The 115343-nt window shown below is 68.8% G+C and carries 104 protein-coding genes and 1 pseudogene; 55 read left to right on the top strand and 50 right to left on the bottom strand.

Annotated elements, in window-relative coordinates; translation table 11 throughout:
• Positions 1-358: 358 nt before the first annotated feature.
• The 5 genes from ACPCUW_RS13885 to ACPCUW_RS13865 all read right to left on the bottom strand — a co-directional run bounded on the left by ACPCUW_RS13885 (position 359) and on the right by ACPCUW_RS13865 (position 7067).
• Positions 359-2071 (bottom strand): hypothetical protein, encoded by a 1713-nt coding sequence (locus ACPCUW_RS13885; protein WP_423425176.1) that lies wholly within the window; start codon positions 2069-2071, stop codon positions 359-361.
• Complete coding sequence (locus ACPCUW_RS13880) at positions 2068-4002, bottom strand: hypothetical protein (RefSeq protein WP_423425174.1); 1935 nt, start codon at positions 4000-4002, stop codon at positions 2068-2070. The genes ACPCUW_RS13885 and ACPCUW_RS13880 overlap by 4 nt, the downstream gene beginning before the upstream one ends.
• Entirely contained in the window at positions 3999-5294 is a 1296-nt protein-coding gene (locus tag ACPCUW_RS13875) for an ABC transporter substrate-binding protein (RefSeq protein WP_423425172.1), read from the bottom strand. Before ACPCUW_RS13875 ends, ACPCUW_RS13880 begins: the two co-directional genes overlap by 4 nt.
• A gap of 100 nt (positions 5295-5394) precedes the next feature.
• Positions 5395-6636, bottom strand: coding sequence for an SPFH domain-containing protein (locus ACPCUW_RS13870; RefSeq protein ID WP_423425170.1), 1242 nt, complete (start codon positions 6634-6636; stop codon positions 5395-5397).
• Positions 6636-7067: an NfeD family protein gene (locus ACPCUW_RS13865; RefSeq protein ID WP_030514511.1), complete on the bottom strand. Its 432-nt coding sequence runs from the start codon at positions 7065-7067 to the stop codon at positions 6636-6638. The genes ACPCUW_RS13870 and ACPCUW_RS13865 overlap by 1 nt, the downstream gene beginning before the upstream one ends.
• Before the next feature lie 177 nt (positions 7068-7244).
• On the opposite strand from ACPCUW_RS13865, the gene ACPCUW_RS13860 reads away from it, so the two are divergent.
• The 3 genes from ACPCUW_RS13860 to ACPCUW_RS13850 are packed head-to-tail and all read left to right on the top strand — an operon-like array spanning position 7245 to position 10421.
• Entirely contained in the window at positions 7245-8066 is an 822-nt protein-coding gene (locus tag ACPCUW_RS13860; protein WP_423425168.1) for a DUF3097 domain-containing protein, read from the top strand.
• Between the two features lie 58 nt (positions 8067-8124).
• Positions 8125-9027, top strand: coding sequence for a dienelactone hydrolase family protein (locus ACPCUW_RS13855; RefSeq protein WP_423425166.1), 903 nt, complete (start codon positions 8125-8127; stop codon positions 9025-9027).
• Positions 9024-10421 (top strand): glycoside hydrolase family 27 protein, encoded by a 1398-nt coding sequence (locus ACPCUW_RS13850; protein WP_423425165.1) that lies wholly within the window; start codon positions 9024-9026, stop codon positions 10419-10421. The genes ACPCUW_RS13855 and ACPCUW_RS13850 overlap by 4 nt, the downstream gene beginning before the upstream one ends.
• A 70-nt stretch (positions 10422-10491) precedes the next feature.
• Here ACPCUW_RS13850 and ACPCUW_RS13845 read toward each other — a convergent pair whose 3' ends face one another.
• Positions 10492-11559 (bottom strand): NAD-dependent epimerase/dehydratase family protein, encoded by a 1068-nt coding sequence (locus ACPCUW_RS13845; RefSeq protein WP_423425163.1) that lies wholly within the window; start codon positions 11557-11559, stop codon positions 10492-10494.
• Complete coding sequence (locus tag ACPCUW_RS13840; RefSeq protein ID WP_423425162.1) at positions 11556-12626, bottom strand: diacylglycerol kinase; 1071 nt, start codon at positions 12624-12626, stop codon at positions 11556-11558. Before ACPCUW_RS13840 ends, ACPCUW_RS13845 begins: the two co-directional genes overlap by 4 nt.
• 215 nt (positions 12627-12841) lie before the next feature.
• On the opposite strand from ACPCUW_RS13840, the gene ACPCUW_RS13835 reads away from it, so the two are divergent.
• Both ACPCUW_RS13835 and fadD8 read left to right on the top strand, forming a co-directional pair.
• Positions 12842-13582 (top strand): glucose 1-dehydrogenase, encoded by a 741-nt coding sequence (locus ACPCUW_RS13835; protein WP_064904737.1) that lies wholly within the window; start codon positions 12842-12844, stop codon positions 13580-13582.
• Between the two features lie 30 nt (positions 13583-13612).
• Entirely contained in the window at positions 13613-15232 is a 1620-nt protein-coding gene (gene fadD8 / locus ACPCUW_RS13830; RefSeq protein WP_423425160.1) for a fatty-acid--CoA ligase FadD8, read from the top strand.
• A gap of 14 nt (positions 15233-15246) precedes the next feature.
• On the opposite strand, the gene ACPCUW_RS13825 is transcribed toward fadD8, so the two are convergent.
• Entirely contained in the window at positions 15247-15840 is a 594-nt protein-coding gene (locus tag ACPCUW_RS13825) for a winged helix-turn-helix transcriptional regulator (protein WP_396923937.1), read from the bottom strand.
• A 92-nt stretch (positions 15841-15932) separates the two neighbouring features.
• On the opposite strand from ACPCUW_RS13825, the gene ACPCUW_RS13820 reads away from it, so the two are divergent.
• The 4 genes from ACPCUW_RS13820 (at position 15933) to ACPCUW_RS13805 (ending at position 21206) form a co-directional block, all read left to right on the top strand.
• On the top strand, positions 15933-17144 hold the full coding sequence (locus ACPCUW_RS13820; RefSeq protein ID WP_423425157.1) for a pyridoxal phosphate-dependent aminotransferase: 1212 nt from the start codon (positions 15933-15935) through the stop codon (positions 17142-17144).
• 107 nt (positions 17145-17251) lie between these two features.
• Complete coding sequence (locus ACPCUW_RS13815) at positions 17252-17665, top strand: hypothetical protein (protein ID WP_051755651.1); 414 nt, start codon at positions 17252-17254, stop codon at positions 17663-17665.
• Between the two features lie 296 nt (positions 17666-17961).
• Positions 17962-20313: a sulfatase-like hydrolase/transferase gene (locus ACPCUW_RS13810; protein WP_423425155.1), complete on the top strand. Its 2352-nt coding sequence runs from the start codon at positions 17962-17964 to the stop codon at positions 20311-20313.
• An 83-nt stretch (positions 20314-20396) separates the two neighbouring features.
• Positions 20397-21206: a hypothetical protein gene (locus ACPCUW_RS13805; protein ID WP_423425154.1), complete on the top strand. Its 810-nt coding sequence runs from the start codon at positions 20397-20399 to the stop codon at positions 21204-21206.
• Here ACPCUW_RS13805 and ACPCUW_RS13800 read toward each other — a convergent pair.
• Positions 21203-22072 (bottom strand): hypothetical protein, encoded by an 870-nt coding sequence (locus ACPCUW_RS13800; RefSeq protein WP_423425152.1) that lies wholly within the window; start codon positions 22070-22072, stop codon positions 21203-21205. The two genes, ACPCUW_RS13805 and ACPCUW_RS13800, sit on opposite strands and share 4 nt — an antisense overlap.
• Before the next feature lie 180 nt (positions 22073-22252).
• On the opposite strand from ACPCUW_RS13800, the gene ACPCUW_RS13795 reads away from it, so the two are divergent.
• Positions 22253-23002, top strand: a complete 750-nt coding sequence (locus tag ACPCUW_RS13795; RefSeq protein ID WP_423425151.1) for a S1 family peptidase — start codon at positions 22253-22255, stop codon at positions 23000-23002.
• On the opposite strand, the gene ACPCUW_RS13790 is transcribed toward ACPCUW_RS13795, so the two are convergent.
• The 10 genes from ACPCUW_RS13790 to ACPCUW_RS13745 all read right to left on the bottom strand — a co-directional run bounded on the left by ACPCUW_RS13790 (position 23003) and on the right by ACPCUW_RS13745 (position 34403).
• Positions 23003-24616 (bottom strand): FMN-binding glutamate synthase family protein, encoded by a 1614-nt coding sequence (locus ACPCUW_RS13790; RefSeq protein ID WP_063015019.1) that lies wholly within the window; start codon positions 24614-24616, stop codon positions 23003-23005.
• Between the two features lie 56 nt (positions 24617-24672).
• Positions 24673-25722: a ferrochelatase gene (locus tag ACPCUW_RS13785; protein ID WP_063015017.1), complete on the bottom strand. Its 1050-nt coding sequence runs from the start codon at positions 25720-25722 to the stop codon at positions 24673-24675.
• A 20-nt stretch (positions 25723-25742) separates the two neighbouring features.
• Positions 25743-26579: an NADH-dependent enoyl-ACP reductase InhA gene (inhA, locus tag ACPCUW_RS13780; RefSeq protein WP_030514528.1), complete on the bottom strand. Its 837-nt coding sequence runs from the start codon at positions 26577-26579 to the stop codon at positions 25743-25745.
• A 61-nt stretch (positions 26580-26640) separates the two neighbouring features.
• Entirely contained in the window at positions 26641-27360 is a 720-nt protein-coding gene (gene fabG1 / locus ACPCUW_RS13775) for a 3-oxoacyl-ACP reductase FabG1 (protein ID WP_423425150.1), read from the bottom strand.
• Positions 27361-27417: 57 nt separating this feature from the next.
• The gene (locus ACPCUW_RS13770; protein ID WP_030514530.1) at positions 27418-28422 is read right to left on the bottom strand and encodes a VWA domain-containing protein; all 1005 of its coding nucleotides are present in this window, start codon (positions 28420-28422) and stop codon (positions 27418-27420) included.
• Positions 28419-29396 (bottom strand): DUF58 domain-containing protein, encoded by a 978-nt coding sequence (locus tag ACPCUW_RS13765; RefSeq protein WP_063015014.1) that lies wholly within the window; start codon positions 29394-29396, stop codon positions 28419-28421. Before ACPCUW_RS13765 ends, ACPCUW_RS13770 begins: the two co-directional genes overlap by 4 nt.
• Positions 29397-29422: 26 nt before the next feature.
• Positions 29423-30592: an AAA family ATPase gene (locus ACPCUW_RS13760; RefSeq protein WP_369817546.1), complete on the bottom strand. Its 1170-nt coding sequence runs from the start codon at positions 30590-30592 to the stop codon at positions 29423-29425.
• A gap of 190 nt (positions 30593-30782) precedes the next feature.
• Positions 30783-31859: a phospho-N-acetylmuramoyl-pentapeptide-transferase gene (gene mraY, locus ACPCUW_RS13755; protein WP_063019638.1), complete on the bottom strand. Its 1077-nt coding sequence runs from the start codon at positions 31857-31859 to the stop codon at positions 30783-30785.
• Between the two features lie 96 nt (positions 31860-31955).
• Positions 31956-33374, bottom strand: a complete 1419-nt coding sequence (locus ACPCUW_RS13750) for an NlpC/P60 family protein (protein WP_423425147.1) — start codon at positions 33372-33374, stop codon at positions 31956-31958.
• Between the two features lie 405 nt (positions 33375-33779).
• Positions 33780-34403, bottom strand: coding sequence for a DUF6676 family protein (locus ACPCUW_RS13745; protein WP_423425146.1), 624 nt, complete (start codon positions 34401-34403; stop codon positions 33780-33782).
• A gap of 273 nt (positions 34404-34676) precedes the next feature.
• Here ACPCUW_RS13745 and acnA point away from each other — a divergent pair, with 273 nt between their 5' ends.
• The 6 genes from acnA to ACPCUW_RS13715 all read left to right on the top strand — a co-directional run bounded on the left by acnA (position 34677) and on the right by ACPCUW_RS13715 (position 42526).
• The gene (gene acnA / locus ACPCUW_RS13740) at positions 34677-37472 is read left to right on the top strand and encodes an aconitate hydratase AcnA (protein WP_423425145.1); all 2796 of its coding nucleotides are present in this window, start codon (positions 34677-34679) and stop codon (positions 37470-37472) included.
• Between the two features lie 172 nt (positions 37473-37644).
• Positions 37645-38211: a TetR/AcrR family transcriptional regulator gene (locus tag ACPCUW_RS13735; RefSeq protein ID WP_030514537.1), complete on the top strand. Its 567-nt coding sequence runs from the start codon at positions 37645-37647 to the stop codon at positions 38209-38211.
• 53 nt (positions 38212-38264) lie between these two features.
• On the top strand, positions 38265-40415 hold the full coding sequence (locus tag ACPCUW_RS13730; RefSeq protein WP_423425144.1) for a prolyl oligopeptidase family serine peptidase: 2151 nt from the start codon (positions 38265-38267) through the stop codon (positions 40413-40415).
• An 86-nt stretch (positions 40416-40501) separates the two neighbouring features.
• Positions 40502-40906: an acyl-CoA thioesterase gene (locus ACPCUW_RS13725; RefSeq protein ID WP_227462786.1), complete on the top strand. Its 405-nt coding sequence runs from the start codon at positions 40502-40504 to the stop codon at positions 40904-40906.
• A 175-nt stretch (positions 40907-41081) separates the two neighbouring features.
• The gene (locus ACPCUW_RS13720; RefSeq protein ID WP_227462785.1) at positions 41082-41555 is read left to right on the top strand and encodes a hypothetical protein; all 474 of its coding nucleotides are present in this window, start codon (positions 41082-41084) and stop codon (positions 41553-41555) included.
• Between the two features lie 11 nt (positions 41556-41566).
• Positions 41567-42526 carry a hypothetical protein gene (locus ACPCUW_RS13715; RefSeq protein WP_063013990.1) on the top strand — a complete coding sequence of 320 codons (960 nt, stop codon included), beginning with the start codon at positions 41567-41569 and terminating at the stop codon, positions 42524-42526.
• A 7-nt stretch (positions 42527-42533) separates the two neighbouring features.
• Here ACPCUW_RS13715 and ACPCUW_RS13710 read toward each other — a convergent pair whose 3' ends face one another.
• On the bottom strand, positions 42534-43037 hold the full coding sequence (locus ACPCUW_RS13710; protein ID WP_174553958.1) for a MarR family winged helix-turn-helix transcriptional regulator: 504 nt from the start codon (positions 43035-43037) through the stop codon (positions 42534-42536).
• 70 nt (positions 43038-43107) lie between these two features.
• Here ACPCUW_RS13710 and ACPCUW_RS13705 point away from each other — a divergent pair, with 70 nt between their 5' ends.
• Entirely contained in the window at positions 43108-43608 is a 501-nt protein-coding gene (locus ACPCUW_RS13705; RefSeq protein WP_030514543.1) for a cupin domain-containing protein, read from the top strand.
• 71 nt (positions 43609-43679) lie between these two features.
• Here ACPCUW_RS13705 and ACPCUW_RS13700 read toward each other — a convergent pair whose 3' ends face one another.
• From ACPCUW_RS13700 to ACPCUW_RS13675, 6 genes are all read right to left on the bottom strand, one after another.
• Positions 43680-43922 carry a helix-turn-helix domain-containing protein gene (locus ACPCUW_RS13700; protein ID WP_051042699.1) on the bottom strand — a complete coding sequence of 81 codons (243 nt, stop codon included), beginning with the start codon at positions 43920-43922 and terminating at the stop codon, positions 43680-43682.
• 140 nt (positions 43923-44062) lie between these two features.
• Complete coding sequence (locus ACPCUW_RS13695; protein WP_063013986.1) at positions 44063-45694, bottom strand: ABC-F family ATP-binding cassette domain-containing protein; 1632 nt, start codon at positions 45692-45694, stop codon at positions 44063-44065.
• Between the two features lie 73 nt (positions 45695-45767).
• Positions 45768-46115 carry a hypothetical protein gene (locus ACPCUW_RS13690; protein ID WP_423425142.1) on the bottom strand — a complete coding sequence of 116 codons (348 nt, stop codon included), beginning with the start codon at positions 46113-46115 and terminating at the stop codon, positions 45768-45770.
• A gap of 42 nt (positions 46116-46157) precedes the next feature.
• Positions 46158-47111: a TIGR03557 family F420-dependent LLM class oxidoreductase gene (locus ACPCUW_RS13685; protein ID WP_423425141.1), complete on the bottom strand. Its 954-nt coding sequence runs from the start codon at positions 47109-47111 to the stop codon at positions 46158-46160.
• 54 nt (positions 47112-47165) lie between these two features.
• Positions 47166-48272, bottom strand: a complete 1107-nt coding sequence (locus ACPCUW_RS13680) for an enolase C-terminal domain-like protein (protein WP_423425140.1) — start codon at positions 48270-48272, stop codon at positions 47166-47168.
• On the bottom strand, positions 48269-51187 hold the full coding sequence (locus tag ACPCUW_RS13675) for an FAD-binding and (Fe-S)-binding domain-containing protein (RefSeq protein ID WP_423425138.1): 2919 nt from the start codon (positions 51185-51187) through the stop codon (positions 48269-48271). The genes ACPCUW_RS13680 and ACPCUW_RS13675 overlap by 4 nt, the downstream gene beginning before the upstream one ends.
• Before the next feature lie 231 nt (positions 51188-51418).
• On the opposite strand from ACPCUW_RS13675, the gene ACPCUW_RS13670 reads away from it, so the two are divergent.
• Positions 51419-52399, top strand: coding sequence for an SDR family oxidoreductase (locus ACPCUW_RS13670; protein WP_423425136.1), 981 nt, complete (start codon positions 51419-51421; stop codon positions 52397-52399).
• 114 nt (positions 52400-52513) lie between these two features.
• A complete protein-coding gene (locus ACPCUW_RS13665) occupies positions 52514-54319 on the top strand; it encodes a thiamine pyrophosphate-requiring protein (RefSeq protein WP_063013972.1) in 1806 nt (601 codons plus the stop codon).
• 18 nt (positions 54320-54337) lie between these two features.
• Here ACPCUW_RS13665 and ACPCUW_RS13660 read toward each other — a convergent pair whose 3' ends face one another.
• The gene (locus tag ACPCUW_RS13660; RefSeq protein ID WP_156511336.1) at positions 54338-54487 is read right to left on the bottom strand and encodes a hypothetical protein; all 150 of its coding nucleotides are present in this window, start codon (positions 54485-54487) and stop codon (positions 54338-54340) included.
• A 280-nt stretch (positions 54488-54767) separates the two neighbouring features.
• Here ACPCUW_RS13660 and ACPCUW_RS13655 point away from each other — a divergent pair, with 280 nt between their 5' ends.
• The 7 genes from ACPCUW_RS13655 (at position 54768) to ACPCUW_RS13625 (ending at position 62440) form a co-directional block, all read left to right on the top strand.
• Positions 54768-55991 (top strand): cytochrome P450, encoded by a 1224-nt coding sequence (locus ACPCUW_RS13655; protein WP_423425133.1) that lies wholly within the window; start codon positions 54768-54770, stop codon positions 55989-55991.
• 69 nt (positions 55992-56060) lie between these two features.
• Positions 56061-56981, top strand: a complete 921-nt coding sequence (locus tag ACPCUW_RS13650; protein WP_030514553.1) for an SDR family NAD(P)-dependent oxidoreductase — start codon at positions 56061-56063, stop codon at positions 56979-56981.
• Positions 56982-57030: 49 nt separating this feature from the next.
• On the top strand, positions 57031-58044 hold the full coding sequence (locus ACPCUW_RS13645) for a TIGR03617 family F420-dependent LLM class oxidoreductase (RefSeq protein WP_423425131.1): 1014 nt from the start codon (positions 57031-57033) through the stop codon (positions 58042-58044).
• 122 nt (positions 58045-58166) lie between these two features.
• Positions 58167-59819, top strand: a complete 1653-nt coding sequence (locus ACPCUW_RS13640) for an MFS transporter (protein WP_064904764.1) — start codon at positions 58167-58169, stop codon at positions 59817-59819.
• Between the two features lie 52 nt (positions 59820-59871).
• On the top strand, positions 59872-60693 hold the full coding sequence (locus tag ACPCUW_RS13635; protein WP_423425129.1) for a mycofactocin-coupled SDR family oxidoreductase: 822 nt from the start codon (positions 59872-59874) through the stop codon (positions 60691-60693).
• 19 nt (positions 60694-60712) lie between these two features.
• Complete coding sequence (locus ACPCUW_RS13630) at positions 60713-61153, top strand: hypothetical protein (protein ID WP_030514557.1); 441 nt, start codon at positions 60713-60715, stop codon at positions 61151-61153.
• Between the two features lie 15 nt (positions 61154-61168).
• The gene (locus tag ACPCUW_RS13625) at positions 61169-62440 is read left to right on the top strand and encodes a cytochrome P450 (protein ID WP_423425128.1); all 1272 of its coding nucleotides are present in this window, start codon (positions 61169-61171) and stop codon (positions 62438-62440) included.
• Positions 62441-62451: 11 nt separating this feature from the next.
• Here ACPCUW_RS13625 and ACPCUW_RS13620 read toward each other — a convergent pair whose 3' ends face one another.
• Positions 62452-63021, bottom strand: a complete 570-nt coding sequence (locus ACPCUW_RS13620) for a TetR family transcriptional regulator (protein ID WP_423425126.1) — start codon at positions 63019-63021, stop codon at positions 62452-62454.
• Between the two features lie 289 nt (positions 63022-63310).
• Between ACPCUW_RS13620 and ACPCUW_RS13615 the strand changes: the two genes are divergently transcribed.
• Positions 63311-64909, top strand: coding sequence for a GMC oxidoreductase (locus ACPCUW_RS13615; protein WP_423425124.1), 1599 nt, complete (start codon positions 63311-63313; stop codon positions 64907-64909).
• On the opposite strand, the gene ACPCUW_RS13610 is transcribed toward ACPCUW_RS13615, so the two are convergent.
• Positions 64902-65555, bottom strand: a complete 654-nt coding sequence (locus ACPCUW_RS13610) for a TetR/AcrR family transcriptional regulator (RefSeq protein ID WP_063013955.1) — start codon at positions 65553-65555, stop codon at positions 64902-64904. The two genes, ACPCUW_RS13615 and ACPCUW_RS13610, sit on opposite strands and share 8 nt — an antisense overlap.
• Positions 65556-65755: 200 nt before the next feature.
• On the opposite strand from ACPCUW_RS13610, the gene ACPCUW_RS13605 reads away from it, so the two are divergent.
• Positions 65756-66475, top strand: a complete 720-nt coding sequence (locus tag ACPCUW_RS13605) for a TetR/AcrR family transcriptional regulator C-terminal domain-containing protein (protein ID WP_423425122.1) — start codon at positions 65756-65758, stop codon at positions 66473-66475.
• 17 nt (positions 66476-66492) lie between these two features.
• Here the strand turns inward: ACPCUW_RS13605 and ACPCUW_RS13600 are convergent, their stop codons facing one another.
• The 7 genes from ACPCUW_RS13600 to ACPCUW_RS13570 form a co-directional block, all read right to left on the bottom strand.
• Positions 66493-67251: a MerR family transcriptional regulator gene (locus ACPCUW_RS13600; RefSeq protein WP_063013951.1), complete on the bottom strand. Its 759-nt coding sequence runs from the start codon at positions 67249-67251 to the stop codon at positions 66493-66495.
• 99 nt (positions 67252-67350) lie between these two features.
• Positions 67351-68871, bottom strand: coding sequence for a flavin-containing monooxygenase (locus ACPCUW_RS13595; RefSeq protein WP_423425121.1), 1521 nt, complete (start codon positions 68869-68871; stop codon positions 67351-67353).
• Entirely contained in the window at positions 68871-69791 is a 921-nt protein-coding gene (locus ACPCUW_RS13590) for a ferritin-like domain-containing protein (protein WP_423425120.1), read from the bottom strand. Before ACPCUW_RS13590 ends, ACPCUW_RS13595 begins: the two co-directional genes overlap by 1 nt.
• Before the next feature lies 1 nt (position 69792).
• On the bottom strand, positions 69793-70695 hold the full coding sequence (locus ACPCUW_RS13585; protein ID WP_423425387.1) for an SDR family NAD(P)-dependent oxidoreductase: 903 nt from the start codon (positions 70693-70695) through the stop codon (positions 69793-69795).
• 20 nt (positions 70696-70715) lie between these two features.
• A complete protein-coding gene (locus ACPCUW_RS13580) occupies positions 70716-71036 on the bottom strand; it encodes a hypothetical protein (RefSeq protein WP_423425118.1) in 321 nt (106 codons plus the stop codon).
• 18 nt (positions 71037-71054) lie between these two features.
• The gene (locus ACPCUW_RS13575) at positions 71055-71282 is read right to left on the bottom strand and encodes a hypothetical protein (RefSeq protein ID WP_423425117.1); all 228 of its coding nucleotides are present in this window, start codon (positions 71280-71282) and stop codon (positions 71055-71057) included.
• 30 nt (positions 71283-71312) lie between these two features.
• Entirely contained in the window at positions 71313-73238 is a 1926-nt protein-coding gene (locus tag ACPCUW_RS13570) for an AfsR/SARP family transcriptional regulator (RefSeq protein WP_423425115.1), read from the bottom strand.
• A 69-nt stretch (positions 73239-73307) separates the two neighbouring features.
• On the opposite strand from ACPCUW_RS13570, the gene ACPCUW_RS13565 reads away from it, so the two are divergent.
• From ACPCUW_RS13565 to ACPCUW_RS13555, 3 genes are all read left to right on the top strand, one after another.
• Positions 73308-74189, top strand: a complete 882-nt coding sequence (locus tag ACPCUW_RS13565; RefSeq protein ID WP_423425113.1) for an alpha/beta fold hydrolase — start codon at positions 73308-73310, stop codon at positions 74187-74189.
• Between the two features lie 226 nt (positions 74190-74415).
• Entirely contained in the window at positions 74416-75846 is a 1431-nt protein-coding gene (locus tag ACPCUW_RS13560; protein ID WP_423425112.1) for a DUF1003 domain-containing protein, read from the top strand.
• 11 nt (positions 75847-75857) lie between these two features.
• Positions 75858-76622 (top strand): SDR family oxidoreductase, encoded by a 765-nt coding sequence (locus tag ACPCUW_RS13555; RefSeq protein WP_030514570.1) that lies wholly within the window; start codon positions 75858-75860, stop codon positions 76620-76622.
• 21 nt (positions 76623-76643) lie between these two features.
• Here ACPCUW_RS13555 and ACPCUW_RS13550 read toward each other — a convergent pair whose 3' ends face one another.
• Positions 76644-77504, bottom strand: a complete 861-nt coding sequence (locus tag ACPCUW_RS13550) for a hypothetical protein (RefSeq protein WP_423425111.1) — start codon at positions 77502-77504, stop codon at positions 76644-76646.
• Between the two features lie 147 nt (positions 77505-77651).
• On the opposite strand from ACPCUW_RS13550, the gene ACPCUW_RS13545 reads away from it, so the two are divergent.
• On the top strand, positions 77652-78752 hold the full coding sequence (locus tag ACPCUW_RS13545) for a lycopene cyclase family protein (protein WP_423425109.1): 1101 nt from the start codon (positions 77652-77654) through the stop codon (positions 78750-78752).
• Here the strand turns inward: ACPCUW_RS13545 and ACPCUW_RS13540 are convergent.
• From ACPCUW_RS13540 to ACPCUW_RS13530, 3 genes are all read right to left on the bottom strand, one after another.
• Positions 78743-79483 (bottom strand): PP2C family protein-serine/threonine phosphatase, encoded by a 741-nt coding sequence (locus ACPCUW_RS13540; protein ID WP_063013931.1) that lies wholly within the window; start codon positions 79481-79483, stop codon positions 78743-78745. The genes ACPCUW_RS13545 and ACPCUW_RS13540 overlap by 10 nt on opposite strands.
• Before the next feature lie 324 nt (positions 79484-79807).
• On the bottom strand, positions 79808-80221 hold the full coding sequence (locus ACPCUW_RS13535; RefSeq protein WP_030514574.1) for a cobalamin-dependent protein: 414 nt from the start codon (positions 80219-80221) through the stop codon (positions 79808-79810).
• Positions 80221-81798: a methylmalonyl-CoA mutase family protein gene (locus tag ACPCUW_RS13530; protein ID WP_423425107.1), complete on the bottom strand. Its 1578-nt coding sequence runs from the start codon at positions 81796-81798 to the stop codon at positions 80221-80223. Before ACPCUW_RS13530 ends, ACPCUW_RS13535 begins: the two co-directional genes overlap by 1 nt.
• A 74-nt stretch (positions 81799-81872) precedes the next feature.
• On the opposite strand from ACPCUW_RS13530, the gene ACPCUW_RS13525 reads away from it, so the two are divergent.
• The 8 genes from ACPCUW_RS13525 (at position 81873) to ACPCUW_RS13490 (ending at position 89773) form a co-directional block, all read left to right on the top strand.
• Positions 81873-82697 carry an SDR family oxidoreductase gene (locus ACPCUW_RS13525; RefSeq protein WP_423425105.1) on the top strand — a complete coding sequence of 275 codons (825 nt, stop codon included), beginning with the start codon at positions 81873-81875 and terminating at the stop codon, positions 82695-82697.
• A 58-nt stretch (positions 82698-82755) separates the two neighbouring features.
• Complete coding sequence (locus ACPCUW_RS13520) at positions 82756-82974, top strand: hypothetical protein (RefSeq protein ID WP_030514577.1); 219 nt, start codon at positions 82756-82758, stop codon at positions 82972-82974.
• A 41-nt stretch (positions 82975-83015) separates the two neighbouring features.
• Positions 83016-84512 (top strand): CoA-acylating methylmalonate-semialdehyde dehydrogenase, encoded by a 1497-nt coding sequence (locus ACPCUW_RS13515; protein ID WP_423425386.1) that lies wholly within the window; start codon positions 83016-83018, stop codon positions 84510-84512.
• A gap of 65 nt (positions 84513-84577) precedes the next feature.
• Positions 84578-85870, top strand: a complete 1293-nt coding sequence (locus ACPCUW_RS13510) for a TetR family transcriptional regulator (RefSeq protein ID WP_423425104.1) — start codon at positions 84578-84580, stop codon at positions 85868-85870.
• A gap of 272 nt (positions 85871-86142) precedes the next feature.
• On the top strand, positions 86143-87234 hold the full coding sequence (locus tag ACPCUW_RS13505) for an amidohydrolase family protein (RefSeq protein WP_423425103.1): 1092 nt from the start codon (positions 86143-86145) through the stop codon (positions 87232-87234).
• Between the two features lie 27 nt (positions 87235-87261).
• A complete protein-coding gene (locus ACPCUW_RS13500; RefSeq protein WP_423425101.1) occupies positions 87262-88416 on the top strand; it encodes an amidohydrolase family protein in 1155 nt (384 codons plus the stop codon).
• 1 nt (position 88417) lies between these two features.
• Positions 88418-88813, top strand: coding sequence for a Rieske (2Fe-2S) protein (locus ACPCUW_RS13495; RefSeq protein WP_030514582.1), 396 nt, complete (start codon positions 88418-88420; stop codon positions 88811-88813).
• A gap of 102 nt (positions 88814-88915) precedes the next feature.
• Positions 88916-89773, top strand: coding sequence for an alpha/beta fold hydrolase (locus tag ACPCUW_RS13490; protein ID WP_104389903.1), 858 nt, complete (start codon positions 88916-88918; stop codon positions 89771-89773).
• A 62-nt stretch (positions 89774-89835) separates the two neighbouring features.
• Here the strand turns inward: ACPCUW_RS13490 and ACPCUW_RS13485 are convergent, their stop codons facing one another.
• A complete protein-coding gene (locus ACPCUW_RS13485) occupies positions 89836-90309 on the bottom strand; it encodes a hypothetical protein (RefSeq protein WP_423425098.1) in 474 nt (157 codons plus the stop codon).
• Between the two features lie 74 nt (positions 90310-90383).
• Here ACPCUW_RS13485 and ACPCUW_RS13480 point away from each other — a divergent pair, with 74 nt between their 5' ends.
• Both ACPCUW_RS13480 and ACPCUW_RS13475 read left to right on the top strand, forming a co-directional pair.
• The gene (locus ACPCUW_RS13480) at positions 90384-91676 is read left to right on the top strand and encodes an NADH-ubiquinone oxidoreductase-F iron-sulfur binding region domain-containing protein (RefSeq protein ID WP_423425096.1); all 1293 of its coding nucleotides are present in this window, start codon (positions 90384-90386) and stop codon (positions 91674-91676) included.
• Positions 91673-91873 (top strand): annotated as a pseudogene (locus ACPCUW_RS13475) (ferredoxin); the annotation flags it as partial. The gene ACPCUW_RS13480 and the pseudogene ACPCUW_RS13475, both read left to right, overlap by 4 nt.
• Before the next feature lie 15 nt (positions 91874-91888).
• Here ACPCUW_RS13475 and ACPCUW_RS13470 read toward each other — a convergent pair.
• Positions 91889-92161: a hypothetical protein gene (locus ACPCUW_RS13470; protein WP_063013907.1), complete on the bottom strand. Its 273-nt coding sequence runs from the start codon at positions 92159-92161 to the stop codon at positions 91889-91891.
• A gap of 167 nt (positions 92162-92328) precedes the next feature.
• Positions 92329-93069 (bottom strand): enoyl-CoA hydratase/isomerase family protein, encoded by a 741-nt coding sequence (locus tag ACPCUW_RS13465; RefSeq protein WP_423425384.1) that lies wholly within the window; start codon positions 93067-93069, stop codon positions 92329-92331.
• Between the two features lie 110 nt (positions 93070-93179).
• Between ACPCUW_RS13465 and ACPCUW_RS13460 the strand changes: the two genes are divergently transcribed.
• From ACPCUW_RS13460 to ACPCUW_RS13415, 10 genes are all read left to right on the top strand, one after another.
• Positions 93180-94733 carry an AMP-binding protein gene (locus ACPCUW_RS13460; RefSeq protein ID WP_104405865.1) on the top strand — a complete coding sequence of 518 codons (1554 nt, stop codon included), beginning with the start codon at positions 93180-93182 and terminating at the stop codon, positions 94731-94733.
• Between the two features lie 35 nt (positions 94734-94768).
• Positions 94769-95950, top strand: a complete 1182-nt coding sequence (locus ACPCUW_RS13455) for an amidohydrolase family protein (protein ID WP_305780466.1) — start codon at positions 94769-94771, stop codon at positions 95948-95950.
• Complete coding sequence (locus ACPCUW_RS13450) at positions 95947-97395, top strand: FadD3 family acyl-CoA ligase (RefSeq protein WP_423425094.1); 1449 nt, start codon at positions 95947-95949, stop codon at positions 97393-97395. Before ACPCUW_RS13455 ends, ACPCUW_RS13450 begins: the two co-directional genes overlap by 4 nt.
• A 176-nt stretch (positions 97396-97571) precedes the next feature.
• On the top strand, positions 97572-98630 hold the full coding sequence (locus ACPCUW_RS13445; protein WP_423425092.1) for an enoyl-CoA hydratase/isomerase family protein: 1059 nt from the start codon (positions 97572-97574) through the stop codon (positions 98628-98630).
• A 36-nt stretch (positions 98631-98666) separates the two neighbouring features.
• Positions 98667-99995 (top strand): CoA transferase, encoded by a 1329-nt coding sequence (locus tag ACPCUW_RS13440; protein ID WP_423425091.1) that lies wholly within the window; start codon positions 98667-98669, stop codon positions 99993-99995.
• The gene (locus ACPCUW_RS13435) at positions 99989-101371 is read left to right on the top strand and encodes an amidohydrolase family protein (RefSeq protein ID WP_423425089.1); all 1383 of its coding nucleotides are present in this window, start codon (positions 99989-99991) and stop codon (positions 101369-101371) included. The genes ACPCUW_RS13440 and ACPCUW_RS13435 overlap by 7 nt, the downstream gene beginning before the upstream one ends.
• 159 nt (positions 101372-101530) lie before the next feature.
• A complete protein-coding gene (locus tag ACPCUW_RS13430) occupies positions 101531-102781 on the top strand; it encodes an amidohydrolase family protein (RefSeq protein ID WP_063031931.1) in 1251 nt (416 codons plus the stop codon).
• Positions 102782-102828: 47 nt separating this feature from the next.
• Positions 102829-103131, top strand: coding sequence for a hypothetical protein (locus ACPCUW_RS13425; protein WP_423425087.1), 303 nt, complete (start codon positions 102829-102831; stop codon positions 103129-103131).
• A gap of 157 nt (positions 103132-103288) precedes the next feature.
• A complete protein-coding gene (locus ACPCUW_RS13420) occupies positions 103289-104422 on the top strand; it encodes an acyl-CoA dehydrogenase family protein (RefSeq protein WP_423425085.1) in 1134 nt (377 codons plus the stop codon).
• A complete protein-coding gene (locus ACPCUW_RS13415; protein ID WP_305780459.1) occupies positions 104419-105669 on the top strand; it encodes an acyl-CoA dehydrogenase family protein in 1251 nt (416 codons plus the stop codon). Before ACPCUW_RS13420 ends, ACPCUW_RS13415 begins: the two co-directional genes overlap by 4 nt.
• Here the strand turns inward: ACPCUW_RS13415 and ACPCUW_RS13410 are convergent.
• On the bottom strand, positions 105666-106652 hold the full coding sequence (locus ACPCUW_RS13410) for a zinc-binding dehydrogenase (protein ID WP_423425084.1): 987 nt from the start codon (positions 106650-106652) through the stop codon (positions 105666-105668). The two genes, ACPCUW_RS13415 and ACPCUW_RS13410, sit on opposite strands and share 4 nt — an antisense overlap.
• An 84-nt stretch (positions 106653-106736) precedes the next feature.
• Between ACPCUW_RS13410 and ACPCUW_RS13405 the strand changes: the two genes are divergently transcribed.
• Positions 106737-107396, top strand: a complete 660-nt coding sequence (locus ACPCUW_RS13405; protein ID WP_197039919.1) for a TetR/AcrR family transcriptional regulator — start codon at positions 106737-106739, stop codon at positions 107394-107396.
• 15 nt (positions 107397-107411) lie between these two features.
• On the top strand, positions 107412-108026 hold the full coding sequence (locus ACPCUW_RS13400) for an NUDIX hydrolase (RefSeq protein WP_423425083.1): 615 nt from the start codon (positions 107412-107414) through the stop codon (positions 108024-108026).
• A gap of 15 nt (positions 108027-108041) precedes the next feature.
• On the opposite strand, the gene ACPCUW_RS13395 is transcribed toward ACPCUW_RS13400, so the two are convergent.
• From ACPCUW_RS13395 to ACPCUW_RS13385, 3 genes are all read right to left on the bottom strand, one after another.
• A complete protein-coding gene (locus ACPCUW_RS13395; protein ID WP_423425081.1) occupies positions 108042-109973 on the bottom strand; it encodes a M3 family metallopeptidase in 1932 nt (643 codons plus the stop codon).
• An 86-nt stretch (positions 109974-110059) separates the two neighbouring features.
• A complete protein-coding gene (locus ACPCUW_RS13390; protein WP_423425080.1) occupies positions 110060-110602 on the bottom strand; it encodes a phosphatase PAP2 family protein in 543 nt (180 codons plus the stop codon).
• Positions 110603-110688: 86 nt separating this feature from the next.
• Positions 110689-111951, bottom strand: a complete 1263-nt coding sequence (locus ACPCUW_RS13385; RefSeq protein ID WP_305780561.1) for an epoxide hydrolase family protein — start codon at positions 111949-111951, stop codon at positions 110689-110691.
• A 102-nt stretch (positions 111952-112053) separates the two neighbouring features.
• On the opposite strand from ACPCUW_RS13385, the gene ACPCUW_RS13380 reads away from it, so the two are divergent.
• The gene (locus ACPCUW_RS13380) at positions 112054-112623 is read left to right on the top strand and encodes a CGNR zinc finger domain-containing protein (RefSeq protein ID WP_423425079.1); all 570 of its coding nucleotides are present in this window, start codon (positions 112054-112056) and stop codon (positions 112621-112623) included.
• 78 nt (positions 112624-112701) lie between these two features.
• Here the strand turns inward: ACPCUW_RS13380 and ACPCUW_RS13375 are convergent, their stop codons facing one another.
• From ACPCUW_RS13375 to ACPCUW_RS13365, 3 genes are all read right to left on the bottom strand, one after another.
• Positions 112702-113646, bottom strand: coding sequence for an alpha/beta hydrolase (locus tag ACPCUW_RS13375; RefSeq protein WP_423425077.1), 945 nt, complete (start codon positions 113644-113646; stop codon positions 112702-112704).
• Positions 113647-113730: 84 nt separating this feature from the next.
• Positions 113731-114114: a hypothetical protein gene (locus ACPCUW_RS13370; RefSeq protein WP_063013876.1), complete on the bottom strand. Its 384-nt coding sequence runs from the start codon at positions 114112-114114 to the stop codon at positions 113731-113733.
• 1 nt (position 114115) lies between these two features.
• Positions 114116-115276, bottom strand: a complete 1161-nt coding sequence (locus ACPCUW_RS13365) for a thiolase C-terminal domain-containing protein (RefSeq protein WP_063013874.1) — start codon at positions 115274-115276, stop codon at positions 114116-114118.
• Positions 115277-115343 lie beyond the last annotated feature (67 nt).

The raw sequence follows: 115343 nt of genomic DNA, 5'->3' as shown, positions 1-115343 counted from the left end.
CGATTACGGGTCCCTGCCCCCAGGTATGTCGGGGTCGAACTCGAACCGCGGGACAGGGTTGCCGGTGTTCAGCGATTCGAGCGTCAGCCCGGAATTCCGAGCTGCAAACGACGGTAACGGAGAAATCTCGAAACATCACGTTGCGATAACAACCGAACTGTCTCAACCCGACATGGAGGATATTCACGTTTACGCAGCGCATAGTGCGATAAACGCGCATTACATTACTGTAGTTATATAACCGTTATGTGGTCGAGATCACTGAGATATAGTGACCCCAGTCGCATGACGATGCCCGAAATCGGTGGTTTCGCGGTCTCGGATCGCGGGCGGACGCCTATCCGGGCCGGTCGGAGCGCTAATGCTCGGACACGGTGACGGGCCACCGGTCCACCGTCTCCAGCGGCGCGACCTGCGCGTTCTCCAGCGCGTGCGCGACACGCCGACGGTAGCTGGTGGCGAGGGCGGGCGCGCGGCCGGTACCGCCCGGACGGCATCGCGCGGCGTAGGCCAGCCAGCCGGAGGCCTGACGCAGGACCTCTCCGGTGCTCAGCGGCCCCGCGAGCAGCAGACCACCGTATTCGGGTGTCACCGCGACGGCGCTGCCCAGATGCTGCAGACACCGGCAGATTCCCAGTTCGTGACCGAGATCGCGATAGCGGGTCAGCGCCAGCAGCCACCAGCGCATCGCGCGCCGGGGCTCGCCGCGCATCCACCACAGCAGGCCCAACGTTTCGAAGGTGTGTGCCCGCCCGGACGGATGGCGACCGCCGCGGGTCAGGGTTTCTGCCAGCTCGAGCCGGTCACGCGCGGCGTCCAGGCGTCCTTCGTACAGATGTGCGATGGCGAGGTCGTTCAGGGCACAGACCTCCGCGGCGATATCGCGCCGTGGCAGCAGCCACCAGGCGCGCTCGAATCCGGCCACGATCTCGGGCAGCGGGTACTCCCCGCCCGGTAAGCGATCGAAATCCCGCAGCGCCTCGGCGTGCGCGCGGCGAGCGTGCAGGCCCGTGCTCCGGCGCGGGCGGCTGCGCCGCCGGAGCGGACGCGGCCATCGTCGGCGTGTCGCGGTGTCGGGCGGCAGCCCGCAGCGGATCGAGGCCAGTTCGTGAATCTGCGGATGCGCCGCTTCGCTCAGCGCCACCATCGCCCGCGCCGCGGGACCGTCGGAAGGCTTCCCGATCCGGGCGTACCAGAGGTCGAGTGCGTCGGCGATGCGGGCCAGGGCGGGGATGTCGAGCTCGATGCCATGGTCGCATTTGTCGCATTCGCGCACCAGCTCGGCCAGTCGGTCCGCCGATCCCGTGAACCACCGATGCGCGCCGGCACCGAGCCGGTCCGAATCCAGGGCCACCGCCCAGCGCGTCGCCCGATCGGAGTAGTGCCGGATCAGCGCCGGCCACGCGGCGCGCCACTGCGGTGTGCGGCGGATCACAGCGAGGTCCGGCGAGTTCGGGGACGTGTCCACGGCGAATCGGTCGTGTCCGTGGTGGACGATCACGCCGTGGGCGGCGAGCCGGATCAGAACCTCGCCGGTGGAACGCCGCAGGACCGCCTGCTCCCCCGGCAGGACCGTCGCGCTGTCGAGCATCGCGGTGACCGTGTCGTAGAGCGCAGCGGCCTCGTAGTCGGTGAAGGGCAATGCCCGCAGGACGTCGGCGACGGCCGTATCGGCCTCATCCAGCGGCCGCGCCCCGGCCGGTGCGGAGGCCGGCAGCGCCGCGACGGTCCGCTCGACCACCGGTGGCGGCTGGACCAGGTCCGCGGTGAGATCCAGTTCCCGGCGGATGCGCGCACCCTCGCGCATATCCATCGTCTTGCGCCACAGCACGTACAGCGCGGCGGCCGCCACCACCGCGACCGCCACCCACCGCAACACCCCGGCCAGCGAGTTCAGCACCCGGCTCTGCCCGACCGAACCCTCCAGCAGTTTCGCCACCACCTCGAGCAGCAGCGACGACGACATCACCCAGGCCGCACCCAGGAAGCCCTGCCAGATCGAGGATTTCGGGGTGGCGATGAGCTGCGACGCGATGTCGTGCTCGGGCCGGTGCGAGTGGCCGCCACTCATCGCACGATCCCGCCCGTCAATCCCGGAACCAGGAAGCGACGCCAGGTCACCAGCAACAGCAGCACCGGCGGGATCGTCGACAGCAGGGCACCAGCCGCTAGATGGGCGGCGTTCTCCTGGAACTGCCGGGCGTCGCCCCACAGCAGCAGCGACCACGGACTGACGTCGGCGCCGCTGACCATGAGTCCGACGAAGAAGTCGTTCCACACCTGAATCAGTTCGAGCACCGCGACCGCGCCGACGGCGGGCCAGGCGGTGGACACCACGCGGCCCAGGACGGCCCACGGTTTCGCCAGACCGTGCAGGGCGTCGGCGGCCGGGCCGTCCGAGGGCGCGAGCAGCGCGCCGCGCAGAATCAGGATCGCGATGGGCAGGCCGATCGCGGCATGCACCACGATCAGCGAGGAGAACGACGTCCCGGTCAACCCCATCCGCTCGATGACACGCCGGATCGGCCCGACGTAGAGCTGCGCGGGAAGGACGGTGAACACCACCAGTACCACCACCGCGATTCGCGAACGCAGCGCATCGGCGGGCAGCGCGGCGAGTTGGTGGGCGACCGGGAAGGCCGCACCGATGACCAGGACCGTCGCCCACACCGCGACCCAGCCGGTATTGGCCATGGCGTGCAACAACTCTCGGTGCTGCCAGACCGAACCGTTCCCGGCGAAGGCGGGCCCGTCGGCGCCCACCCAGCCGAACACCGCCAACGCCAGCAGCGGACCCAGCGAGAGCAGCGAGACCGCCACGACTCGCAGGACGCCGCGCGCAGTGCGCCTGGTACGGACCGGATCGACGGCCGGGCGGCGCATCCAGCCGACGCGGTGGCGTCGCACGTCGGTCTGCAGGATCCACGCCGCCGAGCCGATCAGCACCGCAAGCGGCAGTGAATAGGCCGCGGCCACACCGGGATCGGCATCGGGATCCGAGACCAGTCGCCACCAGTGCACGGTCGCCGAGTCCAGCGAATACTGCAGCGATCCCGGCACCGCGACCAGGATGATGTCGAAAATCCGGGCCGCCGCGACGGCGACGACGAGGCCCAGAATGAGCAGCACCGGCCGCATCAGTTCGAACAGCCGGGCCCGGGTTCGCGCGACGCCGCGCGCATCCTCGAGATAGCCACGCCGCACGGGATCGGCTTCGATGGCGGCGATCGCGGCGCGGAACAGCGCGAACAGCGCCCCCAGCCAGCACCAGACGAAGGCCACGATCAGCGTGGTCATCAACCAGATGCGCTGCCCGGTCACCCCCGGGACCGGCATCCGGTAGTCGGGGTTCTCGGCCAGCAGGCGCAGGGCCAGTCCGGCGACGAACGCGGACACGCCGAAGGGCAGGATCAGCGGTTGCCAGGGCCACCAGCCGCGGCGGCCATGCCAGGCCAGTTCCAGGGCGAGGACCAGAACCGCCACCGCGCACAGGACCCACACCAGGGTCCGGGCGTAGGCGCCGCGCCCACCGGGCCCGAGCTCGACGCCGATTCCGCGGATCGTGACCGCGAGCGCGATCACCAGGACGGGCCACCACAGAGACCGCCGGCGTACCCGCGCGACGATACTCGCGCCTTCGGGTGCCTGGCGGCGGAAAACCGTCGGCCACAATCGGTTTCGCAGCAAACTCCAGCGGCCCCGCACGGCCGCGGCCACCACCGCGCGCACCGCGTCGTCCCCGCGCCACAGCATCGTGCTGGCCGCGACCAGGACCACCAGCAGCGCACACCAGCCGACCATCTCCCACTGGGCGCGGGCCGCGGTCCAGACCGTGGTGGCGGCCGGTCCCACCAACAGCAGCAGGATCAGCAGCAGTGCGGGCAGCTGCGCCGGCCACATCGACCACCGCCGGGGGTGGCGGCCCGGGATGACCGGACCGGCGATCCGCGTGAGCGCCGGCTCCAGATCCAGCCCGTGAGCGTGGATGTGCCCGGCCGTCATCGCGCTCTCCGTTCGAACTCGTCGAGTGCGCGCACGGCGTGGTCGACCGCTTCGTCCAGTCGCTCGGCGTGGCCGTCGCCGACGGTGATGAGCAAATCGGTCAGTACTCGCCACAGGCCGTCGCGGCGTCCGGCGGCGCCGATGAGGTCGGCGAAATCGAAGGCGGTCCACGAATGCAGCTCGCCCGCAACAGGTTCCAGCATCAGCGGGTGATCCGGGACCGTGCGCGGGCTGGGCGCCAGGAAGCCGCCGTAGTCGCCGATCCAGGCCGAGACGGCGGCCGGTGCGGTCAGGGCGCCGAGCACCGGTATCGCATCGTGGGCGCCGGCCGCGGTCGCGACGATCACGTCGCCGCCGCCGATGGCCGGGCGCGGACCGCCGGGCGCCACCGCCGGAAAGGGCATCACGCCCACGGCATCGGCGGGCCGGTTCGCCCGGCGCAGGCAGCTGCGCACGATGGGTTCCGCGAAATCGGGCGCCACCACCATCGCCGCGGTGCGCCGTTCGAACACCTCGCGCACCGATTCCGGAAATTGCCGGGTCAGGGTCGCGGCGATACCGCCCGGAAAGGTGTCGCGCGGCGCCCACAGCGTGCCCAGTCGGTACAGGGTCGCCCGCACCGCGTCGCGATCCCATTCCCGCGGGCGGTCCGGTTCGCCGGCGGAGGCCAAATCCTGGTAGTCCCAGGCGGATTCGCCGTAGAGGATGTTGCCGAACAGGTCGGCCAGCACCCAGCCGTCGGCACCGCCCAGTGCCAGAGGACGGCGGGTGGTCGCCGCGGCGATGCGTTGCGGCCACTGGGAGACGGTCCAATCACGCGGGTCGTCGCGCGGGCGGTCGCCGCCGAAGGCGTAGCGGTCGTACCACACCAGCGATTTGTCGGCAGCCTTGAACGGAATGCCGTAGAGCGCATCGCCTTTCCACAGCAGCGAGCGCCACTGGTCCGGATAGCGCGGGCCCGCCGCGTCGTGCCACAAGGTGGGCGGCAGCGCCCGCAGCACCCCGCCCGCCAGCTCTCCGATCCGGCCGACCTCGGGCAACATCACCAGATCGGGTGCGGAGCGGCCGCGCGCCTGCAGGGCCGTATCGATGTCGTCGCCGAGCGGCAGCACCGCGACCGTGGCACCCAGCCCCGCGTCCTCCAGTACCGCGCGGAACGCGGCCAGCTCGGATCCGCTCCAGGGCACCGCGATACGCACCGAAGCGGGGTGGCCGAACAGCACTCCGGGTGCGCACGCGGTCAGCATCGGCGCCAACGCCGCGGCATGCAGCACCGCCCGCCGTGTCGCCATCGCCACCCCCGAGTCCGCGTGCCGTGCACCGAAATTCGAATGCCGGTCCGCATGATATGCGGACCGGCATTCGGATCATCGCCGAAATACGGTTACCCCGTTAACGTCCCGGATATTCCGGCGGCTGCCACGGGCGCCCGCCGGCATCGCCGGGGCGCGGCGCCGGTTGCTGTTGCGCCGGCGGCGACGGCGGAATGGGCGCGCTCTGCGGCGGCAGATGCCGGGGCTGATTGGGCGCGACCAGCGGCGAATCGACCGGTGTGGCCGCCGCGGCCTCGGCGGCGCGCACCGCTCGCTCGGCGGCCGGGTCGGTTTTGATGTCGAACCAGTCGGCGACTTCGTCGGCGTCGTCCTCGGGTGCGTTCGCGGCGCCGTCCTCACTGGGCTCGTAACGGAAGACGCCGTCCTCGCCCTGGGTGCCGAAGTTGCGAGCGAACCCTTCCAGTGCCTTGCCGAAGTCGCTGGGCACCATCCAGACCTTGTTGGCATCGCCCTTCGCCACCAGCGGCAGTGTCTGCATGTACTGGTAGGCGAGCAGTTCCGGGGTCGGTTTGCCGGATTTGATGGCGGCGAAGACCTTTTCGATCGCCTTGGCCTGGCCCTGCGCCTGCAGGTAGGCGGCCGCACGTTCACCCTGGGCGCGCAGGATCCGGCTCTGCCGCTCACCTTCGGCGGACAGGATGGCCGACTGCTTGGATCCTTCGGCCGCGAGGATCTGCGACTGCTTGGCACCCTCGGCCGTTTTGATCTGCGCCTCGCGATTACCTTCCGCGGTGAGGATCATCGCGCGCTTCTCACGGTCGGCCTTCATCTGCTTCTCCATCGATTCCTGGATCGACGGCGGCGGATCGATGGCCTTCAATTCCACTCGCGCCACCCGCAGGCCCCAGCGGCCGGTCGCCTCGTCGAGGACGCCGCGCAACTGCGAGTTGATCTGGTCGCGCGAGGTCAGCGTCTCCTCCAGGGTCATACCGCCGACCACGTTGCGCAGGGTGGTGATGGTCAGCTGCTCCACCGCGGCGATGTAGTTGCTGATCTCGTAGACCGCGGCCTGCGGGCTGGTGACCTGGAAATACACCACCGAGTCGATCTGCACGGTGAGGTTGTCCTGGGTGATCACCGGCTGCGGCGGAAACGAGACCACCCGTTCGCGCAGGTCGACCTTGGCGCGGATCCGGTCCGCGAACGGGACCAGGAATGTCAGCTGGCCCGATACGGTGCGCGAATATCTGCCCAGCCGCTCGATCACCGCGGCCTCGGCCTGCGGTACCAGCGCGATCGACTTGAAGACCACCACCGCGACCAGCACCACGATGACGATCGCGACGATCAGTACAGCCATTACGGCCCCTTCCAGACGACGGCGTGCGCGCCGTCGATCTTCATGACGTAGACGGTCTCACCCTCGGCATATTCATCGGCCGGGTCGAACGGGCGTGCACTCCACACCTCGCCACCGATCTTCACCTGACCGCTGTTCTCGTTCACCGGCTCCAGCACCTTCGCCGTCTTTCCCGGCAATGCATCGACATTCGTCGGCGTGGGCGGTGGAGTCGCGAAGCGGCGCAACAACATCGGGCGGACGACGAACAGCAGCCCGATGGCGGAGATGGCGAACACCACGGCGTCGATCACCACCGACGTCTGCGCGATCCCGGCAACCCCCGCGGTGATCAACGCCGCCCCGCCCAACATGAGCAGCGTGAAGTCACCGGTGAGCATCTCGGCTGCGGCGAGCAGAATTCCCGCGACCAGCCATACGATTGCGGCCACGAGTCAACCGTACCGTGCCTGTCCGTTTTTCCGCGCCTTTAAGCGGACGAGTCGAGCGGAAACACGCCGGTCACCGGTCCGGATCCGGTGGGCGCGAGCCGTCGTCGGCCGGACCGCACCGCCGCTCGTGGTCCCGCCTCCCGCCGAACGGCAAGGGAAACAGGTAGTTTCGGCCGGGTGAGTGCGCGCGACTACGGTGACATCTATTCCGGACATGCTCGAACCCGCAAGCGCGCGGTACCGCAGGTCGTCGCCGAACGCGATCTCGTCGCCGAGGACGCGGCCAGCGGATTCTGCGGCGCCGTGGTCGGTTTCGAGCGCGCCTACGACGGCGACTTCGTCAAACTCGAGGACCGTGGTGGAAGGGTCCGGTTGTTCGCCTTGCGGGAGGCGGCCTTCCTCATCGACGGCCGGCCGGTGACACTGGTTCGTCCGACAGCGGCCGCGCCGGCCGCGCCCACCCGCTCCGCCTCGGGTTCGACGCGGGTGGAGGGGCTGCGCGCACGCGTCGCGCGCGCCAGCCGGATCTGGGTCGAGGGCGTCCACGACGCGGCGCTGGTGGAACGCGTGTGGGGGCACGATCTGCGCGTGGAGGGCGTGGTCGTGGAGCATCTGGAAGGACTCGACCATCTCGCCGAGCGTCTGACCGACTTCGGCCCGGAGCCCGGCCGCCGGGTCGGGGTACTGGTCGATCACCTGGTCACGGGGTCCAAGGAGACGAATCTGACCACCGGCCTCGGTCCCCACGTCCTGGTGACGGGTCATCCCCACATCGATATCTGGCAGGCGGTGCGGCCACAGGCCCTCGGTATCGAGGCCTGGCCGCAGGTGCCGCGCGGTGAGGACTGGAAGACCGGTGTCTGCCGCCGCCTCGGCTGGGGTACCCCGTCGGAGGGCTGGCGGCGGGTCTACAACGCCGTCGACAGCTTCCGCGATCTGGAGGCGCCGCTGCTGGGCGCGGTGGAACAGCTCATCGACTTCGTCACCGAACCGGAGTGAGGACGCCGGTTCGCCGTACGCATGCCGATCCACAGGTTGCGTGGTTACGCTGGCCGGTATGACGCCGCTGCAGCGCTACATCGCAGAGGAGATCGGTACCGACCACGCCGAGGGCCTGCTCAGCCGCCGGGAGGCGCTGCGGCGGCTGAGCCTGCTCGGGCTAGGCACCCCGGCCGCGGTGGCGCTGCTGGCAGCGTGCGCGCAGCGCTCCGGCACCCCGGCGGAGACGACGACGCCCACCGCACCGGCAAGCTCGGCCCCACCACCGGGAACCGCGACCGCGGTTCAGCCCGCCGCGATCACCCTTCCCGGCCCCGACGGCCGCACCCTGCAGGCCGCCTGGGCCGCCGCGGCGCAACCTCGCGGCGGCGTCCTGGTGATCCACGAGAACAAGGGCCTCACCGACCACATCCGTTCCGTCGCAGGGCGTTTCGCCGGAATCGGCTATTCCGCGCTCGCGGTGGATCTGCTCTCCGAAGAGGGCGGTACCGCTACCTTCACCGACCCGGCCGCCGCCACCGCGGCACTGGGCAAGGCACCGCAGGACCGTTTCATCGCGGATCTGCAAGCCGGTGTGGCGGAGCTGGGACGCCGGGTGCCGGGAAAGAAGCTGGGCGCCACGGGTTTCTGCTTCGGCGGCGGCCTCACCTGGCTGCTGCTCACCCACGGCACCCGGGAACTGGCCGCGGCCACGCCCTTCTACGGTCCGTACCCCGGTGACGACGACATCACCACGGCGACGGCGGTTCTCGCCGTGTACGGCGCACTCGACAAGCGTGTCGACGCCACCCGACCCGCGGCCGAGGCGGCGTTGAACCGTGCCGGCGTGCCGCACGAGATCTTCGTCGCCGACAACGCCAATCACGCGTTCTTCAACGACACCGGCGCGAACTACCAGCCCACCGCGGCCGCCGCCGCCTGGCAGCGCGTGACCGACTGGTACGCGCAGTATCTCGGTTGAGGCGCGCCGGTGCGATCAGGCTCGCGGTCCTCGCGGCGGGTCTCGTCGCGGCGGGTGCGGCGATGTCCGGGAGCGCGGTGCGTCCGCCGTTGTTCGAGCCGGCCGCCGTGCGGGCGACTCCCCCGATGGGGTGGAATTCCTGGGATTCCGGAATCGCGCTGACCGAGCAGTCGGTGCGGGAGACGATCGACGCGATGGTGTCGAACGGTATGCGTGACGCCGGCTATCGCTACGTCGATCTGGACGCGGGCTGGGCTGCGCCGCAACGGGATTCGTCGGGTGATCTCGCTGCGGACCCGATCCGGTTCCCGCACGGCATCGCGGCGGTGGCCGGCTACGCCCACGAACACGGTATGTATCTGGGTCTGTATGCCAGTCCGTTCGACGAGATCTGCGGGCAGTCCCCCGCTACCGCGAGTCGCGGCCACGAACTGCAGGATGCGCGGCGATTCGCACAGTGGGGTGTCGACCTGCTCAAATACGATTGGTGCCGGACCGATGCGAATCACGACGAGCAGGTTCGCGATTTCGCCCGGATGCGCGACGCGCTGCGATCGACCGGACGCGGCATCGTCTACATGATCAACCCGAACAGTTCGGCGGACGCCCGCGCGGGCGTCGACTACGACTGGTCGGGCGTGGCGAATTCGGCCCGCAGCACCGACGATCTGATCCCGATGTGGCGCAACACCTTTCCCGAGCCCGATATCGGCGGATTCGACACCACGTCGGTCCGCGGTGTCGCCGATGAGGCGCAGGCCGCCCTGCAGGCCCGGCCCAGCCGTCCGGGATACTGGCCCGACCCCGACATGCTCGTCTCCGGACTGTCGATGTCGCAATTCCTCGGAGCCCATCTGGACGGTCTGCCCGGAACCGCCGTGCGCCACTCGGCACTCACCGCCGCCGAGACCGCCTATCTGGCTCGGCGGTTGGGGATATCTCCGGACACGCTGGCGATGCTGCGCGATACACGCACCCTGTCACCCGCCGAGGAGCAGGCGCATCTGTCGTTGTGGGCGATGCTGTCCGCCCCGTTCATCGCGGGAAACGATGTCCGCACGATGAGCGAGCCCACGCGCGAGCTGCTCACCGATGCCGGTGTGATCGCCATCGACCAGGACCCTCGGGTGGCGCCTGTGGCACAGCTGCGCGGCGATCACCGAATCCTCACCAAACCGCTGGCCGACGGTTCGGTCGCCGTGGCGCTGGTCAACCCCGGCGACCAGCCGCTCACGCTCGCGACCACCGCCGCCGAAACCGGTCTCGCCCAGGCATATTCGTACACGGTGCACGACATCTGGACCACGACGACCACGGTGACCGACGGCCGTATCGTCGCTCCGGACATCCCCGCACACGGCGTGGCGCTGCTGCGGATCACGCCCACCGGCTGAGATGTCCGGGCTGCCGTGGACCCATCGCCGACAACCGCGCGGATCCGCATCGCGTGCGGGCATCGGTGAGTCAGGGGCGATCCGGCTGCGGGTCGCCCAGCCGGGCGTGGATCGCGCCCCATGGGTCGGCGAATGTGTGCGCGCCGTCGCGGTACGGCGACAGGCGGCCGAGATACCATCGCATCACCGGTGCGAACGGACGGGTGAGAAGCCGCATTCGGCCTGTTCTGCTGCGGATTTCGGCGAGCATGTCCGGAAACGAGTGATGCTGGAAGCGCAACACCTCCTGCGAGCGGCCGGTATCCATCCAGTCCGTGGCGAACCAGTCCGCATCGCTGTCCGGGTTCCCGTCCAGCCCGCGCGGAATGGCCCCCGGTAATCCGGAGGCGGCGGCGATCGATGCGCCGATATCGCTCTGGCGCAACCGATGTGACGCGTCGCCGCCGATGAGGAAGACCTCGCGCACGGACGGCGTGACGGTCGCGGCCGTGAACGCGGCGGCCACATCGCGCACATCGACCGTGTTGATCCGTCCGTCGGCGGGCAGCGCCGCCTCGAAGGCGAGCATGTCGGCGTGCAGGCCGAGCATCGGCTCGACGGTGAGCACGCCGCCGAGCCGCAGGATCACCCACTCCAGCCGCGACGACCGCACCAGCTGCTCGGCTTCCGCCTTGTGCGCGCCGTACAGATCGGCCGGCCGAACCGGGGTGTCGGGCATGAGCAATTCGCCGGACCGATGCGGGTTGCGCGAACCGTAGACCGCGATACTCGACGCGAGGACGAATCGCGGCGGCGCGGTGAGCTCGGACGCGGCATCGAGCAGCGTCGCCGTGGCATCGACATTGACCGCACGGGCGAGGCCCCGGCGCTGGTAGCAGACCGGCGGGATGATCGCGGCGAGGTGGACGATCGCGCGGGGGCGCACCGATCGCAGCAGGTCGCGAACCTGATGTGGCACAATCAGATCGGCCCACCGCACCTCGACCCCGGCACCGGCGGACTTGCGCGCGGCGCGGCGGTTGGCCGGGATGTCGAGGTCGGTCGCGACCACCCGCACCCCCTCCGCCGCGAGGGCGCGCACCAGCGCGGTGCCGACGAGTCCGAAAGCGCCGGTGACGAGAATCGGTCCCGAAGTCACTCCGACACCACACTTCCGGCGATCAGCGGCAGGTCCAACGCGGTGCGGATTCCGGCGGCGGCAGCGACCACAGCGGGGATGGCATTGACGATCCGGCACGCGGCGGCCACGATCGCCGCGTGATTGTGGTCGCCGTGGCGGCTGGTGGGACAGATGTCGACGGTATAGGAGGGCTCGCCCACGATCTCGACCCGATAGGACCCGCCCGGCTGCGCCGGCTGCGGCCAATCGGGACGCAGATCGCCCCGCAGCCGGGTGGTGTGCTCGATGACGATGACCGGACGGCCCTTCACCAGTCCGCGGATCTCGAAATGTATTGCCGCGACCGACCCTTCGGGCACATGCCCGGCCGCGATGTCGAAGCTCTCCGGCGCCGGTTCCCGTTCGTAGGATTCGGTGATCTCGTCGACTGTGATGCCCAGCCCCGCCTCCAGTTGCCGGATCGTCGTGCCCCAGGCCATGCCCAGCACGCCGGGCTGCAGCAGCATCGGCACCTCGTCGAGGGGTTTAGCGAATCCCATGACGTCGAACATGACCGTCGCGCCGTCATAGGTGGCGTAATCGGCGATCTCCGAACACCGCACCTGTTCGATGTCGCGGCAGGTGCCGGCGAAGGCGAGCGGGATCAGATCGTTGGCGAAACCGGGATCGATACCGGTGATGAAGATGCTCGCTTCCCCCTCGCGCGCGGCCTCCTCTAGCGGGGCGAAGAACTTGTCCGGCAGCACCTTCCACGGATATTGCAGCAGTCCCGGGGCCGACCCGACGATATCGACGCCGGCGGCGAGGATGCGGCGGCAGTCCTCGAGGGCTTCCAGCAGCCGGGTATCGCCCATCGCGCAGTAGACCGCGCAGTCCGGGCGCAGGGCGAGCAACTCCGCCAGGTCGCCGGTGGCGCGGACACCGGTGGTGACGTCCAGCCCGGCCAGTTCGCCGGCATCCTTGCCGACCTTCTCCTTCGTCGAGACGCACACGCCGGCCAGTTCGAAGCGCGGGTCGTCGATCAGGCCGGCCAGTGCGAGCCGGCCGACGTTGCCGGTGCCGATGTGCACGACACGGATGGGCATTCGTTTCTCCTCGGGTCGCTGCGGCCCAGCGCCGCGCGGTCGGGGTCGGCGTCGCCGCAACACCGTCGGACGATCACGCGAGCCACCGCCGGACATCTGTCTGGACAGTACTACGATTATTCGGCGGCGGACACCGGATTCCCGGCGCACGCCACGGTCAGAGCCCTGGAACAGTGTCTAGAACATGTTCCAGTTTGCATGGTAGCGTCACCGGCATGGGACGTGTAGACGGCAAAATTGCACTCATCAGCGGGGGCTCGCGAGGTATGGGTGCGGCCCATGCGCGACTGCTCGTTGCCGAAGGCGCGAAGGTCGTGATCGGGGACATTCTCGACGACGAAGGCGCCGCTCTGGCCGGCGAACTCGGCGATGCCGCGCGTTTCGTGCACCTCGACGTGACCGAACCCGAGAACTGGGCGACGGCGGTGTCCACGGCGGTCGGCGAATTCGGCAAGCTCGACGTGCTGGTCAACAACGCGGGCATCGTCAACGGCAACTCGCTGCGCAAATTCGAACTGGAACAGTGGCGCCGCATCCTCGATGTGAACCTGACCGGAACGTTTCTCGGCATGCAGGCCGTGGTCGATCCGATGATCGCCGCCGGCGGCGGATCCATCGTCAACGTCTCCTCGATCGAAGGACTGCGCGGCGCGCCGTGGGCACACGGCTATGTCGCCTCCAAGTGGGGTGTGCGCGGCCTGGCCAAGTCGGCCGCACTGGAGTTGGCGCCGCACAACATTCGCGTGAATTCGCTGCACCCCGGGCTGATCCGCACACCCATGACCGCCGCCATCCCCGACGATCTGGTGACGATTCCGCTGGGCCGCCCGGCACAGCCCGAGGAGGTGGCGACCTTCGTGCTGTTCCTCGCGAGTGACGAATCCTCGTACGCGACGGGCTCGGAGTTCGTCGTCGACGGCGGTCTGGTGACCGCGGTGCCGCACAAGACCTCCTGACCCCGGACGACATCACCACCAGGAGCACAGATGCCCGAAACACACACCAGCACAATCGATCCCGCGACCCTGCTGCGGCTGCCGACCCACAACGGGCACGCCCTGCTCGCCGGACTGCGGCGTCATCGGCGCGACCCGGTCATGACACTCGGCGACACCGTCCTCACCGGCGCCGACGTCATCGACGCCATCAGCCGCTACATCGCCGCGTTCGCCGCCCACGAGGTCGGGCTGGGCACCCCGAGCGCGCTGCTCGCTCTCAACCGTCCCGAGGTGCTGTTCATCCTGGGCGCCGGCCAGATCGCCGGACATCGTCGCACCGCACTGCATCCGATGGGCGGGCTCGACGACCATGTGCACGTGCTGACCGACGCCGGGATCACGAATCTCGTCATCGATCCGCAGCCGGCGTTCGTCCGGCGCGCCCGCGAACTGGCCGACCGAGTGCCCGAACTGAAGCGCATCCTCGTCCTCGGCCCGGTACCGGAGGAACTGGCCGACGTCGGCGTCGACTTGATCTCCGCCGCAGCGCAATACACTCCGGAACCGATCGAAGCGGTCGACATCCCACCGGATTTCGTCGTCTCGATCAGCTACACCGGCGGCACCACCGGCAAGCCCAAGGGCGTCATCGGCACCGCCGGGACCATGGCGACCATGACCCAGATCCAGCTCTCGGAATGGGAATGGCCGAAGCGCCCGCGATTCCTGATCTGCACGCCGCTGTCGCACGCGGGCGCCGCGTTCTTCCTGCCGGTGGTGCTGCAAGGCGGGCAATGCGTGGTTCTTCCGCGATTCGACGCGGGTGAGGTGCTGCGCGCCATCGAGGAACACCGCATCTCGGCGACCATGCTGGTGCCGTCGATGCTGTACGCACTGCTCGATCATCCCGATATCGACTCGCGCGATCTGTCCTCGCTGGAGACGATCTACTACGGCGCCTCCTCGATCGATCCGAAACGCTTGACGCAGGCCATCGCGCGATTCGGCCCCATCTTCGCCCAGTACTACGGCCAGTCCGAAGCGCCGATGGTGATCAGCTATCTGGCCAAGGACGAGCACGACGAGGCTCGGCTCAGCTCCTGCGGCCGCCCCTCGGCGGCGCTGCGCACCGGGCTGATCGGCACGGACGGACAGCGCGTGGCCCCGGGCGAGGTCGGCGAGATCTGTGTCTCCGGGCCACTGTTGGCCGGCGGGTACCTGAATCTCCCGGACGTCACCGCGGAAACCTTCCGCGACGGCTGGCTGCACACCGGGGATCTGGCTCGCGAGGATCCCGACGGCTTCTGGCATATCGTCGGCCGCAGCAAGGACATGATCGTCACCGGCGGTTTCAACGTCTTTCCCCGAGAGGTGGAGGACGTCATCGCCGCCGACGCCCGCGTTCAGGGCGTAGCCGTCGTCGGCGTCGCCGATCCCCGCTGGGGCGAGGCCGTGACGGCCGCGGTCGTCTTCGACCCGGCCACCGCCGCCGATTCCGAGGCGGTGGCCGCGGCGATCGACGACATCCAGCAGGATGTCAAGCGCCGCAAGGGCTCAGTACAAGCTCCCAAACACGTCATCGTGGTCGAAGCGCTGCCGTTGACGGGGCTGGGCAAGGTCGACAAGAAGGCCGTGCAAGCCCTCGTCACCGCCGAACTCGAGCGGTAGGCAGAGACCCGGCCTTACGAGCGCGCCCCGCGCCCCGGCTCCCTCACGACGTCGGCGAAACATCGTGCGCCGGTGGCGATCTCGGTCGCCTCCGCCATATCCAGCCGGAATTCGTGGTCGGCGGCGGGTGCGGGGCCCTCGTGATGGCTGATGCCGGCGGCGCCGATGACGTAGTGCAGTGCCGTGTCGCCGATATGAACCGTGACCGTGCCGGCGGGCACGACCTCGGCGACCGCGCGTCCCAGCGGCAGCGCGAACCAGTGCGCGCGCACCGCGTCGGTGGCACGCCGCTCCCCCAGCAGCGGCGCCCCCCATTCCGACAGCGCTTGCAGCACAGGCCGCAGCGCCGCGCCGGCGGGTGTGAGCTCGTAGACAGCAGCCGCCGATCGCGACCCCACCTTGCGATGGGTGAGTATGCCGTCGCGTTCCAGATCCTTCAGCCGGGCCGCCAGAATATCGGTACTGATGCCCGGAAGGTCGGCGAACAGATCGCTGTATCGCCGTGGCCCCGAGCACAATTCGCGAACCACCAGCAGATTCCAGCGGTCCCCGACGACTTCGAGCGCGCGGCTGACCGGGCAGTAGTGGTCATAGGTTCGGCGTGGCACATCCTCAGCCTATCTCAACACTTGGAAATTCCAAGCGAAAACTTGGAATAACCAAGTACAGTAGGCGGCCTACACGCCGGAAGGGGATGTTCATGCAGGTCAACCAGTCCAGCAAACTGATGGGAGTCTCGTACGAGATTCGCGGCCCGGTCGCCGAGCAGGCCGCGCGACTGGAAGCCGAGGGCCATCACGTCGTCAAACTCAACACCGGCAACCCGTTGCCGTTCGGCTTCGAGGCGCCCGCGGAGATCCTGCAGGACATCGTCCGCACCCTGCCCGCCTCGACCGGCTACTCGTCCTCGAAAGGCCTGTTGCCCGCGCGGCGCGCGGTGGTGCAGTACTACCAGACCCTCGGCGTCCCCGACCTCGACGTCGAGGACGTCTTTCTCGGTAACGGTGTCTCCGAGCTGATCATGATGGCGCTCACGGCGCTTCTGGAAAACGGTGACGAAGTGCTCGTTCCCGCACCGGATTTCCCGCTGTGGACGGCGGCGACGACACTCAACGGCGGCCGGCCGGTGCACTACATCTGCGACGAGGGCGCCGACTGGTATCCGGATGCGTCCGACATCTCGGCCAAGATCACCGACAGCACCCGCGCCCTCGTGCTCATCAACCCGAACAATCCCACCGGCGCCGTCTACCCGCCCGAGGTGCTGCGAGAGATCCTCGACATCGCCCGCCGCCACAATCTGGTGGTCTTCGCCGACGAGATCTACGACAAGATCTACTACGACGGCCTCACCCACACCTCGATCGCCGCGCTGGCGCCCGACCTGCTGTGCCTGACCTTCTCGGGCCTGTCCAAGGCCTATCGCTGCGCGGGCCTGCGCGGCGGCTGGCTCGTCGTCTCCGGGCCCACCGGCCACGCGGAGAACTACCTCGAGGGCCTCACCATGCTCGCGGGGCTGCGGCTGTGCGCGAATGTCCCTGCGCAGCAAGCGATTCAGGCCGCACTCGGCGGGCACCAGAGCATTCACGACCTGACGCTGCCGGGCGGGCGCCTGCGCGAACAGCGCGACCGCGCCTGGGAGGCGCTCACCGCCATCCCGGGCATCACCTGCGTGAAACCCAAGGGCGCCCTGTACGCGTTCCCGCGCATCGATTCGCGCGTCTACGCCATTCACGACGACGAACAATTCGTGCTCGATCTCTTGCTGCAGGAAAAGCTGCACATCGTGCAGGGCACCGGCTTCAACTGGCCCACTCCCGACCATTTCCGGATCACCACCCTGCCGCACGCCGACGAACTGGAGGCCATCATCGAGCGGATCGGCCGGTTCCTCTCCACCTACCGGCAATAGCCGCGTCCGCCGCACCGCCGACGATCCGGCCACCGGTGATATCCGGAATCTCGCGGAGGTTTGGGGCGAATCCCGCGCGGCATTCCGATCGCAGGAAAGGAATCGCCATGATCGTCATTCTCGGGCTCGTCATTCTCATCGCCGCAGTGGTGGCCGGCGTCGTCGGCGTGGTCGTCAACACCGGCGCAAGCCATGCGGTGAACGGCAATTTCACGGCCTTCGGCTATCACTTCACCGGCTCCACCGGGACGCTGTTCCTCTACGGCATCATCGTCGGCGCGGTCGGCATGGCGGGGCTGAGCCTGCTGCTGGCAGGCACCCGCCGCAACGCGCGCCGTGCGAGCGCCGCCCGCCGGGAACTCGACGGCACCCGCCGCGACGCTCCCATCTACTACGGCCCCGCCCCTACCGCGGACGCACCGCACACCGCCTCCCAGCCGGTCGGTGGCACGCAGCCCGCCGCACCCAAGCGGGGTCTGGGCAGGATGTTCGGGCGCGGCCGGACCGTCCACCAAGCCTGATCGGGGCGGCCGGTGTCCGTGCCGCCTCTTTCTTCTTTTACCCACCTCCGGCACCCCTCCGCCCGGTACCATTTATGGGCGCACAGGGTGTGACCAGCCATATCCGGACGCCTTTCGCGAACCGGACGAGTGGCCGTCGCACGGCAGTCCCTATCGACTCTCGGCCGTTCGTACGAGTTCGAGAGTATCCAGCAGGCATCGAGGCCGCGCCCCGACGACCCACGGATGGACACGTGCGGGGGCGGCCCCGGACCGGATCGACAGTGATCCGATGACTCTCCGTCCGGAGGTGGATGGTGGCCGAGAAATTCGAAGGACATATCGCGCTCGACATTCGTGATTCCGTCGCCGACTGGAAGCCGTTCGCGGAACCGACCGCACCCCGCGGCGCGCCCAATGTGCTGTATCTGGTGTGGGACGACATCGGAATCGCCACCTGGGACTGCTACGGCGGGCTGGTCGAGATGCCGAATATGCAGCGAATCGCCGACCACGGAATCCAATTCACCCAGTTCCACACGACCGCGCTGTGTTCCCCGACGCGCGCTTCGCTGCTCACAGGTAGGAATCCGACATCCGTCGGAATGGCGACCATCGAGGAGTTCACCGACGGTTTTCCGAGTATGAGCGGCCGGATTCCCGACGACACCGCCCTGTGTTCGGAGGTCCTCACCGAGCGCGGTTGGAATACCTACGCCGTCGGCAAATGGCATATGACTCCGCTCGAGGAAAACAACCTGGCGGCGTCGAAACGTCATTGGCCGCTGGGGCGCGGATTCGAGCGGTTCTACGGATTCCTCGGCGGCGAGGCCGACCAGTGGTATCCCAACCTGGTCTACGACAATCACCCGGTCACGCCGCCGTACTCGCCGGAGGACGGATATCACCTGTCGAAAGATCTGGCCGACAAGTCGATCGAGTTCATTCGCGACACCAAGGTCATCGCACCGGACAAACCGTGGTTCATGTACCTGTGTCCCGGGTGCGGTCACGCGCCCCATCATGTGCCGCGGGAATGGGCCGACAAGTACCGCGGCCGATTCGACATGGGATACGAGAAGTACCGCGAGATCGTGCTGGACAACCAGAAGCGCATGGGATTGATCCCGGAGGACACCGAACTGTCTCCGATGAACCCGTACGCGGACGCCACCGGGAGCAACGGCGAGCCCTGGCCGCTGCAGGACACGGTGCGCGCATGGGATTCGCTGTCGGAGGACGAGAAACGACTGTTCCGTCGCCAGGCGGAGGTATTCGCCGGCTTCCTGTCCTACACCGATGCCCAGATCGGGCGGCTTCTCGACTATCTCGAGGAGAGCGGGCAGCTGGACAACACGATCATCGTCGCCTTCTCCGACAACGGGGCCAGCGGTGAGGGCGGTCCGAACGGGTCGGCCAACGAGATGAAATTCTTCAACGGCTATGTCGACACGATCGAGGACAGCCTGGCCAAACTCGACGAGTTGGGGTCGCCGACCACCTACAACCACTACAGCATCGGGTGGGCGATGGCCTTCAACACCCCGTACAAGCTGTACAAACGGTACGCCTCTCACGAGGGCGGCATCGCCGACGCCTGTCTGCTCTCCTGGCCGGCCGGAATCGCCGCCCGCGGCGAACTGCGCCACCACTACCTCAACGTCTGCGATATCACCCCGACGGTCTACGACCTGCTCGGCATCACACCCCCGGACACGGTGAAGAACGTGGCGCAGCGCCCGCTGGAAGGGGTCAGCTTCCGGGCCCTGCTCGACGATCCGAACGCCGACTCCGGCAAGCACACCCAGTTCTATTCGATGCTCGGCACCCGCGGCATCTGGCACCGGGGATGGTTCGCCGACGCGGTGCACGCGGCGTGCCCCTCGGGCTGGGGGCATTTCGACAGCGACCGGTGGGAGCTGTTCCATATCGAAGAGGACCGCAGCCAGATGCACGATCTGGCCGGCACGCATCCCGATAAGCTGGAGGAATTGAAGGCGCTGTGGTTCGCCGAGGCCGAGAAGTACAACGGTCTGCCGCTCTACGATCTCGACATCGTGTCGGTGATGCTGCGCGACCGGCCGACGTACGCCAAGACCCGGGACACCGCCGTCTACTATCCCGGCATCGCCGAGGTGGGGCCGGGGGCCGCGCTGGAGATTCGCGGCCGGTCCTTCGCCTTGCTCGCCGAGACGACCATCACCAGTCCCGGCGCCGAGGGCGTGCTGTTCGCCCACGGCGGGCGCCTCGGCGGTCACACGCTGTTCCTGCAGGACGGACATCTGTACTACGTCTACAACTTCCTCGGCGAGGAGGAACAGGTGATGGTCTCCGACCGCCCGGTGCCGCTCGGTGACCACATCCTGGGTATGCGCTACGAACGGAAGGGCACGCGGCCGGACAATTTCACCCCGACCGGGGAGGCGGTCCTCTACATCGACGAGAACCCGGTGGGTTCGCTCGACGATATGCGGACCCAGCCGACCGTGTTCTCCGGCGTCGGCGAGGGCGTCCGGGTCGGTCGCGACGGCGGCCAGTCGGTATCGCCGCGCTACCACGCGCCCTTCCCGTTCACCGGCGGAGTCATGCACCAGGTCGTCGAGGATGTGAGTGGTAAGCCGTATCTCGACCTCGAAATGGCTGCCGCCGCTGCCTTTTCGCGGGATTGAGGCTGCCCGCCGCGGCAACCCCGGCGCGCACGATAGCTGCACCAGTGCCCACGGGATTGCCGCGGCACCACTATCCTCGAACCATGTGTTCTCCCAGTGCCACGCTGACGGTGTGGGCGGGCTCGTGGCTGGCGGGCCGCAGCGCGCCCGACGACGTGCTGGACGCGTTGCGCGCCTGGTCTCCGCAGCACAGTGTCGCCGCCGGTGACCCGCTGACCGGCGGACGGACGGGACTGCCGTGGCCCTCGGCCGAGCCGTTGGAGGCCGGCACCGGAATCATGGTCCTGCTCAAGGTCATTCGCGAGGCGATGGCCGAGCCGGGGGCCCGGATGCGGCTGGTGCTGCCCGTGCCGGGCGATGCGCGCGGATTGCCGGCGGGCACCGAATTCGCCACGGCGGCAATGGATGCCGAGGAGGGCGTGATCGCCGGCGTACCCGGCGGCGAGGGTGTGGCGCTGGTGCCGCAGTGGACCGACGAGGAATCGCTGCAGTGGACGGTCTTCCACACCCCGGTTCCGGTCCCGGCACCGGATATGGCGCTCGGCGAGGCCGAATACGCGATGCGCGAGGCGGTGCGCGAGGCCGCGGAAGCCCTGATGCGGTTGCACACCACCGCGATCGGCGGCGACGACGATCCGCGCGAATTGATCGAGGCCGAATTGGCCGCCTGCTCGCGCCACATCTACCCCGACTCGGCGCCGCTGCGGGCTCGCCGCATCCTCGATTCGGCCGACCATGTGGCCGCGATCCTCACCGTGGCCCAGCAGACGGCCCCGTCCTCTCCCAGTTCGGCGAGCGCTGTACAGGCCCAGGAGACACTGCTGCGACCGCTGTGGAGCGCCCTGCGCGCGGCCCGTCTGGCCGCGGTGAACGCGGCGGCCGGCCCGCGTTAGGTCGCGGCCTCGCCGGTGCGCGGCCCGGGCAGGTTCAGTTCGTAGTCGTTGTAGCGCCCGCAGACTCGCATGCCGATCCGGACCAGGGCCGCGCGCAGCGCCTCGTCGTCGAATTCGAACACCCGCAGCACGGTGACATCGGGCATGACGGCGCGCAATTCGGCCACGACCGCACCGAACGCCGTGGTCAGCAGATCGGCGTCGGCCTCGCGGTGGGCGAACCCCTCCTCGGCGCTGATGTAGGCCTCGGCGCCACCGGCGAAGGTCGTGATCGTGGTGATCGGTTCCGTCGCCGAGCAGGCCGAGAGCACGGTCGTGAGCAGCACCCGGCCCGGCGGGTCGGCCGATTCGGCGAGGGTGTGCACCAGCCGCCGCAGGGGCGCGGTGGTGTCCGGTGCGGGCGGCCGGGTGAGATCCAGCTCCCACAGCCGCGCGTATTCGTCGACCCGCCGCGCTCCCAGTTCGACGGCCGCCCGGCCCGAGGGCCCGATATCGGTGCCCTGCCAGCGCAACACCCGGTATCCGGCGGCGGTGGCCCGGCGCACGGCCTCGGCGGTCAAGCGGCAGACCATCTCGGTTTCCGCCGCCTGCGGTTCGGACTCGTCGGCGCGGCCCAGATGCAGCGAATGCACGAGGCGCTGCGCCGACACCGCCTGCACCCACGCCTCGCCCAGCCCGGCATCGCGCAATTCCGCCCAGCCCAGCAGCTCACCGCCACCGCGGGCCGCGATCACGCCCAGCAGATCGGCGGTGCCGTCGGCGACGGACATATCTTCGAGCAGGGGCAACCCGGTGCGGCCCGCCAGTTCGGCGGCCAGCCGCAAACCCGTTCCCGGATGCTGGTCCCACTCCAGCGCGATGTCCACCTCCGCACAATAGCGGTGAATTAGCTGATCGCAGGCCAGTTACCGCGCGAAACGTCGGCGACCGGCCAGACGAGCTCAGAGCTTGCGCACCACCGTCTCCCCCTCGGCGAATTCGCTCCACGTCGTCATGGTCGTACGGTAGAACTTTCGGCGGGCAGGTCATACAGCATCGAGGTGGTCATGAAGATTTCCCCGCGCCGGGCGGCGGGCGCCGTCGCCGCCGCGCTCGCCTGCGCTCTGGTGCCGACGACAGCGGCGCAGGCCGTGGTCGGCGGTGTCCCGGTCAGCGCCGCCGACTATCCGTGGCTCGCGGCCATCGGCACGCCCGCCTATGCGACGAGGCCGGGCGGTCAGTTCTGCGCCGGCGCCCTGATCGCCCCGGACCGGGTACTCACCGCCGCGCACTGCGGCGCCCTGGCCCACATGCTGCCCGGGACGACGGTGACCTTCGGCCGCACCGATGTCGCCGGGCACGGCGGGGTCACCGTCGGAATCGCCGATGTCCGGATCGACCCGGCTTTCCGGGTCTCGCTGTTCGGCACGGATCTGAGCTATCACCACGGTGTCGCCGTCCTGGTGCTCAGCGCACCGGTCGCCCTGCCGACCGTGGCCGTCGCGGCGCCACAGGGAGCTACGGCAACGGTGGTCGGCTGGGGCGCCACCTCCGAGGACGACCAGTCCAACACCGTGCTGCGAGCGGCGACGGTGCCGCTGGTGTCCGATGCGGCCTGCGCGGTCGCCTACGGCGCCGAATTCGATCCGGGCGAGGCGCTGTGCGCGGGCTCCCCCGCCGCCGACACCGCTGAATTCGACAGCGGCGGACCACTGTTGATCGACGGCAAGGTCGCCGGCGTCACCTCGTGGGGTAAGGGTTCGGCCGAACCCGGATTTCCCGGTGTGTACGCGCGGGTGCCCGCCCTCGACTTCTGATCACCGCGCCCGGACCGGCTGGGCCGGCGCGACCGGACGGAACGAATCCGGGTCGGCGGCCTCCCAATCGGCGCGCCAGCTCGCCGGCGGATGGACGAGCAGCTCCCCGGGCGCCAGCCATTCGTACAGTTCGGCGTACGACCGGATCTCGTTGGGCGCCACCTTCTTCCGCAGCATATGGGTATCCAGTTCGGCGGGGTCGTGCACACCCATCGAGGCCATCATCTGCATCGCCTGGCGCACCGTGGCCTCCTGATACCGCTGCACCCGCTCGGCCTTGTCGGCGACGTCGAGGGCACGCGCTCGCCGCGGATCCTGGGTCGCGACGCCGACCGGGCACTGATTGGTGTGGCAGCGCTGGGACTGGATGCATCCGACCGCCATCATCATCGCCCGCGCGGCATTGGTGAAGTCCGCGCCCTGCACCAATCGCTTGACGATATCGGTGCCGGTGGCCACCTTTCCGCTGGCGCCCAGCCGGATCCGGTCCCGCAGACCGGTTCCGACGAGTGCGTTGTGCACGGTCATCAGACCGTCGGTCAGCGGCAGGCCGACATGGTCCTCGTATTCCAGCGGCGCGGCCGCCGTACCGCCTTCGGCGCCGTCGACGACGATGAAATCGGGTGCGGTGCCCTCGGCGATCATCGCCTTGCAGATCGCGAGGACATCCGTGCGCGAACCCACGCACAGCTTGAACCCGACGGGCTTGCCGCCGGACAGTTCACGCAGGCGGACCAGGAAGCGAATCAATTCGCGCGGGGTGTGGAATTCCGAATGCGAAGGCGGGCTGACACATTTCTCGTGTGCCGGCACCCCGCGATAGCGGGCGATCTCCTCGCTCACCTTCGCGGCCGGCAGGACCCCGCCGAGTCCGGGTTTCGCGCCCTGGCTCAATTTCACCGAGATCGCCTTCACCTGTTCGTAGCCGGCCTTCTCGGCGAACTGGTCCGGATCGAAGCGACCGTCGCGGGTGCGGGTGCCGAAGTACGCCGATCCGATCTCCCACACCAGATCCGCACCGCCCTCCAGATGGAACGGAGTCAGCCCGCCCTCACCGGTGTCGTGGGCGAAACCGCCGCGGGCGGCGCCGATATTCAACGCGCGCAGCGCATTCCCCGACAGTGCGCCGAAACTCATCGCCGAGACGTTCAGCAGCGACATGGCATAGGGTTGCCGGCAGTCCGGGCCGCCGATCAGCACGCGCGGGGCCTGCTCCGGCTCGGGAAGCGCGGCCACCGAATGGACGAGGAATTCGTATCCGACCGCTTCGATATCGCGCTCGGTGCCGTAGGACAGTTCGCCGTGAATTCCCTTGGCGCGCTCGTAGATCATCGTCCGCACGTCGCGGTCGAAGGGGCGGCCGTCGAAATTCCGCTCGATGAAGTACTGCTGCAGTTCGGGCCGGATACTTTCGAGCAGGTAGCGCATATGCCCCAGCAAGGGATAGTTGCGCAGGATCGAATGCCGGCGCTGCGCCAGATCGTAGGCGCCGACCAGAACGAGCGATCCCGCTGCGACGGCGAGTATCCACCAGGCCCACGAACCGATCGCCGCGATCACGCCCAGGACGACCACCGCCACCGTGAGCAGACCGAAGAGGAAGAACCGCGTCATCGCCCCACCGCCACCTTTCGCACGTTCATACCGAGGGCATACCCGCTCGGCGGCGGTTACTTTCGGCGACGCACGGGTTCACAGCATCCGGGTGCGCAGATCGCCCCGTTACGGGTGCAACCGTACCCGGGCACCGCGCCCAGGCGCCGTGGTTCGTTCCCGTCGAGATGTTCGCCGACCAGTTCGGCGACCATCCGGGCGAAGCGCGGATCCGGGCCGGGGGTGGCGGCGCGGGCGAAAGCCATACCGAGTTCGGCGGCCTTCTCGGCGGCCTCGTTGTCCAGGTCCCAGACGACCTCGAGGTGATCGGAGACGAATCCGACCGGGCACACCACGACGGCCTCGACACCCTTGCCGGACAGCGCTTCCAGATGATCGACGATATCGGGCTCCAGCCACGGCACCTGCGGCGGTCCGGACCGCGACTGCCACACCACGTCGAAGTCGTCGAAACCCGTTGCCGCGGCGCACAATCGGGCCGCCTCGGCGACCTGGCGGCTGTAGAGGTGACCACCGTCGGCGGGCGGTCCGGCCGCGACGTCGGCGGCGACCGGGATCGAATGGGCGGTGAACACCAGCCGGGCCCGATCGCGCACTTCGGCCGGCAGGTCCGCCACCGCCGCGCGCACGGCGTCGGCGAAGGAGTCGATCAGCAGCGGATGATCGAAGTACTGCCGCAGCTTGGTCAGTTCCGGCGCCCCGTCGACGGCCGCGCGGGCACGCTCGATGTCCTCGTCGTACTGGCGGCAACCGGAGTAGCCGCCCCACGCCGAGGTCGGGAACACCAGGGCGTGGCCGATGCCGTCGGCGCGCATGGTGGCGACGGTCTCCTCGACCATCGGATACCAGTTGCGGTTACCGAAGTACACCGGCAGATCCACTGCCCGTGCGGCGAATTCGGCCTCGATCGCGGCGATCAGCTCGCGGTTGAGCGCGTTGATCGGCGAGACGCCACCGAAGTGCAGATAGTGCTGGGCCACCTCGTCGAGGCGTTCCCTCGGTACGCCCCTGCCCCGAGTGACGTTCTCCAGGAACGGCATCACGTCCTCGGGGCGTTCGGGACCGCCGAAGGACAGCAGGAGCAGTGCGTCGACGGTCCCGGTCACGGCTGATTACCTCCAGGCTCTCAGTTGGCCGACCAGTTCTCCGGGAACCAGGTGTTGTGGCTGGCGCCGCCGTCGACGTAGATGATCGAACCGGTGGTGCCGGGCAGCCAGTCCGAGAGCAGGGTGACGATCGACTTGGCGACCACGGTCGGGTCGTCGACGTCCCAGCCGATCGGCGAGGCGCCGTCCCAGTAGGTGTTGAGCATGTTCAGCTGCTTGGCATCGTCGGTGGCGGTGCCGGCGATCGCCTTGGCGGCGAGGGTTTTGATCGGGCCCGCGGCGACCAGGTTGGAGCGAACCCGCTTGGCCTCGCCCACCTCTCGCGCCACGTAGCGGTTCACCGACTCCAGCGCGGCCTTCGCCACACCCATCCAGTTGTAGAACGGCATCGCGGTGCGCGGGTCGAAGTCCATGCCCACGATCGAGCCGCCCTCGTTCATCGCGGGCAGCACCGCGCGCGCCAGCGAGGCGTAGCTCCACGCGGAGATCTCGAACGCCTTGGCGGCGTCGGCGCCCGGGCCGTCGAGGAACGGCAGCGCGTCGGGGCCCATCAGGGTGCGCGGGGCGAAGGCGATGGAGTGCAGCACGCCGTCGATGCCTTCGGGCGCGAGTTCGCGCACCTTGTCGGCGAGACCGGCCAGGTCCTCCTCGTTGGTGACGTCGAGGCCGATCGCGGGCGCGATTTCCTGGGGCAGGCGCTTGGCGATGCGGTCGATCAGGCGCAGCCGCTCGGGGATACCGGTGATGATCACCTTCGCGCCCTGCTCCTGAGCCACCTTGGCGGCGTGGAAGGCGATCGACGAATCGGTGATGATGCCGGTGATCAGGACGGTTTTACCGTCCAGGATTCCGCTCATGGGTGGTGAATTCTCCTCGGGGAAACTCGGATGGGAAGTCGACAGGCTCGGGGCCGCTGGCTCAGTGGCCCATGCCCATGCCGCCGTCGACCGGCAGGATCGCACCGCTGATGTAGGACGCGTCGTCGGAGGCCAGGAAACTGATCGCCGCCGCGACTTCTTCGGGCTGGCCGATGCGGCCCGCGGGAATGGCCTTCAGCGCCATCTCCCGCATGTCCTCTGTCATGTCCTGGCGGGTCATGTCGGTGTCGATCAGGCCGGGCGCCACCACGTTGGCGGTGATGTTGCGTGAGCCGATCTCACGGGTGATCGCGCGCGCCATGCCGACCAGACCGGCCTTGGCCGCCGCGTAGTTCACCTGGCCGGGAACGCCCGTCTGGCCCACGACCGAGCCCAGGAAGATGATGCGGCCGAAGCGGGCCCGCAGCATCGCCCGGTTGGCGCGCTTGGCGCAGCGCCACGCGCCGGTCAGGTTGGCGTCGATGACCCGGGTGAACTGCTCCTCGCTCATCCGCATGAGCAGGGTGTTGTCGACGATGCCGGCGTTGGCCACCAGCACCTCGACCGCGCCCTGCTTGGCCTCGATCTCGCTGAAGGCCGAATCGATCGAATCCGAGTCCGTCACATCGCATTTCACGCCCAGAAGACCTTCCGGCGCGCCCGATCCACGATGGGTGACGGCAACCTTGTGCCCCTCGGCGGCCAGCCGCTGGGCCACCGCGAGACCGATACCGCGGTTGCCACCGGTCACCAGGACCGATCGGGAAGTGAAGTTCGACATGAATGTCAACCTATCTGTTCGAGTTCGACTGTCGTGGCCGGGTTGCGCGGTACCCGTTTATGGCAGGCGTTGACGATAGACCAAACCGCTCACCACACCCGCAGCGGTCAGCAGCAGACCCAGCAGCAACCACGGCCGGCTGGCATCACCCATCTGCATCTCGTAGCCGATCTGCTTGTCCAGGGTGTCGTAGACGGCGCTGAGTTCTTCCAGCGTGGAGGCGGTGTAGAAGTCTCCGCCGGAGATCTTGGCGATCTCGCGCAAGGAGTCGTCGTCGACCGGTACCCGGACGCGCTGGGAGCCCTTGCCGTCCTGATCCGGGATCTCGACCGAACCCCACGTGGTGCCGAAGGAGATGGTCGAGACCGGGACGCCCTTCTGCTTGGCGACCCGCGCCGCGACGAAGCCGTGGCGGGGATTGTCGACGTCCTTGTCGTCGGGCACGGTCTGCTTGCCGTCGGACATCAGCACGATCCGCGCCGGGGGCGGCGTCTGCGCCCCGCCCAGGACCGAGGCGAGCGTATCGATGGCCTGCAGGGCGCTGAAGATGCCCTCACCGGTGGCGGTCCGTTCGGCGAGCTTCATATTGTTGATCGCCGCCTTCATTGCCTCCCGGTTGGTCGTCGGGGAGACCTGAACCGACGCGGTACCGGCGAAGGTCACCAAGCCCAGGTTGATGCCCGGCGTGAGACCGTCCACGAAATCGGTCGCGGCCTTCTTCGCGACCTGGATCCGCGACGGCGGCACATCGGTGGCCTCCATCGACAGCGACACGTCGATCACCAGCATGACCGTGGCCCGGTTGCGCGGCACCTTCTTGGCCGCCTGCGGACCCGCCGCGGCGACCGTCAGCAGGGCCAGGCCCACCAGCATCAGCGCCACCGGCGCATGCCGCCAGTTACTGGGGCGCTTGGGCGCCACGCGTTCGAGGGTCTCCATATTGGAGAACCGCAGCATGTGCCGTTTGCGACGCCGCTGGACGAGCACGTAGAGCAGCGCGATCGCGACGACGACGATGAGGAACGCCAGCCAGATCGCGGACGTGAAATGCGAAATACTCACTGTCGGGGAACCCGCCCGGTCGGGGCGCCGAAGGTGTGGCGCCGAGTGGACACGAAACGGACCACGTCGGCGATCCAGTCACGATCGGTGCGCAGCGTCATCACCGGCGCGCCGCAGCTGCGCAGCGCCGCCTCGACCTGTTCGCGATGCTGCTGGGCAGCACGTCCGAAATCGGCGCGCAGGGTGGGAGTGACGGTGAATTCGCGGGTGCGGCCGGTTTCGGGATCGTGGAGCACCACGTCACCGACGTCGGGAAGGTCCAGATCCAGCGGATCCAGGATCTCCACACCGAGCAGATCGTGACGGCCGGAGATCGCGCGCAGCGAACGCTGCCAGTCGATCTCGCCGAGGAAGTCCGAAATGACAACGGCCAGACCGCGTTTGCGCTGCGGCCGGCGCAGCGACTCGATGGCGCCGCGCAGATCGCCGCGCACGCCGTCGCTCGCATGGGGGGTGGTGGCGATGCTGCGCAGCAGCGACTGGGCGTGCACCCGGCCGGTGCGGGCCGGAATCCGGTACAGCCGTTCGCCGTTGGCGACGACCGCGCCGATCCGGTTACCGCCGCCACTGGTCAGATGCGTCACCGCGGCGGCCGCCGCGACCACCAGATCACGCTTCTGGCACAGCGCGGTGCCGAAGTCCAGACTGGCCGACAGGTCGACCACCAGCCAGGTCTCGAGCTCCCGGTCGGCGATCATCTGCCGCACGTGCGGATGGGTGGTGCGCGCGGTGACCGACCAATCCATCTGGCGCACATCGTCACCCGGCTGATACATCCGCGCGTCCCCGGGCTCGGACCCGGGGCCGGGGATCAGGCCGAGATGATCGCCGTGCAGGACGCCGTCGAGGCGGCGGCGCACCGTCAGCTCGAGGGTTTTCAACGCCGCCGACAATCGCGGATCACGCAGATCTCCGGACCGGAACGACGGCGGCGCGCTGTCGTGGTGAGCGGGGACGTGAGCTGAGTTCGTCACTGACGCAACCGAATCCGATGCCCCGCTCACTGGCGCTGCGGCTGCCCGGCGCCCTGACCGTTCTGCGGCTGACCGGCCGGATGCGGGGCCATGGGCTGCGGCGCGGCAGCCTGCGGGCCCGGGGCCGGCATCGGCGCCGGGCCGCCGGGGGCGGGTGCGTTGGCCTGGGTGGCGACCTGCGGCAGGCCGACGGTCTGCAGCACCCGGCGGATCACATCGTCGGGGCTGACCTCGTCGGCGAGCGCGTCGTAGGACAGCACGAGGCGGTGGCGCAGCACATCCGGAACGACCTCGACCACATCCTGCGGCACCACGTAATCGCGGCCGCGGATCAGCGCGACCGCGCGGGCGGCGGCGATGATGCCGAGGCTGGCACGCGGCGAGGCACCGTAGGCGATCCAGCCCGCGACGTCCTCGAGCCCGAATTCGGCCGGTTTGCGGGTCGCGGCGATGACGCGCACGACGTAGTCGACCAGGGCGTGGTGGACGAAGGTGTTCGCGGCCAGCTTCTGCAGCCGGATCAGTTCGGCCGGCTCCAGGATCTGCTTGGGCTCCGGCGGGGTCACACCCATCCGGTAGATGATCTCGCGCTCCTCTTCGACCGTCGGATAGTCGACGACGACCTTGAACAGGAAGCGGTCGCGCTGCGCCTCGGGCAGCGGGTACACACCCTCGCTCTCGATCGGGTTCTGGGTCGCCATGACCAGGAACGGATCGGGCATCGGGTAGGTCTTGCCGCCGATCGACACGTGCCGTTCGGCCATGACCTCGAGCAGTGCCGACTGCACCTTCGCGGGCGCGCGGTTGATCTCGTCGGCGAGGACGAAGTTGGCGACGACCGGACCCAGTTCGGTGTCGAACTCCTCGCGTCCCTGCCGGTAGATGCGGGTACCGATGAGATCGGTGGGCACCAGGTCGGGGGTGAACTGCACGCGCGAGAAGCTGCCGCCGACCACCCTCGCGAAGGTCTCCACCGCCAGCGTCTTGGCGATGCCGGGCACACCCTCGAGCAGCACGTGCCCGCGAGCCAGAACGCCGACGAGCAGCCGCTCGACCAACCGGTCCTGACCGACGATGACCCGTTTGACTTCGTAGATCGCCTTCTCCAGGGTCGCGACGTCACGCTCCAAAGTGCCCGAGGCGGCCTCCGCCTGCTTCACCGCACTCCCAGCGCTCACATCGTCCGTCGAAGTCACCAAACTCCCCGCTTTCGCTTCGGTCTCCATGCGTGCCGCCCCAACTATTCCAGGTATCGAGCAAGATTGCCGCAACTGGGCTCGCACAATGTCGCGGGCCAGGCCTCCCGGGCGGATCGGAAGGCGCTCGACGGTGTCCGGAATGCGCCGATTCCGAATTGCCGTGTCGCAGCCGGTCGCCGCGGCGGTTTCAGCCCACCGCGGCCAGATATTCGGCGTAGAACAGGGCCAGCCCGACCGCCGCCGCGATGCCCGCGAGCAGCCAGAATCTGATGATCACCGTGGTTTCGGGCCAGCCGCCGAGTTCGAAATGGTGGTGGAACGGCGCCATCTTGAACAACCGGTTGCGAGTGGTGCGGAAAACCGCGATCTGCAACGCCACGGACAGAATTTCGGCGAAGAACAACGCGCCCACGACCACCATCAGCAATTCGGTGCGGGTGGTGATCGAGATTCCGGCCAGCAGCCCGCCCAGGGCCAGCGACCCGGTATCGCCCATGAAGATCTTGGCCGGATTGGCATTCCACCACAGGAATCCGATGCAGGCCGCGCCACCGGCCGCGCAGACCACGGCCAGATCCAGCGGGTCACGCACGCTGTAGCAGCCCGGAAGCGCGTGGGCGGCACAGGAATTGGTGTACTGCCAGAACGTCACGATGACGTAGGCCCCGAGCGCGAAACCCATCGATCCCGCGGCCAGCCCGTCCAGCCCGTCGGTGATGTTCACCGCGTTGGACCAGGCGACGACCACGAAGCACACCGCCAGCAGGAAGACCACCAGCGGAAAGGCCACCGTGGGCCAGTCCCGCACGTAGGACACCTGCCGGCCGGCCGGGGTGAGCCCGGTGCTGCCGGGAAAGCGCAGTGCGAGGATTCCGAACACCACGGCAGCGCCGATCTGGCCGATGTACTTGCCCGTCGCGGTCAGGCCCAGATTGCGGTGCTTGCGGATCTTGATGAAATCGTCGAGGAACCCGACGAACCCCAGCGCGCTGGCCAGGCCGAGCACCAGCAGCCCGGAGGCCGAGGGCCCGTCGGCGTCGTAGCGCAGGCCGATCAGGTGCGAGCCCAGATATCCGGCCCACAGCCCGGCCACGATGGCGATGCCACCCATGGTGGGAGTGCCACGTTTGGCCTGATGACTCTGCGGTCCCTCGACGCGGATCTGCTGGCCGAGATTCCGGCGTGCGAACAACCTGATCAGCAACGGCGTCACGGTGATCGAGACCGCGAGTGCGATCGCCGCCGAGAACAGGATCTGCCTCATCAATACCCCAACTACTGCCGAACTCTCGGCTCGTGCCGAACGGACCGGCACAATGTGTGCCGATTCGCATGGTAGCCAAGATCATTCGGAGGTGCGTCAGGTGATCAGGCGAACGGCGTACGGCATGATGCCGCCCTCGCGCACCGGCGAAATCTTCACGACGTCACCGGATTCGGGCGCCTCGATCATTTTGCCGTCGCCCAGGTACAGCGCGACGTGCTCACTGCCGTTGGCGCCCCAGAACAGCATGTCCCCGCGCTCGCGCTGGGCGACCTTGACCCGGGTGCCCATCGTGTACTGGTAGCCGCTGTAATGCGGCAGGGAGATGCCGACACCGGCGAAGGCGTAGATCATCAGGCCGGAGCAGTCGAAGCCCACCTTGTTGTAGTCGCCGTAGGAATCGGCCACACCGCCGTCGTGGATGCCCTTGGTGGGGCCGTCCTCGTCGCCACCGCCCCAGGCATAGGTCACGCCGAGCTGCGACATCGCACGGTCGACGACCGTCTCGATCAGTTCGGAGCGGCTGCCGCTGGGCCGGCTGGGGGTCGACATCGATCGGCGCGGCGGCGGCGCGTTGTCCAGCTGGGTGTGCGGCCGCTTGCCCGCGCCGAGTTCGGCCGCGCGGTCCTGGGCGGCCTGATCGGCGGCGGCGCGTGCGGCGGCAGCGGTCGCGGCGGCCTGGGCGGCGGCGACCTCGGCCCGGCGCTGACGATCCCAGGCCAGGTAGGCGTCGCGCTGGCCCTGCAGTCCGGTCACGGTGGCCCGGGCCTGGTCGAGCTGCTGCTGGGCCGAATCGCGCTGGGCCATCAGGGCATCGCGCTTCTGCGCCTGCTCGTCGAGAGCGGCCTTGGCGGCGGCGACCGCGGCTTGGGCCTGCTCGCGCTTCTGATCGGCCGCTGCCGCGGCCGTGTCGGCGGCCTTCTTGGCCTGACGGGCCGCGGAATCCTTGTTGGCCTGTTCGACCTGTGCGCGGCGCAGGCCGTCGATGGCGGCCTGCTGATTCTTCGACGCCATGCCGAGCAGATCGGCGCGGTCGAGCGCGGAGGCCGGATCGGAGCCGGCGAGATAGTTCACCATCGACGTCGAACCCGGGTGGGTGTAGGCGTCGACGGCGAATTCGTCGAACTTGCCCTGAGCCTGATCGAGCTGAACTCCGGCGGACTGCAGGTCGCGCTGGGTGGCGGCGACCGTGGCCGCGGCCGCGTCGGCGGCGTCGCGGGCGTTCTGGAGATCGACCAGCGCCTTGTTCACGGCTTCCCGCTTGCCGGCGACCTCGGTGTCGAGCTGGGCGAGCTGCTGGTCGGCGGTGGCGACCTGATTGATCAGACCGCTGACCTGATTCACTCCCGCATCGACCTGCGCGCCCGCCGCGGCGATATCGCCGTCACTCGGATTCGGAGGTGGCGGGGGCACCGCGGCCACCAGCGGAGCGGTCACCGTCAGAGCAATCCCACATAAGAGCAACCCCACAGCGACCTTTGCGGCACCCCCGGACCGCCTCGCCGATATTCGCATAACACCTCCCTGATCCCGCTGCGGCTCCCGGCGAGCACCAGATTCGCCAGGACTGCGCTGGGCGACCGATCGAGGCGTCGCCGCACGAGCACCAACGGTCCATCTGCCCTCGAGGGACGCTGGAGGCCCATGTGACACTTCTTCCCCAAGAGTGTCACCTCGAAACCGTACGACACTTCTTTCACAGAGGAAACATCGGACGACAAATCACAGGGGAGTAATTTCCGGTTTGCTGAAAATTTGCTAACCGTGAATAGGGGTTCCGGGGACGAATCAAACCGGTCGTTCAGTTTCGTCCCGCGAATCGAGACGTATCCCTCGAATCGGGCATGACGCCGAGGTGGTGGCTAGTTTCCGGCGATCATCCGGCATCGGTTCGCGACACGCCGATGGCCGCCGGAACGCCTACCGCGACGACACGGGCGGATTCGGCGCGGTGTCGGCCGCCACCGCGGCCCGCTCGCGCGCCGCGCGGCGGGACTTCAGGTAGTACAGGCCACCGATGATCAGCACGGTGCCCGCCAGCAGAACACCCGTGATCGCCGTCCACGACACCTTCTCCGGCGTCTCCAGCCGGTCGACGAAGATCTGCGCGGCGGTCGCGGTGTGCCCGCCCTGATATTTGGCCTTGTCCTCGGCCCACTCCAGCCGCGCGCGGTTGATGGAATCGCTGTAGGTGCCGATCCAGTCGTCGCTGAACACCACGACAGTGCCGTGCTCACTCTTGCCGAGGGTGGTCGCCAGGTCGCGCAGATCCGAATCGCGGCCCGGATTTCCCTTCACGACCACGATGTTCAACTCGATGCCGTGCGCACGGGCCTGATCCGCGATCTCGGCGAGCTTGTCCTGATCCTTGGCGGGCGGCGCGGCTACGTGGTTGTCGGCCAGATCCAGCACGATGGCGTCGACGTCGGTATCCGGCGGTAGCTCCGCGGCCATAGGGGTGAAAACCGAGGCATACGAGACGGTCATCTTCCATCCGGTCTTGTCGAGCCGCCGACTCCAGCGACGGACGTCCAACACATTCACGAGATCAACACACACCTGGCCGGCACACCGGAGGCGGCGACTCCGACGGGGCCTTCGAGCACAGTACGCGACGGGGGGATCATGGATGGCGGCACGCCGCGCCGTACGTGCCCCGCATGCTTCATAGGACAAGCGTACTGTTAGAGTTCGGAAGTACGAGGCGCGCAGCCCGAAACGCGTCCTCGGCGACAGCCGCCGGCGCAGCCCCGCCGGTGGCCACCCACGGGGCCCGCACGCGCCCCGATCGGAACACCGACGAGTGGAGCTGAACGTATGACAAGTATCGATACATTCGGCGCCAAGGGCACCCTCGAGGTCGGAAGCAACTCCTACGAGATCTTCCGTCTCTCGGCCGTGCCCGGCACCGAGAAGCTGCCCTACGCCCTGAAGGTCCTGGCGGAGAACCTGCTCCGCACCGAGGACGGCGCCAACATCACCGCCGACCACATCCGCGCCATCGCCAACTGGGATCCGTCGGCGGAGCCGAGTATCGAGATCCAGTTCACCCCCGCCCGCGTGATCATGCAGGACTTCACCGGCGTGCCGTGTGTGGTCGACCTGGCCACCATGCGTGAGGCCGTCACCGCGCTCGGTGGCGACCCGAACAAGGTCAACCCGCTCTCCCCCGCCGACATGGTCATCGACCACTCGGTCATCCTCGACGTCTTCGGCCGCGCCGACGCCCTCGAGCGCAACGTCGACCTCGAGTACCAGCGCAACGGCGAGCGCTACCAGTTCCTGCGCTGGGGCCAGGGCGCGTTCGACGACTTCAAGGTCGTCCCCCCGGGCACCGGCATCGTGCACCAGGTCAACATCGAATACCTGGCCCCGACCGTCATGACCCGCAACGGCCAGGCCTACCCGGACACCTGCGTCGGCACCGACTCGCACACCACGATGGTCAACGGCCTGGGCGTGCTGGGCTGGGGCGTCGGCGGTATCGAGGCCGAGGCCGCGATGCTGGGCCAGCCGGTCTCGATGCTCATTCCGCGGGTCGTCGGCTTCAAGCTCACCGGTGAGATCCAGCCGGGCGTGACCGCCACCGACGTCGTGCTCACCGTCACCGACATGCTGCGCAAGCACGGTGTGGTCGGCAAGTTCGTCGAGTTCTACGGCGCCGGTGTGGCCGAGGTGCCGCTGGCCAACCGCGCCACCCTGGGCAACATGAGCCCCGAATTCGGCTCCACCGCGGCGATCTTCCCGATCGACGAGGAGACCATCAACTACCTGCGTTTGACCGGCCGCTCCGACGAGCAGCTGGCCCTGGTCGAGGCCTACGCCAAGGAACAGGGCATGTGGCACGACGCCGCGCACGAGCCCGCCTACTCGGAGTACCTCGAGCTCGACCTGAGCACCGTGGTGCCCTCGATCGCCGGTCCGAAGCGCCCGCAGGACCGCATCCTGCTCAGCGAGTCGAAGGCGGCGTTCCGCTCCGACATCACCGACTACGTCACCGGTGACTACACCGCGCTCGACGAGGGCGTCGAGGAGACCTTCCCCGCCTCGGATCCGGTCTCGGTGTCGGCCGGCGCGGGCACGGAGAGCTACACCCCGGCCCACTCGGCGGCCAACGGTGCCGAGGGACGTCCGTCCAAGCCGGTCAAGGTGGTTTCCGAGGATCGCGGCGAGTTCATCCTCGATCACGGCGCGGTCGTGGTCGCGGGTATCACCTCCTGCACCAACACCTCCAACCCGTCGGTCATGATCGGCGCGGCGCTGCTGGCCCGCAACGCGGTGGAGAAGGGCCTGTCCAGCAAGCCGTGGGTCAAGACCAACATGGCCCCGGGTTCGCAGGTCGTCTCCGACTACTACGAGAAGGCCGGTCTGTGGCCCTACCTGGAGAAGCTGGGCTTCTACCTGGGTGGCTACGGCTGCACCACCTGCATCGGCAACACCGGCCCGCTGCCGGAGGAGATCTCCAAGGCCGTCAACGACAACGACCTGTCGGTGACCGCGGTGCTGTCCGGCAACCGCAACTTCGAGGGCCGCATCTCCCCCGACGTGAAGATGAACTACCTGGCCTCGCCGCCGCTGGTCATCGCCTACGCGCTCGCGGGCACGATGGACTTCGACTTCGAGTCCGACGCGCTGGGTCAGGACACCGACGGCAAGGACGTGTTCCTGCGCGACATCTGGCCCTCGGCCCAGGAGATCGACGACACCATCAAGTCGGCGATCAGCCAGGACATGTTCCGCAAGTCCTACGCCGACGTCTTCAAGGGCGACGAGCGCTGGCGCAACCTCGACACTCCGTCCGGTGACACCTTCGCCTGGGACGAGAACTCCACCTACGTCCGCAAGGCGCCGTACTTCGACGGGATGGAACTCGAGCCGGCCCCGGTCGAGGACATCAAGGGCGCCCGCGTGCTGGCCCTGCTGGGTGATTCGGTCACCACCGACCACATCTCCCCGGCCGGTCCGATCAAGCCGGGCACCCCGGCCGCGCAGTACCTCGACTCGCACGGCGTCCAGCGCAAGGACTACAACTCCCTGGGCTCGCGGCGCGGTAACCACGAGGTCATGATCCGTGGCACCTTCGCCAACATCCGGCTGCGCAACCAGCTGCTCGACGACGTTTCGGGTGGTTACACCCGCGACTTCACCCAGGAGGGCGGCCCGCAGGCGTTCATCTACGACGCCTCGCAGAACTACCAGAAGGCCGGCATTCCGCTGGTCGTGCTGGGCGGTAAGGAGTACGGCTCGGGTTCCTCGCGCGACTGGGCGGCCAAGGGCACCCGTCTGCTGGGCGTCAAGGCCGTCATCACCGAGTCGTTCGAGCGCATCCACCGCTCCAACCTGATCGGCATGGGCGTGATCCCGCTGCAGTTCCCGGCGGGTGAGTCGGCCGCGTCGCTGGACCTGGACGGCACCGAGGTGTTCGACATCGAGGGCATCACCAAGCTCAACGAGGGCACCACGCCGAAGACCCTGAAGGTCACCGCGACCAAGGAGAACGGCGAGAAGGTCACCTTCGACGCGGTCGTGCGCATCGACACCCCCGGTGAAGCCGACTACTACCGTAACGGCGGCATCCTGCAGTTCGTGCTGCGCAACATGATTCGCGGCTGATATCCCGCATCCGCGCTGCGTCGTGCCGCACCCGGCGTCCGTTCGGCTCGCCGGGCCGGCACGAACAGCGTTGCGCCGCTGCAGGATCTACGCGTTCATGCTCGTACTGTGAGAACCCCCGCGCCGGATCGTCCCGGCGCGGGGGTCCGTGCATTCCCCGCTGGAGGAGCCCATGCCCAAGGTCAGTGACGATCACCTCGCCGCCCGGCGCAGCCAGATTCTGGACGGGGCGCGGCGGTGTTTCGCCGAATTCGGGTACGAGGGCGCGACCGTCCGCCGCCTGGAAGAGGCGATCGGGCTGTCCCGCGGCGCGATCTTCCATCATTTCCGGGACAAGGACGCCCTGTTCCTGGCACTGGCCCAGGAGGATGCCGAACGGATGGCCGAGGTCGCGGCCAACGAGGGCATCGTGCAGGTCATGCGGGAGATGCTCGACAATCCCGCGCAGTACAACTGGCTGGGCACCCGCCTCGAGATCGCCCGGCGACTGCGCACCGATCCCGAGTTCGCCGCCGGCTGGACCCAGCGTTCGGCCGAGCTGACCGCGGCCACCCTGGCCCGCCTCGAACGCCGCAAGGCGGCCGGCGCGCTGCGCGACGACGTTCCCACCGACGTGCTGCTCGGCTATCTCGATCTCGTCCTCGACGGCCTCATCGCCCGCATCGCCTCCGGTCATGTCAACGAAAACCTCACGGCCGTACTCGATCTCGTGGAGGCGTCGGTTCGCCGCCGGGAGTGAGCCGGCCGCGACAACCGTCCGTGCCCGGGCCGGATTCGCCGTACCATGTGCTGATGATCATGGGGCGGGGACGACGACACGGATCGGCCGGCGGTGCGCCGCGTACCTCGTTGCGGCGCGCGGCGGCCATGCTGTCGATCGCCGTGCTGGCCGCCGCGTGCGGCAGTCGCGGCTCACCGCAGGATCCGTATCTCTGGCTCGAAGAACTCGACAGTCCGCGCGTGCAGGCGTGGGTCGGCGAACAGAACCGCCGGACCCTCGACGTGCTCGAACACGATCCGCGCTACGCCGACAATCTCGCGCAGGCGACGGCGCTGGCGAAGACGTCCGACCGGATCCCGATGCCGCGCTTCGAGGACGGCACCGTCGAGAACTTCTGGCAGGACGGTGACCACAAACGCGGCATCTGGCGCGAGACGACAACCGCCGATTACGAAGCACCGCAACCGGCCTGGACCACCCTGCTCGACCTCGACGAGCTGTCACGAGCCGAAGGGAAGAACTGGGTCTGGCGAGGCGCCGACTGCGATCCGGTCACCCATCGCCGGTGCCTGATCACTTTGTCCGACGGCGGCGAGGACGCCGTGTCGGTCCGCGAATTCGACCGGGGCACACGGCAGTTCGTGCCGGGCGGATTCGTGGTGCCGCGAGGCAAGGTGGACCTCACGTTCAGCGACGAGAATACGGTGCTCATCGCGCGGGAATGGCAGCCGGGCGAGACGACGGCCTCCGGATACCCGTATGTCGTCCGGCAGTGGCGCCGCGGCCAACCCCTGGACGCCGCAACCGAACTCGCGCGGGGCGAGCGGACCGATCAGCTGTCGACCACGCCGGTCGTGCTGGACAACGGCGCCGGCCGCCGGCTCGATCTCGTCCTACGCGGGCGCACCTTCTTCGAACACGACGTCGACCTGCTCACCGCGACCGGCCCCGTGCCGACCGCGCTCCCGGCGAAGTCGGACCTCGCGGGTTTCGTCGGCAATCACATCCTGGTGTCGCTCCAGCAGGACTGGGCGGTCGGCGCGACGACCTATCCGTCGGGTGCGCTGGTGTCGGTGGATGCCGACCGGCTGATCGCCGATCCGGCCCGCCCGCAGGTGACACCGGTCTATGTCCCCGGTCCGTCGGAGAGTCTGAGTGGTGTGCAGACCACGCGCGACCACGCGGTGGTCACCTCGCTGAACGACGTGCGCGGTCGCGCCACCGTCTACACCCCGCGTCCGGACGGGAGCTGGTCGCCGACTCCGGTGCCGTTGCCCGACAACGCGACCGTCGACACCGTCACCGCCGATCCGACGGGCGATCGCGCCTATCTCTCGGTGACCTCGTTCCTCGTGCCGACCACACTGTGGAGTGTGGACACCGCCGCCGGCACGGCCCAGCAGGTGAAAAGCACACCGCCGCAGTTCGATTCGTCGCGCTACGTGGTCGAGCAGCGCAAAGCCACCTCGGCCGACGGCACCGCCGTGCCGTATTTCGTGGTCCACGCCGCCGCTATGTCGTTCGACGGCTCGAACCCCACCCTGATGTACGCCTACGGTGGTTTCGGCGTGTCGCAGACTCCGTCCTATCAGGGACTGCTCGGCCGGCTCTGGCTCGATCACGGCGGCGTCTTCGTCCTGGCGAACATCCGCGGCGGCGGTGAGTTCGGGCCTGCCTGGCACGAGGCCGCGCGCACGACCGGCCGGCAGCGGGCGTTCGACGATTTCGCGGCCGTCGGCAAGGATCTGGTAGCCCGCGGCGTGACCAGCGCGCGGCGGCTCGGCATCCAGGGCGGCTCGAACGGCGGCCTGCTCATGGGTGTCGAATTCGTCCAGCATCCGGAGATGTGGAACGCCGTCGACATCCAGGTGCCGCTGCTGGACATGATGCGCTACGAGAAGATCGCCGCGGGCGCCTCCTGGGTCGACGAGTACGGCAGCGTCGACGATCCCACTCAGCGGGCGTTTCTCGAATCCATCTCGCCGTACGGGCAATTGCGACGCGGCACGCACTATCCGGAACCGTTCGTCTGGACCACGACCAAGGATGACCGGGTGGGCCCGCAGCACGCCCGCAAATTCGCCGCGCGGCTGGCCGAATTCGGCGATCCGTATCTGTTCTACGAGGCGGGCGAGGGCGGCCACGGTGCGGGCGCCGATCGCGAGGAGCAGGCCCACACCAGCGCGCTCGAGTACACGTATCTGATGCGGCGACTCATGTAGCCGCCGCCCGGACGGTGACCGATCCCACGCTCGATCCGGAAATACCGGGAACACGGCACCCGTTCGCCTCGGATATGACCTTCTCTGTGCCCGTCACCGTCCGCGGTTACGAACTCGACGTCAACGGCCATCTCAATCAGGCCGTGTACCACCAGTACGCCGAGCACGCCCGCTGGGAGGTGCTGCGCGCGGCCGGTCTGGTCCCGGACAAGATGCGGCTGTCCGGACTCGGTCCGGTGGTTCTGGAATCCACCGTCAAGTATCGGCGGGAGCTGCATCTGGGCGACGAGATCACCGTGACCTGCGAATGCCGCTGGGGAGAGGGCAAAGCGTTCTGGATGGACCAGCAGATCCGCAAGTTGGACGGGACCGTCTCCGCGGAATTCTCCGTCGTGCTCGGGCTGATGGATCTGGACGCGCGCAAACTCGTGTCGAACCCGGGTAAACGCTTCCTCGAGCTTGCCGAATCCCCCGATGTGCTCGGCCTGTGACCCGTTGACAGCTCAACCGAATAGCTTTCGGCGATAGTGTTTTCCGCGCCCGGGCCAGGGCACCGGGTTTGCACCGGAAATCTTTCGTTGCGAACCGGCCCGGCACCGCGGCGGGCTATGATCCAGATCACGCTCGACTTCCGGGGCAAATTGCGAGCAGATCGGAGTCCAGCCCATGAACGATGCCCGCCGCCAGGTACCCGAGCGCACCCGGCCGCGCCCGCTACCCCGTCACCCGGCGCCACCGCTGTCCGGTCGCCTGGTCGCCGAATCTCGCGACACCATCAGCGTCCGCGTCGCCGAGGGAATCTGGACTCTCCACCGCGACGACGTCCTCCAGCTGCGCGACGGATCCCCGGACGCCGGCACCGGCGCCGCGGAACGCCCCGTGCTCGTGTGGATACGGCCCGGCGCCACAGCCGATTTCACGCAGCAGCGCCGCATTCAGCTCACCGAACGCCCGCTGACGCTACCGCCTCGTCCCAGCCCCGCCGTCGGTGACGATCTGCTGGCCCGGCTGACCGACCAGTGGGCCCGGCGGCTCGACGTCACGCCCGCCCCGGGCGCCGCCGGTGCGACGGTGAGCTACAGCCAGACTCGCAGCGGCGGTGGCAGCGACGACGGCACCGCCTGCGACAGCCTGGACTGAGGGGCCGTTCGATGAGTGCCCGCTCGCCGGGTGCCGTGCTGATCGTCGCGGAGACCGGCGATCTGCACGCCGACGCGATGGCCTCGATGCTGCGGAATATGTACCGGCTCATACCGATTCGCCTGGATATGCGCGATTTTCCGCGCGAATGCGGCAGTTTCCGGCTCGACCGGGCCGGCGCCGCTCGCTCGATGTCGCATATCGCCGGTCTCGACGACGTGACTGCCGTCTGGTGGCGTCGCCCCCGTCCGTGCCAGGTGCCCGGTGGTTTCCTGGACGGCGACGACGATTTCCGCCAGGCCGAATGCGACGGGTTCCTGCAGGGCCTGCTCTGGTCGATACCGGCGGTCTGGGTCAACGATCCCGGCGCCGACCGCACCGCCACCCGCAAGATCGTGCAACTCGACACCGCCCGGCGCAGCGGTTTCGCGATCCCGGAAACGCTGATCACCAACGATCCCGACGAGGCCCGCAGTTTCGTCGATTCCCGCGGCGGGTCGGTGATCTACAAGCGGACCGGCACCGGCCGCTCCGAATTCTCCGAAACCCGCATCGTGAGCAGCGAGGATCTCGGCCGGTTCGACACCATCCGCTCGGCGCCGACCACCTTCCAGGACTATGTCGAAGCCGAATGCGATCTGCGGGTGGTGTGGATCGACGGCGTCGAATGGGCGGTGCGGATCGACTCGCAATCCGGTGTGGGATGGGTGGATTCGCGCCTGGACACCTCGGTGGCCTTCACGCCCGAGCGGCTGCCGGCCTCGGTGAGCAAGTCGCTGACCACGCTGATGGGTGCGCTCGGACTGGTCTTCGGCGTGCTCGACATCAGACTCGGACTCGACGGCGAGTACTACTTCCTCGAGGTGAATCCGCAGGGGCAGTTCGCGTATCTGGAGATCAAGACGGGGCTGCCGATCTTCGCCAGTCTCGCCCAGTTCCTCGTCCACGGTGAGGCGATGGTCTCCGGCTGAGCCGGTGTCACGGCCGGTCCAGCTCGGCCAGCAGCAGCCGCGCGATCCGGTCCAGTTCGGCGCGGTCGCGCACCGACAACCCGGACAGCAGGCGGGTCTCGTTTTCGGTGTGCGCCGTCACAACCTCGTCGACGCGAGCGCGACCGGCCTCGGTCAGCGCGACCCGGACCGCGCGGCGGTCGGCGGGATCGGCGATACGGCGCACCAGTCCGGCCGATTCCAGGCGGTCCAGGCGGCCCGTCATGCCGGCGCGTGACAACATCAGGGTGTCGGCCAGGACCGACGGGGTGAGTTCGAACGGTGCACCCGAACGGCGAAGTGCCGCAAGCACATCGAACTCACCGCGCTGCAGCCCGTGCGCGGTGAACACCGCGTCGATCGCGCGCTCGGCGAGGACGTACAGGCGGCCGAGGCGGCCGAGCACCGCCATCGCCGCGAGATCCAGGTCGGGGCGTTCCCGCTCCCACTGCGCCACGATCGCATCCACCGCATCGGTCTGCCGTCCAGCCATGGACACATACTATTCGACAGGATATAGTTCGGTAGCGAACTATCTGGTGACGAACTACTTGGGAGATCCGATGACCACCGCACCCCGCATTCCCGCCGCCGTCGTCCAGCCCGCCGAGGCCGAGGTGCGCGCGACCGACGCCGTGACCATGCGGCTGCTGCTGGATTCCGACCGCACCGGCGGCAGCGTGAGCACGCTCGAGGTCACGATGGCCCCCGGCGCCGACGGGGCGACTCCGCACTACCACACGCTGTCCGACGAGCTGTTCTACGTCGCCGAGGGCGAATTGCAGGTGCTCGCGGGCGAGCAGATCACGACGGTCGCCGCGGGTGGCGCGATCACGGTGCCGCGGTTCATGCCGCACGCCTTCGGCGCCGCCCCGGGTTCACCGGCGCGGATCCTGATCGCGCTGACCCCGGCCGTGCAGCGCTTCGGCTACTTCCGACTGCTCGAGCGAGTGGCCTCCGGCGAGGCCACCCTCGCCGAACTCGCCGCCACCCAGGACGAATACGACAACCACTTCGTCGACGCGCCGCAGTGGTGGGCCGAACGCAACGCCCACCGCGCGTGAGCTCCGGCGGAGCGGCAGAAGACGCCGACGACCGCGGAAGCCGATCGGCCGCTTTCGGGCGAGTGGGCGGGTCAGGCCTTGCTGACCGCTTTGCGCCGGTTGGCACCACCACGGCTGCGGAGTTGCACATGCGACTCCACGAGCACGTTGTGTATGAATCCGTACGAGCGGCCGGTCTCCCGCGCCAGCGAACGAATGCTGGCGCCCGCCTCGTATTGCTTCTTGAGCTGGGTCTGCAGCCGGTCGCGCGACTTGCCCGTGACGCGCGTGCCCTTACCCAACATCGACTTCCCCTGTGCGGGCCTGTCACTCATGGCTTCCTCCGGTCGCCGTGCAGCCTCATTCCAGGCTAGACACTCGATCCGCAGTGATCAACGCCTCACTGTGATGAAACTCACCGATTGCGAGGATCTTTCGGCGTGTCTCGGCGCGTCGCAGGAAGCATTCGCCACGCTCAGGCCAGCTGAATCAGCTCCAGGTAGTCCTGCGACCAGTGGTCCTCGGTGCCGTCGGGCAGCATGATCACCCGTTCCGGGTTCAGGGCCTCGGCCGCGCCCGGGTCGTGGGTGACCAGAACGACGGCGCCCGCGTAGCTGCGCAGCGCGTCGAGGACCTGTTCGCGCGAGACCGGATCGAGGTTGTTGGTGGGCTCGTCGAGCAGCAGCACGTTGGCCGCCGAGGACACCAGGCCGGCCAGCGCGAGCCGGGTCTTCTCACCGCCGGACAGGGTGCCGGCGGGCTGTTCCAGCTGCGGACCGGTGAACATGAACGCGCCCAGCAGCCCGCGCAGATCCTGCTCCCCCGCATCCGGTGCGGCGTGGCGAATGTTCTCCCAGACGGTGGCGTTGTCGTCGAGGGTGTCGTGCTCCTGCGCGAAATAGCCGATGCGCAGGCCGCGTCCCGGATCGATCTGCCCGGCGGTCAGCGGCTCGACCCCGGCGAGCAGACGTAGCATGGTTGTTTTGCCCGCGCCGTTGAGGCCGAGGATCACGACCCGGCTGCCCTTGTCGATGGCCAGGTTCACGCCGGTGAAGATCTCCAGCGACCCGTAGAGCTTGGTGAGGTTGGTGGCCATCAGCGGCGTCTTGCCGCAGGGAGCGGGTTCGGGGAACTTGATGCGGGCCACCTTGTCGGCCACGCGCACGTCGTCGAGTTCGGACAGCATGCGCTCGGCGCGCTTGACCATCTGGTGTGCCGCAGCGGCTTTCGTCGCTTTGGCACCGAGTTTGGCCGCCTGCTGCTTGAGCGCGGAGGCCTTCTTCTCCGCGTTGGCGCGCTCGCGGACGCGGCGCTGTTCGTCGGTGGCGCGGGCGTCGAGATACTTCTTCCAGCCCATGTTGTAGATGTCGGCCTCACCACGCACGGCGTCGAGGAACCACACCTTGTTCACCACGTCGGCGAGCAGGTCGACGTCGTGGGAGATGACGATCAGGCCACCGTCGTGATTCTGCAGGAAGCCCCGCAGCCAGGTGATGGAGTCGGCGTCGAGGTGGTTGGTGGGCTCGTCGAGCAGCAGCGTCGTATCGGATTTGCCGCCGGAGCCGTCGGAGGCGGAGAACAGGATGCGCGCCAGCTCGATGCGACGGCGCTGACCGCCCGACAGCGTGCGCAGGGCCTGGCCCAGCACCCGATCCGGCAGACCGAGGCTGTGGCAGATCCGGGCGGCCTCGCTCTCGGCGACGTAGCCGCCCAGCGCCGAGAATCGTTCCTCGAGCCGGCCGTACTTGCGCACCGCCTTCTCGCGTTCGGCGTCGTCGACGACCTCGGCCATCAGTGCCTGCTGCTTCTCCATATCGCGGATCAGCTTGTCGAGCCCCCGCGCCGAGAGCACGCGGTCGCGCGCCAGCACGTCGAGATTTCCCTCACGCGGATCCTGCGGCAGATAGCCGATTTCGCCCGAGCGAATCACCTTGCCGGCGTAGGGTTCTCCCTCGCCGGCCAGGATGCGCAGGGTGGTGGTCTTGCCCGCGCCGTTGCGGCCGACGAGACCGATCCGATCACCGGCCTGCACCCGCAGCGCCGACCCCGGCGCGGTGAGCAGGGTGCGGATTCCGGCCCGGACCTCCAGGTCGGTCGCGGTGATCACAACAGTCTCCTAGCACGGTAAGGGGGCAAACGGTTCGATTGTGCATCCCTCGGACACACCAGAACCACCCATTTTACCGGCCCTCGACGGTCACTCGGTCACCACCCGCAGCGTGCGCAAGCTCGGATCGGCCGGATCCGGCACATTCTCCCTTTTCCACTCCGGACCCCAGGTAGTCCACGACCGCGGCGTCGACCAGTTCCCCGGGCACGATCACCGGGATACCCGATAGCCGCCGCGCGAGAGCCGGTCGTCGAGACCGGGCGGCGAGGATGTCGGCCGCCAGCGCGCCGCCGAGCACCTCGCGCACGCGCGGATCGGCGCCCGCACCTTGCCGATGGCGGGACGGAGTGAAGCCGTAGCGGCCGAGTTGGCGGTATTCGGCCCAAGCGTCCAGTACGGGGGCCCGTGAGTGATCCATCCGATCCGCCTCTCCTCGGTGCCGATAGTGAATGCGTCTCGGTCAGCGCAGGGCCGGGAGTACTTCCTTCTCGTATGCGGTGAAGAAGCCCTCCAGATCCGGCCCGATCTGGCCGACGTAGATCTCGTCCGCGCCCGCGTCCACACAGGTGCGCAATTGATCGATGTGGCGTTGCGGGTCCGGACCGGCCGCGAAGTGCTGCCGCGACTCCTCGCGGTCGAGCAACAACATCGCGTCCTCGAAATCGGCGGGGCGCGGCAGGGTCTGGCCCAGCTGACCGGGCAGCAGTTCGTTGGCCCACAGCCGGTGGGCGGCCTCGACGCCGGCCTCCTCGTCGGCCGCCCAGCTCACCTTGGTGCCCATCTGCACCGGTTTGGCGCCACCTCCGCTGTCACGGAACAGGTCGACCAGCTCGGCGTCGGGCATGCTCGTGCAGTAGCCGTCGCCGATGCGCGCCGCCAATTCCGTTGCCTGCGGGCCGAATCCGGATACATAGATCGGCACGGGCTGTTCGGGCAACGTGTAGATCCGCGCCTCCTGCACCGTGTAGCGCTCGCCGCGATAGGTCACCACGTCACCGCGGTGCAGGCGGCGGATCAGGTCCACGGCTTCGGCCAGCATCCGCAGCCGCTCCCCCGGCGGCGGCCACGGATCGCCGAAGATGTGTTCGTTGAGCGCTTCGCCGCTGCCGACGCCGAGCACGAAACGGCCGTCGAGCTGCACGGCCGCGGTGGCCGCTGCCTGGGCGATGATCGCGGGATGGATGCGCACCGTCGGACAGGTCACGGCCGTGGTGATCGGGAGCGATGTGGCCTGCGACAGCGCGCCGATGGTGCCCCAGACGAACGGGCTGTGGCCCTGGGCGTCGTTCCACGGATGGAAGTGATCGGAAATCCACAGCCGCTCGAAACCCGCCTGTTCCGCGCGCTGGGCCTGCTCGACGAGTTCTTTCGGTCCGAACTGTTCGCTGGCGAGAAAATATCCGATGGCTGCCATGTCCGGCGGTTACCCAGCAGCCGCGCCGGTATTCGGCCGCCCGGACGCACCCCGTCACCGCCGGCCGGCGCCGCCGACCGAAAATTTTCCGGCCGAGTCCGCGAGCCGCATACCGTGCCCCGCGCCGAGACCGGTCGCGAGTACACCGTCGCGGACCTCGGGCACGCCGTCGGCAAGCAGTGGCTCCAGCCGGGCGTGGTCGATGAACCATTCCACGTGACGCAGATGGGCGAACGAGGACACGATCGGGGCGTGCAGCGAGGGCGCGCAGTGGGCGGAGATGTCCAGGCCGTGCGCGGCGGCGAGAGCGGCGCATTCCAGGAAACCGCTGTAGCCGCCGCAGCGGGTCACATCGAGTTGCAGGCAGTCCACCGAGCCGATCAGCGCGGCCGCGTCGTAGTGGCGGTAGACGTATTCGCCGGCGGTCACATCGCAGCGCAGCGCCGCCCGCAGCAACGCCAGCCCGGGCGGATCGTCGCTGGTGACGGGCTCTTCGAACCAGATCACGCCGTGCCGGTCGAGGTCGGCGCCGACCCGGCGGGCCAGAGCGGCGGAGTAGGCGCCGTTCGCGTCGACCATCAGGCGGGCGCGGTCGCCGAGGAGACCGTTCGCGAAAGACACCCGCTCGAGGTCCCGCTCGGTCCGCTCGCCACGATCCTCCCCGATCTTGATCTTGACGCACCGGCACCCCGTCGACAGCCAGCCGTCGATCTGCTCGCCCAGCTCGTCGTCGGTGAGGGTGGTGAATCCGCCCGAGCCGTAGACCGGTGTCGCCGGGCGCACCGCGCCGAACAGCCGGCTCAGCGGCACGTCGAGCAGGCGCGCCTTCAGGTCCCACAGAGCGATGTCGACGGCGCTGAGCGCATGTGCGACGACGGCAGCGGTGCCCAGATTGCGGCAGGCGCGCTGCATCCGGATCCGGCAGTCGCCGATATCGAGCGGCGAACGCCCGGCCAGGACCGGGGCGAGCACCTCGCGCACGATCGCCGCGGTGGCGCCGCCGCTGTAGGTCCACCCCAGCCCGGTCTGGCCGCCCGCGTCGATCTCGACGGTCACCGCGGTGGTCGCCTCCCATTCGAGGGTGCCGTCGGCTTCCGGCTCCGGCGTCGGAAACCGGTAGACCCCGACCCGGACCGACTCGTCGATGGTCGCCGCACTCATCCCTGGCCCTTCGCCGCCAGCGCCGCCGCCAGCAGTTCGACCGCGTGGCGCGGATCGGCGTCCGGTTGCAGCTGCCGGATCTGGGTCCGGCAGCTGAATCCGTCGGCGAGCACCACGGTGCCCGGATCACGCTCGCGCACCGCCGGCATCAACTTGTCCTCGGCGCAGGCCACCGAGACGTCGTAGTGGCCGCGTTCGAAGCCGAAATTGCCTGCCAGACCGCAACATCCGGCATCGAGGACCTGCACGTCGGCGCCGGTCGAGGAGAGCAGTTCGCGATCGGTGTCGTAGTGCATGATCGCGTGGTGGTGGCAGTGCGGCTGCACCATGGCCGCGGTGTCGACGTGCGGCGGGTTCCAGTCCGGCGCCCGCTCGGCCAGCAGTTCGGCGAGCGTGTAGGTCTGTTTCGACAGCCGCTCGGCGTCCTGGTCGCCGTAGAGCAGTTCGGGCAGATCGGCCCGGAACACGGCCGCGCAGCTGGGTTCGAGGACGACGATCGGCGTGCTGTCGCGCAACTGCGGCGCCAGCACCCGCAACGTGCGGCGCAGTACGCGTTTGGCGGTGGGCAGCTGGCCGGTGGAAATCCAGGTCAGACCGCAGCAGACGGTGCGCTCGGGCACGATGACGGAGAAGCCCGCGGCCTCGAGTACCGTCACCGCGGCTTCGGCGATTCCGGGTTCGAAATTATTGGTGAAGGTATCGGGCCACAGCAGCACCGTGCCGCGCTCGCCGGTGGTGGAGCTCGTGTGGTTGCGGAAGGTGCGAGTGAACCGGCTGCGCGCGAAGCGGGGCATTTCCCGTTCCTGCGCGATGCCGCCCGCGGCCGAGACCAGGCGCCGCAGACCCGGGGTGTGGGTCACGGCGTTGGCGAGCGGAGCCATCGAGGTGCCGAGCCGGGCCCACAGCGGAATCCAGCCCATCGAATAGTGGGCCATCGGCCGGACCCGGTGTTCGTAGTGGTGGGACAGGAATTCGGCCTTGTAGGTGGCCATATCGACATCGACCGGGCAATCGCTGCGACATCCCTTGCACGCCAGGCACAGATCGAGCGCGTCGCGGACCTCGGTGGATCGCCAGCCGTCGGTGATCGCCTCGCCCTGCAGCATTTCGAACAGCAGCCGGGCCCGCCCGCGGGTGGAATGCTCCTCCTCCCGCGTCGCGCGGTAGCTGGGGCACATGACCCCGCTGCTCTCGCCGCGGCATTTGCCGACACCCACGCAGCGTCCGGCCGCCTCGCTGAAGCGGTGGTCGTCGTCGGGAAAGGCGAAGTGCGTCACCGGTTCCCACGGCCGGTAGTCGCTACCCTGGCGCAGATCCGAATCCAGTCGATGCGGCTGGACGATCTTGCCGGGGTTCATCCGGTTGCGCGGATCGAACAGCGCCTTCACCTCACCGAAGGCGCGAACCACCGTGTCGCCGAACATGATCGGCAACAGTTCGGCGCGCGACTGGCCGTCGCCGTGCTCGCCGGACAGCGACCCGCCGTAGCTGCTCACCAGGCGTGCGGCCCGTTCGACGAAGCGCCGGTAGTGCGCGATCCCGTCGGCGGTGCGCAGGTCGAACGGGATGCGGGTGTGCACACAGCCGTGACCGAAATGCCCGTAGAGCGAACTGGATTCGTAGTCGAATTCCTCGAGCAGCGCGTCGAAGTCGCGCAGATAGTCGCCGAGCCGCTCGGGCGGGACCGCGGCATCCTCCCATCCCTCGTGCGTTTCCGGGCCGTCGGGCGGATAGGCGGTGGCGCCGAGTCCGGCCTCGCGGGCGGCCCACACCTCGGCCTCGCGGTCGGGATCGTCCAGGATGGTGGAGCTCGCGCCGGTGGCGCGTTCGAGATCGGCGATCATCTTCTTCGCCCGCGCGTCGGCCTGCTTCTGGTCGTCGCCGTCGAATTGCACCATCAGCCAAGCCTTCCCGTCGGGCAACTGGGAGATGGCCTTCGCCGCCAGATGCTGGCTGTGCTCCAGTTGGACCAGGCGATGGTCGAGGCCCTCGAGGGCGGCGGGGTCGTGCGGCAGGATGCGAGAGACCGCGTCGGCGGCGTGATAGACGTCGGGGAAGCCGAGCACGACCATCGCCTTGGCGGCCGGCACCCGGACCAGCTCGATCTCCGCGCGCAGCACGGTCACCAGTGTGCTTTCGCTGCCGACGAGGAACTTCGCGATATCGAATCCTCGCTCCGGCAGCAGCGCGTCCAGGTTGTATCCGGAGACCCTGCGGGGAATGTCCGGATACGCGGCGCGGATGTCGTCGGCGTAGCGGTCCCGGATCTCCCGCAGCCGGCGGACCAGCTCGTCGGCCTCCGGATTCGCGCCCGGGATCGGGTCCTCGGCACCCACCCAGGCCCGCAGTCCGTCGTAGGTGAGGATCTCGAGCCGGCGCACGGAGTCGACCATTTTTCCGTAGGCCTGTGCCGTGGCACCGCACGAGTTGTTGCCGATCATTCCGCCGATCGTGCAACTGACGTGAGTCGACGGCTTGGGGCCGACCATCAGCCCAGACGACTTCAACTGCTGATTGAGCGGATCGAGCGCGATCCCCGGTTCCACCACGGCGGTGCGCGTTTCAGGGTCGACGCCGAGCAGCCGATGGCAGTATTTGGTCCAGTCGATCACGACCGCGGTATTGCAGCTCTGCCCGGCGAGGCTCGTGCCACCGCCACGGGAGAGCAAGGGGACGTCGTGGTCGCGGCAGATTCCGACCGCGATCGCGGCGGCCTCCGGTGTGTGCGGAACAACCACGCCCAGTGGCAGAGCGCGATAGTTCGAGGCGTCGGTGGAATAGGTGGCGCGACTACCCGAATCGAAACGGACCTCCCCGTCGACCGCCTCCTTCAGGGCGGTTTCGAGTGCCTGCAGCGGCCATCGGTCTCGATTCGAGCCGCGGTGCGGGCGGGCCGCGCGATCCGAAATCGTCATTCGTGCACCCCTGTCATGGTCGGCCGGATGTGGTGCGGCCGCACCTCGCCGCGGGCGGCCGGACATCGCGCGGATACCCGGTCGACCGCAGGTCACACCCGCCGAATCGGACACGATGGCAGGCGATCCCGGCCCGAATAACGGTGCACGGCGCGGGTACGCCGCAGATGCGACGCCCCTGCAGCGGCCTTCGGCGGGGCGCCGGACAACCGCGCGAGGAGAGGAGACCGAGTGAGCGCGCAGTCACCCGTCGTAGTCGTCACCGGAGCCAGTGCCGGAATCGGGCGCGCCGCCGCGCGGCGCTTCGCCGCCGACGGTGCCCGCGTGGCGCTGCTGGCCCGCGGGCGCGCCGGACTGGACGCCGCGGCGAAGGACGTGGAACGAGCCGGTGGTACGGCATTGCCGATCCCGACCGACGTCGCCGACTACGACGCCGTCGAGGCGGCCGCCGACCGCGTAGAAGAGCAGTGGGGTCCGATCGACGTGTGGGTGAATTCGGCGTTCACCTCGGTCTTCGCCCCCTTCACCGAGATCGAGCCGAAGGAGTATCGCCGCGTCACCGAGGTCACCTATCTCGGCTCGGTGCACGGGGTGATGGTGGCGCTGGCCCGGATGCGCCCGCGTAATCGCGGCACCATCGTGCAGGTCGGGTCGGCGCTCGGCGAGCGGGCGATCCCGCTGCAATCGGCCTATTGCGGTGCCAAGCACGCGGTCAACGGATTTCTCGAGGCGGTGCGGGTGGAGCTGATGCACGAGCACAGCGGCGTACACGTGACGATCGTGCAGGCGCCGGCGGTCAACACACCCCAATTCTCCTGGGTGCGTTCGCGTTTGCCGAAGAAGCCGCAGCCGGTGCCGCCGATCTACCAGCCCGAGGTGGTGGCCGACACCATCGCCTTCGCGGCCGGGCATCCGGAACGCAAACAATATTGGGTGGGCGCGAGCACGGTCGGCACGGTCGTCGCGCAGCGGCTCGCGCCGGCGGTGCTGGACCGTTATCTGGCGCGCACCGGCTACGACTCGCAGCAGACCGACGCCGACGAGACCGACCGGCCGGACAATCTGTGGCGCCCGCTCGACGACGAACACGGCCACGACTTCGGCGCACACGGTGACTTCGACGGCCGGGCCCACCGGCACAGCCCGCAGGCGTGGATGTCGCGCTGTGTCGAATCGGTGGCCGGTTCCGTCGCCCGGATGACCCGGCACTGACCGCGATCGGGCCGGTCGGCCGCGGTTGAGTTCGACTACCGCGGGTACCCGCCCGGCGACCAGGGCACGCAGGGCAATTCCCGTGGGATCGACCCGGACAGGACAGGAGAGGATATGGCGCAACAGGTTGGTGACTATGTCGTGGCCCGGCTCAACGAGTGGGGCGTGAAACAAGTTTTCGCCTATCCCGGTGACGGCATCAACGGCTTGGTCGCCGCCTTCGGCCGCACCGAGGACCGGCCGACGTTCGTGCAGGCCCGGCACGAGGAGATGGCGGCGTTCCAGGCCACCGGATACGCCAAGTTCAGCGGGCACGTCGGTGTCTGCATGGCCACGTCCGGTCCGGGCGCGGTCCATCTGCTCAACGGCCTCTACGACGCGAAGCTGGACCATGTGCCGGTGGTGGCGATCATCGGGCAGACCGCGCGCAGCGCGATGGGCGGCAGCTACCAGCAGGAGATCGACCTGCAGAGCCTGTACAAGGACGTGGCCTCTGAATATCTGGTCGAGGTGAACGTCGCCGAACAGCTGCCCAACGCGCTCGACCGCGCGTTCCGCACGGCGTGGACCCGGCGCGCGCCCACCGCGGTGATCATTCCGGCGGATCTGCAGGAGGAAAGCTACGAACCGCCGCAGCACGAATTCAAGCAGGTGCCGTCGAGCCCGCCCGCCGAGATGCATTCGGTGGTCGTGCCCGCGCGCGCGGAGATCGAGCGCGCCGCGGAGGTGATCAGCGCCGGTTCCAAGGTGGCGATCCTGGTCGGCCAGGGTGCCCGCTCGGCCGCGCGCGAGGTGACCGAACTCGCCGAGATCACCGGCGCCGGGGTCGCCAAGGCGCTGCTCGGCAAGGATGTGCTGCCCGACGACCTGCCCTTCGTCACCGGTCCGATCGGGTTGCTCGGCACCCGCCCCAGCTACGAGCTGATGCGCGACTGCGACACCTTGGTGATCGTCGGTTCCAACTTCCCCTACAGCCAGTTCCTGCCCCCGCTGGATCAGGCCCGGGCGGTGCAGATCGATATCGACGGCACCATGATCGGCATGCGGTATCCGACGGAGGTCAATCTGGTCGGTGACGCGAAAGCAACTCTGGCCGAGCTGATTCCGCTGCTGAAGCCGGTCGGTGACCGGTCCTGGCGCGAGACCGTGGAGTCGAATGTGGCGCGGTGGTGGGAAACCGTCGAACGGCAGTCGACGCTGGCCGCGAAACCGGTCAACCCGATGCGAGTGGTCTGGGAACTGTCGCAACAGATTCCGGACAACACCATCGTCACGGCCGATTCCGGATCGTCGACCAACTGGTACGCGCGGTGCCTGAAGTTCCGCGGCAGCATGCGGGGGTCGCTGTCGGGAACGCTGGCCACCATGGGCCCCGGCGTGCCGTACGCGATCGGCGCCAAATTCGCCCATCCGGACCGGCCGGTGATCGCACTCGTCGGTGACGGCGCGATGCAGATGAACGGGCTGGCCGAGCTGATCACCATCGCGCGCTACGCCGAACGCTGGGACGACAAGCGACTGGTGGTGTGTGTCTTCCACAACAACGACCTCAACCAGGTGACCTGGGAACTGCGGTCCATGGGCGGTTCACCGAAATTCGAGGATTCCCAATCGCTTCCGGACATTTCGTACGCCGACGCGGCGCGCTGTTTCGGACTCGCGGCGATCGAGGTCGACGACCCGGAGCAACTGGCCGGGGCCTGGGAACGCGCCCTGTCCGCCGACCGGCCGACGCTGCTGGACGTGCGCTGTGATCCCGAGGTGCCGCCGATCCCGCCGCACGCCACCTGGGATCAGATGAAGGCGACTGCCGAAGCGGTGCTGCGCGGCGATCCGAACGCTTGGCATCTGGTCGCGCAGGGCATGAAGACGAAGGCACAGGAGTTCCTGCCGGGCGGTCGCTCGGACGACGACCGATGAGTTCGGCCGCGCGCGGGCCTACTCGCGCGCGGCATCCCAATCGGTCAGCGAATGCCTGGCTTGCCGTAGCGCGCACCGGAACCGCTCGCGGTCGGCGCCCGGTGCCACGCTGTCGAACAGGCCGGCCGCCACCGCCGCCACGACCGCGATGATCAGCAGAGTTGTCATAGTGGTCAGTCTGCGACGACCGGCCACGAAGCGACAGAGCCAATACCACATCACTGGCCCGGAAGCCGGTCGTCGGCCACGTGGCCGATGCCCGGCTTCCGCTGCGCAACCGGCACGCCGGTAGGTATCATCGGCCCCCGTACCTCAGATTATGGTTCGGCCCAACGCTTTTGGCTTTACGACGGTGGTGGCTGCCGCCGTCGTCGTCCACCACGACCGTTTGGAGTTGTCTTCTGTGACCACGCCGCATTCGCTGGAATCGTCGTCGAACAGGTGCCCCGTGGCACACAATTCACCGATCGCCCCGGACGGACCGCGTGTTCCCATCTATACCGAGGAATTCGCCGCCGACCCGCGCGGCGGATACGACCGCATGCGCGGCCACCACCGCTCCTTCGCTCCGATCGAGCTCGCCCCCGGCGTGCCGGCGACACTGGTGATCGGCTATCAGGCCGCCCTCGGCATTCTCAACGATCCCGAGCATTTCCCGGCCGACCCGCGTACCTGGCAGCGCACCGTACCGGCCGACAGCCCGATTCTGCCGATGCTCGAGTGGCGCCCGAATGCGTTGCGCAACACGGGTCCCGAGCATGCGCGTTTTCGCGCCGCCAACGTCGCGGCCATCGATGGGGTGGATCTGCACACGGTGCACACGGTCGTCGAGCAGATCGCGATGCCGCTGATCAACTCCTTCAGCGCCGAGGGCCACGCCGATCTGCTGACCCAGTACATCCATCCGCTGGTGTCGGCCAACCTGAACACGATGCTGGGCATCGAACCGGATATCGCCGAGCGGGTCGCGGCCGGGATGGCCGCCATCTTCGACGCGACCGGCGACGCGGCCGCGGGCAACCGGATGCTGGCCGCCGCACTGCAGGAACATACCGATCGCAAGCGCGCCTACCCGGGCGACGACATCACCTCGCGGCTGATCGCGCACGACAGCGGTCTCGACGACGAGGAGGTCATCAACCAGCTGGTCAGCCTGTTCGGCGCCGGGATCGAACCGCAGGTGCATCTGGTCGCCAACGCCCTGCTGCTGATGATGACCGACGAACGGTTCTCCGGAAGCCTGCTCGGTGGCGCCCTGACCACCCGCGACGCGCTGGACTGGGTGTTGTTCAACAATCCCCCGCTGGTGAACTACTGCGCGAGCTATCCGCGGCAGCCGATGCTCGTCGAGGACGTGTGGCTGCCCGCGCATCAGCCGGTGCTGATCGGCATCGCGGCCTGCAACAACGATCCGCAGGTGCGCGAGGGCGACCGCAACGGGAACCGCTCCCATCTGTCGTGGGGCGCGGGGCCGCACGCCTGCCCGGCCCGGCAGATCGGCTATCTGGTCGCCCAGGACGCCGTCGACCAGCTCCTGGACGCGCTGCCGGATATCGAGCTGGCCGTGCCGGTGAACGAACTCCGCTGGCGCCCAGGGCCTTTCCACCGAGCCCTGACCGCCCTCCCGGTCACCTTCCCGCCCTCGCCGCCATTGCGGGGCGTGCTCGGCTAGCGGGGCCACGACAGCGGAGGTCCGATCCGCTGCCGGGCGCACGAGCCGCGCGCGAGCTACCGTCGTGGCATGCACACCCTCGTGATGACCGGCGCGACACGTGGAATCGGCCGGATCGCCGCCCGGGAGATCCTGCGCCTCGCACCCGATACCCGCCTGCTGGTGCTGGCGCGCGGCGCGTCCGGCCCACAGGTGTGCGCGGAATTGTCCGGTGCGGGATACGCGGCCTCGCATGTGGAGGCCGACCTCGCGTCGCTGGCCGGGATCCGTTCGGCGGCGCGGCGAATTCACGACATGCTCGATCGCGGCGAGGTGCCGCCGCTGGCCGGATTCGTCGGCAATGCCGGCATCCAGTACACCGACGCGACCATCGCGACCGAGGACGGACTCGAGGCCACCTTCGCCGTCAACGTCGTGGCCAACCACCTGCTGCTGCGCCTGCTCGGCGACCGCTTCGTCGTGCCGTCGCGGATCGTGATCACCGTCAGCGACACCCATTTCGGCGATCTGCGGCACAACTTGGGCATGGTGCCCGGCCCGGTGTGGCACTCCCCCGATGTGCTGGCCCACCCCGGCGCCTTCGCCGATCCGTCGAGTACGGCAGCGGGCCGCACCGCGTACTCGACGAGCAAACTCGCCATGATCTATCTGGTGCACGAGTACGCACGCCGGCTTCCGGCCGGAGTCGAGATCCTTTCCTACAACCCGGGTTTCGTCCCCGGCACGGAACTGACCCGCAACGCCGGCCGCCTGGAACGCTTCGCCGCCCGCCGCCTCGCCCGCGCGCTCACCTGGACCCCGCTGGCGAGCACGCCGAAGACCGCGGGCCGGCGCCTCGCCGCGGTGGTCACCGGATCCGTCCGGGCCGAGTCCGGCAGTTACATCGATCGCCACCGGGTCACCGAGTCCTCACCCGAGTCCTACGATCCGGCTCGCGAACGCGAGGTGTGGGAGTGCGCCGAACGTCTCACCGCTGCGCATCCGGACTGAGCCGCGTCACCTTCCGCTAGCGTGATGCCACCGAACGGAAGGATCGCCGGTGAAAGTGCATCTGCAGGTGGAGGGTTCGCCACTGCGCGCCCGCGAGAGCGCCCGGGCGATCGCCGCGCTCGGCGCCGACGGCATCTTCTCCTTCGAGGGCCCGCACGACGTCTTCGTGCCGCTGGTTCTCGCCGCCACGGAGACCGATCTGCGGCTGATGACCAATGTCGCCATCGCCGGCCCGCGCAGTCCGCTGCACCTGGCGCACACCGCCTACGATCTGCAGGCGCTCAGCGGCGGGCGGTTCCGGCTGGGCCTGGGGTCGCAGATCCGGGTGCACATCGAGAAGCGCTACGGCAGCCGGTGGGAACGCCCGGCCCGGCGCACGGGTGAATCGGTGGCGGCGGTGAAGGCCATCCTCGCGGCGTGGGAAGGTCACGCGCCCTTGGATTTCCGGGGCGAGTTCTTCACCCACACGCTGATGCCGCCGACGTTCGATCCCGGCCCCAATCCGTTCGGCCCGCCGCCGGTGCTGATGGGCGCGCTGGGACCGGTGATGACCCGCACCGCCGCCGAGGTGGCCGACGGGCTGCTGGTCATGCCGTTCAACAGTGCCACTCATTTCACCCGGCGCACGGTACCGGCGCTGCGGCGCGGGCTGGCCGAATCCGGGCGCACGCTCGACGACTTCGAGGTGGTCGCCCAGGCCATGGTCGCGCTCGGCGGCACCGCGCCCGAACTGGCCGCCGCCGTCGACGCGGTCGCGCGGCTCATCGCCTTCTACGCGTCCACTCCGGCCTACCGCCCGGTCCTCGTCGCCGAGGGCTGGGGTGAGCTGCAACCCGAACTCAACGCCCTGTCCAAACAGGGTCGCTACGCCGAGATGCGGGCGCTGATCACCGAGCCCATGGTCCGCACCCTCGCGCTGGTCGGCTCTCCCGCCGACTGTGCGGCCAAGGCTCACGCCCGCTTCGGCGAGTACGCCCGCGACATCTGCTGTTACTTCCCCGGTTACGACCCCGCGACCGACGACGTGGCCGAATTCGTGGGCCGGTTGCAGTCCGCGGGATAACGGTCAGAAATCTACTTCTCGTTTATTGGAAACTACATTCTCACATGTCTATTATGTGATTCACCGCACTCAGGCCGCAGCGAGCCGACGCACGGGTGGCGGTGAAGGAGAAGAAACTACCCATGGCAACCGCGACCACCAGCGTCGAAAGCCCCGATGACAACGACACCGGACGCCTGGAAAACGCCTCCACGCTCCGTGTCGTTCTCATCATCGTGGCGATCGTCGCGAGCACCGAGATCGTCCCGTTCCATTTCACGTTCATCAGTCTCAGCGCCCGCTTCATCGGTGAATCCTTCCCGGAGCAGAACGCCGGCCAGCTCACCTGGCTGACCACGCTGTACTCACTGATCGGGGGCGTAGCGGTACCGGTCTTCGGCAAATTGTCCGATCTGGTCGGCAAGAAGAAGATCATCCTGTTCTGCCTGTTGCTGTCGATCATCGGCTGCCTCATCGACGCCCTGACCTCGAACTGGGTGCTGATGCTGCTCGGCCGCGGACTGCAGGGGCTGGCCTTCCCGGCGATCTTCGTGTCCTACGGTCTGATCCGCGATCTCGCGCCGCGCCGCCACCTGAACATGGCGATCGCGCTCGCGGGCGGCGGCACCGGCGTGGGCGCGATCCTGGGCCCGCTGATCGGCGGCATCCTCACCGACCACTACAGCTGGCGTTCACTGTTCTGGTTCTGCGTGATCTGGACCGTGGTGACGATCCTGCCGCTGGCACTGTTCGTGCCCGAGACCAAGCTGCGCGCCAAGGTCAAGATCGACCTGCTCGGTGCGGTGCTGCTCGGCGCCGGTATCGCCGGTGTGCTCATCTATCTCAGCAACGGCGCCACCTGGGGCTGGGGCGAGCTGTCGGCGCTGGCCTGGCTCATCGGCGGCGTGGTCCTGCTGGTGGCCTTCTACGTCTGGGAGCTGATCACCCCGGAACCGATCATGGATCCGAAGTTGTTGCGCGCCCCGCGGTTCGCCGGCATCCTCGCCGCGGCGTTCCTGTCCGTGGGTGTCATGCAGGGCCTGTCGTATGCGATGGGCTATCTCGCGGAGACACCCGGCGGAGCCGACGGTGAGGCGATCAAGAAGCAGATCGTCGACGGCGCGGCCGCCGAGGCCGCCAAGCAGGCCTCCGAACAGATGCATATCAAGGTTCCCACATCGGCTGTCACGCAATACTTCTCGGTGGAGGGCACGCTGCCCGGTTTCGGTCTGACGCTGTTGCAGTTCACCGTGCAGGCCATGCTGGGCCTGGCGCTGGTGTACGTGCTCGTCGCCCCGCTGTGCGGCTGGATGTCGACCCGGATCGGATTGCTCAAGCCCTATCTCGCCTCGACCATCGCGTTCGTGATCGGATGTCTGCTGTTCGCCCGCTTCCACGACAGCGTGTGGCAGATGGCGCTGATCGCGCTGATCATCGGTGTCGGTGCGGGAGCATATCTGGGCACCCTGCCCAATATGGTGGTGGAGGCGGTGCCACAGGAACAGCAGGGCATCAGCGCCGGAATGTACGGAGCCTTCAACAGTTTCGGCACCGCGGCCGCCACCGCCGCCGTCGCGGCGGTCATGTCGGCCAACCCGCTGATTCTGCACATCAACGCCCCCGGACACGTCGAGGAACGTAAACTGAACACCGGTCCGCTGGCGCAGCTTCCGGACGGTGCCGCCTATACGAACATCTTCTACGTGTTCGCCGCCGCGTCCGCCGTGGCCTTCGTCCTGGCACTGGTGTTGCTGCGCTACTACAACCGGCCGAGTACCGGAGGTACCGCCCACTGAATCGACACCCGTTCTCGCCGCAGCCATTCCGCATCGGGCCACAGGAGGGCACGTGACCGGCAGACTCACCGACCGGGTCGCATTCATCACCGGGGCCGCCCGTGGGCAGGGCCGCGCGCACGCGGTGCGGATGGCACGCGAGGGCGCCGACATCATCGCCGTCGACATCGCGGGACCGCTACCGCCCTGCGTCCCTTACGATTCCGCGACCGGCGCGGATCTGGCCGAGACGGTCCGCCTCGTGGAGGCGACCGGCCGGCGGGTCCGCGCCGCGGCGGTCGACACCCGCGACCTCGACGGTATGCGCAAGGCCGTCGACGAGGGGGTGAGTGAATTCGGCCGGCTCGACGTGGTGGTGGCCAACGCCGGGATCGCGGTCCCGGAACCGTGGGATGCGATCACCCCGCAGTCCTTCCGCGACGTCATCGACATCAATGTGACGGGCACGTGGAATACCGTGGCCGTCGCGGCGCCGCACATCGTCGAGGGTGGGCGCGGCGGGTCGATCGTGTTGATCAGTTCGGCGGCGGGGATCAAGATGCAGCCGTTCATGGTGCACTACACCGCCGGCAAACACGCGGTCACCGGGATGGCCCGCGCCCTGGCGGCCGAACTCGGCCCGCACGCCATCCGCGTGAACAGCGTGCATCCGGGGCCGGTGAATTCGGCGATGGGCACCGGCGAGATGGTGACCCGGCTGGGCGCCGCCATGGAAACCAATCCGCAACTGGCCCACATGATGACGCCGTTCCTGCCGACATGGGTACTCGAACCCGAGGACGTCGCCGATACCGTCTGCTGGCTGGCCTCCGACGAATCCCGGTATCTCACCGCGGCGGCGATCCCGGTGGACCAGGGCAGCACGCAGTACTGAAGTGGTTGGGAGAGAACAGATGAGCGACTTCGACAGCACCGTACCGACCCCGCGGCTCGCCGCGGCGCTGTGCACCGCGGCGCACCTGCTCGGCGACGAGGTGCGCGCCGTCCTGCTGCACAGCCCGCGCCCGGTCTTCCTGTTCTATCTGGCCCAGACGTTCGACCAGTTGGCGGACGATCTGTCCTCGGGCCGCCCGCCCGGTCCGGCGACCCCGGCCCAGCAGCTGTGCCTGCATCTGATGCTGGCTCACGCCGAAGCGCAGGTGCCGGCCCACGATCTGGCCCGGGCCCGGCATCGGCTGTTGCGCCACGACACCGGCGACATCCTGGCCGAGGTGCGCGCGGTCGCCGGAAAGTCCGGTGGCAGCTACGATTTCATCGCGCTGGGCGACGTCCTGGCCGCCGGCGGGATGGGTGCCTTCTTCGCACCGTTCGAATCGTCCGACCTGGCCGCCTGACAACCGGCGTCCCCGATGTCCGCCGATCGACCGGGCGCGTCCCGGCGCAGCTTCCACGAGCTCGATATCTCCGATTCCACGTTCTGGCGCAACAACTTCCGCACCCGTGACCGGACCTTCGCGACGTTGCGATCGGAACCGGGCCTGAGCTGGCATCCGCCCGTCGAGTCGATCTTCCCGCACGAGGAGCGCGGCTACTGGGCCGTCACCCGCCATGCCGATATCCAGCACGTCAGCCGCCATCCGGAGATCTTCTGTTCCCGGATGGGCATCAGCATGGATCCGATGCCGGCCGAGATGCAACGCGCCATCTCGTTCTTCCTGACGATGGATCCACCCGAACACACGCGATACCGCAAACTGATCAGCTCGGCGTTCACCCCGAAACAGGTGCGCCGCATCGAATCTCAGATCCGCGCCAACGCGGCCGTCGTGGTCGACGAACTCCTCGCCGACCTGCGGGCCGACGGCACCGTCGACTTCGCCGCAACCTACGCCAAGAGGCTGCCGATGCGCACCATCTCCGACATGATCGGACTGGACCCGGCAGACCGGGAACCGGTGGCCTTCGCCGTCGAAAGCCTGTTCAGCACGACCGACGAGGAATACGCGAGCCTGGCCGAACGCGCCCCGCACCTGATGCGGCAGCTGGCGGTGCTCACCGGGGCGGGCATCGATCTCGCGCGGCGCCGGCGCGAGCGGCCGCGGGAGGATCTGATGTCCGGGATCGTCGCCGCCGAGGTCGACGGGCACCGCCTCAGCGACGAGGAGATCGGCGCGTTCACGGTGCTGCTCGGCTCTGCCGGGAACGACACCACCAAACAGGCGAGTTCGCATGCCCTCGCCGCGCTGGCCGCACATCCCACGCAGCGGGCCTGGTTACTGGCGGATTTCGACGAGCGCATCGACGGCGCGGTCGAGGAATTCGTGCGCTGGGCGACACCGGTGATGCATTTCGCGCGCCACGCGACCGTCGATACCGAGGTTGCCGGGACACCGGTCGCGGCAGGTGAGAAGCTGGTGTTGTTCTACTGTTCCGCCAATCGCGATGCCGCCGTTTTCGACCACCCGCACGCATTCGACCTCTCCCGCTCCCCCAATCCGCATGTGGGGTTCGGCGGTCCCGGCCCGCACTTCTGCCTGGGCAGGCAACTCGCGAAAATGGAACTGCGGCAGCTGTTCCGGGAACTGCTGACCCGGCTGCCGGATTTCGACGTCGGCGAACCGGACTACGTGCACAGCGATTTCGTGCACGGCATCAAGCGCCTGCCGATCAGCCTGCGCTGACCAGCCGCAACTCAGTCGACGGATTCGCGGCTGAGCCCGCGCATCAGCAGGCGCCAAGCGTGCCGCGCGGTGGCCCGGCGCGCCGGAAGTTCGGTTTTGATCAGCACGGCCGCCAGCATGGCCAGAGCCGTCACGACGTCTTCGGCGGTGAGTTCCGGTCGTAGCGAACCGCGCGAATCGGCATCGGCCAATTTGGCGCCGATCAGGTCGACGAGCCGGCGCGAAACCTCGAACAGCCGGGGATCGTCGAAGCCGGTGGGGTCGATGGTGGCGATGAAGCCGGCCGATACCGCGATCTGGTCGACGATGAAATCCAGCAGATCCACCGCCGTGGTCCCCGGCCGATCGGCCACCTCCTCGATCTCGACGATGTTGTCGTCGAACACCGCCAGGATCATCGATTCGCGGGTCGGGAAATGCCGGTACAACACGCCCGGGCCCACTCCCGCCGCGCGGGCGATCGAGTTCATCGGAGCGTCGAAACCGTTCTCGGCGAACACCTCCCGCGCCGCGCGAACCAATGCCCGTCGGTTCGCCGCAGCTGCCTTCGGCCCTCGATTGGCCCGGGGTGACGCGGTCATCTGTCCGACGTTACCGCACGCGTGCCGCGACCCGGCATCGCGGACCGACGCCGACGCCGGAGCCCGGTGTCGTTCGGCGCGTACGGATTTCGCGATCGCGGAGTCTCGCGACCTCAACTGAAACAAGTTGCAGTTGACGAGACCGGCCGGGTCGTACAGACTGCGCTAGCAACCGGAGACAGTTGTCCGGTTGGATTCGGTCGCACCGGTCCGGCACGCACCCCGCTTTCGCGTCCGGAGCGAACCTCGCGACCGATATTACGTACCTGTAGGTCTTGATGGAGAGTGCATGCCCCCGATGAAGCGACGCTCCTTTCTGCTCGGCGCCACCACCGCCGGTCTGACTCTGGCCACCGCGGCCACCGCGAGCGCCCAGCCCTGGATGACCACCGGAAGACGGCGCACGTCCGTCCCGCTGACCAGGGAAGATCATCGCGTCGTCATCATCGGTTCCGGATTCGGCGGCGGCGTCAGCGCGCTGCGGCTGGCCGAGGCCGGCGTCGACGTCCTGGTCCTCGAACGCGGGATGCGCTGGCGCACCGGCCCCGATGCCGACACCTTCCCGCATCCGTCGCGCCCGGACAAGCGCATGCTCTGGTACCGGTCCGCGCCGCAGGTGCTGGGCGTGCCGGTGGCGGTCGAGCCGTACACCGGCCTGCTGGAGGCCGTCGTCGGGGAGAACATGACCGCGGTCTGCGCCGCGGGCGTCGGCGGCGGCTCCCTGGTGTACCAGGGCATGACTTTGCAGCCCACCGAGGCGACCTTCGCCGCAGTCTTCCCCGCCGAACTCGACTACGCGCTGATGGCGCGTGAGCACTATCCGCGGGTGGCGCGGATGCTGGGCGCCGATGTCGCGCCCGACGAACTGATCGACAGCCCCACCTATCTGCCCTCCCGGGCGTTCGCGCGCAACGTCGGCGCAGCCGGCTACGAGCTGTCGAAGATCCCCATGCCGATCGATTGGAGCTTCGCGCTGCGCGAGGTGCGCGGCGAGATGAAACCGTCCTACATCAACGGCGACTGCGCGCTCGGGGTGAACAACGGCGGCAAACACTCCGTCGATGTCACCTATCTGGCGCGCGCCGAGGCCACGGGCCGCGCCACCGTGCGGACCCAGCACGAGGTCACCGATGTGGCGAGAACGCCCGGCGGCCGCTGGCAGATCAGCGTCGACCGGATCGATACCGCCGGACGGGTCGTGGAACAACTCGTCCTCACTGCGCAGGCGCTGATCATGGCCGCGGGCAGTATCAACACCACCAAGCTGCTGCTGCGGGCCGCCGCGTTGGGACAGATCCCGGATCTGCCCGACGGCCTCGGGGGCCAGTGGGGCAACAACGGCGACCGGATCTTCACCTGGACCAGCGCGACCGACGATTTCGGCACCGCCCAGGGCGGGCCGGTGGTCTACGGCAGCAAGGAGTGGGACGACCCGGCCATCGCCAACACCGTGATCCAGGCGTCGATTCCGCCGACCGGCGTCGACGCGCATTCAACCATGCTGGTCGGATTCGGAATCACCGACGGCCGTGGACATCTCGCCTACGACGCGGCCACCGACGACGCGAAACTGTACTGGCCCGCCGATGCCGACGCCGCACTGCAGCAGCGCATCGCCGCTCGCGTCCATGCCATCGCCGGACCCGGCAGTACGGTGCTCGACACCAATGCCGCGGCCCCGAGCACCTGGCATCCGCTGGGCGGCGCGCCGATGGGCACGGTGTGCGATCTGGAGGGCCGGGTCCACGGCACGCGCGGTCTCTACGTCCTCGACGGCGCACTGATTCCCGGCAGTACCGCGGCCTGCAATCCGTCGATGACCATCGCCGCGGTCGCCGAACGCGCCCTCGACCGGATCGTCGCGACCGATATCGGCACCGTCATCTGAGACGCGGCACGCGCGCCTCGCCGCTGCGCCGCGCGGCCTCGGCTTCGATCCAGTCGCCGATCATGTGCGCCGTCATATCGATGGCCTCGCGGCGTTGCCGCTCGTCGAATTCGATGGCCGAGGCCCGCAGCACCGCGGAGAAGCCGGTATTGATGATGACGAAGGTCATCACGTCGTATTCGTGATCGTCGCCGGGGCCGAGTACCTGGATCAGCAGCACCTTGATCAGCAGCCGCAGCCGCGGCTCGAACTCCGGGATGCCGCTGCTGTAGAACTGCACCCCGGCGACGAGTGCCCGGACCAGGAGCGCATTGGCCACCAGTTCCTCGGCGATCGAGTTCAGCAGGCGGGCGGTCAGCTCGTGCATGGTGGCGTCCGAGCGGTCGAAAATGCTGTCGGTGGCGCGCTTTTCGATGTTCTCGAGCAGCCGCGCGAGCAGTTCCTCGACGATGACGGTGCGGTCGGAGAAGTAGCGGTACACCGTGCCGATACTCATCCCCGCCTCGGCGGCGATCCGGTTGGTCGAGGTGTTGGCGATCCCCCGCTCACCGAACAGCCGGGCGGCGGTGTCGAGGATCTGCTCCCGGGTCGCCTTGGCGCGCTCCTGAGTGGGCCGGCGACGCTGCCCGGCGGCCTTCGACGCCATCACACACTCCTACCTGGTCTTCGCCCGAGGACCGATCGTCGATCCTAGCCCGGCGGACGGTCCCGCCGAGACCCGGGAAAGTTCCCAAATTATTTTCTCCGGGCGGGAAAAAGCGGCTACGCTCGATATCGCGGCGCGATCGCCCAGCGTTGTGCGACGCGTCGTGCCGACCGTCGCTTCCCGAGGAACAGCGAGACCCCATGGCAGAGACCGATGATGCCGTGGCCGCCCCCGCCCGTGCTCGCGGACGCCCGCCCCGGCTGAACCGTCATCTCATCCTCGCCGCCGCGCGCGATCTGGAGCCGGAGAATCTGACCATGCAGGCGGTGGCCGACGCCCTGGGCGTGCATCGCAAATCGCTCAACTATCACGTCAGCGACCGCCAGGGCCTGCTCGAACTGGTCGCGTTCGACGCGTTCGACACCGGTTTCCGCCGGGTCGACCTGCCCGAGCGAGCGGACTGGCGTGAGCTGCTGCGATCGTTCGGCTACGCGGTGGTCGATGCTCTGGTGCAGGTGGGGGCGCTCATCGCCTACGTCCGGTTCGACGGGAAGGCGGGGCTGTCGGCACTGCAACTGGTCGAACGGATCTTGGCCGCGTTGGTCGGCGCCGGACTCGATGCGAACGAAGCCGGGCGCACGCTGAAACTTGTTGCCGCGATGGCCTATTCGGCCGCACGCGAGGCGCTCGACGCCACCGGCGGGCCGGCCGATCCGCAAGCGGCCGCGGTGCGGCGCACGCTGGGAAACGAGTCCGGATTCCCGCTCCTGCGCGCCGTCGCGACCGCGCGCGAGAGCGACGGCCGCGCCGGTGAGCAGTTCGAATTCGTTCTCGCGCTGATCATCGAGGGACTGGAACGGCGGCTGGAGCTTCGGCACGGCGCCGCTGCGGTGGCGCCGACGGGTGGTCCCGGCCGGTGACTTCACGCCGGCGTGGGTCAGTGTTCCTTGGCGCGCCGGTCCACGGCCTCGGCGAGATAGTCGCCCAGCTCTTCGCGCAGCACACGATCCAGCGACCGTGCCAGGGTGTTGTTCACCGCGGTGACGGCGAGACCGCGTAAATGGTTGAGCATCTTCGCGGTTTCGGCGATTTCGTCGTCGGTGTCGGGCAGCCAGCCGGGGCCGTGGGCATCGACGATCTGTTGCTTGGCGACCGACATCATGTCGTGGGCGATCTCGTCGAGGCGGCCGCTGACGGCTGCCTGCAGATCGGCCAGCCGGCCCAGCCGGAACCCGTAGCCGTGCAGTTCGGCGAAATTCTCCAGCAGCTGGGGATCGGTGAATTCGATTGTCTCCGTGCCGATCCGGGCCAGCCCGAGTTCGGCGAGACGTTCCAGGATCTCCGGATCGGCCGCCTCCTCGCCGAGGAAGGTGTCGATCAATTCGCGCGGTACCCGCAGCGTCTCGTCCTGCTGCCCCCACGCGGCGGTGACCGCGTGCTGCAGCCCCAGGATCTCGGTGAGATCCTTACCCGTTTCCCAGCCGGTGATGAAATCGGCGATATGGGCGGTGGTGAACCCACGCTGCAACAGCACGTCGATGATCTTCAGCCGCTCCAGGTGGGAGTCGTCGTAGATCAGCGCGCGCCCGATCCGGCGCACCGGCGGCGGCAGCAGGCCGCGTTCCTGGTAGGCGCGCACATTGCGGCTGGTTGTGCCTGCGGCGCGGGCGAGTTCATCGATGCGGTACTCCGCCATCCCGTTCTCGCCCACCCTTTCCTCGTGCCGGACGCCGACCCGCGTCGCACCCGCCTCCGGCCCATGTGAGCAGCTCGGGCGCGACGCATCGTGTCGACATTAGCCCAACGAGGTCACCGCCCGATCGGCGACAGTCGCGCGGGCGCCGCCCCGCCCGGGGATCAGCACATAGTCGTGCGGATCGAGGGTGGCGAGCTGACCGGTGAACTGGCTGCCGAAGCCCGGGAACATGGTCGCGTTGAAGCCGTCCTCGGTCAGATACCAGCTGCGGCACCCGGAATTCCAGGTGGTCGCCCGCAGCCGGCGCTGCAGCCGGTGGTTGTAGCGGTCCTGGCGGTCGCGGCGCACCTCGAGCGAATGCAGATTCCGCTCGAGCAGCATGCCGATCGCCGCGGCGAGATAGCCGATCTGCGCCTCCATGTACACCAGCGCCGAATTGTGCCCGGGGCCGGAATTGGGCCCGAAGGTGAAGAACAGGTTCGGGTAACCCGCGACGGTCACACTCTTGTACGCGTATGCGCCCCTGCGCCATTCGTCGTCCAGGACCCGCCCGCCGCGGCCGGTGATCGGGATCGGCGCGCCCGCCTTCGACACCTCGAAACCGGTGGCGAACACGATGCAGTCGAACCGGTGCTCGATCCCCTCGGCGGTGCGGATGCCCGCCGGCGACATCCCCGCGATCGGCCAGGTGACCAGGGTGCAGTTGTCGCGCTGCAGCGCCGGGTAGTAGTCGCTGCTCATCAGCAGCCGCTTGCATCCGGCCCGGAAATCGGGAGTCAGTTGCCGCCGCAACCACGGATCGCGGACCTGACTGTGCAGATGGGCCAGTGCCACCGATTCCACGATCCTGGTCAGCGGGGTATTCCACACCACGCCCAGCGCCACCGATTCGTGCCCCCAGAACCAGGCCTGCCGGGCGAGCTGCTGGGTGAGTGGCAGGTGCCGGTACAGCTGCCGGGTCAGGCCGGTGGTGTGCCGGTTGATCCGCGGCAGAACCCAGCCGGGCGTGCGCTGGAAGACCTTCACCGACCCGGCCCGCTCGACCAGTTCCGGGACGATCTGCACCGCGCTGGCGCCGGTGCCGACCACGGCCACCTTCTTACCGGTGAAGTCGTAGTCGTGATCCCAGCGGGCGGAGTGGATCATATGGCCCTCGTAGCTGTCGCGACCCGGGATGTCCGGCAGGCTCGCATTGGCCAGCGGCCCGGACGCGAGGACCACCGAACGGGCCCGCACCGGTGTGCGACCGGCGTCGAAGGCGATCTCCCATTCTCCCGCCGCCTCGTCGTAGGCCAATCCGGATACGTTGTGCCCGAAGCGAATCGATGCGCCGAGCGCGAACTTCTCGACCATCGCATCGATATAGCCGAGGATTTCCGCACTGCCGGAATAGGTCTGTGACCACTCCGGATTCGGCGCGAAACTGTAGGAGTACAGCCGCGACGGAATATCGCAGGCCGCCCCCGGATAGGTGTTGTCGCGCCAGGTACCGCCGACCCGCCGGTCCCGTTCGAAGATCGCGATATTCGTGATTCCGCGCTGCCGTAACCGGATCGCCGCCCCGATCCCGGCGAATCCGGCTCCGACGATCGCGACGTCCAGCACGGTGTTCCCGCTCATCACGCGACCGGCTCGTAGGTCAGTTCCTTCGACCAGGTCGGCTGCGCGGGCAGCACCCGGTCGGGGATGTGGGCGGTCACCTTCACCAGTGTGTCGGCCAGCAGGTGGTAGGGGTGGTCGCGGTTGATCACCCAGTCGCTGTGCATCTTGACGATCCGGTACATCGGCACCCGGTTCACCACGGGTGTACGCTCCCCGACCGCCTTGAACCGGCGCATCGCGGTATACAGCTTGTCCTCGTCGACGCCCATCGCGACGATGTTGTCGCGCATCTTGTTCAGCAGCGGCACATAGCTGAGCACGCCGATCATCAGCGACGGCTTCACCCAGCCTCCGACCAGATCGATCGCGAGTTTGCGGGCGGTGGAGTGCCCGAGCAGTTCCATCACCGCGTAATCGGTGGCCAGATGCCGGGATTCGTCGGAGTTGATCTTGCGGAACACCTCCTGGGCGATCGGATCGGCGATCTCGTCGGTGACGAATTTGATCAGCGCGCCGTCGAGTGCCACCTCCAGCATCGGAATCACCGTGCCCAGAAACGACAGCGACATGCCGTCGGCGTATCTGTCGAGGAAGTCGATGACCAGCTTGACGTTGATATTCGGTTCGGGGATCTCGTCGCCGTCGAGCATCCCCCAGCGGCGCATCAGGGCCAGTTCGGCATTGGCGTGGCGCTGTTCCTCGGCGTGGAAGTACCGGTAGATCTCCCGCAGTGTCTGCGTCGGGGCCTTCTTCGCCATCGCCGCGAATCCGCGCGCGCCGACGTTCTCGATCCACATCAGATCCGCCATGAACGGCGTCAGTTTCGCGTGCAGTTCGGGATCGATCAGTTCCGCGCCCGGTGCGTCCCACTCGATATCGGCCAGCGCCCACTGCCGGGACTTGATCTTGGCCAGCATATCGTCGAAGTCGAAGGACATGTCAGACTCCTGTCTTCTCGCTGTCGGCCGATGCCGGGGACGAATCCGCTTGCGGCAGATATCGGTTCAGCACGCCGAGGGCCCGGGTGTAGGTGGCCGGGAATTGTCGTTTGAGATGCCAGACGACCACCGCGTCCAGCTGCGGCAGCACATGCAGGCGGCCGCGCTCGTGGGCATCGAGGGTGATGCGCGCGACGTGGTCGGGCGAGAAGCCGGTCCAGCGCATCAGTTCGGTGGCCAGGCGGGCCGATCCGGCGGTGATGCGCCCGTCGCGGGCGACGTTGGTGCGCACGAAGGTCGGGCACAGTACCGTCACGGTGACGCCGGTGCCCGACAGTTCGGCGGCGAGGGTTTCCGACAGCGACACCACGCCGGCCTTGGAGACGTTGTACGGGGCCATCGCGGGTGCGGCGGCGAATCCGGCCGCCGAGGCCACATTGATGATGCCGCCGTGGCCGGCCCGGCGCAGCCGCGGCACGAACAGTTCGCATCCGTGCACCACACCCCACAGGTTGATGCCCAGCGCCCACTGCCAATCCTCGAATCCGATGTCGCCCACCGGCTTTCCGCCGATACCGACACCGGCGTTGTTGATCACCAGGGTCGGCGGGCCGTGGAAGATCGCGTCGCTGTGCTGCGCCAGCGATTCCATCTCCGCGCGCTGGGCCACGTCACAGCGATACGCGTACGCGCGGCGGCCGTGGATCCGGTCGATGAGCGCGACCGTCTCCTCCGCCCGGCCGAGGTCGATATCGGCACAGATCACCTCTCCCCCGCGCCGGGCCAGCTCGAGGGCGAAGGCGCGCCCGATCCCGCTGCCGGCTCCGGTGACGACGGCCTTCGCGTCGTAGGTGCTACGGTCGCCGCCGATCACCGACCGCAGCGCCGCATTCGCCCCCGCCATCGCATCCACGATCCACATCACTATCCCGCCTCTCGGACACTCGATACCGGTTGTGCCGCACGGGATCGCGCGAGTACCCCGGTGATGAAGGCGGCCGCGCGGCGCAATGCCGCCGCGGCCTCCGGTACGGCCAGCGGCAGCACCGGCCCGCAAATCGCCATGATCGACGCGACCAGCCCACGGGCCGCGGCGATGCCGAGCGGATTCGCCGGTAGCAGGCAGTTGATCGGTCGTACCCCGTACCGTCCCGCGGTCAGCGCCAGCCGCGAACGCAGCGACGGTGACGACGGGACCGGTGCGGTGGCCGACGGTGAGGTCTCCGTTGACCTTCTCGTCTCCATATACCGAGCATCAGCTACCTATGTGCCATTTGTCAATGGCAGATAGCATAGCCGGTCACGCCCGGGCTGGGCCACCTCCGTGACCAGGGCGCCGAGCATGTCCCGCGCGAGTTCGGCATGTTCGCGTAGATCCGGAGAGGCCTCGTTCGCGGCGAGTTCGACGATGGTGTTCAGTTCACCGAAGGCCACCACCAGGCGGCGCAACGCGGCGCGCTGCTGGGCGGCCGAGAGGCCGTTGATACTCACATCCGAGGGATCGCCACGCCGAATGTTTCGTTACGGCGCCGAACGATCGAGCAGTGCGCCGGCCGGACCGAGGCTCAGCATGCCGGTGCCCGCTCCGAGCAGTTCGCCGCGCGCCGGGGACAGGGCGCGATGCACCTGACGCGCGGTACTCCGGTCCGCACATCGGTCGGCGGCGATTCCCAGTAGCGCCCAACGCAATTCGGCCAAGTGGTCCGGCGGCGGCGCCGGCGCCGCACGCAGCAGCTCGTGGGCGCGCTCGGGTTCGAGCAGCGCGGCGGCGTAGGGAGTGTTCGGCCCGAAGTCGGCCGCGGCGAATTCGGCCGGGTCCCGGCCTGCCCGCAGCGCGAGGCACAGGCCGGTCAGCGGCGCGAGACCCGCTGCGACACCGGGCATGCCGCAGCTCGGCAGGGTGGCGAGCGCGCGTTCGTAGGCGTCTGCCACTTCCGGTTCCGGCCGGTCGGTCAGGACGGTGCGCAGCGCGCGGTACCAGGTGGTGAACACCCCGACGAGGTCGCGCTCGTAGCGCACCGCGAGCCGGTCGGCCGCGGCGGCATGCTCGTCGGCGACGGCCACCTCGCCCAGCGCGCACGCGGCCTGCATCGCGATGAGATGACCCAGGATCAGGTAGGTCGACAGGTCGTGCCGGCGCGACACCGTGATCAGCTCCTGAGCGAGCCGCGCCCGCATCGGCCACCGGCCCGGCGTGTGGAAGGACTGCAGGAATCGGGCGTCGAGAGCGAGCACGAGCACGGCCGGATCCCTTAGGTCGCGGGCGATACGTTCGGCCGCTCGCGCGGCGTCGGCGCCGGACGTTTTACGGCGGCCGCGGGTTTCGATCGCGAACAGCGCGAGCAGCCGGGCGCGCAGCGCGGGCGCGGCGTCGTCGTCCAAGCGTTCGAGGGTGGTGCGGGCGGCCTCGGCCACGCGCGCCGACCGGGCCGGATCGTCGAGCACCGACCAGACCCCCGGTACCTCCATGCGGGTCAGCGCGGTGGCCGTGAGTTCGGGATCGTCACTCGCGAACAGGTCGTCGATCGCGTGCGCCCGGCGATCCTGGGCGGTCATCAGACCGGTCGCGTCGGTCAGAGCCAGGCCGCGCAGCAGATCGGCGGAGGAGATGATGCGGCTGCGCGGGCCGGTGACGCCGTAGGCGGCGACAGTGTCACGCCACAATCGGTGCTCACCGAATTCCGGTTCTCCGGTGAGGATTTCGCGTTCGAGGGCGATCAGTTCGGCGCTGGGATCCAATCCGGCTTCCGCGCCCAGCCGGGTTCGGGCCCGCCGCAGCGCCGCCAGCGCGTCGGCCCGCCGCCCGGCCTGCCACAGTCCTCGCGCCTGCAGCAGCCAGGCCCGCTCCCGCACGGGATGCTCGTGCAGATAAGTTTCGAGTTCGGCGACGGCCTGTTCCGGCCGTCCCTGGCGGATTCGCGCCTCCGCGAGCATTTCCACTGCCGCAGAACGTAATTCATCGAGCTTCGCGATGTCTCCGGCCGCCCACCGGTAGTCACCGTAGGCGTCTCCGCGCCAGAGCGCCAGCGCCGTCTCCAGCGTCTCGATCCGCTGCGGCCCGGCCTGATTCGCGGCCGCGCGGACCAGATCGTCGAAATACCAGGCGTCGACGTGATCGCGAGGCAGCACCACGCGGTATCCGGCGCCCTCGGTGACGATCACGCGGGAAGGGGTGCGCGGCGCGCGGCCGGGTTCCAGGGCACGGCGCAGGGCGGCGACGAAGGTGCGCACGGCGGCGACCGCGCCCGGCGGCGGGTCCTCCCACAGGTCTGCCACCAAGGCCGGCACCGGCACCACCCGACCGCCGGCGGCGATCAGGCGGGCCAGCACCTCGGCATGCCGGGGGCCGTGCAGCGGCAGCGGCGTCCCGTCGGCGGCGGCGACCCGCACCGGGCCCAGGACACCGGCCGTCGGTGCCGCGTCGGAGCCGGTGAGCTGCGCACTCATCGGTTGCTCATTGCCGCCGCCGAGCATGGACATCGCACCGAACAAGCCTAGAGAAGGGATCGTCACCGCATGTCCGCACCCACCGTCCCCGGTTTCGACTACGACCGCGTTCCGGTCGCCGAGGATGTCGCGTTGTCCGTCGCGCACGCCGGCTCCGGTACTCCGATCGTGCTGTTGCACGGCTTCCCGCAGACGCATCTGATGTGGCGTCACGTCGCACCGGCGCTGGCCCGCGACCACATCGTGCTGTGCCCGGACCTGCGCGGCTACGGCGACAGCGATAAACCGATCGCCGCCGATTCCGGCACCTATGCCAAACGCACGATGGCCTCCGATGTGATCGCGCTGGCCGACCACTTCGGATTCGATCGGTTCGCGCTGGCCGGACACGACCGCGGCGCCCTGGTGGCGATTCGCGCCGGACTCGACCGTCCCGATCGGATCTCCCATCTCGCGGTGCTGGATGTGCTGCCGACATCGGATATGTGGGAGGTCCTGCACGGCCACACCGCCGCGGTCGCCTTCCACCTCTATCTGATGGCCCAGCCGCCCGGGCTGCCCGAGCGCATGATCCGCGCGAGCGCCGACGACTTCTTCGGCCATTTCCTCGACGCCTGGTGCCTGCGCCCCGACGCGATTCCCGACGACGTCCGCCGGGAGTACCTGCGCGCGTGCGCCGGCGCGGTGGATTCGATCGTCGCCGACTACCGCGCCTCGGCCACCGTCGATCTCGACCACGACCGGGCCGACCGCGCCGCCGGACACCGACTCACCATGCCGGTCACCGTGATTCAGCAGGATTGGGGCGCCGAACTCGGTTACGACGCGGCCGCGGTATGGCGCGAATGGGCCACCGAACTCCACCACCGCACCCTCGCGCTGGGACATTTCATGGCCGAGGAGGCGCCGGACGAAGTGGTCGATGTGATCACCGATCTCCTACGGCGCTGAGCGACACGCCGGGCATATCCCGGCCGAGGAAGGCCGGCAGTTGCCGACGACGGAACCGCCGGCCTTCCTCGGGGCGGGCAGCTGCCGTCGCCGAGAACTGAAACCCCTGCGCCACAGCGGGTTTCACCGCCACCTGACCTGTTCCCCCGCGCCGCGATGCGCACGTGCCATAGAGGGCACGTACAGTGCGCGGTATCGGACGAGCGCAGGCGAGGGGGCCGTAGAGGTGAGCAGCGACAGCCGGGCCGACGAGATACGCAGCGGCGGTGAACCGAACGCGCACAGCGGCGCGACCGCGATTGCGCCCACCGACGCCGATGTCGATACCGCTCTGGATTTCGAGACGCACACCGGTGCGGTGACGATGGCCGACGAACGCATCGGCGTCAACGACGCGGTCGCGGCCGTCCTCACCCGCTGGATCGGATCGATGCCCGCGCTGTATCTGGTGCTCATCGGGTTCAGCGCCTGGATGGCGCTGGCGACCTGGGGGCCGCTGCGCCCGGTGGACCCGTATCCGTTCCCGTTCCTGCTGTTCGTCGACAATGTCGCGCAGCTGATCCTGTGCCTGGTGATCCTGGTGGGCCAGCGGGTGCTCAGCGCCGCCGCCGACCGCCGGTCGGTGCAGACCTACGAGAACACCGAGGCGATCTTCGCCCAGGTCGCGGATCTGCAGGCACATCTGGACCACCACGACCGCGCGCTCAGCCGGGGCCTGAGCCTGCTCGAGTCGACACCGCATCCGTGGATCGAACGGCATCGGGTGCAGCCGCCGCCGCAGGCCGCCGACCAGGCGGTCAGCACCAACGACCGGATCGCGGTGTGGCTGACCGAGCGACTGGGCAGCGTGTGGGGCTTCTATCTCGCGCTCGGCTCGCAGATTCTGTGGGTTGTGCTGGCGCAGGCGGGAATTCAGCGGGTGGACCCGTACCCGTTCGCCTTCATGGCGTTTCTGTCCACGCTCGCGCAACTGGTGTTCATGATCGTGATCATGGTGGGCCAGGACGTGCTCGGGCGCACCGGTGACCGCCGTTCCGAGCAGACCTTCCTCGACGCGCAGGCGGTCCTGCACGAATGCCGGCGGATGAAGGCCCGGCTCACCGCACAGGACCGTGTCATCGACAGTCTCACCGGATACGTCACCGACCGGGTCAGCGAACAACTCGGGCGGGCGCTGCACGAAACCAGCGAACGGGTCGACCACCAGGCCCGCGCCCACACCGTCATGACCACCGGTGAGGCGCCGGCCGACGCCGCCGCCCTGCGCCACTGGAACGAACTCAGCGACCAGGACCGCCGCACCTACCGGCTGCAGGCCCGCGGTATCGGCGAAGATCTGGCCGCGATCGGCTGCTTCATGGTGCCCGCCTTCGATCCGGCCTTCGCGGTCACCTTCGACGACGACGAGATCGGGCTGCTCGCGCGGCTGGACTACGAACGCCGGATCGCGGATCGGCGCGCTCTGCTCGGCGGAGCCGCCCATCCCGATCCCGACGACGCCGAACCGCTGCCGTGGCCGGAGCTGCCCCGGTCCGCGCGGATCCGCTACCTGCAGGCGGCCCGGCGCATCCCGGTCATGGTCTCCGGTGCCGGCTTCCAGGTGCTGCGCAGCACCCCGCCCCGGGTCCGCGACGCCACCCGCGCCCACCTGACGTAAGGTCGCGATCCATGAGCGAGGATCTGTTGGGTAAGGGTGCGCTGGTCAGCGGCGCGAGCCGCGGTATCGGGTACGCGGTGGCGGCGGAGCTGCTGCGGCGTGGGGCGAACGTCCTGATCACCGCCCGCAAACCGGAACCGCTGGCCGAGGCGGCCGACCGGCTGCGCGCGCTCGGCCATCCGGGAAAAGTCGTTGCGCTGGCGGGCAATTCGGGTGACGAGGCGGCGCGCGCCGAGCAGGTGGACACCGCCGTCGCCGAATTCGGATCCCTGGACATCCTGATCAACAACACCGGCATCAACCCCGTCTACGGGTCGTTGATGGAGGCCGATCTCGGCGCGGTGCGCAAGATCTTCGACGTCAATGTGGTCGCGGCGCTGGGCTATGTGCAGCAGGCCTATCGGGCCTGGATGGGCGAGCACGGCGGCGCGGTGGTGAACCTCGCGAGTGTGGCCGGCATCCGCTCGACGGGTGTGATCGCCGCCTACGGCGCGTCCAAGGCGGCCCTGATCCGGCTCACCGAGGAACTGGCCTGGCAGCTGGGTCCGTCGATCCGGGTGAACGCCGTCGCGCCGGGCGTGGTCAAGACGAAATTCGCCGACGCGCTGGTCACCGACAACGAGGAGGCGGTGGCCGCGACCTATCCGCTGCGGCGCCTGGGCACGCCCGAGGATGTGGCCGCGCTGGTCGGATTCCTCGTCTCCGATCAGGCGGCATGGATCACCGGCGAGGTGGTGCGGGTCGACGGCGGCCTGCTCGCGACCGGCGGCATCTGAACCGCGCGACCGCACACCCCGTCAGCGGAAGGCGAGGGCGCCGAGGATGTCGTCGTGCCGGTACTTCAAGTACTTCTTCACGGTGCCCTCGTCCACCGAGCTGGTCGCGGTGGCGAAGGTGACGACGAGGAACTGCTTCTCGGCGTCGTCCTTCCACTTGCCGGTCGTGAAGTTCGAGATGTAGGTGCCGGGCCGCAGTTTCAGGTCGTCGTCGGTATACGCGCCGGGTGCGGCCGCGGCGGTGTCACTGCTCGACATCCCCATGATGAACTGGGTCAGCATCAGCGAACCGCCCTCGGCCTTGTACACCATCTCCGCGGCGTACCGGCAGCCCAGCGACGTGAGCTTGCCCCCGACCTCGATATCGGCGCAGCTGGGATGGTCGCGGCCCTCGACCCAGTCGGCGTGCAGTTCCACATCGCCGGCCTTGAAGTTCCAGTCGTGCCCGTATTCCTGATAGCTCAGGTGGCCGGACGTGTCGGGACTCGCGTTGGTGCTCGGGGCCGCGGTGGTGGTCCTGCCGTCGGTGGTGGCGGGGACGAGCGCGGGCGTGCTGGTTCCGCCGGCCCGGTCGTCGCCGCCGGAGTCGCGAGTCGCGACCACCACGATGCCGCCGGCGATCACCAGCAGCGCGATCACGCCGAAGACGATGCCGACGACGAGCCCGTTGTTGTTCTTCGGCGGCGGCGGAGTCGGATAGCCGCCGGGAGCGGGCTGCCCCCAATGAGGCGCGGGCATCTGCTGATCCCACGCCGGCGTCTCCCACCCGCTCGGTGCCGCGTCCCAGCCCGAGCCGGGCTGGTTCGGGTCGCGCCCCCACCCCGAGTCGTGGGGTTGTTGCGGGCCGTAGCCGTACGGCCCGGGTCCGGGGGGATACGTCATCTGCTGCCACCTTCCGCGTCCCGGGGCAGCGCCCTCCGCGGTTGTGGTCCCCCCGGGCATCGTGGGTCGACCCTACCGGACCCGACACACCCGCTGTGATGCGACGGCCGGTCACACCGCGTCCGTGCGATCTGCTGCAATGGCGGCATGAGTGCCGATCTCATCGTCTGCGGGCTCGGCCCGTCCGGGCGGGCGCTGGCGCATCGCGCGGCCGTCCGCGGACTCGCCGTGACCGCGATCGATCCGCATCCATGGCGCCGGTGGCCCGCGACCTACGGCACGTGGGCCGACGAATTGCCGGACTGGCTACCGGCCCGGGTCGTGGCCGCGACGATCGAGCGGCCGCTCGCCCGGGGTATCCGCGAGGTCGAAATCGCCCGTACCTATCAGGTTTTCGATACCGCGGCGCTGCAGGACGCGCTGGACCTGTCCGGCGTGCGGGTGATCGCCGACCGGGTCCTGGACATCGAGCGGCCCGACCGCGTGCGGCTGGCCTCGGGCCGGACACCGACCGCGCAGCGCGTGGTCGACGCCCGCGGCCTGGCCCGCGAGATGCGACGAGCCGAGCAGACCGCCTACGGCGTTGTGCTGCACCGTGATCGCGAACCGGCCGTCTTCATGGACTGGTCCCGGGACAACGGCACCGAGGCCGATGAACCGGCGTCGTTCCTGTACACGATCCCGCTTGGCGGCGGCCGGATGCTGTTCGAGGAGACCTGCCTGGCCGGACGGCCGGCGATCGGCCAAGGCGAGCTGCGGCGCCGTCTGGAACACCGATTGCGCTGCCGGGGAATCGAATTCGGCGCGGACGCACCGATCGAACGGGTGCGCTTCCCGGTCGAGGGCGGCCGGGCCCGCGAGGGCGTCTTCGGGGCGGCGGGTGGACTGCTGCATCCTGCGACCGGATACAGCGTCGGCGCCGCACTCGCCGCCGCCGACACCGTGGCCGCCGGGCAGAGCCTGTGGCCGGTCCCGGCACGCCTGGTGTACGCCCTGCGCCGGGCCGGCCTGCGGGCGCTGCTCGCGCTGCCGCCCGAGGAACTCCCGGTCTTCTTCGACGCCTTCTTCGCCTTGCCCCCGGACCTGCAACGCGCCTACCTGTCCGGGCGCACCGATCTGCGCGGCACCGCCGCCGCCATGACCGCGCTGTTCCGGGAACTTCCGTGGCCGCTGCGCCGGATCCTGGCCGCGGCCGCCGCGCCGGGTGCCGGTCGCGGCCGCGCGGGCGGGCCCGCTGTTCAGCCGTGATCGAAGACCAGCGCGGTGGTGTTGTCGGTGGCACCCGCCGTGATCGCCGCCTCGACCAGGGCGTCCGCGGCGGTCGACGCGGAGTCGGCGTCGGCGAGGATCTGCTTGATCTCGGTCATCGGCAAGGTCTTGTGCACCCCGTCCGTGCTCAGCAGCCAGCGCCCGGCGCCGGTGCCGGTGATGCCGTGGCCCACCGCCTCCGGCTGCACGGTCCGCGCCGAGGTCGTCACCATATGGTGCATCCGGGGCGCGACGGTGATGCCGCGCGCGTTCATCATCTCGGCAACGGTGTGATCGCTGGTGATCTGATGCAGCACCCGCCCGTTCCAGTGATAGGCCCGGCAGTCGCCGACCCAGGCGATATCACAGGGGCCGTCGATACGGTCGGGTGTCGGGCACACGGCCACGACCACCACGCTGTCGGCGGAGGGCTCGGGGAATTCGCGCAGCAATTGTTGTCGGGCGGCAAGGATTCCGGCGGCCGCACTGCCACCGACAGCCACCCGCGCCGCGACCTGCGCCACGGTGCGCGCCGCCCGCGCGGCCAGCAGATGATCGCCGATGCCGTCGGCCACGGCGAAGGCGCTGCGCCCGACCGCGGAGTCGATATAACCCGACACCGCGTCGGCATTCAGCGACCGGCCACCACGCCGGCTGACCGAATGCGCTGTGATTCCCGTGAGCCGCATCAACTCACGCCGTGTGATTGCCGTCGTCACCGCTGTATGCACGGCCGACCTCCTCGACTGCCCCTGCCGACTGCGGTTCCGCTCGTTCGCGCCGACGATCGCCTGGACCGCGACCGGCTCCGAAACTGCCCTGAACAGAACTCGCCTGCTCAGACTATGTCAGCTGGGACCGTGCTCAACCTGTGAAAAGGGGCACGAGTTCATTACAGGCCGCCGTCCAGCACGCGTCCTGGGCGTCCATCGGCCACGTTCGGCACCCGAAATGCCCGGACCGCCCGTTCTCGGACGCTCGCACGTGCGTGTCCGTGACCGGTGCGACGCCGCCCCTTCGCCCGGCCGTGACCTGCGGTGTGCGGTGGATCGCGGTCATCTCGGCTCGGCCGGGCCCGCCACCGTCGCGGTCAGCGCGCGGATCTCGCGCACCAGGTGATCCAGCGGGGTGCCGGTCGGAAACACCGCCGCCGCGCCCGCCTCGAGGAGTTTCGGCACATCGGCCTGCGGGATGGTGCCGCCGACCACGACCGCGATATCCGCGGCGTCGGCGGCGCGCAATCCCTCCACCACCTTGGTGGTGAGTCCGAGGTGCGCGCCCGAGAGAATGCTCAGCCCCACCACCGCCACATCCTCGGCCACCGCGATCGACACGATCTCCTCGACGCGGCGGCGGATGCCGGTGTAGACGACCTCGAAACCGGCGTCGCGCAGTGTGCGCGCGACGATCTTCGCACCACGATCGTGGCCGTCCAGGCCCGGTTTCGCGACCAGTACGCGCGCGGGCATCAGAACACCACCGGCTGGCGGAATTCGCCCCACACCGATTTCAGCGCGGCGGTCATCTCCCCCACCGTGCAGTAGGCGTTGGCGCAGTCGATGAGCCGATGCATCAGATTCTCGTCTCCCTCGGCGGCGCGCGACAGCGCCGACAGCGTGGTGGCGACCGCGCCGGAATCCCGGTCCGCCTTGACCTTGGCCAGTCGCTTCAATTGCAGATCCCTTCCCGCGGCATCCAATTCGTAGGTGCCGATCTCGGGTGCGGGTTCGTCGGAGGTGAATCGGTTGACCCCGACGATCGGGCGCGCGCCGGATTCGATGTCCTGGTGGGCGCGGTAGGCCTCGTCGGCGATCAGGCCCTGCAGATAGCCGTCCTCGATGCAGCGGACCATGCCGCCGTGCGCGTCGAGATCGGCGATGATCTCGACGATCCGCTCCTCGGTCGCATCGGTGAGCGCCTCGACGAAATAGGACCCGCCCAGTGGATCGGCCACCCGCGTGACACCGGTTTCGTAGGCAAGGATCTGCTGGGTGCGCAGCGCCAGTGTCGCCGACTCCTCGCTGGGCAGCGCGAACGGCTCGTCCCAGGCGGCGGTGAACATCGACTGCACCCCGCCCAGGACGGAGGCCATCGCCTCGTAGGCCACGCGCACCAGATTGTTCTGCGCCTGGGGCGCGTAGAGCGAGGCGCCGCCGGAGACGCAGCCGAACCGGAACATCGACGCGCGATCGGTCGTCGCGCCGTAGCGTTCCCGCACCAGCGTGGCCCACCGCCGCCGTCCGGCACGGTATTTCGCGATCTCCTCGAAGAAGTCGCCGTGGGTGTAGAAGAAGAACGAGATCTGCGGCGCGAAGTCGTCGATACTCATGCGGCCGCGTTCGACGACGGTATCGCAATAGGTGACTCCGTCGGCGAGGGTGAACGCCATCTCCTGCACCGCGGTCGCGCCCGCGTCGCGAAAGTGGGCGCCCGCCACCGAGATCGCGTTGAACCGCGGCACCTCGGCGGCACAGAATTCGATCGTGTCGGCGATCAACCGCAGGGAGGGCTGCGCCGGCCAGATCCAGGTGCCCCGCGACGCGTACTCCTTGAGGATGTCGTTCTGGATGGTGCCGGTGAGTTTTTCGCGGGCGACGCCCTGGCGTTCGGCGGCGGCCACGTAGAACGCCAGCAGGATCGCGGCGGTGCCGTTGATGGTGAAGCTGGTGCTGATCTTGTCCAGCGGAATCGAGGCGAACAGAACCTCGGCGTCGGCGAGGGTGTCCACCGCCACGCCGACCCGTCCGACCTCCTCGCTCACCTCGGGATCGTCGGAGTCGTAACCACATTGGGTCGGCAGGTCCAGCGCGACCGAGAGTCCGGTGCCACCCTGATCGAGCAGATAGCGGTAGCGGCGATTGGATTCCTCGGCGGTGCCGAACCCCGAGTACTGCCGGAAGGTCCACAGCCGCCCGCGGTAGCCGGTGCCGAAATTGCCTCGGGTGAAGGGATATTCGCCCGGCGGGGACGGTTCGGCGACACGATCGCCCGGGCCGTAGACCGGGGCGAGCGGGATGCCGGAGGAGGTCTGGACGTCGTCGTTCATCCTTGAATACGTTACTTGCAAAAAAAGAGAATGCCAATACCATCAGAGGCGAACGACTGATTTCGAGGAGCGTCATGCCCGCATATCCGTTGGCCGGCCGCACCATGGTCGTCTCCGGCGCAAGCCGCGGGATCGGCCTCGCCATCGCCGTCGCCGCGGCCGCCCGGAGCGCGAATATCGTGCTGCTGGCCAAGACCGCGCAACCGCATCCGAAACTGCCGGGCACCGTGCACACCGCCGTGGCCGAGATCGAGGCCGCTGGCGGGAAGGCCGTCGCGGTGGTGGGCGATGTGCGGCGCGAGGAGGATGTGCGGCGCGCGGCGCAGACGGCGGTCGACCGCTTCGGCGGCATCGATATCTGCGTCAACAACGCCAGTGCGATCGCGGTGCAGCCGACCGACTCACTTCCGGCCAAACGCTTCGACCTGATGCAGGAGATCAACGTGCGCGGCACCTTCCTGCTCACCCAGGCCTGCCTGCCGGCGCTGCGCGAGGCGCCCGAGGCCCATGTGCTGACCATCTCGCCGCCACTGAACCTCAGCCCTCGCTGGCTGGGCGCGCATCCCGCCTACACCCAGTCCAAATACGCGATGACGCTGTTGTCGCTCGGCTGGGCCACCGAATTCGCCGAGGCGGCGATCGGGGTGAACTGCCTGTGGCCGCAGACCTACATCGCGACCTCGGCGGTGGCGAATATGGCCGACGGGTCCGACCTGCTCGCCTCGGCGCGCGATCCGCGCATCATGGGCGATGCCGCCGCCGAAATCCTTTCCCGGCCCGCGAAATACACCACCGGCAACTGCTACATCGACGCCGAGGTACTCATCGAATCCGGAGTCCGCGACCTGTCGGGCTACGGGGGCGGGGAGCGGCCGATCCCGGACCTGTTCCTCGGCTGACCGCACGACCTACGCGAATCCCCTGCCGCACAACTCAACTCGTGACCCGGAGGTACTGATGCAGCCGCCCGTCGATATCGCGGTCCGCCAGATACTGGATTACTTCGGCACCTGCCCGCGCTGCGGCTACGCCGCGGAGGCGGTGCGCACCGTCCGCACCTTCGCCGACCATCGCCGCGAGATCGAGATCACCGCCAGCTGCGGCCTGCCCTGCGGCTGGTACGGCGCGGCGCCGCTGACCACCATGACCGGTGCGCACGCGGGGGTCCGGTCGTGACCGGCACGATCGAACCGACCGCCGCCACGGACGTCGCGCACATCGGCCACTGGATCGACGGCGGCCTCCGGCCCGGCGTCGCCGCGCGCACCGCCCCGGTGACCGATCCCGCCACCGGACGGGTCACGGGCGCGGTCGCCATGGCCGGGCCCGAGGAGGTCCGCGCCGCCGTCGAGTCCGCGGCGGCCGCCTTCCCGGGCTGGCGCGACACCTCGCTGACCCGGCGCACCTCGATCGTGTTCCGCTTCCGCGAACTGCTCAACGCCCGCAAATCCGAACTGGCCGACCTGATCACCGCCGAACACGGCAAGGTGTTCTCCGACGCCCTCGGTGAGGTCTCGCGCGGTCAGGAAGTGGTCGAATTCGCCTGCGGAATACCGCATCTGGTGGAGGGCGGGTTCACGCAGAACGTCTCCACCGGCGTGGACGCGTACTCGGTGCGAGCCCCGCTCGGTCCGGTCGCGATCATCTCGCCGTTCAACTTCCCGGCCATGGTGCCGATGTGGTTCTTCCCGCTGGCGGTCGCCACCGGCAATACCGTCGTGCTCAAACCCAGTGAGAAGGATCCGTCCGCAGCGCTGTGGCTGGCGAAGCTGTGGGAGGAGGCGGGACTGCCGCCCGGCGTCTTCAACGTCGTGCAGGGCGACAAGGAGGCCGTGGACGCGCTGTTGACCGAACCGGCGATCAAGGCCGTCTCCTTCGTGGGCTCCACTCCGATCGCCGAGTACGTCTACGCCACCGCCACCGCGACCGGCAAGCGGGTCCAGGCCCTCGGCGGCGCCAAGAACCATGCGGTGATCCTTCCCGACGCCGATCTGGACCTGGCCGCGGACGCGCTGGTCAATGCCGGATACGGGTCGGCCGGAGAACGGTGCATGGCCATCTCGGTGGCCGTCGCGGTCGGCGATATCGCCGACGAGCTGGTAGCCCGGGTGGCCGAGCGCACTCGCGGCCTGCGCCTCGGCGACGGGCACGGTGAGGCCGATATGGGACCGCTGGTCACCCGCGCGCACCGCGACAAGGTGGCCACCGCCGTCGATACCGCCGAGGCCGAGGGCGCCCGCATCGTCGTCGACGGCCGCGGCGATATCGGCACCGCCGACACCGAAATCGATGTGTCCCAGGGCTTCTGGCTCGGACCGACGCTGCTCGACCACGTGACCCCGGAGATGGCCGCCTATCGCGAGGAGATCTTCGGCCCGGTCCTCGCGGTGGTGCGAGTCGACGGATACGAGCAGGCCCTCGAGCTGATCAACGGCAACCCCTACGGCAACGGAACCGCGATCTTCACCAACGACGGCGGCGCGGCCCGGCGCTTCCAGTACGAGGTCGAGGTGGGGATGGTCGGCATCAACGTCCCCATTCCGGTTCCCATGGCCTACTACAGTTTCGGCGGCTGGAAGAACTCGCTGTTCGGTGACACGCACGCGCACGGCGTACAAGGTGTGCACTTCTTCACCCGCACCAAGGCCGTGACCAGCCGGTGGCTCGATCCGAGCCACGGCGGGCTGAATCTGGGCTTCCCGCGCAACGACTGACCACCCGGAGGGCACGCGCTCCGGGCCGCGTCGTACGGGTCGCGGAGATCGGTCACACTGAGCAGATGCCACGATCACAGTCCACCGCGCCGGTTCCCGCTCGCGCCGACAGCGTGCGGCGGACCGAGATCCTGCGCGCGGCCGCGGAACTGTTCGCCTCCGCGGGGTACGCCGGGACGAATGTGAAGGACGTCGCCGACGCCTGCGGCATCCTGCCCGGCAGTCTCTACCACCACTTCGAATCGAAGGAAGCGATCGCGGTCGAACTGCTCGAGCGTTACCACGCGGCGCTGGATGCCGTGGCCCGGTCGGCGCCGCCGCCGTCGGCGATCACCGGCGCCGACCGGGCCTTCGACGTTGTGAACGGCTACGCCACCGCCCTCGCCGCCTGCGCGCTGGAACACCGCGCGGCACTGCAGTTGTCGATCTACGAACCGCACACCGGCGCCGGCACCGCGCTCGTCGCGCTCGCCGCCGACCCACCCTCCGCACCGACGACAGCCATGCGCGCCCTGCTCGACGCCGCGGCGGATCACGGCTACCTCACCGCGGCCGTGGACCGTTCCGTGCTGGCCGAACAGCTGTGCCAGACCATGTTGCACATCGGCCTGTCGGTCCTGCATCGCGAGAATTCCGCCGACCGCGTCGCCACGGTGGTGTGCCGCCTGCTGCTCGACGGCCTGCCCGCCGTGCCGGCCTCGCCCGCCGCGCTCGATCGCTCCGCGGCCCTGCGCGCCGCGCGCGAGAGCATCGCCACCTGGGCGAATCCCGACGACACCGGCGACGACGACCGCACCGCCCGGCTGCGCGCGGTGGCACGCGCGGAGTTCGCCCGCCGCGGTTACGAGGCGACCACCATGCGCGATATCGCCACCGCCGCCGGAATGGGCGCGGGCAGCGTGTACCGGACCGTGGAATCGAAACAGGCGCTGCTGGATTCGATCATGGGGTCCTTCCACGACGAGATTTCGCGCGCCTACGCCGCGGTGGTCGGCACCGACAGCTCCGCCGTCGCCAAACTCGACGCGCTGACCTGGATCAATCTCAACGCCCTGCGGCGTTTCGACCTCGAGTTCGCGATCCAGCGCGCGTGGTTCCGGTCCACTCCCCCCGACACCAGCGACGTGATCGAGGTCCTGCGCTCTCGCGCACGTCAGATCGCGACCGTCGTCGACCAGGGCCGAGCCGACGGCGAGATCACCATCGAGGGCATCACCAAAAGCCGGCTGTCGGCGTGTGTGCGCGACCTGATCTGGATGCCTCCGCCGGTGGTCGCGCGCGTGGGAATCGATGCGGCACACGCACATTCCCGCGCGACTCTGCTGTGCGGCGCCACTCGCACCGCCCCCGCCGCCTGACCGCCGGACGGCGGCCCTTGTGCGCCGGGCGGGTTTCGACGTACAGTTGCGGAACAAATATTTGGTTCGCGCATTCGCTCCGGCGAACGCGCACCGGTCCGTCCGCCGCACAGCTTTCCGGGCACTCTCCCCCACCGCCGGGCCGACGGCAGTCCGCGAACGCATTCGAATTCCCGCAACGGAGCCCGCATGATCGACCATCCCGAGCCGGAACGTTCCGCCTCGCCGAGACCGAATCCCGCAGCTGCGCGGCATTTCCCGCAGGAGGGCCGATGATCACTCTCCCCGACGGCAGCACCAGCCCACTGATCGATGCGAGCGTGCACATCTTCTTCCAGGGCAACCCCGAACTGCGCACCTGGCTGCGCGAGCCGTACAGCGCTCGCGGCTATCCGGATGTCGAGATGGACTGGTACGGCGCGCCCGGCGGTGAATACGCCCCGGGCACCGTCCTGTCCGAGGGCGGATATCCCGGCTCCGAGCCCGATGCCGTGGGGCAGGTGCTCTTCGGCGAGCGCGGGACCGACATCGCCGTCCTGCATCCGATGACCCGCGGCATCATGCCCGACCGCCATCTGGGGACCGCGATCGCGAGCGCGCACAACGAGATGATGATCTCGCGCTGGCTGGACTCCGGCACCTACGCCGACCGCTACCGAGGCACGCTGCGGGTGAATCCGGAGGACATCTCCGGCGCGGTCCGCGAGATCGAACGCTGGGGCTCCCATCCGCGCGTCGTGCAGATCGGCATTCCGCTGCAGTCGCGCGAACTCTACGGAAAGCCACAGTTCTGGCCCCTGTGGGAGGCCGCGGCGGCCGCGCGGCTGCCGGTCGCGGTGCATATCGAATCCGGTTCGGGCGTGGCCTATCCGCCCACCCCGTCCGGACATCCGCGCACCTACGAGCAGTACCTCGGCTTCATGGCGCTGAATTATCTGTACCACCAGATGAACATGATCGCCGAGGGCGTGTTCGAACGCTTTCCCGATCTGCGCTTCGTGTGGGCCGACGGCGCCGCCGACCTGCTCACCCCGATGATGTGGCGGATGGACACCTTCGGCCGTCCGCACCTCGAGCAGACGCCGTGGGCGCCGCGCATGCCCAGCGACTATCTCCCCGGCTCGATCTACTTCGTCCAGGGCCGGCTCGACGGGCCCGGCGATGTCGAATTCGCCGGAGACTGGCTGGAATTTACCGGCAAGGACGACATGGTGATGTTCGGCTCGAGCTATCCGCACTGGCAACTCGACGATCCGGCGCGGCTGCCGTCGGCGCTCACTCCCGCCCAGCGCGAGAAGCTGCTGTGGCGCAATGCCGCCGGACTGTACGGCATCGACATTCCCGCCGCGCCGACGACGCGGTAACCGGTATCGGAATCGAAAGGGATACCCATGACGCAGGCGAATACCGATGTACGCGAACGGATTCCGAGCCCCGATCGGGTCGCGGTCCGGGTGGTCGACTCCGACGTCCACCCGGTGCCTCGGCCGGGACGGCTCGCCGAACTCTACCCGGAGCCGTTCCGCAGCAAGTATTTCCTCAACCACCACGTCGGCAGCACCATCTTCTACGACGCCCCCGACTTCGCCTACGCCTACGCGATGCGGGTGGACGCCTTCACACCCGACGGCGGTTTCCCGGGTAGCGATCCCGACACGCTGTTCCGGCAGCTCATCATGGGCGCCGGCTCCGATATCGCCATCCTCGAGCCGGGCCTGCACCAGGCCCGGCTGCCGGAGGCGACCTCGGCGGCCGCGGCGGCGGTCAACACCTGGCTGGATCAGGACTGGCTCGACGGTCACAACAACTGGCATCAGCGCTATCGCGGTTCCATCAGCGCCGCGGCCGAGGACCCGGCCGGCGCGGTCCGCGAAATCGAGAAATGGGCCGGACATCCGTATATGGCGCAGATCCTCATTCGCGCCGAACCGCGGCCGGCGTGGGGCGATCCGATGTACGACCCGGTGTGGGCGGCCGCGGTGAAGCACGACCTGCCGGTGGCCTGCCACCTCTCCCGCGGGAATTTCGAGATGCTGCCGATGCCGCCGGTGGGATATCCCAGCTACAACCACGATTTCATGGTCACCTACTCGCTGCTGGCGATGAATCAGGTGATGAGCCTGATCTTCGACGGCGTCTTCGACCGCTTCCCGGCGTTGCGGATCATCCTGGTCGAGCATGCGTTCACCTGGATCCTGCCGCTGATGTGGCGGATGGACGCGATCTACGAGGCGCGCAAAGCGTGGGTCGAGATCAAGCGCAAGCCGTCGGAATACGTCAAGGAGCACATCAAGTTCACCACCCAGCCCCTGGACTATCCCGAGGACAAGACGGAATTGACCCGGGCGCTGGAATGGATGGAGGCGGACAGGATTCTGTTGTTCTCCTCGGACTATCCGCACTGGACCTTCGACGATCCGCGCTGGCTGGTCAAACATCTGCCCGAGCACACCCGCGAGCCGGTGATGTTCGGCAACGGGCTGAAAACCTACGCCAACCTGCCCGATACCGTGCCGGTATTGCCCGGGCAAGTGCGGGTGTTCTGAGATGAGCGACGATCTCGCGGCCACCCCGCGGCTGCCGCAGGGGCGTGAGCACGCCGTCGCCACCGTCGACGAAATTCCGCCCGGGACACATAAACTCGTGCCGATCGGCCGCCACGGGGTCGGCGTCTACAACGTCGACGGCACCTTCTACGCCATCGCCAATTACTGTCCGCACGAGGGCGGCCCGCTGTGTTCGGGCCGCACCCGGGGACTGACCGCGGTCGACGAATCGGTTCCCGGTGACGCGGTCAGTGTGCGCGGCGGCGAATACATCTACTGCCCGTGGCACCAGTGGGGATTCGAATTGGCCACCGGCACCACCGCGGTGAAACCGGAATGGAGTATCCGCACCTATCCCGTGCGGGTAGTCGGCAACGACGTTCTGGTCACGGCCTGATGGGTCAGCGCCCGGAGGCGGCAACGAAGTGTCACCACGTAGGGCGCCCCATCAGGCGACGAATAGCGCAGCTCGATCCGACACAGACGAGGAGGTCTGTCCATGCCGATCGCCGAAATCCGCGGTGGTGAGGTCTATTACGAAATTCTGGGAGAGTCCGGTCCGCTGATCGTGCTCACTCCCGGTGGCCGGTTCAGCATCGAAATTCCGGGGTTGCGGCCGCTGGCCGAGGCCCTGGTCGCCGGTGGCCACCGGGTCCTGCTGTGGGACCGGCCCAACTGCGGCCGCAGTGAGGTCGCGTTCTGGGGTCCCACGGAATCGCATATGCGCGCCGAGGTGCTGCACGATCTGCTCGTGCATCTGGACACGGGTCCGGTGATCATCGCCGGCGGCTCCGGCGGTGCGCGGGATTCCATTCTGACGGCGATGCTGTATCCGGAGATCGCGACGAAGCTGATCGTGTGGAATATCGTCGGCGGCAACTACGGCTTGATCGCGCTCGGTTCGCATTACATCATTCCCAACATCACCGCGGCGAAGATCAAGGGCATCGAGGGCCTGATCGAACTGCCGGAATGGCAGGAACGCATCCAGGACAATCCGAAGAACAAGGACCGGCTGCTGGCTCTCGACGCCGAGGAATTCCAGGCGCAGATGTTGCGCTGGCTCGACGCCTATGTTCCGAAACCGGGTCAGACGATTCCCGGGGTGACCGATTACGAGTTCTCGAAGCTGAAAATTCCGACGCTCATCATCCGGGGAGGTGAGCACGATATCGACCACCCCAAGCGGACGTCGATGGAAGTGCACTGCCTGATCGAGGGTTCGGTCCTGATCGATCCGCCGTGGCCCGAGGACGCCTGGCAGCAGGGTCAGAAGGCGCGCGCCCGGGGCGAGGGGAACATCTTCGACACCTGGGTGCTGGCCGCGCCGGCGATCCTGGACTTCGTGCGGCAGTAGCGGTGGAAATCGGCGAATCGCGGTGGGCCGGTGAGCCTCTCGCAGGCGGCTCACCGCTGTGCTCACCTGGTGACGATGACCACCTCCGAGTTGGTCGCCGCCTCGAGCGCGGTCTGGATCCGGCTCTCCGGGATGCGCTCCAGATCGGTGCGCGCCAGGCGGACGGTGAGGGTGTCGAAGCCGGCCGCGTCGCAGCTGCGATCGATCTCTCCGGTGATGCCGAATCCGGCGAGGACACCGTGGGCGTCGTCGTCGGTCCCCCGGCTGACGAAGGTGACCGCCCCGGGCCGGACGGCGGAGCCGAAGATATCGGCACACATTCCCACCGCGTGTTCGCGCACGGCGACCGTATCGTCACCGTCGATCAGCACCTGGATTTCGCGGCGGCGTGCGGGAAGCCGATCGATATCGGGTGCGGTCACCGATATTCCGGATTTCGCAGCGCGAGAGATGAGCGCGGATATCTTCTTCCCGAATTCCGCGGGCGGCAGTTCCCCGGCGGGATCCACATCGACACGAATTACTGCGGTACGCATGCCGCCGATTGTAGGCACAGCCATTTCCGCGCCGACGGTTTTCGGCGGCGGACGATATTCCGAAGGACGGATCGATGGATGCGATCGCGAATCCGATAGTCAGCGCACCACCGGGGACCGCGCCGCGAATCACCGGCGGCGAGGGCACCGAGTCGGCGGCGGCGTACCGGGCGAGCGGCGGGTACGCGCCGATCGAGGATCCGGCGCGGCTGCTCGCCGAGGTCGTCGAGTCGGGCCTGCGCGGGCGCGGCGGCGCGGGCTTCCCGCTGGGCACGAAACTGCTGTCGGTACAGCGGCATTGCGATGCCGGAGTGCGGCCGGTGGTCGTCGCAAACGGAGAGGAGGGCGAACCGGCCTCGGGGAAGGACCGCTGGTTGCTGCGCCGGCGCCCCCATCTGGTGCTGGACGGATTACGAGCCGCCGCGACGATTCTCGCCGCCGATCGCGCGGTGGTGTACGTCTCCGACGATCGGGCCGCCGAATCGGTCGCCGGCGCGCTCGCCGAGGCCGATCCCGCCGAGCTCGCGGTGCCGATGGAGATCATCACCGTCGCCGCCGGATATGTGGCCGGGGAGGAGACGGCGGCGGTCCGTGCGATCGACGGCGGGCCCGCCACACCCACCGACAAGCCGCCCCGTCCGTATGCGGCCGGCGTCGGCGGACGCCCCACGCTGGTCAGCAACGTCGAAACTCTCGCCCAGCTGGCATGGATTCACCGCTTCGGCGCGGCGGCCTTCCGTGCCGTGGGCACCGCGGACTCGCCGGGGACCTTCCTGGCCACCGTGACCGGGGGCGGGCGCGAGCCGGCGATCTACGAACTGCCGCACGGGTTTTCGTTCCGCGCCCTGCTCGAATTGCACGGCGTCGCCGCGGACCGCGTGCACGGCGCGCTGCTCGGCGGCTATTTCAACGGCCTCACCAACAGCCGCATCCTCGACGCCCGGCTCGATCACGAGACGTTGCGGGCGCTGGGGACGGGACTGGGCTGCGGCGCCGTCGCACTGCTCACGCCCGACGACTGCCCGGTCGCGGTGGCGGCGGCGGTGCTGGACTATTTCGACCGCGAGAACGCCGGTCAGTGCGGCTCGTGTTTCAACGGCACCGCGGCGATGAGCGCGGTCGCCTCCGCACTGCGCGACGGGGTCGCCGAGGCCGCCGATCTGGATAGGCTGCGCCGCTGGGCGACCGTGCTGCGCGGCCGCGGCGCCTGCGGCACCCTCGACGCGGCGACCAATGCGGCCCGGACCCTGCTCGACGAATTCCCGGATGCGGTGGCGCGCCACCGCGGCGGCGGCTGCGCGATCTGCGCGGTCACGCCGTTCGCCGCGGTCCGCCCCTTCGATGTGGAAGCGGTGACCTCGCTGTGAAGATCCGACTCGATCGCACCATCTGCGACGGCTTCGGCACCTGCGCCAAACACGCGCCGAAGTATTTCTCCCTCGACGACTGGGGCTACGCGTCCATGGAAGGTGACGGTGTCGTCGCATCCGCCGATCGCGACGGCGTGCACCGGGCACTGCTGGACTGCCCGGTGCACGCCATCACCGAAATCGACAGCGCGACCGAATAATTCGCGCCGTCAGCGCCAGGGCAGGCAGCCGGCGCTGCGCAGCCGCGAGGCCAATCCGCCGTCGATGCCCACCGGGCCACCGAATCCGCCGGCGCTCAGCGTGGGAACCAGCTGCGCGCCGAGTCCGGCGCCGATCGAACATCCGAGGAGATTGATATCCACGGTGATGATCTCCTTGGGCGGGTTGAGCCCCGAATCGTCATCGGCCGCAGCGACGCCGGCCCCCGCCACCGCGGCGACGGTCAGCGCCGTGGCGGCGAGACCGGTGGTGATGATGCGCACGTATCCTCCTTCTGCGCCGATGTGGCGCAGGTCGTTTTCCGACGGCAAACAACAACGACGGCCTGCCGGAACCAGGCCGGCGAAGCCGAAACATAGTGTTGACCGCCGCCGAATCCGGCAAACCACACCCGACGGATACAGCGGGCCGGCTCGGCGAGGAACCGGTCCTAGGCCCGCGCGGTCGCGCCGCGGGCCGAACCGCGGTTGCGCACCCGATCCGCGGCTTCCCAGTGCGCATCCGAAACCCACAGCCGGGCAAAGGCTTCCACCGCCTCGGGCGGGGTGGCGCCGGAGACCACACGCTTGATCGGCGCCGAGGCCGGATGGGCCAGCGCGGTCGCCAGTGACCGCCACTCCCGCTCGAAATCCGCCCGCGGCACCACCCGATCGACCAGGCCGTACTGCTGCGCCTCCGCGGCGGACAGTAGGGACCCGGTGCCGGCCAGCAGCAGTGCGCGGCTGCGCCCGACCAGCTTCGCGAGCCGTTCGGCTCCGCCCCAGGCGGGCATGATCGCGAGCGCCACCTGGTTGAACCCGATGGTGATGTCGTCGGCGGCGATCCGGATATCGGCGGCCACCGCGAATTCCGCACCGCCGCCGAGGGCGTGACCGTTGAGCGCCGCGACCACCGGAGCCGGGAACGCTGCCAGCCGATCGCAGATGCCGCGCATCCGCCAGGCCATCTGCGCGGCACCCTCCTCGGTGCGAATCGCGGCCAGTTGCTTGAGATCTCCGCCGGAGACGAACGCGCGCTCGCCCGCACCGCGCACGACCAGCACCTGGGCGCCGGCCGCGGCGTCGATCGCGGCATCGAGCTGATCCATCGTCTCGGGCGCGATGGCGTTGCGCGCCTGCGGACGGTTGATGGTCAGTACCGCGATCCCGCCGTCCACCTCGAGCTCGACCATCACACGTTCTCCGTTCTGGATATGTTGCTTCTCCGAATTTGAGAATATCATCTCCGTATTCGGGTCCGGTCCCGCCGGCCTTCCCATTCGTCGGGCATTGGAGCTCAGCCATGCGAAAGATCCCGCAGCAGTTGATCGATCGGTACGAGTCGCGCGGATGGTGGACGCGCGAAACCATGGGCGAGATGCTGACGCGGGGCCTGGCCGGGGCACCCGAGGTCCCGTTCCGGGTTCATTCCCAGCTGCGTCCCTGGTCGGGCACGGTGCGCGAGGTCGAGCACCTCGCCCGCCGGCTCGCCGCCGGATTGCGCCGCCGCGGTGTGGGCCCCGGCGATGTGGTCGCCTTCCAGCTACCCAACTGGATGGAGGCCGCGGCCACCTTCTGGGCCGCCTCCTTCCTCGGGGCCACCATGGTGCCGATCGTGCACTTCTACGGCCGCAAGGAAATCGGTTACATCCTCGACGCGGTGCGTCCGAAGGTGTTCGTCACCGCGGAACGCTTCGGCGCCATGGAATTTCAGCCCGATCTGTGCGCGCAGGTGCCGATCGTCGGCGTGGTGGGCCGCGACTTCGACTCCCTGCTCGACGACGAGCCGATGCCCGGAATCGTCACGGTCGCACCGGACTCCCCCGCGCTGATCGCCTTCACCTCGGGCACCACCCGCGACCCGAAGGGCGTGGTCCACAGCCATCGCACCCTCGGGTTCGAAACGCGCCAGCTCAGTGCGCATTACCCGCCCGATCTGGGCGCCCAGCTCACGGCCGCACCGGTCGGCCATTTCATCGGCATGGTCAACGCCCTGCTCATCCCGGTGCTCGACGGGACGGAGATCAACCTGGTGGATGTGTGGGATCCCGGCCGGGTGCTGGCCCTGATGTCGGAATTCGGCGCCACCGTGGCGGGCGGGGTGCCCTATTACCTCACCAGCCTGCTCGACCATCCGTCGTTCACCGACGCGCATCTGCGGCAGATGAAATACGCGGGGCTGGGCGGGAGTTCGGTGCCGGCCGCGGTGACCACCCGGCTCACCGAACTCGGCATCATCGCCTACCGCGCCTACGGCAGCACCGAACATCCGTCCATCACCGGCTCCGACTGCACGGATCCTCAGGACAAACGCCTCTACACCGACGGCTGCCCGCTGCCGGGGGTGGAGATCCGGCTCTCCGACGACGGCGAGATCTTCAGTCGCGGACCGGATCTGTGCCTGGGCTACACGGATCCGGAGTTGACCGCGGCCGCCTTCGACGACGAGGGCTGGTACCGCACCGGCGATGTCGGGCGGCTGGACGAGGACGGCTATCTCACCATCACCGACCGCACCACCGATCTGATCATCCGCGGCGGCGAGAACATCAGCGCGGTCGAGGTGGAAGACGTGCTGCACCGCATGCCCGCGGTCGCCGAAGCCGTCGTGGTCGCCGCGCCCGATGCGCGGCTCATCGAACATGCCGCCGCGGTGGTCCGGCTGCGGTCCGGCAGCACCACCCCGACCCTGGCCGACGTGCAGGCGCATCTGGCCGAGGCCGGCCTGGCCAAGCAGAAGTGGCCCGAGGAATTGCACATCGTCGACGACTTCCCCCGCACCCCGAGCGGCAAGGTCCAGAAATACCGCGTGCGCGCCGCCGTGGCCGGGCAGGACGTTGCCACGCGCAAAAACTGAGAATATGATTCTCATAACGAACAAAGGAGACTCTTATGACGAAGATCGAGCTGCCGTACCAGCTCTTCGACGCCGATAACCACCTGTACGAAACCAAAGAGGCCCTCACCCGGTACCTGCCGAAGGAGTTCGAGGGCGCCATCCAGTACGTGGAACTGGGCGGCCGCACCAAGATCGCGGTCCTCGGCCAGATCAGCGAGTACATCCCCAATCCCACCTTCGAGGTGGTCGCGCGCCCCGGCGCGATGGAGGAGTACTTCAAGAACGGCAATCCCGAGGGTAAGAGCCGCCGGGAGATCTTCGGTAAGCCGATGCGCTCGATTCCCGCGTTCCACGAGCCCGGCCCGCGCCTCGAGCTCATGAACGAGCTACAGCTCGACCGCACGCTGATGTTCCCGACCCTGGCCAGCCTCATCGAGGAGCGCATGCGCCATCACCCCGATCTCATTCACGCCGTGGTGCATTCGCTCAACCAGTGGTTGCTCGAGGAGTGGGGTTTCAACTACAAGGACCGCATCTTCACGGTGCCGGTGGTGAGCCTGCCGATCGTAGAGAAGGCGATCGAGGAGCTCGACTGGTGTGTCGAACACGGCGCCAAGGCGATTCTGGTGCGCCCGGCCCCGGTGCCTGGCCTGCGCGGGCCGCGCTCGTTCGCCCTGCCGGAATTCGACCCGTTCTGGAAGCGCGTGGTCGAGCACGACGTGCTGGTGACGATGCACTCCTCCGACAGCGGCTATTCGCGGTTCAACGCCGAATGGGAGGGCAGCAACCTCGAGATGCTGCCGTTCAAGACCAACACCTTCCGGATGACCACCGAATGGCGCCCGATCCAGGACGCCGTCGCCTCGTGGGTGTGCCACGGCGCGCTGTTCCGCCACCCCGAGCTGAAGGTGGCCGTCATCGAGAACGGTGCCTCCTGGCTGGCCCCGCTGCTCGAGAATCTGCACGATGTGTACAAGAAGGCGCCGGAGGGCTTCGGCTTCCAGGATCCGGTCGAGGCGGTCAAGCGCAGCATCCACGTCAGCCCGTTCTGGGAGGAGGATCTGCAGGCCATCGCCGATCTGATCGGGGTGGAGAACGTGCTGTTCGGCTCGGACTACCCGCACCCGGAGGGCCTGGCCGAACCGGCCCGCTACATCAACGAGATCAAAGATATGCCGCTGGCCAACCAGGAGAAGATCATGGGCGGCAACCTGGCGAGGTTGTTGAAGGTATGAGCGGTGCGGCCCGCGGTATGAGCTGGGAGACCATCCCGCAGATGGTCGCCTCCTCGGCCGATCGCTTCGGTGACGCCGAGGCGGTCGTCGACGGCGATCTGCGGCTGAGCTACACCGAACTCGTCGAGCGGGTGCGCCGGGCCGCGGGCGCCTTCGCGGAGGCCGGGGTGGGCAAGGGCGACCGGGTGGCGATCTGGGCGCCCAATTCCGCGGCCTGGATCGTGGCCGCCTTCGGCCTGCTCACCGCGGGCGGCGTGCTGGTTCCGGTCAACACCCGGTTCCAGGCGGCGGAGGCGGCGGATGTGATCGGCCGCAGCGGAGCGAAACTGCTGCTGGTACAGCAGGGCTTCCTGGGGCGAGAACTGCGCGGGCCCGACGGCGTGCCGGTGATCGACCTCGCCTCCGATTTCCTGTCCAGCGGTTCACCTTTCGAACGCGAGGTGGCCGGGACCGACATCTCCGACATCATCTACACCTCGGGCACCACCGGCCGCCCCAAGGGCGTGATGATGAACCATCGCCAGAATCTGCGGCTGTACACCGAATGGTGTGAGCTGGCGGATCTGCGCGTAGGTGACCGCTACCTGGCGGTGAATCCCTTCTTCCACACCTTCGGCTACAAGGCCGGGGTGCTGGCCTCGTTCATCCGTGGCGCCACCATCCTGCCGGTGCCGGTGTTCGATGTGGACCACGTCTGCGAACTCGTTGCGCGCGAACGGATCACGATGCTGCCCGGCCCGCCCACGCTGTACCACTCGCTGCTCGGGGCGCGCGGGCGCTACGACCTGTCGTCGCTGCGGTCCGCGGTCACCGGGGCGGCCGACATCCCGGTGGAACTGATCCGCCGGGTGAAGACCGAACTCCCGTTCCGTTCGATCATGACCGGATACGGGCTCACCGAGGCGGGTACCGCGACCGCCTCACGCCCGGGGGACACCTTCGAGCAGATCGCGACGACCGCCGGAACCCCGTGCGACGGTGTGGAAGTCCGCATCGCCGCCGACAGCGAGGTGCTGCTGCGCGGCTACACCGTCATGCAGGGCTATCTCGACGATCCCGCGGCCACGGCGGAGGCGATCGACGCCGAGGGCTGGCTGCACACCGGCGACCTCGGCGCCGTGGACGAGGGCGGCCGCTTGCGCATCATCGGACGGAAGAAGGACATGTTCATCGTCGGCGGCTTCAACGCCTATCCCGCGGAGATCGAAGGCGTGCTGCTGCAGCATCCGGCGGTGGTGCAGGCGGCGGTGATCGGCGTGCCCGACGAGCGCATGGGCCAGGTGGGCAAGGCGTTCGTCGTCGCGGACGCGCCGCTGACCGAGGCCGAGCTCATCGCCTGGAGCCGCGAGAACATGGCCGGATACAAGGTGCCGCGTGCCGTGGTGTTCCTCGACGAACTACCGCTCAACGCGACCGGAAAGGTGATGAAAGACCAGCTGCGGTAACCCGTTTCACACGCGCCGCCCCCGGATCCGGACGCCCCCGGATCCGGACGCCCCCGGGGAGCCGGCGCGGGCCGCCGCAGCGCCGAGCGCACGGGAATCGGTCCGGCCTGTTCCGGTTCCCGTGCGCGCATCCGGTTGCCCGCGAGCATTCGCGGCCTCACAGAACGGCGGTGACGATGACCACCAGCGCTGCTGACGCAGACCTGCGATTCGCCGACCTGAGCTTGGACCGCGACGGAAGGCCGCGACGGCCGCTCACCGTCGTCGACCTGGACGGACTGCGGCGCTCGAGTCCCGAACAGATCGCCGATATCGCCGGCTCGATCGCCACCGGCGCGGCACTCACCGTCGCCGTCGCCGGTGATCCGGTGCCGGCGCGGTTGCATCCGATTCTCGAGGCGGCGACCGTCTCGGTGAGCGAATTGCCGCTGCGGGACCGGCGCGTGGTCACGGTGACCGATTGCGCCGCCGCGGTGGAGATACTCGCCGCCGCCGTCGATCACGCGCCCCGGGCGGCGCTGGCCTGCGGTCACCTGCTGCGGCAGACTCCCGCGCTGCCCACCCTCCCGGCGCTGGCCGCCGAAGCGGCGGTCTACTCGATGTTGCTGGGCGGCACGGAATTCCGCGATTGGCTCGAGGCTCGGGGACCGGCCCGGACACCGGACGAGGAATCCGGCGAGCTGGTCCGGATCGACCGCGCGGGCGGTGAACTCGCCATCGTGCTGGATCGGCCGCGCCGCCGCAACGCGCTCAGCGCCCGCCTGCGCGAGGAACTGCTCACGGCCGCGCAGGTCGCCGAGGCCGACCCGAGTATCACCTCGGTCCGGCTCGCGGGCGCGGGACCGGCCTTCTGCAGCGGCGGCGACCTCGACGAATTCGGTTGTGCGACAGACCCGGTGGCCGCCTATCTGGTGCGCCTGGACCGGGCGCCGTGGCGGGTGCTGGACCGCCTGTCCGCCCGGTTGCGAATCGATACCCACGGCGCCTGTGTCGGCGCGGGTGCCGAGATCGCCGCGTTCAGCGGCATCGTCACCGCGGCGCCGGGCACCTGGTTCCGCTTCCCGGAGGTCGGTATGGGCCTGGTCCCGGGCGCGGGCGGCACGGTGAGCGTGCCGCGCCGGATCGGGCGCTGGCGGGCCGCCTGGGCGATGCTCACCGGCGCCACCATCGACGTCGACACCGCCCTGCGCTGGGGCCTGGTGGATCGCATCGAGCCCACCGGCGGGCCGTCGTAGCGACGGCCGCGCACACCCTCGCCGAGGAGGCCTGAGATGAACCATCCAGCCGCACTGTCCCCGCCGGCCACGCTCGCCCACCGGGTATCCGAACTGTGGCCGCCGCGTGCGACGGACGCCTCCCCGTCCGGGTGCGAGGTCTGTGGCTGGGCGGCGTCGGGAGCCATGGACCTCACCGGGCCCGCGGGCGGGCCGCCCGACATCTCCCCCGCGCCCGCCTTCGCCCGGCTGGGCGAGGTCCTGAGCCTGCTCGCGCGCACGACCGCCGCGCTGGGACGGGCGGTGCCGCTGGCTCCCGGTCCGGTACTCACCGCGCGGGCGGTCGACCACGGTTTCCGGCGCGCGGGCACACGCTCGGCGGGCGGGTCCACCCGCCTGCTGCGCACCGCCGACGGCTGGTGCGCACTGACCCTGTCGCGCCCCGACGATATCGCCGCCGTGCCCGCGATCATCGGCGCCCACCGGACCCGCGACCACTGGAAAGCGTTGGCGCAGTTCGCCGTCGACGTCTCCGCCGCCGACCTCGCCGACCGCGCCCAACTGCTCGGAGTCCCGGCCGCCGCCCTTCCCCCCGGCGGACCGAAGGCCGATCCGGGCACGCCACCGTGGCAGCTGTCCCGGCTCGCGGCGCCGGCACCCTGGCGAGACCTGACCGGGCGGCTGGTGGTGGACCTGTCCTCGATGTGGGCGGGGCCGCTGTGCGCCCATATTCTCGGCCGGGCCGGGGCACGGGTGATCAAGGTGGAGAGTCCGCATCGGCCCGACGGTGCGCGGGCGGATCACCGTTTCTTCGACCCCCTGCACGCCGGACAAGAATTCCGCACCGTCGACTTTCGCACCGATTCCGGGCGAGACGAATTGGCGGCGCTGCTGGCGGCCGCCGACATCGTGATCGAGGCCTCCCGCCCCCGCGCGCTGGCGCAACTGGCGCTCGGGCCCGACCGGCGCGGGCTGCGTCCCGGCCAGATCTGGGTCGGTCTCACCGGCTACGGCCGATCCGAGCCGATCCGGGTGGCCTTCGGCGACGACGCGGCGGTGGCCGGCGGGCTCGTCGGCACCGGACACGGCATGCCGGTGTTCTGCGCGGATGCGATCGGCGACCCGCTCTCGGGAATCGCTGCGGCACTGGCGGTCTGCGCGGCCGTACGGGCGGGCGGCGGTGTCCTGGCCGACGTCTCGATGCGCTCGGTCACGGCCGCTTTCGCCGCCGCGCCACCGCGCTGCGCGGGCCCGCACCGGGTCTTCACCCATGATGGGCGCTGGCAGGTCCGGTGCGCGCACACCGGACACACGCAGGCAGTCCTGTCCCCGCGCTCCGCACAGACGCACGCCGAGTCCGCATTCCCGGGTGGTGTCGCATGTTGATTCGCAACGCCGCCGTCTTCGGCAGCGCTCACACCGATATCCGCTGCGAACGCGGCACCATCACCGAATGCGGGCGCGGTCTGCGGCCACAGGCCGGCGAGGACGATATCGACGCGCGCGGCGGATGGCTGGTGCCCGGCCTGCACGACCATCACATCCACCTGCGCTCACTCGCCGCGCGCTCCGAGTCGATCCCGGTGGGACCGGACCGGATTCACGGCCCGCACGCACTGGCGGCACGTCTGCGGGAGGCCGCACGCCGGACACCCGGACATGCCTGGATCCGCGCCGTGGACTACCACGACGATGTCGCCGGGGCGATCGACCGGTGGGCGCTGGACCGCATGGATGTCGGGCGGCCGGTGCGGGTGCAGCATCGTTCCGGCGCGCTGTGGATCCTCGATTCCCACGCCTGCGCCCTGCTCGAGGTCGACAACTGTCATCTGCCGGGGGTGGAACGTGATCCGCAGGGCCGGGTCACGGGCCGGCTGTGGCGAATGGACACCTGGCTCGGCGACCGGCTCGGCTGCCTGGCACCGGACCCGGCCCCCGTCTCGGCGGTGGCCGCGGCACGCGGAATCACCGGATTCACCGATGCCACACCGGATCTCACCCGGCCCGAGGTCGGCACGCTGGCCGCCGCGGTGCTGGACGGGCGCATCGTGCAGCGCGTCTACTGTATGGCCGAACCCGATATCGAGGATCCGCACGTCGAGCGTTTCCGTCTGGGGCCCACCAAAATTCTGCTCGACGACACCGCCCTGCCGGACCTCGACGATTTCGTGGTGCGGCTGCGCCGGTTGCACAGTGCGGGGCGGGCCGCGGCGGTGCACTGCGTCACCCGGGTCCAGCTGATCCTGACCATGGCCGCCCTCGATCTGGCCGGGGTGGTGCCCGGCGACCGCATCGAACACGGTGCCGTCGTTCCCGCCGAGGTGCTGACCTGGTTGCGCCGCAACGATATTCCGGTGATCACCCAACCGCATTTCCTGATCGAGCGCGCCGCCCAGTACGCCCGCGAGGTGCCCGCCGAGGACCGGTCCGATCTGTGGCGGCTCGGTTCGCTGCTCGCCGCGGGCGTCGGGGTGGCGGCCGGGACCGACGCGCCCTTCGGCGACCCGGACCCCTGGGCGGTGGTGCGCGCCGCCACCGATCGCGGCCCGGGCAGACCGGCGGAGGCGCTGTCACCGGTCACCGCGTTGTCGCTGTTCTTCGGCACCGCCGCCAGGCCGCATATTCCCCGCACCATCGCCACGGGCCACAACGCCGATCTGACCCTGCTGCGCGTTCCGCCCACCGAACTCGGCGAGGTGCTCGACTCGTCGCTTGTGGCCGCCACGATCGTCGCCGGGCAGGTCGTCTATCGGGCGACGTAGCGGGCAAGGCGGAATCGGCCGTTTGCCGTGCGGACGCTGAATCGGGTGTATCGTCGCAGCCAAATAGGAGAGTATGATTCTCCATAACAGAGATTCATCATCTCGCACTGCCGCCCGCCGCGCCGGGCCGCCGCCGTCCGCACCAGCACGAGGAACCTCATGAATATCGATGACATGATCCTGGTCAGCATCGACGACCACGTGGTCGAGCCGGCCGACATGTTCGACCGGCATACGCCGAAGAAGTACGCCGAGTACGTGCCACAATTGCTCACCAACGAGCAGGGCATCGATCAGTGGACCTATCGCGGCCGGCCGGTCGGCGTCACCGGGCTCAACGCGGTCGTCGGCTGGCCCAAGGAGGAGTGGGACAAGAACCCCACCCGCTACGCCGAGATGCGTCCGGGCGTCTACGACATTCACGACCGGGTCCGGGATATGAATGCCAACGGCGTGTTCGCCTCGATGTGCTTCCCGACCTTCGCCGGCTTCAGCGCGGGCCACCTGAGTCAGTTCAAGGACGAGATCACCGTGGCGATGATCCAGGCCTACAACAACTGGCACATCGACGAGTGGTGCGCCACCTATCCGGGCCGGTTCATCCCGAATGCCATTCTGCCGCTGTGGGATCCGCAACTGGCGGTGGCGGAGATCCAGCGGGTGGCGGCCAAGGGATTCCACGGCGTGACCATGTCGGAGATTCCGCACGTGGAGGGTCACCCGTCCTATCACGACATCGAGTACTGGGGTCCGGTGTTCGCCGCGCTCGCCGATACCGGCCTGGTGATGAACCTGCACATCGGGCCCGGCTTCGGCGCCCTGCGCATGGCCCCGGACGCGCCGATCGACAATCTGATGGTCCTGGCGCCCAGCGTGTCCCAGATCGCGGTCCAGGATCTGCTGTGGGGCCCCGCGCTGCGCAGCTATCCGGGATTGAAGGTGGCGCTGTCCGAGGGCGGCATCGGCTGGATCCCGTATTTCCTCGACCGCTCGGACCGCCACTACACCAACCAGAAGTGGCTGCGCCGCGACTTCGGCGGGAAGATGCCCTCGGATGTGTTCCGCGAGCACGTCATGGCCTGCTATGTCACCGACAAGACCTCGTTGAAGCTGCGGCACGAGATCGGCATCGACATCATCGCGTGGGAATGCGACTACCCGCATTCGGATTCGCTGTGGCCCGACGCCCCGGAATTCGTCCTGGCCGAACTCGAGGCGGCGGGCGCCGACGACGCCGACATCTCCAAGATCACCTGGCAGAACGCCTGCCGGTTCCTGAATTGGGAACCGTTCGCGCACATCCCGCGCGAGCAGGCGACCGTCGGCGCGCTGCGCGCCCAGGCCGCCGATGTCGATCTGACCGTACGGCCCCGCAAGGAATGGGCCGAACTGTACGCCCAGCGCGCCTGACGGCGCCAAAGCGGTTGTCCCCCACCACCGATCGTTAGGCACACACCATGCAGATGCTGGTCTTCTCCACCCCGCGCGAGGGCATGGACGACGAATACAACACCTGGTACAACGACGTGCACATTCCCGAACTACTGCAGATCGAGGACATCCGTTCGTGTTCGCGGTATCGGGCCCCGCAGCTCGAGGGACAGGGCGCCACGCACCGGTATCTGGCGGTCTACGAGATCGACGGCGACGCCGGGGCGGTCCTCGAGCAGTTGCGCGCCAACTCGGCGGAAGGCCGATCCACCCTCAGCCCGGCGATCGACCCGAAGGCCACCCAGATCACCTTCTGGGAACCGCTGTAGAAACTCCGGTCGACACCCCGGGGTGTCGACCGGCCACCACTCCCATCGGCGACGCGCCGGCCTCTCGACGTCGCCGATGGGTGCCCCGCCTCCCGCGAACTCGATATCCGCACACCTCACCGGGTTCGCGGGAGGCCCTTGCGTAAGGACCGCATTCGTGACTGCCGCCCCCACCGCCGACCAACGGCTGTTCCGGACCACCACCCGCGACTTTCTCGCCGCCACCGTGCCCGTGGACACGGTGCGCCGCCTCGCCGACTCCCCCGACGGCTTCGATCGGGACTGGTGGCGGCGCGGCGCCGAGCTGGGCTGGACCGCACCCCTGGTCCCCGAACGGCTCGGCGGCGGCGCGGTATCGGACACGCCGATGGCCGACCTCGCACTGCTCGCCGAGGAATTCGGGCGCGCGTGCGCCCCCGGGCCGCTGCTCGCGGTGAATGCCACGCTGACCGGATTGCTCGGCAGCACAGGGGATTTCGACGCGGCGATCGCGGACGTCCTCGCCGGAGCCGCGATCGCGACCTGGGCCCACTACGAACCGGGCACGGGTCCGGCTCCCGCCACCTTCGACACCGTGGCCACGCCGGACGGTGCCGGGTACCGGCTGTCGGGGGTGAAGGATCGCGTCGAATATGGCGCCCAGGCCGATCTGCTGATCGTCGACGCCCGGGGGCCCGAGGGCCCGGTGCAGCTCCTCGTCGCCACGGACGCGCCCGGTGTCACCGTCACCCCGGTGTGGACCCTGGATATCGTGCGTCGCACGGCCACAGTCGTTTTAGACGACGTATCCGTCGCCTCGGACGCCGTGGTGCAGCGCGATCCCGAAGCCGCCGCAGCCGCCGCCGAGGCGCAACTGCTCGTGGCCGCCACGCTGAGCGCGGCGGAGATGGCCGGAGCCGCGCAGCGAGCCTTCGAGGCCACGGTGCAGTGGATGTTCGACCGCTACACCTTCGGCCGTCCGCTCGCCTCGTATCAGGCGCTCAAACACCGGGCCGCCGACATCGCCACCACCCTGGAGGCATGCCGGGCCACCTCCTGGGCCGCGGCCGCGAGCTTCGGCGACGACACCATCGACACGGCCGAGGCGGTCGGCGTCGCGAAATCCTTCGTCGGCGCCACGGCCGGCGAGATCGTGCAGGAATGCGTGCAGATCCACGGTGGGCTCGGCGTCACCTGGGAACACGATCTGCATCTGTATCTGCGCCGGGTCACGCTCGGACGCGCCCTGTACGGCACCCCGGCCGAACACCGGCGCCGGCTCACCGATCTGCTGGAGACGATCCCCGCATGAGCACCACCGAATCCGCCACCACCACAACCGAATCGGTCGACAGTTTCCGCGACCGCGCCCGTCGCTGGTTGCGGGACACGCTGCCGCCGGCGCCGCCGGTCCGTTCGGGTGAGCAGAAATCGCCGGAGGTGTGGGCCCGCGCTCGCGAACTGCAGCGCATTCTCTACGACGGCGGCTTCGCCGGGATCTGCTTTCCCGCCGAATACGGCGGCCTGGGCCTGAGCCCGGCCCATCAGCGCGCCTTCACCGAGGAGTCACGCCCGTACGAGATGCCGCTGGCGCTCAATATCCCGACCCTCACCATCTGCGCCGCAACACTTCTCGACATGGGAAGCGAGGAGCAGAAACGCACCCACATCGCCGCCGCGCTGCGCGGTGAGGAGCTGCTGGTGCAATTCCTGTCCGAACCGCGCGGCGGATCCGACCTGGCCGGCCTCACCACCCGCGCCGATCGTGACGGTGAGGAGTGGGTGCTGAACGGGTCCAAGATCTGGAGTTCGGGCGCCTATGCCGCCGACTATGCGCTGTGTCTGGCCCGCACCGACTGGCAGCTGCCCAAACACGCCGGGCTGACCATGTTCCTGGTGCCGGTGCACTCCCCCGGACTGACCATCCGCCGGATCACCCAGGTCGACGGGTCCACCGAATTCTGTCAGGAGTTCTTCGACGATGTCCGGATCCCGGCCGATGCCGTGGTCGGCGAGGTCGACGGCGGCTGGGCCGTCGCGAGCCGGTTGCTGCAGCACGAACGCAGCGCGGTCGGTGGCGCCTCCCCGTACGCCAGCGGCGTGGGCCAGCACAGTGGCCGCGATGTGCGCGCCCTCATCGAGATCGCCCGGCGCACGGGACAACTCGCCGACCCGCGCGTGCGCGAGGACATCGGCGAAGCGCATGCGATGAATCTGGTTCACGACCAGCTCATCGCCCATGTCGGCGCCCGCATCGCCGCCGGCGATCTGGCTCCCGCGGCCGGTTCGATCGTGCGCCTGTTCAGCGCCCGCAATTCGTGGCTGCAGTCCGATGCCGCCCTGCGCATCGCCGGCGCCGCCGCCGCGACCGGCGACCCGGGCGACGAACCCGGCCTCGGCCGAGCCGGCCAGGAGTACCTCTACCGGCAGGCCTGGAGCCTCGCCGGGGGCAGCACGGAAATGGCCCGCAACATCATCAGTGAACGCGTCCTGGGCATGCCCCGTGAGGACGCCGCCGACCGGGATGTGCCGTTCGATCAGGTGCGGCGGGGGCGTTAGGCCGGCGCCGGCCGGTTCCGCGGCGGCGTGAGCACGAGCCTGCCGAAGACCTCACCGGCCGCCATCCGGCGATGGGCGAGCACCGCCTGGTCCAAGGAAAGTTCGTCGTGCACAACCGCTTTCAAGTCACCGCGGGCGGCCGCGCCGAACAGTTCGGCGGTCGCGGTGCGACGCTCGCCCCACGGTACGGTGTCGGCGCTGAAGGTGGCGAACGACATCGACTTCTTGAAGGCGGCGATCATTTCCATGCCGAAATCCGCGGGCGGCAGCCCACCTGTCGCCCCGACGGCCACCATCCGGCCGTTCGGTGCGAGCCTGGCGAAGAAGGGCGGCAACTCCGCCCCGGCGACGATATCGATGACGACGTCATAGGCGGCGGGAGCCTTCGCGTCGCCCGCACCGGACCGGTCCAGCACATGGGTCGCCCCGAGGTCGCGCAGGCGTTCGCCGCGCGCGGCCGACGAGGTGGTGACCGCGACCGCCCCGGCGCCGAGGCGCACCGCCAACTGGACCGCCATGACCCCAATGCCGCCGCCCGCACCCCGCACCAATACCGACTCGCCCTGCGCGAAACCGGCGTGGCGCAGGGCGAAGCGCGCCACCATCCCGCAGGTGCCCAGCGTCACCGCCTGCGCGGCGGACAGGCCCGCCGGCAGTGCGACGAGCGAATCCGCCCGCACGGCGGCATATTCCACGTAACCACCACCTTCGCCGGTGAATGCCCACACCCGCCGTCCGGTCCATGCGGGGTCGACACCGTCGCCCACGGCCACCACGGTTCCGGCGACCTCGCTGCCGGGAACATGGCCCGGTGCGAATCCGTAACCGGCCGGCCCGCCACGACGGATCAGGACATCCACTCCGCCGACACCGATCGCCTCGGTGGCGATCACGACCTGTCCCGCGCCCGCGATCGGATCGGGCACCTCGGCCACCGTCAGCACCTCGGGTCCGCCGAACGCTTCGATGATCACTGCTTTCACTGCTCTGCTCCGTCTTCTGTCCGCTCGAGCATCGACAGGCGGACCGTAACGGACGCCTGCGTCCGTTTAGCTAAAGTGAGAGTGGTGACCAGGCGTTCGTCTCACTCTCTGCGTTCGGATGCGCGGGACAATCGCGCCCGCATCCTCGACGCGGCGCGTGCGGTATTCCTCACCCAGGGCCTCGACGTGCCGATCCGGGAGGTGGCGCGTCGCGCCGAGGTCGGTCCCGCCACCCTCTATCGCCATTTCCCGACCAAGGAACTGCTGGTCGCCGAGGCGTTCACCGATCAGATGCACGCGTGCCGGTCCATCGTGGACGAAGGTCTGCGCAACCCGGACCCGTGGCAGGGTTTCTGCGGTGCCGTGGAGAAACTGTGCGAGATGTATGCCCGCGACCGAGGTTTCACCGCAGCCTTCATGTCCACCTTCCCGCACGCGATGGACTTCGCGGCGTTGCGTACCGCCACGCTGGCGGCCACGGCCGAACTGCTCCGCCGCGCCAAGGCCACCGGCCGGCTGCGTCCGGAGGTCGTGCTGGACGACCTGCTCTTGATGATCATGGCCAACAACGGCATTCAGGCGCGGACACCGGAGGCCCGAGTCGCGGCGTCGCGGCGCTTCGCCGCATTCATGATCGACGGTTTCCGGACCTCGGCCGAATCCTCCCCGTTACCACCGGTTCCGCTGCTGACGCCCGGCGCGGGTCCAGCGTCCGAGACGGACCGCCCGCCCGGACGTCGGTGATGACACTATCGAGGAATGAGGAGTGTGCAGAATTTCCGGGACCTCGCCACGGCGCATCTGCGCGAGTTCGGGTTCCGCACGACGCTCGATGCACCGGGAATTCGCCGGGCCACCGTCGTGCTGTGCGTACTCGAACACGACGGGCACCCCTGCGTGATCGTGATCAAGCGGGCCTATCGCGGCCGCAACGCCGGCCAGTGGGCGCTGCCCGGCGGGCGGGTCGACGGTGACGAAAGCGCGATCGCGGCGGGGTTACGGGAATTGCACGAGGAGGTCGGCCTGGTCGCCTCGCCCACCGATGTCCTCGGCCGGCTCGACGATTTCCCGGCGGCGTCCGGTTTCGCGATCACTCCCATCGTCGTCGCCCTCGACGATCCCGGGGCCCTCGACCCCAACGCCGACGAGGTGCACGCCGTTCACTTCGTTCGGCTCGACCGCCTCGCCGCCGACGAGGTGCCGCACTGGGTCGACCGGACGGACGGCTCCCGGCTGCTGCAACTCAGGATCGGCGACTCGATGACCATCCACGCACCGACCGGCGCCATACTGCTGCAATTCCGCGACGTCGTGCTCCTCGGCCGCGAAACCCGGGTGGCGGACCTGCTGCAACCCGACTGGACGCACAACTGACGACGTACGCCCCGTTCACGACACCGTATGCGGCGTGGGTGCACGGTCCAGCCAGGCCGCGAACGCGTCGAAGGTGAAGGGGCGTCCGAGGAAGTCGGCCACCGAATCCGCCGCGTCGCGCGAACCCCCCGGTGCCAGGATCCGGTCCCGGTAGCGTTGCGCCACAACGGGATCGAACAGGTCGCCGGCGTCGAACGCGGAGAACAGATCCTTCGCGATCACCAGGCTCCACAGATAGGTGTAGTACGCGGAGGTGTAGCCGGCCAGGTGCCCGAACGAGGCTTGGAAATGGGTCTGCGGCACCTCGGCGATCCCGCTGTGCCGCGTCACGGCATCGACGACCACCGGGTCGTGGTCGGCGGGCCGGTCCTGGTGCAGCAGATAGGACACCTCGGTGTAGCCGACCTGTGTGAGGACCGAAACGCCCTTGCCGAATTCTTTCGCCGCCCGCATGCGGTCCACCAGTTCGGCGGGGATGGGCGCCCCGGTCTCGTCGACGGCGAAGGTGGCGAGAACGGTTGCGTCCCACGCCCATTCCTCCAGCATCTGCGACGGGGCCTCGACGAAGTCCCATTCCGTGGCGACCCCGGAGAAGCGCGCCCAGTCCTGGTGGCCGCCCACGACGTGGTGGATCAGGTGCCCGAACTCGTGGAACAGTGTGACGACGTGCTGATGTTCCATCAGTCCGCGCGAGAAGTTGCACACCAGCACGCCCTCGGGCAGGAGTTTTCCGGCGACACCGCCGACGAGGTCGAATTGCGCGGCGTGCTTGTATTTGCCCTCGCGGGGATGCAGGTCCAGATAGATCCGCCCGCGTCGTTCACCGTCGGCGTAGACGTCGTAGACGGTGACGTCCTCGTGCCAGCGCGGGACGTCGACGGGTCGATACTCCAGTCCGAAGAGGCCGCCGGTGACTTCGAGCAGACCGGCTCGCACGCGCGGGAAATCGAAGTAGCGGCGCACCTCCCGGGCGTCGACGTCGTACTGTTCGCGGCGCACGAGTTCGGTGTAGTAGCCGACCTCGGAGCGGTCGATGCTCGTGGCGGTGGGCTCGTCCTCGCGGCGCCGGGCGAGCAGTGTCTCGAGGTCGCGCCCGCCCGCGGCGTCGGCGGCGCTCGCGATGCGCTCGATGAATTCCGCGATGGCGTGCCCACTACCGATCATCTTGACGTCGGCGTCGTAATCGGGCCAGCTGTCGAAGCCGAGCAGCCGTGCCTTCTCGGCACGAAGATCCAGAATCTCGTGCAGCACAGCGTCGTTGGCGGGCCAGCCGCGGCTCTCGAACTCCACGGTGAGGGCGCGGCGCGCCTCGGCGTCCCGGGCGTAGGTGCGAAACGGCAGATAGTCCGGATAGTCGGTGGTGACCGTGACGAGTCCGTCCGCCCCGGGCGGATGCGCGGTGACGAAATCCGCTGGCAGCCCGTCGAGTCGGCCGGGTGAGACCCGGATCGAGCGGACGTCTTCGCGGATGGTGCGGCCGAATTCCTGTTCCAGTACGGTGAGCCGCTCGGAGATCGCCCGGAGCCGGTCCCGGGTCGGCTCGTCGCGGTCCACACCGCTGCGCCGGAAATCGCGCAGGACATGCTCGCGCATGCGCGCCGACACCTCGTCCAGGCTCGCGGAGTCGGTGGCGGCGACGATGTCGTAGAGATCGCGGTCGAGATCGCGCGCGGTCCGGGCTCGATCGACCTCTTGCACCAATTCCTCGGCCGGTCCGCGCACCCCGGGGTCGGGGTGGACTTCGGCGAACAGGTGCGCGGCCGAATCGGCCCCGCGCAGCGCGATGTCGGCGTCGTTCCACAGTTCGAGCACGCCGGCGGTGTCGCCGGGTGTCGCGGCCTTCAGCTGCGCCACCGTTTCCGCCGCGGTCCGCAGCCGGCCGCGGACGTAATCGCCGAGCCAGTCCGGCCACTCGGCCGAGGGCAGTGCAAGCGGTTCGCTACTCATGCCCCGACTCTAACCGCGGCCGGGATCTCCCGGACTGCGAGGTGAAACGAGAATTTCCCTAGTCAAACGCTGCGGCCGAGACCGTGTCAAGGTCCCGGCGGACGGTTGCCCGGAAGCCGACCGGTGGAATGCACCCGAGTGGCAACCTCGGGGGTGCCGAGGATTCCGCTCGCGGGCGCTGCCAATTTGCGGATACGTCGAGAGGCGACTCTTGCCACCATCATGACAATTCCGGCAACTGCCGCGCCCAGACCCCAACCGGCCAGCACATCCGCCGGCCAGTGCGCCCCCAGGTAGACCATAGCGATACCGATGGAGGCGAGGAGCGCGGCGATGACGCCTCCCACCCAGCGCCGGTGCTCCGCCGGCCAGGGCAGGACCGAATAGGCGATGACCGCGACAGCGGCCGTCATCGCGGCCACGGTCGAGGGCATCGAGAACGCACCGACATGAACGACCGAGACGTCCACCGGTGGGCGCTCCCGGCGGATCATATGCTTCAGAGCCCTGGCCGCCGACTGCGCCGCCACTACCGACACGGCGATCGTAATCCCCTGCCACCACCAGCGTTTCGCGGCCACGACAACCATGCCCGCGATCCCGGCCGCGGCTATGACCGTATTGCTCATCCCGGCATCCGTTGCCACCCGCGCCACCGTTGTCAAAGCCGGTGTCCTATGCAGCGAAACCCACCGCAGGATAGTCATGTCCAGACTCACGATGGATATTCTGCGCTTTCGCGCGAACTCGGGAGAACGCTCGATCCGCAGCGCGTGGGCAGACCGGCGGCCGACACTGCGGCCAGGCCTTCCCGCAGGTCGTTCACGAAATACTCGGGAACTTCCAGCGACGGGAAATGTCCGCCGAATTCGGGTGCGTTCCATCGGACGATCCGCCGGTACCGCTCCTGTGCCCAGGGGCGCGGGCATTTTTCGATGTCGCGGGGGTACATGGTGATTGCCGACGGGACGTCGACTCGGAGGTCGGGGTCGAGCGAGTTGTGGCTTTCGTAATAGATGCGGGCTGCCGATGCGCCGGTGCGCGTCAGCCAATACAGGGTGACGTCATCGAGAATGCGATCTTTGGAGATCGTTTCGAACGGGCTGTCGTCGGTGTCGCTCCACTCGGCGAACTTGTCGAGGATCCAGGCGAGGAGTCCGACCGGTGAGTCGAGGAGCGAGTAGCCGATGGTCTGTGGCCGGGTGGCCTGCTGCTTCGCGTATGCGGCGCGGTGGCGCCAGAAATGACGGGTTTCCTCGGCCCACTCGCGTTCGGCCGCGGTCAGCCCGTCCGTTGTCGATCCGGGCGGGGCCTCGGCGAACAGCGAATGGATGCCGAGCACATGTTCCGGGAACCTGCCGCCGAGAACGGTCGTGATGTTGCCTCCCCAGTCGCCGCCGTGGGCCAGGAACCGGCTGTAGCCGAGCCTTTCCATCAGTTCCACCCATGCGGCGGCGATCTTTTCGGTGCCCCACCCGGTGGTGGCCGGTTTATCGCTGTAACCGAAGCCCGGTAGCGAGGGGACCACGACATGGAACGCCGGCGCGGAGGCGTCCTTCGGGTCTGCCAAATCGTCCACCACGTCGATGAATTCGACGATGCTGCCCGGCCAGCCGTGCGTCAGGATCAGGGGAATCGCATCCGGGCGCGCGGATCGCCGGTGCAGGAAGTGGATTCCCAGGCCGTCGATTGCCGTGCGGTACTGGCCGATTCGATCGAGACGCTCCTCGAACGAACGCCAGTTGTATTCGGTGCGCCAGTAATTCACGACCTCGACGAGGTCGGCGAGTGGAACTCCCTGCGCCCATCGCCCGGGGCCGGGCGCGGCGCTAGCGACCGTCTCGGCCTCCGGTAGGCGCGCGGCGGTCAATCGAGCGCGCAGATCGTCGAGTTCGGCGTCGGTTGCGTGGGCTTCGAACGGCTCTACGTCAGTGGGGTCGGGAGTGGAAACCGGATCGAGGTGGCCGAGCGCGGACATGAGACCTCCTGGTCGTCGCGGAGCCGGCTCCGGACTGCGCGAACCGGCTACGACGGTTCTAACATGCACTGGCGACAGGCTGCAACCAGCTAAGGTGGTTCCATGCCTGCTGGGTTTCCTGATTTCCGCCTCGGCACCGTGCTGGCGACGAGCTTCACGGGAACTTTGTCGGAGCGTCACGGTGATCGGGTGGAACGCATCCCGACGCCGCAGCGACTCGTCGATTGGCTGGCGGTGAACGAGCTGACCGTGGACTCCTGCACCACCGCCCAGCTCGAGCTGGCCCAGGAACTACGGGAGGCAATTCACGCCGCCGCGACAGCGGCCGCGATTCACGACCCACTCCCCGCACATGCCGTCCGAATCATCAACGACCGCAGCCTTCAGGGCCGGGCCACGGCAATCCTGACACCCGAGGGCACACGGCGATGGCGACTTACCTCGCCGTCCTGCGTCGAAGACGCCCTGGGCGTGATCGCCGCCGACGCGATCAACATCATCGCGGGCGAACGAGACGGAAAACTGGCCTTGTGCGCATCACCGACCTGCCGCGCCGCCTTCTTCGACACCAGCCGGAGCCGCACCCGCAAATGGTGTGACATGAACACCTGCGGAAACCGCCAGAAGAAGGCGCGCTTCAACGCCGCCCACCGCAAGGACACCCGAAGCTGAGGACACGGAAGCTCCTGCGTCGTGGCCGAAGCTGAACTGCACGAGCGTCGTCACGCAACGTGGTCGCAGAGACGACGATCAGCGATGCGCGCGTTCGTGAACCGTCAACCCCATCGTCGTCGCCAGCCAGCGGCGAGACCGTGCGTGGAATTCGCGAGCGAGGCCCGCGCCCGGCGCCCAGCTGTCGAAACCGTGGGGCGCGCCGGGGACGACGTCGAGTTCGACCGGCACGCCCGCCGCGCGCAGACGCTCCGCGTAGGCGACGTCCTCGTCGTGGAACAGGTCGATGGTGCCGACGCCTATCCAGGTCGGCGGGGTGCCGGTGAGGTCGACGCGACGGGCAGCTACGGCGAAATCGGGCACGGTGGCGCTGCCGGGTGGGGCGGCGAGGTAGCTGCCCCAGCCGTAGCGATTGTTGTCGTTGGTCCAGCCGAGATGGCGCAGGGCGTCCAGGTCGCGGCGTGCGGCGGTGTGGTCGTCGAGCATCGGCGCGCTCAACCACAGGGCGGCCGGGCGGGAGCCGCCGTCGGCGACGAGCCGCTGGCACAGGCAGGCGGCCAGGCCGCCGCCGGCGCTCTGCCCGCCGAGCACCACCCGCGCGGGATCGACACCGAATCGGGCGGCGTTGCGCTGCAACCACATCCATGCGATCCAGCAGTCCTGCAGTGGAGCCGGAAAGGGATATTCGGGTGCGAGGCGGTAGTCGACGGAGACGATCGTGACGCCGAGGTCGCGAGCGGTGACCGAACAGAAGGCATCGTCCTGGACCGGACTGCCGAGAACGTATCCGCCGCCGTGAATCCACAACACCGCAACCGGCGAAGAAGTGCCCGTGGGGCGATAGACACGCAGCGGTACGCGGCCGGCCGCGAGGTGCTCGATGCGCACGCCCGCTATTCGACGGGCGGGCCGATGCGCGGCGGCCAGGCGCACCAGGCGCAATGCCCAGCGGCGGCCGATCGTCAGCGGCGGCAACCAGCGCGCGGGTCCGCGCAGTTCCGGCGCTACGAGAGACAGGTCCATCGCGATCTCCTTCTCACACCCGAACGAAACTATAGTTCGGACAGGTGTCTCACAGCGGTCGATTGCCAGGGAGCGCAGCGGTATTCACCGCGGGCAGACGATTCGCACGGACGGCGGGCGCAGAAACTGCGATCGCGCGGGCACCACCGCGAGCAGGCTCTTGCGCCGCGCGAGGGCCACCGCGTGCCCGATGGCCCCGAAGGGCAGATGCTGCCAGGTCCAGTTACAGCCGTGCGGTGCCAGCAGCATCGCCGTCTGCGCGAAATCGGCGTGTTCGACCTGTTCGGCATCGACGAACATGCCGACCATGATCGAGCTCACCAGCGCCGGAGCCAGGGTGCCGTCACAGACGACATGCACGGTGCCGTCACGGCCGACATAGTGTGCGGCCCAATCCAATACGGCACGCCGCCGGGCCACGCGCCCGGTGACGAGCGCGACGACCTCGGATTCGCAGCGCGGGGACATCTCAGCCGTGGGGACCCTCCAGAATCGTCACCGCCGACACCGCCGTGGGGCCGCCGAGGTTGTGCGCCAACCCGATTCGCGCCCCGTCGACCTGATTAGCGGCATGGCCGCGCAGCTGCTCGAACAGTTCCACGCATTGCGCCACACCGGTGGCCCCCGGCGGGTGGCCCTTGGACTTCAAACCTCCGCTCGGGTTCACCGGCAGCGCACCGCCCACGCTGGTCGCGCCCGTGTCGACCAGTTTGCAGGCCTCGAAGCGGTCGGCGAAGCCGAGATCCTCGTAGCTGATCAATTCGATGCCGGTGAAGAAATCGTGCACCTCCGCGACATCGATATCGGCCGGAGTCAGTCCCGCCATCGCGAAGGCCTGTTTCGCCGCGCGCACCGTCGCCGGGAATGTGGTCATATCCCGTTTGTGCTGGTGCATCACCGAATCCAGGCCCAAACCCACTCCCCTGATCCAGACCGGCCGATCGGTGTAGCGATCCACTACGTCCTCGGCGGCGAGGATCAGCGCGGCGGCACCGTCGCTCTGCGGCGCGCAGTCGTACACGCCGAACGGGTCCACCACCATCGGCGCGGCGAGGGCCTGCTCCAGCGAGATCTCGAAACGTAAGCGCGCCTTCGGATTCGAGACGCCGTGCCGGTGGTTCTTCACCGCGATCATGCCCAGATGCTCGCGCCCGGCGGGCGATTCGTGCAGGTAGCGAGCGACGTGCAGGGCGAAGCCGGCCGGCGCGATCAGGCCGAGCGGGTAGTCCCACGCCATATCGCGGGTCATCGCCTCCCACTCCCACAACATGTCCTTGGAGGCGGTTTCGCGGAGTTTGTCCGCGCCGATCACCAGCGCCACATCATAGGCACCGGAGGCGATGCCGAACAGGGCGTTGCGCACCGCGTCGTTGCCTGTGGCACACGAATTCTCGACGCGGGTGACGGGCAGGTCCGGCACCCCGAGCACGTCGGCGAGAATGCCCGAGGGGAACCCGTCCGGGGTGCCCATCGCCCCGAACCACGCCGCCTGCAGGTCCGATTTCGCAACCCCCTTGTCCACCGACGCCGCACATTCGGCGAAGGCCATCGGCAGCAGATCCTTGATCCCGAGCGCGAAATGTTCGGCGAACGGCGTCATCCCGGCGCCGACCAGTGCCACCCGTCTCATACCGCCTCCGTAACCTGCGGGAGCGCCCGCACCCCGGTCGGCGCCACGAGCGCTGCGCGATTATGTC

This window comes from Nocardia sp. AB354 (assembly GCF_049538315.1).
Lineage (GTDB): Bacteria > Actinomycetota > Actinomycetes > Mycobacteriales > Mycobacteriaceae > Nocardia > Nocardia nova.
The sequence above is the reverse complement of the archived record's forward strand: the minus strand, read 5'-3'. Positions and strand labels throughout refer to the sequence as shown.

What these genes read in the sequence shown, in the direction of transcription:
- ACPCUW_RS13705 (WP_030514543.1), top strand. Translation starts at nt 43,108, where the DNA reads ATGACCACCGCACCCCGCATTCCCGCCGCCGTCGTCCAGCCCGCCGAG.
- ACPCUW_RS13625 (WP_423425128.1), top strand. Translation starts at nt 61,169, where the DNA reads ATGTCCGCCGATCGACCGGGCGCGTCCCGGCGCAGCTTCCACGAGCTC.
- mraY (WP_063019638.1), bottom strand. Translation starts at nt 31,859, where the DNA reads ATGAGGCAGATCCTGTTCTCGGCGGCGATCGCACTCGCGGTCTCGATC.
- ACPCUW_RS13390 (WP_423425080.1), bottom strand. Translation starts at nt 110,602, where the DNA reads ATGAGCAATACGGTCATAGCCGCGGCCGGGATCGCGGGCATGGTTGTC.
- ACPCUW_RS13795 (WP_423425151.1), top strand. Translation starts at nt 22,253, where the DNA reads ATGAAGATTTCCCCGCGCCGGGCGGCGGGCGCCGTCGCCGCCGCGCTC.
- ACPCUW_RS13455 (WP_305780466.1), top strand. Translation starts at nt 94,769, where the DNA reads ATGACGAAGATCGAGCTGCCGTACCAGCTCTTCGACGCCGATAACCAC.
- ACPCUW_RS13380 (WP_423425079.1), top strand. Translation starts at nt 112,054, where the DNA reads ATGCCTGCTGGGTTTCCTGATTTCCGCCTCGGCACCGTGCTGGCGACG.
- ACPCUW_RS13385 (WP_305780561.1), bottom strand. Translation starts at nt 111,951, where the DNA reads ATGTCCGCGCTCGGCCACCTCGATCCGGTTTCCACTCCCGACCCCACT.
- ACPCUW_RS13815 (WP_051755651.1), top strand. Translation starts at nt 17,252, where the DNA reads ATGATCGTCATTCTCGGGCTCGTCATTCTCATCGCCGCAGTGGTGGCC.
- ACPCUW_RS13720 (WP_227462785.1), top strand. Translation starts at nt 41,082, where the DNA reads ATGAACGATGCCCGCCGCCAGGTACCCGAGCGCACCCGGCCGCGCCCG.
- ACPCUW_RS13490 (WP_104389903.1), top strand. Translation starts at nt 88,916, where the DNA reads ATGCCGATCGCCGAAATCCGCGGTGGTGAGGTCTATTACGAAATTCTG.
- ACPCUW_RS13685 (WP_423425141.1), bottom strand. Translation starts at nt 47,111, where the DNA reads ATGGCAGCCATCGGATATTTTCTCGCCAGCGAACAGTTCGGACCGAAA.
- ACPCUW_RS13570 (WP_423425115.1), bottom strand. Translation starts at nt 73,238, where the DNA reads ATGAGTGCGCAGCTCACCGGCTCCGACGCGGCACCGACGGCCGGTGTC.
- ACPCUW_RS13700 (WP_051042699.1), bottom strand. Translation starts at nt 43,922, where the DNA reads ATGAGTGACAGGCCCGCACAGGGGAAGTCGATGTTGGGTAAGGGCACG.
- ACPCUW_RS13710 (WP_174553958.1), bottom strand. Translation starts at nt 43,037, where the DNA reads ATGGCTGGACGGCAGACCGATGCGGTGGATGCGATCGTGGCGCAGTGG.
- ACPCUW_RS13675 (WP_423425138.1), bottom strand. Translation starts at nt 51,187, where the DNA reads ATGACGATTTCGGATCGCGCGGCCCGCCCGCACCGCGGCTCGAATCGA.
- acnA (WP_423425145.1), top strand. Translation starts at nt 34,677, where the DNA reads ATGACAAGTATCGATACATTCGGCGCCAAGGGCACCCTCGAGGTCGGA.
- ACPCUW_RS13790 (WP_063015019.1), bottom strand. Translation starts at nt 24,616, where the DNA reads ATGACGCGGTTCTTCCTCTTCGGTCTGCTCACGGTGGCGGTGGTCGTC.
- ACPCUW_RS13365 (WP_063013874.1), bottom strand. Translation starts at nt 115,276, where the DNA reads ATGAGACGGGTGGCACTGGTCGGCGCCGGGATGACGCCGTTCGCCGAA.
- ACPCUW_RS13395 (WP_423425081.1), bottom strand. Translation starts at nt 109,973, where the DNA reads ATGAGTAGCGAACCGCTTGCACTGCCCTCGGCCGAGTGGCCGGACTGG.
- ACPCUW_RS13465 (WP_423425384.1), bottom strand. Translation starts at nt 93,069, where the DNA reads ATGGTCGAGCTCGAGGTGGACGGCGGGATCGCGGTACTGACCATCAAC.
- ACPCUW_RS13495 (WP_030514582.1), top strand. Translation starts at nt 88,418, where the DNA reads ATGAGCGACGATCTCGCGGCCACCCCGCGGCTGCCGCAGGGGCGTGAG.
- ACPCUW_RS13665 (WP_063013972.1), top strand. Translation starts at nt 52,514, where the DNA reads ATGGCGCAACAGGTTGGTGACTATGTCGTGGCCCGGCTCAACGAGTGG.
- ACPCUW_RS13565 (WP_423425113.1), top strand. Translation starts at nt 73,308, where the DNA reads ATGTCCGCACCCACCGTCCCCGGTTTCGACTACGACCGCGTTCCGGTC.
- fadD8 (WP_423425160.1), top strand. Translation starts at nt 13,613, where the DNA reads ATGCCCGAAACACACACCAGCACAATCGATCCCGCGACCCTGCTGCGG.
- ACPCUW_RS13690 (WP_423425142.1), bottom strand. Translation starts at nt 46,115, where the DNA reads ATGGATCACTCACGGGCCCCCGTACTGGACGCTTGGGCCGAATACCGC.
- ACPCUW_RS13835 (WP_064904737.1), top strand. Translation starts at nt 12,842, where the DNA reads ATGGGACGTGTAGACGGCAAAATTGCACTCATCAGCGGGGGCTCGCGA.
- ACPCUW_RS13485 (WP_423425098.1), bottom strand. Translation starts at nt 90,309, where the DNA reads ATGCGTACCGCAGTAATTCGTGTCGATGTGGATCCCGCCGGGGAACTG.
- ACPCUW_RS13430 (WP_063031931.1), top strand. Translation starts at nt 101,531, where the DNA reads ATGAATATCGATGACATGATCCTGGTCAGCATCGACGACCACGTGGTC.
- ACPCUW_RS13585 (WP_423425387.1), bottom strand. Translation starts at nt 70,695, where the DNA reads ATGGCGGGGGCGAATGCGGCGCTGCGGTCGGTGATCGGCGGCGACCGT.
- ACPCUW_RS13875 (WP_423425172.1), bottom strand. Translation starts at nt 5,294, where the DNA reads ATGGCGACACGGCGGGCGGTGCTGCATGCCGCGGCGTTGGCGCCGATG.
- ACPCUW_RS13445 (WP_423425092.1), top strand. Translation starts at nt 97,572, where the DNA reads ATGACCACCAGCGCTGCTGACGCAGACCTGCGATTCGCCGACCTGAGC.
- ACPCUW_RS13400 (WP_423425083.1), top strand. Translation starts at nt 107,412, where the DNA reads ATGAGGAGTGTGCAGAATTTCCGGGACCTCGCCACGGCGCATCTGCGC.
- ACPCUW_RS13840 (WP_423425162.1), bottom strand. Translation starts at nt 12,626, where the DNA reads ATGCCCATCCGTGTCGTGCACATCGGCACCGGCAACGTCGGCCGGCTC.
- ACPCUW_RS13870 (WP_423425170.1), bottom strand. Translation starts at nt 6,636, where the DNA reads ATGGCTGTACTGATCGTCGCGATCGTCATCGTGGTGCTGGTCGCGGTG.
- ACPCUW_RS13730 (WP_423425144.1), top strand. Translation starts at nt 38,265, where the DNA reads ATGATCATGGGGCGGGGACGACGACACGGATCGGCCGGCGGTGCGCCG.
- ACPCUW_RS13370 (WP_063013876.1), bottom strand. Translation starts at nt 114,114, where the DNA reads ATGTCCCCGCGCTGCGAATCCGAGGTCGTCGCGCTCGTCACCGGGCGC.
- ACPCUW_RS13550 (WP_423425111.1), bottom strand. Translation starts at nt 77,504, where the DNA reads ATGACGTATCCCCCCGGACCCGGGCCGTACGGCTACGGCCCGCAACAA.
- ACPCUW_RS13545 (WP_423425109.1), top strand. Translation starts at nt 77,652, where the DNA reads ATGAGTGCCGATCTCATCGTCTGCGGGCTCGGCCCGTCCGGGCGGGCG.
- ACPCUW_RS13600 (WP_063013951.1), bottom strand. Translation starts at nt 67,251, where the DNA reads ATGGCGGAGTACCGCATCGATGAACTCGCCCGCGCCGCAGGCACAACC.
- ACPCUW_RS13715 (WP_063013990.1), top strand. Translation starts at nt 41,567, where the DNA reads ATGAGTGCCCGCTCGCCGGGTGCCGTGCTGATCGTCGCGGAGACCGGC.
- ACPCUW_RS13805 (WP_423425154.1), top strand. Translation starts at nt 20,397, where the DNA reads ATGTGTTCTCCCAGTGCCACGCTGACGGTGTGGGCGGGCTCGTGGCTG.
- ACPCUW_RS13615 (WP_423425124.1), top strand. Translation starts at nt 63,311, where the DNA reads ATGCCCCCGATGAAGCGACGCTCCTTTCTGCTCGGCGCCACCACCGCC.
- ACPCUW_RS13435 (WP_423425089.1), top strand. Translation starts at nt 99,989, where the DNA reads ATGTTGATTCGCAACGCCGCCGTCTTCGGCAGCGCTCACACCGATATC.
- ACPCUW_RS13610 (WP_063013955.1), bottom strand. Translation starts at nt 65,555, where the DNA reads ATGGCGTCGAAGGCCGCCGGGCAGCGTCGCCGGCCCACTCAGGAGCGC.
- ACPCUW_RS13620 (WP_423425126.1), bottom strand. Translation starts at nt 63,021, where the DNA reads ATGACCGCGTCACCCCGGGCCAATCGAGGGCCGAAGGCAGCTGCGGCG.
- ACPCUW_RS13885 (WP_423425176.1), bottom strand. Translation starts at nt 2,071, where the DNA reads ATGAGTGGCGGCCACTCGCACCGGCCCGAGCACGACATCGCGTCGCAG.
- ACPCUW_RS13375 (WP_423425077.1), bottom strand. Translation starts at nt 113,646, where the DNA reads ATGGACCTGTCTCTCGTAGCGCCGGAACTGCGCGGACCCGCGCGCTGG.
- ACPCUW_RS13880 (WP_423425174.1), bottom strand. Translation starts at nt 4,002, where the DNA reads ATGACGGCCGGGCACATCCACGCTCACGGGCTGGATCTGGAGCCGGCG.
- ACPCUW_RS13580 (WP_423425118.1), bottom strand. Translation starts at nt 71,036, where the DNA reads ATGGAGACGAGAAGGTCAACGGAGACCTCACCGTCGGCCACCGCACCG.
- fabG1 (WP_423425150.1), bottom strand. Translation starts at nt 27,360, where the DNA reads ATGTCGAACTTCACTTCCCGATCGGTCCTGGTGACCGGTGGCAACCGC.
- ACPCUW_RS13460 (WP_104405865.1), top strand. Translation starts at nt 93,180, where the DNA reads ATGCGAAAGATCCCGCAGCAGTTGATCGATCGGTACGAGTCGCGCGGA.
- ACPCUW_RS13510 (WP_423425104.1), top strand. Translation starts at nt 84,578, where the DNA reads ATGCCACGATCACAGTCCACCGCGCCGGTTCCCGCTCGCGCCGACAGC.
- ACPCUW_RS13440 (WP_423425091.1), top strand. Translation starts at nt 98,667, where the DNA reads ATGAACCATCCAGCCGCACTGTCCCCGCCGGCCACGCTCGCCCACCGG.
- ACPCUW_RS13425 (WP_423425087.1), top strand. Translation starts at nt 102,829, where the DNA reads ATGCAGATGCTGGTCTTCTCCACCCCGCGCGAGGGCATGGACGACGAA.
- inhA (WP_030514528.1), bottom strand. Translation starts at nt 26,579, where the DNA reads ATGAGCGGAATCCTGGACGGTAAAACCGTCCTGATCACCGGCATCATC.
- ACPCUW_RS13680 (WP_423425140.1), bottom strand. Translation starts at nt 48,272, where the DNA reads ATGAGTGCGGCGACCATCGACGAGTCGGTCCGGGTCGGGGTCTACCGG.
- ACPCUW_RS13735 (WP_030514537.1), top strand. Translation starts at nt 37,645, where the DNA reads ATGCCCAAGGTCAGTGACGATCACCTCGCCGCCCGGCGCAGCCAGATT.
- ACPCUW_RS13480 (WP_423425096.1), top strand. Translation starts at nt 90,384, where the DNA reads ATGGATGCGATCGCGAATCCGATAGTCAGCGCACCACCGGGGACCGCG.
- ACPCUW_RS13525 (WP_423425105.1), top strand. Translation starts at nt 81,873, where the DNA reads ATGCCCGCATATCCGTTGGCCGGCCGCACCATGGTCGTCTCCGGCGCA.
- ACPCUW_RS13555 (WP_030514570.1), top strand. Translation starts at nt 75,858, where the DNA reads ATGAGCGAGGATCTGTTGGGTAAGGGTGCGCTGGTCAGCGGCGCGAGC.
- ACPCUW_RS13650 (WP_030514553.1), top strand. Translation starts at nt 56,061, where the DNA reads ATGCACACCCTCGTGATGACCGGCGCGACACGTGGAATCGGCCGGATC.
- ACPCUW_RS13660 (WP_156511336.1), bottom strand. Translation starts at nt 54,487, where the DNA reads ATGACAACTCTGCTGATCATCGCGGTCGTGGCGGCGGTGGCGGCCGGC.
- ACPCUW_RS13750 (WP_423425147.1), bottom strand. Translation starts at nt 33,374, where the DNA reads ATGCGAATATCGGCGAGGCGGTCCGGGGGTGCCGCAAAGGTCGCTGTG.
- ACPCUW_RS13820 (WP_423425157.1), top strand. Translation starts at nt 15,933, where the DNA reads ATGCAGGTCAACCAGTCCAGCAAACTGATGGGAGTCTCGTACGAGATT.
- ACPCUW_RS13640 (WP_064904764.1), top strand. Translation starts at nt 58,167, where the DNA reads ATGGCAACCGCGACCACCAGCGTCGAAAGCCCCGATGACAACGACACC.
- ACPCUW_RS13535 (WP_030514574.1), bottom strand. Translation starts at nt 80,221, where the DNA reads ATGCCCGCGCGCGTACTGGTCGCGAAACCGGGCCTGGACGGCCACGAT.
- ACPCUW_RS13595 (WP_423425121.1), bottom strand. Translation starts at nt 68,871, where the DNA reads ATGAGCGGGAACACCGTGCTGGACGTCGCGATCGTCGGAGCCGGATTC.
- ACPCUW_RS13855 (WP_423425166.1), top strand. Translation starts at nt 8,125, where the DNA reads ATGACGCCGCTGCAGCGCTACATCGCAGAGGAGATCGGTACCGACCAC.
- ACPCUW_RS13415 (WP_305780459.1), top strand. Translation starts at nt 104,419, where the DNA reads ATGAGCACCACCGAATCCGCCACCACCACAACCGAATCGGTCGACAGT.
- ACPCUW_RS13630 (WP_030514557.1), top strand. Translation starts at nt 60,713, where the DNA reads ATGAGCGACTTCGACAGCACCGTACCGACCCCGCGGCTCGCCGCGGCG.
- ACPCUW_RS13530 (WP_423425107.1), bottom strand. Translation starts at nt 81,798, where the DNA reads ATGAACGACGACGTCCAGACCTCCTCCGGCATCCCGCTCGCCCCGGTC.
- ACPCUW_RS13520 (WP_030514577.1), top strand. Translation starts at nt 82,756, where the DNA reads ATGCAGCCGCCCGTCGATATCGCGGTCCGCCAGATACTGGATTACTTC.
- ACPCUW_RS13505 (WP_423425103.1), top strand. Translation starts at nt 86,143, where the DNA reads ATGATCACTCTCCCCGACGGCAGCACCAGCCCACTGATCGATGCGAGC.
- ACPCUW_RS13450 (WP_423425094.1), top strand. Translation starts at nt 95,947, where the DNA reads ATGAGCGGTGCGGCCCGCGGTATGAGCTGGGAGACCATCCCGCAGATG.
- ACPCUW_RS13500 (WP_423425101.1), top strand. Translation starts at nt 87,262, where the DNA reads ATGACGCAGGCGAATACCGATGTACGCGAACGGATTCCGAGCCCCGAT.
- ACPCUW_RS13590 (WP_423425120.1), bottom strand. Translation starts at nt 69,791, where the DNA reads ATGTCCTTCGACTTCGACGATATGCTGGCCAAGATCAAGTCCCGGCAG.
- ACPCUW_RS13605 (WP_423425122.1), top strand. Translation starts at nt 65,756, where the DNA reads ATGGCAGAGACCGATGATGCCGTGGCCGCCCCCGCCCGTGCTCGCGGA.